Raw genomic sequence first — 113,993 nt, 5'->3', positions numbered from 1 at the left:
ATGCGTCGGGCGAAGCCAGCGCGGCGTGGCGCACGCGTGGGAAGCGGGCGAAATCGGTCGGCCAGTCCTGGCGGCCCGGCTGCCACGCGCGGGCGATGCACAGCGCGTCGTGGGCCGGGAAGTGCAGCGCCAGCGCCGCCAGCAGCACGGCCACGAAGGCTGGCGGGTGCGGCGTGTCGCCATCGTTGTCATCGGCCTGGGCGGGGGCATCCAGCACCCAGGTGCCCATCGGCGAACGCACCGTGTCGATCCAGCGGCCGCCCTCGCGGTCGGTCTCGATCAGCACCGCGCCGGCTGCGGTCAATTGGGCGATGGCGTCCGCCGTGGCTTCGCCATCGGCCAGCACGACGTCGTGGCGGCCCGGCGCGGCCGGRGCGTTGGCCAGKGGCCATGCACGCCACGGGGCGTCGTCATGGCCGAAGGTGGCGCCAAAGCGGGCGACCAGGGTGTCGAACAGCGSGGAATCGATGGCCGCGGCCACGCCGGGGCGCGTCATGCGCGGTCCTCCGCGCCTTCGGCGTGCCAGAACGGCATGCCGACCACCGGCGTGCTGGCCTGCGCCACGTCGCGCTCGGGCATCGGCCCGGCCAGATAGGCGGTGCGGCCGGCCTCCACGGCCAGCGCGAATGCGCGGGCCATGTTCACCGGGTAGGCGGACTGTGCGACGGCGGTGTTCAGCAGCACGCCGTCATAGCCCCACTCCAGCACCTGCGCCGCATGCGACGGCAGGCCCAGCCCGGCATCGACGATCAGCGGCGTGTCCGGCAGGCGGTCGCGCAGCGTGCGCATGGCCAGCGGATTGGCGGCGCCCCGGCCCGTGCCGATCGGCGCAGCCCACGGCATCAGCGCCTGGCAGCCCACGTCCAGCAGGCGGCGGCACAGCACCAGATCCTCGGTGCAGTACGGCAGCACCTTGAAACCTTCCTTGATCAGCGTCTCGGCCACGGCGGGCATGTTCAGCGTGTCCGGCTGAAGCGTGTAGTCGTCGCCGATCAGTTCCAGCTTGATCCAGTCGGTCTCGAAGACCTCGCGCGCCATCATCGCCGTGGTGATGACTTCCTGTGCCGTGAAGCAGCCGGCGGTATTCGGCAGCACCGGCACGCCCAGATCGCGCAGCATCTGCCAGAACGCCTGGCCGCCGAGCGTCTGGCCATCACCGCCGCCCACCGCACTCTGGCGGCGCAGCGCCACGGTGATCATGGCGGGACGGCTGGCTTCCACGGCCGCCTGCAGCGTGGCCGGCGACGGATAACGCGCGGTGCCGAGCAGCAGGCGCGAGGCGAAGGATTCGCCATAGAGCACGAACGGGTCGCGCAGGGTTTCAGCGGGTTCGAAAGTCATGATGGATCAGCCTCCCGTCACGGGTTGCACGAGGTCGATGTGGTCGCCCGCCGCAAGCGGCGTGGCGGCATGGGCGGTGCGCGGCACGAACTGGCCGTTGACCGCCGCGGCGAACGGGGGCGCGATGGCAGCCGCTGTCACCGCGTCCGCCAGCGTGGCGGCCTCGGGCAGGTTCAGCAGCTTGCCGTTGAGCATAATTTCCATGATCTGGGCGGGTTCTGGGCGTGTTCCTAATGCAGCAGGCTGCCCAATCCGGGCACCGCCGTGCCGCGCACSTGGGCGGGCTCCTCGACGGACTGGATCAGGCCCGGCCAGCGCAGCGACGCCGGCACCGCGTGCGCGGCCGGGTCGCCGGCCAGCAACGCGCGCACCACGGCGCAGGCGGCCTCGGTCACGGCCGGCGCAATCAGCCAGCCATGCCGGTACAAGCCATTCACACGCACCACGCGCGCCTGCTGGTCCACGCGGATCGCCGGCAGGTGGTCCGGCCGCGTGGGCCGGCGCTGCACGTTCAGCTCCAGCACGCGGGCCTCGCCGAACGCGGGGTGCAGCGAGTGCGCCGCCGAGAGCAGTTCCAGCGCGGAACGCACGCTCATCGGCGAGTCGTCCTCGCTCTCGATTTCGGTCGCGCCGATCACGTACAGGTCGTTCGGCTTGGGCGCGATATAGATGGGGTAGCGCGGATGCAGCAGGCGGATGGGYCGATGCAGCTTCACGTCGGGCGCGTGCACGCGCACCACCTCGCCGCGCAGGCCGCGCAGGCCGGGCTTGACCACGCCGGGCTCGGCCGTTGGGTCGCACCACGCGTCTCGCGCGCCCAGGCCGCGGCAGTCCAGCACCACGTTGGCGCGGATGTCGAACTGGGGCAGCAGGTCGATATCGACATCGCCAGCCTCCCAGATGCAATGCACGCCTTCCTTGACCGCGCAGTCGAGMAGCGCGCGCAGCGCGCCACGGTTGTCCAGCTGGCCTTCGCCCTTGAGCAGCAGGCCCTGCGGGAAGCGCCCGGCCAGCTCCGGCTCCACGGCAGCCACGCCGGCGCCGTCGAGCACGGCCAGCCGCTCCCGCACCAGTTCCGGCGGCGCCACGGCGCGCATGCGGCCCGTGAACAGCGACACCTCGCTGCGGTCCCGCGCGTGCCAGACCACCAGCGTGCCGTCTTCCTGGAAGAACACGGGCTCGGGCAATTCCTGGATCCAGGCACGCCACAGGTCAACGCTGGCCATGCCGAGATCGACGATACGCCGCTCCGCGATGGCCGACTCGGCCAGCGGGGCAAGCATGGCGGCGGCCACATGGGCGGCCGCGCCGGTGCCGTCGGGGCCGCCACGCTCGACCAGCGCCACGCGGGCACCGGCACGCACCAGCAGCCAGGCGCACAAACGCCCGGCCAGGCCGGCGCCAAGAATGGCGACATCGAAGGACTTTACTGCTGTCATGGGTGTATTCGCCGCGGGCGCCCGGGTGGGGGTGGCGCCGCGCGGTCTCCAGTTGAATTACGAGTAAATCTTCGAGCCGGACTTCACGAACTCGATCGATTTCTCCTCCATGCCGCGCTCGGCTGCGGGCAGCGATGCCGCGTAGTCGCGCACTTCCTGGGTGATCTTCATCGAGCAGAACTTCGGGCCGCACATCGAGCAGAAATGCGCGATCTTGGCGCCCTCGGCCGGCAGCGTGGCATCGTGGAACGAGCGCGCGCGCTCCGGATCGAGGCCCAGGTTGAACTGGTCTTCCCAGCGGAACTCGAAGCGGGCCTTGGACAGCGCATTATCGCGCAGCTGCGCGCCCGGCCAGCCCTTGGCGAGGTCGGCGGCGTGGGCGGCAATCTTGTACGTGATGATGCCCTCGCGCACGTCTTCCTTGTCCGGCAACCCCAGGTGCTCCTTGGGCGTGACGTAGCACAGCATGGCCGTGCCCATCCAGCCGATATTGGCCGCACCGATGCCGCTGGTGATGTGGTCGTAGCCGGGGGCGATGTCCGTCACCAGCGGTCCGAGGGTGTAGAACGGGGCCTCGTAGCAGTGCTTGAGTTCCTCGTCCATATTGGCCTGGATGCGCTGGAGCGGCACGTGGCCCGGGCCYTCGATCATCACCTGCACGTCATGCTCCCACGCCTTGGCGGTCAGCTCGCCCAGGGTGCGCAGTTCGCCGAACTGRGCGTCGTCGTTGGAGTCCGCGATGCAACCCGGACGCAGGCCGTCGCCGAGGCTGAACGACACGTCGTAGGCCTTCATGATTTCGCAGATCTCGTCGAAGTGCGTGTACAGGAAGTTTTCCTTGTGGTGCGCCAGGCACCACTTGGCCATGATCGAGCCACCGCGCGAGACGATGCCCGTCACGCGGTCGGCCGTCATCGGCACGTAGCGCAGCAGCACGCCGGCGTGGATCGTGAAGTAGTCCACGCCCTGCTCGGCCTGCTCGATCAGCGTGTCGCGGAACATCTCCCAGGTCAGGTCCTCGGCGATGCCGCCGGTCTTGTCCAGCGCCTGGTAGATCGGCACCGTGCCGATGGGCACCGGCGAGTTGCGCAGGATCCACTCGCGCGTCTCGTGGATGTGCTTGCCGGTGGACAGATCCATGATGGTGTCAGCGCCCCAGCGGATCGACCAGACCATCTTTTCCACTTCCTCGGCCAGCGAGGAGGTCACGGCCGAATTGCCGAGGTTGCCGTTGATCTTGACGCGGAAGTTSCGGCCGATGGCCATCGGCTCCAGTTCCGTGTGGTTGATGTTGGCGGGGATGATGGCGCGGCCGGCGGCGATTTCCTTGCGCACGAACTCCGGGGTCATGTCCTCGGGGCGCAGCGGCAGGTTCGCGCCGAGCGCGTTGCCCGGATGCTGGCGCAGCAGGGCCTTGTACTCGGGCTTGTCGTAGAGCGCCTGGAGGTTCAGCGACTCGCGCAGCGCCACGTATTCCATTTCCGCCGTGATGATGCCCTGGCGCGCGTAGTGCATCTGCGACACATTGGCGCCCGCCTTGGCACGGCGCGGGTTGGTCAGCTGGGCAAAGCGCAGGTGCGCCGTGGCCGGGTCATTGGCGCGGTCGCGGCCATATTCGGACGACAGGCCCGACAGCACCTCGGTGTCGCCGCGCTCCTCGATCCAGCGGGTGCGCACGCCGGGCAGGCCGGACTTCAGGTCGATATGGATGTCCGGGTCGCTGTACGGGCCCGAAGTGTCGTAGACGGGGATCGGCGGATTCGCCATCTCGCCCTTGTCGGTGCGCGTGGACGTCTGCAGGATCGTGCGCAGCGGCACGCGCAGGTCCGGACGGCTGCCGGTCAGGTAGGTCTTGCTGGAAGCCGGGTAGGCGAATTTCTGGTCGAGATCGCTCTCGAGCGATTCAAACGATGCGGCGGGGGCAGTGCGGGCCATGGGTGTCGTCCTCTCTCTTGCGGGGGATGGACGAAACCAGGAGCCCTGTGAGCCCGCTGCGCGGCAGAGCCGGCGGCGAGGTCCCGTTGCGGGACAGGAGCTGTTCGGTATTCAGTGAAACTTCCCACGCCGGTACTAGCCGGATCGGGTTCGAAGGGACTCTCTCAGCCGCACGGCCCATCCGTACGGCACCCCTGTTTCATCCAACGGGGTGAATTTAAGCACAAGCCCCCGCCCGGCGCCACCCGGAATTTCGTTGCGACTGCCGTGCATGATGGTATCGACTGGRTATCGACTGACCAATGCTGCGCTGCACGATGGCGGACGATGTGGACGTCCCAGCGCATTTTGCCCGGGAATGCGCGCGTTTCCCGAACGCGGCAGTTGCCGTACCATCGGCCGTACCATCGACGCAGCCCGCCCCATCTCCAGGAGCCGCCATGTCCGATTCCAGCGCAGCGACCCACGCCGTGTTCAATCAGGTGCCGGACCTCTCCGGCTACAACCTGTTCGAGACCGACCCCGGCCTGCGGGCCGCGCTGGAACGGCTCGGTGGCGGATGGCACGCCGGCGCGCTCGGGGCCTTCGGCGCCCGGCTTGGCGAACCCGAGGTGCAGGCGTGGGCCGCCGATGCCAACCGCCTGACGCCGGAACTCCACACCCACAGCCGCACCGGCGAGCGCATCGACGCGGTGACCTTCCATCCATCCTGGCACGCCCTGCTCGGGCTGCTGCGCGGCCAGCAGTTGCAGGCGCTGCCCTTCGCCCAGCCGCGCCCCGGCGCCTGGGCCGCGCGCACGGCCGGCTACTTCCTCCAGGCCCAGGTGGAGTCGGGCTCGCTCTGCCCCACCACCATGACGCTGGCCAGCATTCCGGTGCTGCGCAAGGAACCCGCGCTGTTCCGCGACCTCGAACCCCGGCTCTATGCCGCCGAGCACGACGCCCGCGACCTGCCCTGGCGCGACAAGACCGCCGTGATGATCGGCATGGGCATGACCGAGAAGCAGGGCGGCTCCGACGTACGCGCCAACACCACCGTCGCCCTGCCCATGCGCGGCGAGGGCCGGGGCGCCGAATACGCGCTGACGGGCCACAAGTGGTTTTTCTCCGCGCCGATGTGCGACGCCCATCTGGTCGTGGCGCGCATGGGTGGCCCCGAGGGGCCGCTCTCGTGCTTCTTCGTGCCACGCTTCCGTGACGATGGCAGCAAGAACCCGATCGAAATCCAGCGCCTCAAGGACAAGCTCGGCAACCGCTCCAACGCGAGCAGCGAGGTCGAGTTCCGGGGCGCCACGGGCATCCTGATCGGCGAGGAAGGCCGCGGCATCCCCACCATCATCGAGATGGCCACCAACACCCGGCTCGACTGCGTGATCGGCAGCGCGGCCCTGCTGCGCGCGGCGCTGGTGCAGTCGCTCCATCACGCGCGCCACCGCATGGCGTTCGGCAAGCTGCTGGCCGACCAGCCGCTGATGCGCAACGTGCTGGCCGACCTCGCTCTGGAGTCCGAGGCCGCCACGCAGATGATGATGGCCCTCGCCCACGCCTTCGAGCATGCCGACGACGACCCGCTCGCCGCCGCGTGGAAGCGCGTGGTCACGCCGGCCGCCAAGTTCTGGATCTGCAAACGYGCGCTGGAAGCCACTGGTGAGGCCATGGAGGTCTGGGGCGGCAACGGCTATGTCGAGGAAGGCCCGATGGCGCGGCTCTACCGCGAGGCGCCGGTCAATTCGATCTGGGAAGGCTCGGGCAACGTGATGTGCCTGGACGTGCTGCGCGCCCTGCAACGCAATCCCGACGATGGCGCGCGCGTGCTGCAGGACCTCGCCCGCCTCTCCCACGGCCATGCGGCGGTGCGTGCCGAGTTGGCCTCGCTGCAGGGCATGCTGCGCGAGCCTGCCGATCAACTCGAAGCGAGCGCGCGCCGCTTCGCACAGGGTCTGGTGCTGACCGCGCAGGCGGCGCTGATGATCGCGCAGGCCGACCCGGAATCGGCCGAACTGTTCGTCGCCAGCCGGCTCGGSCGGCAGCACGGGCGCGTGTTCGGCACGCTGGATGCCGATCCCGTCACATTGCAGCGCGTGGCGGATCGGGCGTGGCCGGCTTGATGGCGGAACTGCCCGTTTTTGTCCGGAAATCGCACTAGAAAATGGCGCAGCGCATCAAAAGCCGCTTCAGGGGTAGCGAGGGGCGCCGTAAACGTTGAGGCGACGGGCTACGAGCCTGCCTGCAYTCCAGTCGCCACTCCGAGCACTGCGACAAAGCATGTGCCGTCCACACCCCATGAATATCAGTCAACGCCTGCTTCTCACGCTGTCCCTCGCCGTGTTCGCCCTTATATCTGTCGGCTTCGGCGGCATCTGGCAACTCAACCGGTCCGAAGACCGCCTCGAATACTTCAACGACAACACGCTCGCCAGCGTACGGCACCTGAACGGCGTCTATGACGCCGTGGCGTCGATGCGCGTGTTGCTGCATCGCCACGCGATGACCGACGACAACGTCGCCAAGCAAGAGGCCGAGGTCTCGCTCGACAAGGCCAGCAAACGTTTCGACGAACTCATCGCCACCTATGAGCGCGAAGACATCTCCGACGACGCCGACCGCAAGCTGCTGGAGGCGGACCGCGAGGCCGCGAAACAGTATCGTGCCGAATTCGCCACTTTCCTCGACCGCTCCAATAACAACGACTACGCGGCCACGCAGAAGATGCTGACCGACGGCACGCTGAATGCGTCGTATCGGGCACTTCGCAAGGCCATCGACACGCACGTCGAATACAACACCAAGATGGGCGACGCCGCCGTGGCAGAGAACAAGGCCCAGCACACCCACGTGGTGCGGCTGTTCCTGRTCGTCATCGCGCTYGTGGTGGGCTTCATCGTCTTCATGGCCGTGTCGCTCTATCGGCGCATCAAGCACAGCCTGGCCGACATCCAGGGCACGCTCGAGCACGTGAGCCAGACGCTGGACCTCGACCATCGCGCGCCGGTGGCGCGGATGGACGAGATCGGCCAGACCGCGCACGCCTTCAACGCGCTGATCGAGCGCGTGGCGCAGACCCTGCGCGAGGTGCGCCAGTCCACCGATTCGGTCGGCGTGGCCGCCGGGCAGATCGCGGCCGGCAATGTGGACCTGTCGTCGCGCACCGAGCAGCAGGCGGCGTCGCTCGAGGAAACCGCGTCGAGCATGGAAGAACTGACCACCACCGTGCGCCAGAACGCCGAGAACGCGCGCCAGGCCAGCTCGCTGGCGGCCAACGCCGCCGAGGTGGCCGACGCCGGCAACCAGGCSGTGCAGCAGATGGTGGACACGATGGGCGCCATCAGCGGCAGCTCCGAGCGCATCGCCGAGATCACCAACCTGATCGAGGGCATCGCCTTCCAGACCAACATCCTCGCGCTGAACGCCGCCGTGGAAGCCGCCCGCGCCGGCGAGCAGGGCCGTGGCTTCGCGGTCGTGGCCGGCGAGGTGCGCAGCCTGGCGCAGCGCTCGTCCAGCGCCGCCAAGGAAATCAAGGAGTTGATCGAGGCCTCGGTGAACACCGTGCGCACCGGCTCGACCCAGGCCCACGGCGTGGGCGGCACGATGACCGAGATCCGCCAGGCCGTGAAGCGCGTGTCGGACATCATCTCGGAGATCGCCGCTGCCTCGCAGGAGCAGAGCGCCGGCATCGAACAGGTGGGCCACGCGGTGGGCCAGATGGATCAGGTCACGCAGCAGAACGCCGCGCTGGTCGAGGAAGCCGCCGCCGCCGCCCAGTCCCTGGACGAGCAGGCCGGCAAGCTGCGCGACTGCGTGGGGCAGTTCCGGATGGCCGGCTGACGTTCGACCGGCTTCAGTCCGCCGCCACGCCAGCGACCGACTCGCGGATACGCAGCGTCACGCGCGGCGCGTAGCGGATCAGGTCGTGCGCGCGCTCGCCGATCATGATGGCGGGCGCGTTGGTGTTGCCGCCGACCAGCGTCGGCATGATCGACGCATCGACCACGCGCAGCCCCTCCACGCCGCGCACCCGTAGCTGCGGGTCCACCACCGCCAGCGGGTCCATGCCCATGCGGCAGGTGCCCACGGGGTGGTAGATCGTGTCCGCCTGGCGGCGGATCAGCGCGCGCACGGCGTCATCGTCGCTGCCATCGAGCCGCAGGTCCGCCGAATACAGCTCCCGGCCGCCAAACGCGGCCAGCGGGGGCTGGTCGAAAATGGCGCGCACGATGCGCAGCCCGGTGACCATCCCTTCCATGTCTTGTGGATCGGACAAGTAGCGCGGATCGATGGCYGGCGCCTCGCGCATATCCGCCGACACCAGCCGCACCACGCCCCGGCTGCGCGGGCGCAGCAGGCAGACATGGCAGGAATARCCATGCCCGCGATTGACGCGGCGCATGTGGTTGTCCGCCATCCCCACCACGAAATGCAGTTGCAGGTCCGGCTCGTCGAGGTCCGGGCGGCTGCGCACGAAGGCGCCCGCCTCGGCGAAATTCGACGTCATCATGCCGGCGTTCTCGCGGCGGTAGCGCCGCATCTCGGCCAGCAGCCGCCAGGCCCCGGCCAGCGAGATCCCGAACAGCGCCGTGGCCGCCACGCGCTTGTGCAGGATGATGTCGAGATGGTCCTGGAGGTTCTCGCCCACGCCGGGCAGGTCGTGCACCACGGCCACGCCGTGCCCGCGCAGGTGCGCCGCCGGGCCGATGCCGGACGCCATCAGCAGCTGTGGCGAGCCGAACGTGCCGGCGCTGACGATGACCTCGCGGCGCGCGCGCAGCACCACCTCGACCCCATCGCGCCGGGCCAGCACGCCCACGGCGCGCCGCCCTTCGAACAGGATCCGCAGCACCTGCGTGCCGGTCAGCACATGCAGGTGCGAGCGCCCGCCGTTGCAGGCGCGGTCGCGCACGTTGCCGCCGTGCAGGTAGGCGCGCGCGGCGTTCCAGCGCTCGCCGTTGTGCTGGGTCACCTGGTACCAGCCGGCGCCCTCCTGCTCGTCGCCATTGAAATCGTCATTGCGGGGCAGGCCGGCAAGTTCGGCGGCATCGAGGAAATGCTGGCCGAACGGGTTGGGCGARCASAGGTCGCTGACGTGCAGGGGGCCGGTGCCGCCGTGCAGTGGATCGTCGTCGTGACCGGCCACGCGGGCGTTGCATTCGGCGCGGCGGAAAACGGGCAGGACGTCGTCCCACGACCAGCCGTCACAGCCGGCGGCGGCCCAGCCGTCGTAGTCAGCCGGGCGGCCCCGCATATAGATCATGGCGTTGATCGACGATGACCCGCCCAGGCCCCGGCCGCGTGGCTGGTAGCCGCACCGGCCGTCCAGCGCGGCCTGCGGCACGGTCTCGTAGCCGTAGTTGCGGCGGCCGGCGCGCGGCAGCATCGCACCGCAGCCGGCGGGTGTGCGCACCAGCACATGGTGATCGTGGCCGCCGGTTTCGATCAGGCCGATGGAGTCGGTGCCGCTGTCGGCCAGCCGGCCGGCGAGCGCGCAGCCGGCCGAGCCGGCCCCCACGACGAGATAGTCAAAGATCGCTTCCATCTGTCTCCTCGCCTGCCTGTGTCCCCGGGCCACCGCGAAAATCCAGTGTAGGCGCTGGGGCCGGCGGAATGAAGCCGGGCGACTACCGGCAAAAGACCGCGGCCGGTGCACGCGGCGTTTGGGGGCCGTCCTCCATTGCGGGAACGGGGCGGCTGGCTTATGGTGCGCGATGGTGCGCGGGCCTTGCGCCCTTCCCATGCAGCCCCCTCGGACAGCCAGGAGACCGCCAGATGAGAGAAGTTCCCGCCATGTCATCGGTGTTCGACGCCATGCGCGCGGCGTCGCGGCATGACCAGACCCCGCCGTGGGATATCCGCGCGGACCGCCTGCGCCGGCTGCGGCAACTGGTGAAGACCCACCACGACGCCATCGCCGCCGCCATCAGCGCCGACTTCACCAACCGGCCGCCGCAGGAAACCGCGCTGCTGGAGGTGTTCCCGAGCCTGGCGGGTMTCGATGACGCACTGCGGCACGGCCGGCGCTGGATGCGCGAGCGCCGCGCCCGCACCGGCCTGTGGTTCCTGCCGGGGCGCTCGCGCCTGATGCCGCAGCCGCTGGGCGTGGTGGGCGTGGTGGTGCCGTGGAACTATCCGCTCTACCTGACCGTGGGGCCGCTCACTGGCGCGCTGGTGGCCGGCAACCGGGCCATGGTCAAGCTGTCCGAATACACGCCGCGGTTCTCGGCCCTGTTCGCCCAACTGGTGCAGGCCACCTTCGCGCCGGATGAGGTGTCGGTCATCAACGGCGATGCCGAGGTAGCCGCCACCTTCAGCGCCCTGCCGTTCGACCACCTGCTGTTCACCGGCTCGACCCACGTCGGCCATCACGTGATGCGCGCCGCCGCCGCCAACCTGACGCCGGTGACGCTGGAGCTGGGCGGGAAGTCGCCGGCCATCATCGGCCCCCATGCCGATTTCGACCACGCCGTGGAGCGCATCGTGGTGGGCAAGCTGCTCAACGCCGGCCAGACCTGCATCGCCCCGGACTACGTGCTGGTGCCGGAGGACCAGCGCGACCGCTTTGCCGAGGCCGCGCGCCGCYGCGTGAACCGCCTCTATCCGGACCTCGCCCGCAACCCCGACTACACCAGCATCATCAGCCCGCGCCACTTTGGCCGGCTGGTGTCGATGATCGACGCCGCGCGCGCGGCTGGCGCCGGCGTGGTGCCGCTGACCGATGCCCCGCCGGACGCCGACGCGCGCCGCCTGCCGCCCGTGCTGCTGACGGACGTGCCCGGCGATGTGATGGCGATGCAGGAGGAGATTTTCGGGCCGGTGCTGCCCGTGGTGACCTATCGCACCGTGGACGAGGCCATCGGCTTCGTCAATGCGCGGCCCCGGCCGCTGGCGCTCTATCTGTTCGACCGTCGCCGCGACGTGGTGGACCACGTGATGCGCCAGACCGTGGCCGGCGGCGTCACCATTAACGACACCCTGTTCCACATCGCCCAGGACGACCTGCCCTTCGGCGGCGTGGGCCCGAGCGGCATGGGCGTGTACCACGGCCGGGCCGGCTTCGAGACGTTCTCCAAGCTCAAGCCGGTGTTCCATCAGGCCGGGCTGAACGGTGCCGGCCTGCTGCGGCCGCCTTAYGGCAAGCGTTTCGCGTCGATGCTGAAGCTGTTGCTGCGCTGAATCGGGTCCGCTCGGGGACGATCGGCGGCGCTCAGGCCGCCAGCATCGGCTTGCCGAGCATGCGCGACAGCACCGCCTCGGGCGAGTGGGTGTGGTCGCTGATGGCTGCCGGGTCGAGGTAGATGGTCTGCTCCATCATCGCCCGGCCGCGCATGGCGGCGTGGAGCAGCTGGTCGCTGAACACGATCCAGGTCGCACCGGGCGGGAACTGGAACTCCTGCTGCGGCACGGTCTTCTGGTAATCCAGGTCGGCCTTGGCCAGGTCGTGCAGCTGGAGCATGCGGTGGTCGTACTCGGACCGCGTGCGCTTGGTGATGTGGAGCTGCTTCATCAGCCACGCCTGCCCCGGCCACATGCCATGCGTTTTCGGCACGAAGCGGGCGGCGAAATCCGCGAACGGCTCGCCCACGCGCCACACCCGCGGCGCGGCGGGGTCGATGTTGTGGAACACGCGCAGCAGGCGCTTGCCCAGCATCGGATTGGACGGAAACGAGTCCACGTGCAGGCGGGTGTCGTCCTTGCGCCARCTCACCGGGCGGCCGGCGATCTCGCTGGGCCGCAGCGACGTGCCTGCGCGCGTCATATGCGTCACATATTCGGGGAACAGCGTGTGGATCAGCGTCTCGCTGGAATCCGCATAGCGGCGGATCAGCGCGTAGAGATCGGCCAGATCCTGCTCACTGCCCGCGGCGCCGCGCACGGCGCGGTCATCGGCGCGCAGGTTGATGTTCTTCGACTTGCCATCGGACCAGCGGGCATCCAGGAAGCGCTCCTCGCCCGGCTGGAAGCGGAAATTCAGGTTCGGGAAGTACAGCACGGCGCCCTGCTCGAGCTGGCGGCGCAGGTCGGCGCGCACCTCGGGGGTGACGTCGGGCGCCCATTCGGTATAGGGCTGCGTGCGGATCAGGTTCAGCGGCGTCGTCATGGTCTTGGCGTGGAGGTCCGGTTGAGCGGGATTCTACTCCGCGCCGCAGCGGGTGCCACGTGGCGCCCAGATAACAAAAAACCCCGCAGGTCCCGAAGGACCGGCGGGGTTCCTGACTGCCGGACGGCCGATTACAGGCCGGCGGCGGCGCGCAGCACGGCGGCCTTGTCGGTGGCTTCCCACGAGAACTCCGGCTCCTCGCGGCCAAAGTGGCCGTAGGCGGCGCTCTTTTCGTAGATCGGGCGCAGCAGGTCCAGCATCTGGACGATGCCCTTCGGGCGCAGGTCGAAATGCTCCTGCACCAGTTCGGCGATCTTCTCGTCCGAGATCTTGCCGGTGCCTTCCGTGTACACGGTCACGTTGATCGGGCGGGCCACGCCGATRGCGTAGCTGACCTGCACCTGGCACTGGCGCGCCAGGCCGGCGGCGACCACGTTCTTGGCGACGTAGCGGGCGGCGTAGGCGGCCGAGCGGTCCACTTTCGACGGGTCCTTGCCCGAGAACGCGCCGCCACCGTGCGGCGAGGCGCCGCCGTAGGTGTCGACGATGATCTTGCGGCCGGTCAGGCCGCAGTCGCCCTGCGGGCCGCCAATCACGAAGCGGCCGGTCGGGTTGACCAGGTACTTGGTGTCCTTGAGCATCGCGGCCGGCAGCACCGGCTTGATGATTTCYTCGATCACGGCTTCGCGGATCTGGGCCTGGGTGATGTCCGGGGCGTGCTGGGTGGACAGCACGACGGTATCCACGCTGTGCGGGCGGCCGTCGAGGTAGCGCACGGTGACCTGCGACTTGGCGTCCGGGCGCAGCCAGGACAGGCGGCCGTCACGGCGCAGCTGCGACTGGCGCTCCACCAGACGGTGTGCGTAGTAGATCGGGAACGGCATCAGTTCGGGCGTCTCATCGCACGCRTAGCCGAACATCAGGCCCTGGTCGCCAGCACCCTGGTTCAGGTAGTCGTCCGAGGCGCGGTCCACGCCCTGGGCGATGTCCGGCGACTGCTTGTCGTACGCCACCAGCACGGCACAACCCTTGTAGTCGATGCCGTAGTCGGTGTTGTCGTAGCCGATGCGCTTGATGGTGTCGCGGGCGACCTGGATGTAGTCCACGTTGGCCGTGGTGGTAATTTCACCGGCCAGCACCACCAGACCRGTGTTGCAGAGCGTCTCGGCCGCCACGCGGGCGTACTTGTCCTGGGCCAGGATGGCGTCCAGGACGGCGTCCGAGATCTGGTCAGCAACTTTATCGGGATGGCCTTCGGAGACAGATTCCGAAGTGAACAGGAAGTCGTTTGCCACGAGCTTGTTTCTCCAAGGTTAGCCAAGATTGGCTGTGAGTCGGCTATTGCGTGCCACCCTCGGGAAACGATGCGGCGACGCTTTAGCGGTATTTTCAGACCGCTCTGGAGAGAGCGGCATCGCCCCGCAAGTTGTCAGTTAACTCGGCGATACAGGCTATTATACGCGCCTGCCGCGTGCGCTGCAGTACTCCGGCGCGGCGCCGCACAGTGCACCGCGCGCACGGAGGCAGCAGGACGTGTAGCCGGTACGATACCGTGCCTGCCTCGCGCGCGATTCCCCGTCGACAAGCCTTTTTTGCCCGTATTTCCACGTTTGGCCCCATGACCTTTATCTTCTGGCTCATCTCCCTCCTGCCCCTGCGCGTGCTGCACGCCATCGGCGGCGCGCTGGGCCTGCTCGCGGCGCGGCTACCGGGCCGCTATGGCCAGCGCCTGACCGAGAACTTCCGCCACGCCTACCCGGACGTCACCGACGCCATGCTGGCCGAGGCCGCGCGCGCCACGGGCCGCCTGATCCTGGAAATGCCGTACTTCTGGAGCCGCAAGACGCTGGACGCCGCGCTCTACAACTTCGACGACTCGCTCTGGCCCACGCTGAACCGGCTCCAGATGCAGGCCAACGGCATCATCATCCTGACCCCGCACCTGGGCTGTTTCGAAGTGCTGCCGCAGTCGCATGCGCTGCATCGGCCCGTAACCGTGCTGTTCAAGCCGCCGCACCAGCAGTGGCTGCGCGACTTCGTCGAACGGATGCGAAGCCGGCCGGGCATCTCGATGGCGCCTGCCACGCCGCGCGGTGTGCGGATGCTGGTCAAGGCGCTCAAGCGCGGCGAGGCCGTCGGCATCCTGCCCGATCAGGTGCCGAGTGCCGGAGACGGCACCTGGGCGCCGTTCTTCGGCAAGCCGGCCTATTCGATGACGCTGGTGCACCGCCTGCACCGCCTGACCAACGCGCCGGTGGTGATGATGTTCGCCGARCGCCTGCCCAAGGGCGCCGGCTATGTCGGCCATATGCGCCTGGTGGGCTGTGGCGGCGTGCTGGCCRCCGAGGTGGAGGCCGCCGCCGCCCAGATCAACCGCGCGGTCGAGGAGTCGATTGCGATGGTGCCCACCCAGTACCTCTGGGGCTACAACCGCTACAAGCAGCCCACCGGCGCCCCGCCGCCCCCCGACCTGACCAGCCAGCCGCAGGCGGCCCCCCAAGACATCATCCAATGAGCCGAATCTTTACCTGGCTCGGCATCGGCCTGCTGACCGTGCTGGGCAAGTTGCCGTATCCGTTCGTCGCGCGCTTCGGCGAAGGGCTGGGCGGCCTGCTTTACCGGATTCCGAACGGCCGCCGCGAGGTGGTGCGCGCCAACCTGCGGCTCTGTTTCCCGGAAAAATCCGAGGCCGAGATCGACGAGATGTCGCGCGAGACCTTCCGCCACATCTTCCGCAGCTTTGCCGAGCGCGGCATCTTCTGGACCGGCAGCGAGGCGCAGATGCGCCGCTGGGTGCAGATCGACGACCAGGCCAACCTTGTGGCGCTGGACGGCAAGCCCCATATCCTCGTGACCATGCACCTCTCGGGCGTGGAGGCGGGCGCGATCCGGCTGACCATCCACCTGCGCGACCACGTGGGCCGCTCCGGGGCTTCGCTGTATACAAAGCAGAAGAACGCGCTGTTCGACGATTTCCTGAAGCACGCGCGTGGCCGCTTCGGCGCCAACATGATCTCGCGCAACGACAGCGCGCGGAACATCCTGCGCTGCCTGAAGAAGGGCGAGGCGCTGCAACTGATCGCCGACATGGACTTCGGCGAGCGCGACTCGGAATTCGTGCCGTTTTTCGGCGTGGAGGCGCTCACGCTGACCTCCGTGTCGCGGCTGGCGCGGCTGACCGGCGCCAAGGTCGTGCCGATCTATACCGAGATGCTGCCCGACTACAAGGGCTATGTGCTGCACATCCTGCCCGCCTGGGACGACTACCCCGGCGACAGCGTGACCGACGACACGCGGCGCATGAACGCCTTCTTCGAGGACGCCATCCGCCCGCGCGTGACCGAGTACTACTGGGTGCACAAGCGCTTCAAGCATCGGCCACCCGGCGAGCCAGAGATTTACTAGCTACAATCCGAGCCATGAAACTCCAGTTCACCAAGATGCACGGCGCCGGCAACGACTTCGTCGTGCTGGACGGCATCCACCAGACGCTCGACCTGACCGAGGCCCAGTGGCGCGCGCTCGCCAGCCGGCACTTTGGCGTGGGCGCGGACCAGATCCTGATCGTCGAGAAATCGACGCGCCCGGACGTKGACTTCCGCTACCGGATCTTCAATGCCGATGGCGGCGAGGTGGAGCATTGCGGCAACGGCGCGCGCTGTTTCGTGCGCTTTGTCACGGACAAGGGCATGACCGACAAGCGCTCGGTGCGCGTGGAGGTGATGAACGGCGTGATCACGCTGACCCTGCAGGACGACGGCCAGGTCACGGTGGACATGGGCGCGCCCGAGCTGACGCCGGCGCGCGTGCCGTTCCTCGCCGAGGGCCTGCCGACACGCCGCGAGGGCGACGACACGCTCTATGGCCTCGAAGTGAACGGCCGCACGGCGTGGATCACGCCGGTGTCGATGGGCAATCCGCACGCGGTGCAGGTCGTGGACGATACCGAGCAGTTCCCGGTGCTCCAGGACGGCCCGGTGATCGAACACCATCAGACGTTTCCGAAGCGGGTGAACGCCGGCTTCATGCAGATCGTGGACCGCAGCACCGTGCGGCTGCGCGTGTTCGAGCGCGGCGCCGGCGAGACGCTGGCCTGCGGCACGGGCGCCTGCGCGGCCGTGGTGGCCGGCATCCGGCGCGGTCTGCTGGACTCGCCGGTCAAGGTCCACACCCATGGCGGCGACCTGACCATCGCCTGGAACGGCGCGGGCCAGCCCGTGCAGATGACCGGCCCGGCGACCACCGTGTTCGAAGGCACTATTGACCTCGCCGCACTGAACGCGTGACTATGGGGGCTCCGCAGGCCACGCCACCGGAGACCCCATGACGCTGGACGATTTCCGCATCACCAGTAGTAAAAAATTCAATCTGGCCGATTTCGACCCGCACAGCAAACCGCTGTCGCAGGGCGACAAGGCCGCCGACCTCGCGCGGCTGGAGGCCCTCTCGGGCGAACTCGACGCGCTCCAGGACATCTTCTACGCCGAGCACCGCCGCAAGGTGCTGGTCATCCTGCAGGGCATGGATACCAGCGGCAAGGACGGCACCGTGCGCTCGGTCTTCCGCAGCTTCGATCCGCTTGGCATCCGCGTGGTGAGCTTCAAGGCCCCTACCGCCGAGGAACTGGCGCGCGACTACCTGTGGCGCGTGCACGCGCAGGTGCCCCGCGCCGGCGAGATCGCGCTGTTCAATCGCAGCCACTACGAGGACGTGCTGATCACGCGCGTGCATGGCTGGATCGATGAGGCCGAGTGCGAGCGCCGCTACAAGCAGATCCGCGCGTTCGAATCCCTGCTGACCGATACCGGCACGACCATCGTGAAGTGCTTCCTCCATATTTCGAAGGACGAGCAGAAGGCGCGGCTCGAGGCGCGCATCGCCGATCCCCAGAAGCACTGGAAGTTCGACCCGCAGGACCTGGCCGAGCGCAAGTTCTGGAAGGAATATCAGGAAGCCTACGAAGCTGCCATCGCGGCCACGGCCACGCCGAGTTGCCCCTGGTATGTCGTGCCGGCCGACTCGAAGACCCACCGCAACCTGATGGTGGGCGAGATTGTGGCGGCCGTGTTCCGGCAGCTCAAGCCGGCATACCCGCCGCCGAAGCCGGAACTGGCGAAGCTAAAGGTGGAGTAGGCGCCGGGGGTCAGTCGCTGCCGTTGCCGCGATGCACATCGTGGGTGACGAACGGCCGCTCGGGGCCGGGCATCGCCAGCCATTTGGGGTGCTTGAGCGTGTCGCGGATATCGTCGAGCCCGCTCGCCCAGTGCTCGTGCATCGTCAGCAGGCCGAACTGGTAGTCCTTGGCGCTGCCCTCGAACGACTTGTCGCGGTAGATCAGCTGGATCACGTTACGGCGCGCGTCGCAGGCATGGTCGGCGGCGCGCTTGTACCAGGGGTCGTCGCGCTTGGAAGCCGGCACCAGTGCCATCAGTTCGCTCAGCATGCGGCGATAGTTCTGCTGCTCGCGCATCACGTCCGTGATGGCACGCGTGCGGCTGGAATACTGGATGTCCTTCTGGCGCTCGGCCACGTCGAGCAGATTGTGCGGCAGCTTGCCGCGCGCGCTCCAGAGGTCCACCTGGAAGATCAGGGCGTCCCGGCGCGGCTGGGCGGTCAGCACCTCCTGTAGCGGCGTGTTCGAGACCAGGCCGCCGTCCCAGTAATACTCGCCATCGATCTCCACGGCCGGGAACCCGGGCGGCAGCGCGCCGGACGCCATGAAGTGCTCGGCGCGCAGCCGCTGGCGCGTGTTGTCGAAATACGCGAAATTACCCGTGCGCACGTTCACGGCACCCACCGAGACGCGCATCTCCTTCGGATGGTTGATGCGGTCGAAATCGGCAAAACGCTCCAGCGTGGCCTTCAGCGGCCCAGTGTCGTAATAGCTGGCGCGGCCCGGGTCTTCACCGCGGCCCCAGAGATCGGCGATAGCGCGTGGCGAGAAGAAGCCGCGCTGGCCTTCGATCATCGCGCGGGCGGCGTTGAGGCTGTCGAACCAGATCCGCATCGGCTCCGGCCACGTGGGCGCGGTCTCCGTCAGCAGCTCCAGCGGCAGGCCGGGCAGCCACGGCTGGGCGCAGATGTATTCCCAGAACGCGCGCAACTGCGTCACGCGGGTTTCAGGCGGATTGCCGGCGATGACCGCCGCGTTGAGCGCGCCGATCGAGATACCCGCGATCCAGTTCGGATGAATGCCGCCTTCGGCCAGGCCCTGGTAGACACCGGCCTGGTAGGCACCGAGCGCGCCGCCGCCTTGCAGCACCAGCGCGCGGATCGCATAGGCTTCGTGGGCGGGGCCGTCGCCCGGCAGCGCATCAGGGGCGCAGTGGTCGCTCACTGCGGCGCGCTTGGGCGCCCTGGTGCGCTTCGCCCGGGCCGGCGTGGCCGTCGATGCGGAATCCTGCGGTGGCGCGCCCTGTTCGCCCAGTTCGCGCCCGATTGCCTGCTTGGTCGCCTGTTTTACCTGCTGTTGCCGCTTGCCCGCCACGCCATGCTCCCTCGAAGTTGAGCCKGGGCGCCCCATGGCGCCCGCTCCGGCGCGTCAGACGCCGTACGTCTGACGATAGGCCGCCACGGCCGCCCGGGAGTTCCCGAGCGCGGGGTCGTTCGACGCGTCGAGGTAGGCCAGCAGGTCCTTGAGGCTGGCGATCGAGATCACGGGCACGCCGTATTCGCGCTGCACGTCCTGCACRGCCGAATGCGTGCCGATCTTGTCGGCGGTGCCGCTYTTYTCCATGCGGTCCAGCGCGATCAGCACGGCGGCCGGCTCGGCGCCGGCGGCGCGAATCAGCTGCATCGACTCCCGCACGGAGGTGCCGGCCGAGATCACGTCATCGATGATCACTACCTTGCCCTGCAGCTTGGCGCCGACCAGCGTGCCGCCTTCGCCATGGTCCTTGGCTTCCTTGCGGTTGTAGGCAAACCCCACGTCCCGGCCCATGCCGGCCAGCGCCACGGCCGTGGCCGAGGCCAGCGTGATGCCCTTGTAGGCCGGCCCGAACAGCACGTCGAACTCGAGGCCCGAGTTGAGCAGGGTTTTCGCATAGAATTGCGCCACCTGACCCAGCATCGCGCCCTGGTTGAACAGGCCGGCGTTGAAGAAGTAAGGCGACTTGCGGCCCGCCTTGGTCACGAACTCGCCAAAGGACAGCACGCCCGCATCGAGCGCGAAGCGGATAAAGGTCTGGCTGAGGTCGTCCGGCGTGGTCTGCTGCGTCATCTTTTCTCTCTGAATTTCAAAATTTCCCGAGATGTTACGGATTATCAGCGCCAACCTCAACGGCATCCGCTCTGCGGCCAAGAAGGGCTTTTTCGAGTGGATGGGCAAGCAGGACGCAGACATGATCTGCGTACAGGAACTGAAAGCCCAGGAAGCCGACATGACCGAGGCGTTCCTGGCGCCACATGGCTACCACGGCTTTTTCCACTATGCCGAGAAGAAAGGTTACAGCGGCGTGGGCCTGTACACGCGCCACAAGCCCGAGCGGGTGGTCACCGGCTTCGGTGTGCCCGAGTTCGACGCCGAGGGYCGCTACGTGGAAGTGCAGTATCCGCACCTTGCGGTGATCTCCGTCTACGTGCCGTCCGGCTCCAGCGGCGAAGAACGCCAGCAGGCCAAGTTCCGCTTCATGGAGGCGTTCCTGCCCCACCTGCTGCAACTGAAGGCCAGCGGGCGCGAGATCGTYTTGTGCGGTGACGTCAACATCGCCCACAAGGAAATCGACATCAAGAACTGGAAGGGCAAYCTCAAGAACTCCGGTTTCCTRCCCGAGGAGCGCGCCTGGATTGGCCAACTGTTCGATAGCCACGGCTACGTGGACGTCTTCCGCCAGCTCGACCAACGCCCGGACCAGTACACCTGGTGGAGCAACCGCGGCCAAGCCTACGCGAAGAACGTCGGCTGGCGCATCGACTACCACCTGACCACCGACAAGATCGCCGCCACGGCCCGCGCCTGCGCCATCTACAAGGACGAGAAGTTCAGCGACCACGCCCCGCTGTCGATCGACTACGATTTTCCGCTGTAGGCGGGGCGCCCGGGCGGGATGCCGGGGCCGGCGCGCTCAGTTGGCGCGGATTTCTTCCAGCAGGTTCGGGTGGCGATCCAGCAACTTGAGCAGCTTTACCAGCGCCAGCGGCGGCTTGGTCCGGCCGGTCTCGTAGCGCGAGAACGCATTGACCCCGCCGCCGAAGATCTCGCCAGCCTCCCGCTGGTCGAGTTCCAGCTTGCGGCGCACCGACACGATGAACGCCGGATCGACGATAGCGGCGTTGACCTGCTTGTTGAAGGCAACCATCAACTGGCCGATCCGCTCATCTTCATCGAGATCAAGAACCCCTTCACCGCAGGCGGGACACCAGTCCGCCAGCACGCCTTCGATCACCATGGTTTCGCCGCGATAGTCGTAGGGCATGTCCTGCCGCTCCCTGACCAGTTCGGATCCTCCGCATTCCGGGCATCTCATATCCCGACTCCTTTTTCGAGGTGGTGCTCTTTACAGCACCTTGAATGACACAATCACCAGTTGCTCGATCACGCTGAGCTTCAGGTAGAGCGACCCATAGGGGGTGACGGGGTGGTAGACGTCCTGCCAGACTCGATGATCCGCGTGCGTTGTCATGCTCTTATACAAGTCGCTTCGCTCAAGCCGCGCCAGGATGTCAATCACCTCCCTCCGACTCAACCCCATTGCCCGATAGCTCCGGGAAGCTGAGGTGGTGAACCGCAACCTCCCCTCCGTCACCAACGCCCTCACCACAGAGAGCTTGTAATGCGCTGACGATTTCTCCATGCAAAATTAACCTACTTGGTTATTACCTGCAAGCCCCGGAATGTGTCGGACCGCAACCGCCTCTCYCGCGTAAACCCTGCGCCCAACCCCTAACCTCGCTACAATGCAGGTTCGCTGCCCCGTTGGGCAGGCGACTTTTCGCATTTTCAGAGTGAGTCAGCCATGGTTTTCAAAGTGTTCGTCGATGGTCAGGAAGGCACCACCGGTCTCCGGCTGCTGGACTACCTCTCGGGTCGCTCCGATGTGGAGCTGCTGCGCATTGCCGATGACAAGCGCAAGGACCCGCAAGAGCGAGCACGCTTCCTGAATGCCTCGGATGTCTCGTTCCTGTGCCTGCCGGACGTGGCCTCGCGTGAGGCCGTGTCGCTGGTGACCAATCCCAATACCTGCGTGATCGACGCCAGCACGGCGTTCCGCACCACSGACTCGTGGGCCTATGGCCTGCCCGAGCTGACCCGTGGCCAGCGCGAGAAGGTGCGCGCCAGCAAGCGCATCGCGGTGCCGGGCTGCCACGCCAGCGCCTTCGTGCTGGCCGTGCGTCCGCTCGTGGAAGCGGGCCTGATGCCGGCCGACTACCCGGTGTCGGCGTTCTCGCTGACCGGCTACAGCGGCGGCGGCAAGAAGATGATTGCCGAGTTCGAGGCGGGCGGGAATCCGCGTCTCGATAGCCCGCGCCCCTACGCGCTGAGCCTCGAGCACAAGCACCTGCCCGAGATGCGCGTGCAGGCCGGCCTGGCCCAGGCGCCGATCTTCAACCCGATCGTCGGCAACTTCCTGAAGGGTCTGGCCGTGACGGTGCCGGTGTTCCCGGCGCTGCTGTCGCGCAAGGCCGATGCCGAGGCCATCCTCGACATCTACCGCAAGCATTACGAGGGCGAGCAGTTCGTGCGCGTGCATCCGTTCAATAGCGATGCCAACCTCGACGGCGGCTTCTTCGACGTCCAGGCCAGCAACGACACCAATCGCGTGGACCTGTTCGTGTTCGGCAATGGCGAGCGCCTGAATCTGGTCGCACGCCTGGACAACCTCGGCAAGGGCGCCGCCGGCGCGGCCGTGCAATGCATGAACGTGCATGTGGGCGCCGACGAGGCGACCGGGCTGACCGCCTGACGCGTCACCAACCCGTCGCACAATAAGAAAAGCCGGCTTCGCGCCGGCTTTTCGCTTTCCTGGGATCCGGCTGGCCTAGCTGCCGGTCTTGACCAGCGTYGCCTTCAGCGCCACGCCGATATACGCCGCGCCCTTGGCGCAGACGTAGGTGGTATCGCTGGAGGTCTCGTCGTCCTTCCAGTTGCTGCGGATCTCCATCACCGCATTGCTGCCGCCCTGGGCCGCGCGCTGCTGGAGGTCCTGCACAGCCTGMACGAACACCGTTTCGCACAGCTGGGCATCCGTCAGCACCGGGCCCTCCTGCACCTTGTTCACCGGCCGGCGCACGCGCTTCACCGTCTTGTACAAGGTGGGATCCGTGGCGCCCTCAAGCCGGTTGAAGCCGAACAGCAGCTTCGTGTTCGGGTCGATGCGTTCCTTGGCGGCCTGGCTAGCCAGTGCCTGGTCGATCGGCATCGTCAGCAGCGTGTCGGCGGCGCTGGCCACGCCCGACGCGCCCGCAGCCAYCAGCGCGGCCGCTACCAGGCCGCAGCGCAATCCAGTCCTCATGGTCTTTCTCCCTGATCAAGGTTGAGAATCTCAGCGCGCCAAAGCCTGTTGCAGGGGCGTTGACGCCACTTTTCCATCCTACAGGAATCGCCGATAACCTGAGTCGACGGCCGTCTTTACTTTTTTAGTGGACGCTGGCTGTCGTCGTCGCCGGCATCGACCGGGGCACCGCCCAGGTTAGCCATATTGGGCGTGTGGGCGGGCAGCTTCTCCATCGGCATGTTCATGGCGCGGGCGTAGAGCGGCATCACCTCGSCCATGTGCGCCTCAAGCACCGCGATGCGGCTGCGGCCGGACGGGTGCGTGGACTTGAACTCGTCGCCCATCTCCAGCACCGTGCCCATCTTGCGCCACAGCGTGACGGCGGCGCGCGGGTCGTAGCCGGCGCGGGCGGCGATGTCCATGCCAATCAGGTCCGCCTCGGTTTCCTCGAGCCGCGAAAACCGCAGCGACACGAGCCGGGCATTGTTGCCGATATCGAAATTGCCGAGATTGCCGAAGCCGGTCAGCTGGGACACCACGTTGGCGCCAAGATTCGAGATCTCGGACTGCGCCGCGCGCTGCCGGGCGTGTTCCTCCARCGCGTGGGCGATCTCGTGGCCCATCACCATGGCCACTTCGTCGTCGGTGAGCTTGAGCTGGTCGAGCAGGCCGGARTAGACCGCCATCTTGCCGCCGGGCATGCAGAACGCGTTGACCAGCTTCGACTCGATCAGGTTGATCTCCCACGCCCAGCGGCCGGCGCGTGGGTTCCACAGCACGGTCTCGGGCAGCAGCCGGATGCCGATCTCGCGCAGGCGCTTCACCTGCGGGTTGTCGTCGCCGGCCAGCGTGTGCTTGGCGATGGCTTCCTGCTTGATCTGTTCGTACTCGCGGGCAGCCTGCTGGTCGATGACTTCCATCGGCACGATCGTGCGCACGCGCGAGTAGCGGCGCTCCACGCGCACGCCGTCGTCGGGCGCGGCTACCAGGGCCACTTCCTGCGCGATGGCCGGCACGGTTGCGCACGCGGCGCAGGACCAAGCCAGCCAGGTCAGCCATCCCGGGCGCCGGGGCGTGCGGCACGGTGGCAACGGCGATTCGTTCGACGCGATCAGGGTCACGGCAGGGCTCGGCGCGATAAGGGTCGACAAACGGCGTCGAATCGATGAGTGGGGACGCAAACGGTGATGCAATAATACATCCATGACGTTCCAAGACTACCTCGACATTTTCCGCAATCGCCGCATCGGCGCCATGCTGACGCTGGGCTTCGCGTCCGGGCTGCCGCTCGCGCTGACCTCGGGCACGCTCCAGGCCTGGATGACCGTGGAGGGGCTCGACATCAAGACCATCGGCTTCTTCTCGCTGGTCGGGCAGGCGTACATCTTCAAGTTCCTGTGGGCGCCGCTGATGGACCGCTACACGCCGCCCCTGCTGGGCCGGCGGCGCGGCTGGCTGCTGGTGACGCAGCTCGGGCTGGTGGCCAGCATCGCCGCCATGGCGTTCTGCCCGCCGCGCGAGGCGCTCTGGGCGCTGGCGGCGCTGGCCACGCTGGTGGCGTTCCTGTCGGCGTCGCAGGACATTGTGTTCGATGCCTACAGCACCGACGTGCTGCGCCCGGCCGAGCGCGGCGCCGGCGCGGCGGTCAAGGTGCTCGGCTACCGGCTGGCGATGCTGGTCTCGGGCGGGCTGGCGCTGTACCTGGCGGACCGCGTGCTGGGCTGGTCCAGCATGTACCTGCTGATGGCGGCGCTGATGTCGGTAGGGCTGCTGACGCTGCTCTGGGCGCCCGAACCGGACGTGCCGGCGCGCCAGCCGCGCACGCTGGAGGAGGCCGTGGTCGGCCCGCTGCGCGACTTTTTCGGGCGCCAGGGCGCGTGGTGGCTGCTGCTGCTGATCGTGCTCTACAAGCTGGGCGATGCCTTCGCCGGCAGCCTGTCCACCACGTTCCTGATCCGGGGCCTGGGCTTCGATCCAGGCGAGGTGGGCATCGTCAACAAGACGCTGGGCCTCGCGGCGACGATCATCGGCGCGCTGTTCGGTGGGTCGCTGATGGTGCGGCTCGGGCTGTACCGGTCGCTGATGCTGTTCGGCATCCTGCAGGCGGTGTCGAACCTCGGCTACTGGGTGCTCTCGGTCACGCCGCCCCATATCTGGAGCATGGGYGCGACCATCGCCATCGAGAAYATCTGCGGCGGCATGGGCACGGCGGCCTTCGTGGCGCTGCTGATGACGCTGTGCAACCGCTCGTTCTCGGCCACGCAGTACGCGCTGCTGTCCGCGCTGGCGTCGATYGGCCGGGTCTACGTGGGGCCCACCTCGGGCTATATGGTCGAAGCCTGGGGCTGGGCGCCCTTCTACCTCGGCACCGTGGTGGCGGCCGTGCCCGGCGTGGCCCTGCTCTGGGCGATGCGCGGCACGGTCCACCGCTACGAAGCCCAGGCGCGCGAGCCGGCCAAGGAGCCGGGCGTCCCTCGTCCGGCCTGATCGGCCTTATTCCTTGTAGTAGACGATCTGGTGCGACGAGGCCAGCAGCACGCCGCTGGCGCTCCAGATCTGCGCGCTCTGGTCGAAGAAGCCCTGGCGGAACACCTGCGCCCGCGCGCTGCCGAGCACGTGGCTGTCGCCCARCKCGGCCARCGTGGCCGCATCGGCATGGAAATAGGTCGTGATCGACACCGTGCCGGCCGGCACGAAGCCGGCGCGCTTGAGGAAAATGCGCGGATAGAAGGCGTCGCACCAGGCYGCCACRGCGGCGTAGTCGGGCGTGCGGGCCGGTTCGTCACGCAGCCAGAACTGGGTCAGGCTGTCCGGATGCTCGGTGCCGACGGCGGTTGAGGGCTTGGCGCCGCGCACCGCGCGCATGTCGTAGCTGCCGATCCAGCGCACCGGCGCGAAGCCGCCCATGCCGGGCAGGGTGTCAGCGGGCGGCACATCGGGCATGACGGCTTCGCCGCTGCCCCAGGTCTCGCGCCGCACGGCGAAGACCGCGCTGCCGGTGGTCGTCACCTCGCCGTTCTGGCGCAATTCCAGATGCCAGTGCTGGGTGGACCGGTTGGTCCGCGACGGACGCGCCTCGATCTCGAACGGCCCTTCGGCAATCGGCCCGGCGAAGTTCACCGTCAGCGCAATCGGATCGCCCAGCCGCTCGGGATGGCTCAACGCCGCCTGGAGGAGCGTGGCCRCCGTCATCCCGCCGAACGGGCCAATCATGTTCCAGTAGGCCTGGCTGGTATGACCCAGGAAGCGGTGCTCGCCGGCTGGCTCCAGCGCCAGGGCGAGGTCGAACGGATGTTGCGAGTCRGTGTGGGGCGCTTGGGTCATGGCAGAAAATAGTACGATCGTTCGKTAATCGTCGTACGGTATGCCCACCCGGCCCCCGCGTCAAGCCGGGTTCACACCGCGCAAACCCGGTACACCGCCAGGCTGCCGCGCCAGTTCTCGCCCCAGTTCACGGTCACGCCCTCGTGCATCACCACGCGGTCCAGCACGCGCAGGCCCACCTTGGGCGCCAGCCCCTCGAAGTCGCTGATGGTCAGCACACGCACGTTCGGCGTGTTGTACCACTGGTACGGCAGCGCTTCCGACACCGGCATGCGGCCCCGGAACACCGACAGCCGGTGCGGCCAGTAGCCGAAGTTCGGGAACGAGACGATGCACTCGCGTCCCACCCGCAGGGTGTCGCGCAGCACCTGGGCCGTGTTGTGGATGGTCTGGAGCGTCTGGGACAGGATCACCGTGTCGAAGCTCCGGTCCTCGAACAGCGCCAGCCCGCCCTCCAGGTCCTGCTGAATCACGTGCACGCCCTTCTGGGCGCAGGCCAGCACGCCTTCGTCGCGGATTTCGATGCCATACGCCTGCACGTCCAGTTCGTCCTGGAGCACGCGCAGCAGGCTGCCATCGCCGCAGCCGGCGTCCAGCACCGTGGAGTTGGGCTCGATCCAGCGCGCAATCGCGCGGAAGTCGGGCCGCAGCGCGAGGATATTGGGGTTGGCGGAGGCGTTCATGCGCCGATCTCCTCGGCAATGCGTTCGTAGTAGGCGCGCATCAGGTTGTGGTAGCGCGGATCGTCGAGCAGGAAGGCGTCGTGGCCGTGCGGGGCGTCGATCTCGGCGTACGAAACCGGCCGCTTGTTGTCGAGCAGCGCCTTGACCAGCTCCCGGCTGCGGTTCGGCGCGAAGCGCCAGTCGGTCGTGAAGCTCGCTACCAGGAAGCTGGCCTGGGTGTGGGAGATCGCGCGCTTCAGGTCGCCGCCGTAGGCCAGCGCCGGGTCGAAGTAATCGAGCGCGCGGGTGATCAGCAGGTAGGTGTTGGCGTCGAAGTACTCCGCGAACTTGTCGCCCTGGTAACGCAGGTAGCTTTCCACCTGGAACTCGACGTCGAACGAGAAGCGGATGTCCTCGGACTTCAGCGAGCGGCCGAATTTCTCGGCCATGTCCTCGTCGGACAGGTARGTGATATGGCCGATCATGCGCGCCACGCGCAGGCCGCGCTTCGGCTTGACGTTGTGCGCGTAGTAGTTGCCGCCGTGGAAGTCCGGGTCCGACAGGATGGCGCTGCGCGCCACCTCGTTGAAGGCGATGTTCTGCGCCGACAGCTTGGGCGTGGACGCCACCACGATGCAGTGGCGCAGCCGGTCCGGGTACATCAGGCTCCAGGCCAGCGCCTGCATGCCGCCGAGGCTGCCGCCCATCACCGCGGCGAACTGCGTGATGCCGAACGCGTCGGCCACGCGCGCCTGGGCGTTGACCCAGTCCTCCACSGTCACCACCGGGAACAGCGCGCCATAGGGCTGGCCGGTGGCCGGGTTGGTGCTCATCGGCCCGGTCGAGCCGAAGCAGGAACCAAGGTTGTTCACGCCGATGACGAAGAAGCGGTCGGTATCGAGCGGCTTGCCGGGGCCGACCATGTTGTCCCACCAGCCGATGTCGCGCGGATTGTCCGCCGCGATGCCGGCCACGTGGTGCGAGGCGTTGAGCGCGTGGCACACCAGCACGGCATTCGATGCCGCCGCGTTGAGCGTGCCGTAGGTTTCCACCATCAGGTCATAGCCGGCCAGCTGGCTGCCGTTGCGCAGCGGGAGCGGCTCGGCGAAGTGCATGCGCCGGGGCGTGACAACGCCGACGGAGCCGGCGGCGAGGTCGGCCTCCGGTACGGCGGCAGGAATAGCAACATCTGTCATGGAGGGGGCCCGCGGCGAGCGGGCATAAAAAAACCCGACTGGCAGTTGCGTGTGTCGCAGCCAAGTCGGGCATGTCGCGGTGTCCCGCGCGTCGGCGCCATATCGTGGATTGCTCCCGCGAGGCACCGACCCAACCTCTTTAGCCGCATTTATAGTGGCAGCCGGCGGTCATCCTGAGATCCCCGTTGGCTGCCGCGCGCCCGCAAGCCAGTCATCAAATCGGCGCGACGCGGCCATTATAGTGCAGTTCCCGGGTGCGCTGCTGGCCGCGTGTGACGCGCCCCCGGTCCTCCCGCTGGTTCAGCCCAGCAGGATCCGCAACTGGGCGTCGATGTTCTCGCCCGGCGCCTTGCGGAAGCCGCTCTTCACGTAGCGGTGCCACTGGCCCTGCACAGCCGCCGTGATCAGCGCCACGCGCACCGGGATGTCGGCGTCGGCCGGGAAGGCGGCCTGCGTGACGGCCACCTTCAGGCACTGGCGCAGCGACGCCTCGATCCGGTCCACCATCTGGTTGATGCGTTCCTGCAGCCGTTCGTGCTCGCCCACCAGCGCCTCGCCGGTCAGCACGCGCGTCATGCCGGGGTTCTTCTCGGCAAACGACAGCAGCATCCGCACGATGGCCTGCACCTGGCGCAGGCCATGCTCCTCCTGCGTGGTGATCTGGTTGATCAGCCCGAACACGGTCTGCTCGATAAAGCCGATCAGGCCCTCGAACATCTGCGCCTTGCTGGCGAAATGGCGATACAGCGCGGCTTCCGAGACCGACAGCCTGGCGGCCAGCGCCGCCGTGGTGATCTTTTCCCCGCGCGGATGCTCGAGCATGCCGGCCAGGGTCTGGAGGATCTGGATGCGCCGCTCGCCAGGGCGCGGGCGCTTGCGCGCGGGCCCTTCGGCGGTCTGGATGGCGGTGGCGGCCATCAGCGGCGGCGCCTCCGGCTGGCTTTCAATGGTTTGCGTCATGACCCGGTTCTCCGTATTCGTCGTAGGAGTTGATGCATCGATTGTACTTTTATGTCCACATAGCCGGGCCGATTCACCACGCGCGCCCGTACGCGCGGGGCATGGTCGGGCAACTGCTGCGGCGCCGTGCCGTATTGTGCGCCATCCACGCCAGGTGGCGGAAGCTGCGCTTCGGCGGCCATCATCGTGACCGATCTTTCCTGGGCGCCRTGGCCCACGTGCTGGCGGTCCTCGGCGGCCAGCGCGGTGCGTGTGGCAGCATCGGCCACCGCGCCCGGCACGGCGGCATCGACCGGGACTGGCGCGGCCGCCGGCACCGGCTGGGGCCGCGACGGCGCCAGCGTGCGCAGGTAGCCCGTCACCCAGGCGGTGCGGATCCCCGTGCCCGCGTAGTGTTTCAGATGCGACAGCGTGTCTTCCACCAGCACCGCGCGATGGGGCGCCACGCCGGTGCGYGCCAGCAGCCGGCGCAGCATGCGGCGGTCAGGCTTGGGCCGCAGATGGCCGTGCACCCACATATCCTCGATGGCCACCACGCGCTCGAAGCAGCGTTCGATGCCGGCAATCGCCATGACCGCCCGGGCGTAGTCGCGCGGCGCGTTGGTGACCAGGATTTTGCGCCCGGGCAGCCGGCGCAGCGCGGCGGCCAGCCCGCGCCGCACGCGCACCATCTCGGCCAGGGCCGGGAAGTCGTGGGCTTCGTGCAGGAAATCGGCCGCATCCACGCCATGGTGGCGGATCATGCCGAGCAGGGTGGCGCCGTAGCGCTGCCAGTACTCCACCCGCACGCGGCTGGCGGTGGCCTCGTCGGACCCGAGCACGCGCGCCACGTAGGCGGTCATGCGCCGGTTGATGGCCGGGAAGATCGCGTGGGAGGCGTCGTGCAGGGTGTTGTCGAGATCGAACAGCCAGACGATATCGCCCGACTGGTCGCCCGCTGGCCGGCGCACCCGAGGATGCCGGGGGCGTTGCCGCGCGGCGGGAGTCGATGCCTCCGACGGGCGCGCGTGCGCCACGCCGCGGCGCTGGTGAGGTTGTCTGAGGAACACGCCGGGCTGCAGGGGGATGACTGGTGGGAGGGGTGCGGGCGCGGCGGCGTCAATCCGCCCCTGCGCCCGCAAATCCGGCTCAGTGCGAGCGGATCATCGTGCCGAACGCCTGCTCGGTCAGGATTTCCAGCAGCAGCGAGTGCTCGATACGGCCGTCGATGATGTGGACCGAGTGCACGCCGCTCTTGGCGGCATCCAGCGCGGACGAGATCTTGGGCAGCATGCCGCCCGAGATCGTGCCATCGGCGAACAGTTCCTCGATCTCGCGCGCGGACAGGTCGGTCAGCAGGTTGCCCTTCTTGTCCATCACGCCCGGGATGTTGGTCATCATCACCAGCTTCTCGGCCTTGAGGATCTCGGCCATCTTGCCGGCAACCACGTCGGCGTTGATGTTGTACGCCTGGCCGTCGTCGGAGAAGCCGATCGGGGAGATCACCGGGATGAACGCGTCATCCTGCAGCGCCTTGACCACGGCCGGGTTGATCGCCTCGATATCGCCCACGTAGCCGATGTCGATGAAGGTGCCGGGCTTTTCGCGGTCCGGCATCTGCAGGCGCTTGGCGCGGATCAGGCCGCCGTCCTTGCCGGTCAGGCCCACAGCCTGGCCGCCGTACTGGTTGATCAGCATGACGATGTCCTGCTGCACCTCGCCGCCGAGCACCCACTCCACCACTTCCATGGTTTCTTCGTCGGTGACGCGCATGCCCTGGATGAACGTGCCGACCTTGCCCACCTTCTTCAGGGCTTCGTCGATCTGCGGCCCGCCGCCGTGCACCACCACCGGGTTCATGCCCACCAGCTTCAGCAGGATCACGTCGCGCGCGAAGCCGTGCTTGAGCTTCTCCTCCGTCATCGCATTGCCGCCGTACTTGACCACGATGGTCTTGCCGTGGAACTTGCGGATATAGGGGAGCGCCTCGGCGAGGATCTCGGCCTTGAGGGAGGGGGCGATGGCGGCAACCGTGGTGGTGGCCGGCCCAGGATTGTCGGCGTTCATGGCAAGGGACATCCGTTGGAATCAGCAGGTATCATGGCGAATCCGTCCGCCGGACTGGCTTTGACGGGCAGGCGCCGATTTTACAAGAAACCGCGCGGCACGCGCGAAGACGACAAGAACCTGATCCCCGGCACGCCCGATGCCGCCCCCGCAATGAGCCTCGATCCCGCCGAATTGCAGGCCGTGCGGCCCTATCTGCTGCGCTTTGCCCGGTTGCAGCTGCGCGACGAAGCGCTCGCCGAAGACGCCGTTTCCGAGACCCTTTTGGCCGCGCTGGAGCATCCGGAGCGCTTTGCAGGCCAGTCAGCGCTGCGCACGTGGCTGGTCGGCATTCTCAAGCACAAGATCGTCGATATCCTGCGCAGCGGCAAGCGCGAGGTGCGCCTGGCGCTGGCCACCGGCGACGATGGCGAGCCGCAATCGGAGCAGGACGCCTTCGACGCGCTGTTCACGCGCAACGGCCACTACCAGCATCCGCCCTCCGACTGGGGCGACCCCGACCGCACTTTCGAGCGCCGCGAGTTCTTCGAAGTGCTGCAAACCTGCGTCGACCGACTGCCCGCCAAGTCCGCGCGGATTTTCATGATGCGGGAATGGCTCGAACTGGAGACCGAAGAAATCTGTCAGGCCTTGCAGATCAGCGCGACCAACGCATGGGTGATGCTGTACCGCGCCCGCATGCGGCTGCGCGAATGCCTGGAAGTGAAATGGTTCGGCAACCGTGGTGCGAATACAACAGCCGCCCCCGCCGCGCCGTCGCGCTCACCCCACCCCTCTATATAGATAGGCCGAATTCGTCTCATGTCCGAACCCCGCCGCCGCCTGCTGCCGAACTGCGAGGAAATCCATCACCTGACCATGAAGGGCATGGACCAGCCCCTGACGTGGGGGGAGCGGCTGCGCCTGCGCGGCCATCTGGCCATCTGCGCCACGTGTACCCACTTCAGCGGGCAGATGCGGATGATGCGCGAGGCGATGCGGCGGCTTGGGCAGGATGGTGGCGACGGACCCGGCCCGAGGCCATGACCGATCCATCGACCATCCAGACCGGCCAGCTACGCCCCRTGGAGCGGTGCAGCCGCTGCGGCGCGGCCTTCGYCTGCGGCTACGTGGCCGGACTGCCCGAATGCTGGTGCGCCAGCCAGCCGCTGCTGCCTGCGCGGCAGATCGTGGCGGGCCAGCACTGCCTGTGCCCGGATTGCCTGAAGGCCCGGCGGGASGCCTCGCAAAACACTTGAAGCCCTAAAAATTCCGCTCGACGAATGGCATAACCGGACCCATCCGGTTTAATATTCKCCACATGAATAGCCTACGCGGAATCGACCTCAATCTGCTCGTGGTGCTCGAAGCACTGTTTGCCGAGCGCCATATCTCGCGCGCCGCACTGCGGCTGCAACTGAGCCAGCCGGCGGTCAGCCATTCGCTGGCGCGGCTGCGGCAACTGCTCGACGACCCCCTGCTCGTGCGCGGCCAGGGCGGGCTCGTGCTGACGCCCCGCGCGCATGAACTGACTGCCCCGCTGGCCGAGGCGCTGGCGCAGGTGCGTATCCTGCTCGGCCCGGGCGGCTTTCAGCCGTCCATGGCGCGCCGCACCTTCCGCGTGGCGATGTCCGATTACGGCGCACTGGTGGTGCTGCCCCGGCTGCTGCGCACGGTGCGCAAGGCCGCGCCGAACATCGACCTCGTGGTCACGCAAGCCAGCCGCGAGACCATGACGGCGCAGGTGGCCGACGGCGAACTCGACATTGCTTTGGGCGCCTTCACCTACCAGCCGGAAGGCGTGCGCACGGCGGTGCTGTTCGACGATGACTTTGCGTGTGCGGTGGATGCGGCCACGGTGCGCGACACCGGCCGGCTCGATCACGTGGCCTATCTGGCGCGCTCCCACGTGCTGGTGAGCGCGGCGAGCGAGCGCGGGGAGCTGATCGACGCTACCGTGGCGCGCCTGGGCGGTCGCCGCAAGATTGCGTGCACGGTACCGCACTGGAGCGTGGCGCCGGCACTGATCGCCGGGACCAATATGGTCCTGACGGCGGCGCGGCGTACGCTGGCGACGCTGGAAGATCCGCGCCTGACCATTTTCGAGGCGCCGTTCTCGATTCCCGGCTTCAGCTACAGCATGATCTGGCCCGAGCGGGCCGAGGCCGATCCGGGCCACACCTGGCTGCGTGAGCGGGTGCTGCAGGCGGCGGCAGCGCCGGAATCGGAAGCGGAGGCGGCGATCAGCCTGCGCGGCTGATCCGCGTCTTAGTGCTTGTGATCGCCGTGGCCGGCGGCGCCTGCCGTCGGCGCGCCGGCGGTCAGGTCGCGCACCTGCGCCTTGACCTGCTGCTCGACGATCTTGCCGTTCTGCTCGATCTTCAGCGTCAGCGGCACGGTATCCCCGGCCTTGAGCTGGGACTTCAGCCCCATCAGCATGATGTGATAGCCGCCCGGCTTGAGTTCCACGTCCTGCATCTGCGGCAGGTCCAGCGACGGCACCTGGCGCATGCGCATCACGTTGTTCTCCATCTTCATCTCATGCAGCTCGGCAGCAGCCACGGGCGACGACACGCCCACCAGCTTTGCGGACGCATGCGCGTGCAGCGTCATGAACGCGCCGGACGCCGACTGCGCCGGCACCGTGCCGCGCACCCAGGCATTGCTCACGTCGACCTGCGCCAACGCGTGTGCGCTGCCCAGCAGGCCGGCCAGGGCCAGGGTGACGATCGAGGCGGCGCGCGGCGCGCGAAAACGGGCTTGCATCGGTAACATCTCCACGAAGTCGACGGAATCGACGGGATCAACGAAATTCAACGAAAGGCGGCTATTAGACCATGGCGCTCCCGAGTCTGCCGGGCATGGCAACCGMCTAGTCTGGCAGCGCCGCGGGCCGGCCTGAATGCGGCAAGGTGTCGCACGCCGGGTCGCCGCCGSCGCGCGGCATGGCGGCATTGCTACACTGCCGGCATGCCGCCCTCCCCGCCCCTTACCGCACCGCCGACTCCCGCTGCCTCCGTCGCGCCGGCTCCCGCCCCAGCCATGCCGGGCGGGGCGCCCCAGCGCCACGGCCTGGTGAGCCTGCGCCGCCTGTGCTGGCTGCGCTGGGCGCTGCTGGCGGGGCAGGCGCTGCTGCTGGTGTCGTGCGAGTCGGTGGCCGGCATCCACCTGCCCTACAAGCCGCTGCTTTACCTGTTCGCCGCGCAGGCCATCTTCAATGTGCTGACGGTGGTCCGCCTGCACTGGCACGGGCAGCAGAACACGGTGCCGTCGGACGCCGAGCTGATGGCCCAGATGATCGTGGACCTGACCGCGCTGTCGGCCATCCTGTTCTACACCGGCGGCGCCACCAATCCGTTCGTCTCGTTCTACCTGCCCGGGCTGGCCATCGCATCGGCCATCCTGCCGTGGCGCTTCGTCTCGGCGCTCGCGCTCTATGCGCTGGCRTGCTATTCSCTGCTGCTGCTCGAATACGTGCCGCTGCACCTGCACAACCCGGACAACGCGGTGAACTACCACCTGGCCGGCATGTGGCTGAACTTCGTGGCCAGCGCGGTGATGATCGCCTTCTTCGTGGCGCGGCTGTCGGGCGTGCTGCGCCAGCGCGATGCCCAGTTGAATCTCGCCCGCGAGCAACTGYTGCGGGAGTCGCGTGCCGAGGCGCTGAACGATCAGGCGGCGGCTGTCGCGCATGAGATCGGCACGCCGCTGGCCACGCTGGCGGTGATCGCCGGCGAGTTGCGTGGGGATGCCTCCGACGCAGCGCGTGCGAACACGCCACTCGCCGACTACCTCCCCGATTTCCGCACGATGGAGCAGCAGCTGGACCTGTGCCGCTCGATCCTGGCCCGCCTGCGCGCGGACCGCGAACCGCTGGCGCCGCAGCCGCTCGACACCTGGCTCGCGCCGTTCGTCGAACGCTGGCAGTTGCGTCATCCGCAGGCCAGCCTGCAATCGACGCTGGCGCCGGACGCGGCTACCCACCCCGTGGACGCCGCGCGTGTGAGCCAGATCCTGACCATCCTGCTGGACAACGCCGCGCGCAGCCAGCAGGCCATGGGCCATGCGATGCGCCAGACGCCGCCGCTGCGGCTGGATATCACCGGCGATGGCCACGCGCTGCGCTTCGCCGTCACCGACCACGGCGGCGGCATCCCCCCGGCGCTGCGCGCGCAACTGGGCGAGGCGCCCGTCGCCAGCACGCACGGCGGCCAGGGCATCGGCCTCTACCTCGCGCAAAGCGCCGCGCGCCAGCTTGGCGGCAGCCTGTCCTGGCAGGACCACCGCGGCGGTGGCACCGTGGCCGTGCTGCGCCTGCCGCTGGGCGGCGCCACCCCGCTCAACCTCACTTCCTCCGACTTCCAACCGTGATGACAGACGCCTCCGCGCCCACCGACGCAACGCCCTTCCTGGTGATCGATGACGACGAGGTCTTCTCGGGCACGCTCGCGCGGGCGCTGACGCGGCGCGGCTATGCGGTGCAGGTGGCCCACCACGGCAGCGCGGCGCTGGCGCTGGCCGCGCGCACGCCGTTTGCCTACGTCACGCTGGATCTGCATCTGGGGCCGCCCGCCGAGGCCAGCGGCACGGCGCAGGCGGAATCGGGCCTGCATCTGGTGGCGCCGCTGCGCGCCGCGCTGCCGGACGCGCGCATCCTCGTGCTGACCGGCTACGCGAGCATTGCCACAGCCGTGGCGGCGGTCAAGCAGGGGGCGGACGAATACCTGGCCAAGCCGGCCAATGTCGATTCGATCCTGACGGCACTGATGGCGGGGATTTCGGAAGAGGCGGCCGAGGCGGCGCTGGAGGAGCCGACGCCGCTATCGGTGGCGCGACTCGAATGGGAGCATATCCAGCGCGTGCTCACCGAGCACGGCGGCAATATCTCGGCCACGGCACGGGCRCTGAACATGCATCGGCGCACCTTGCAGCGCAAGCTCGGCAAGCGGCCGGTGTCGCGATAGTCGCGCTAGGCGCGTCGGGCGACGCGAAATAACTTACAGACGAAGCTGGACGTAGTCCCAGCCAAGATCATCGGCGGACGATTCATGGTCCACGCCGGCCATGCGCACGGCGTCATTGGCGTGGCGGTCGGCCAGGGTGACCAGCTCGCCCGAGGCGATGGCCAGCGCCGTGGCGGCAGCCTGGCCACCGTGCGCGGCCTGCCGCTCGGGCTGGTCCGCGTGGACCGAGGCCGAAGCCGGGATCGGCAGCGCGGCGGCGGCGGCCGGGGTCACGGCGGGCCGGACGCACAGGAAGACGGTGGCGGCGGTGATGCTCGCCACCACGCTCGCGGTGGCGATGGCAACGCGGCGCTTGCGCACCTGGTTGCGTTTGAAAAAAAGCGTGCGCGAAGGTTGGCGCGACATAGGCAGACTCCCGGCAGGTGTTTGAAGTGAAATGCGGTGGCTCCCGCTCCGGTCCATCGACCAGCAAGGTGCGCAAGGGTCGCATTTCGACGAGGTCTGGCGCCAGCATGCTTACCAATGCTTACGGTCGTTACTGGCGGGAGGCATCCGCGCGGGCCGCTGACACATGCCGGTCAAGACCCCAAAACAAAACGAGCCAGACATCGGTCTGGCTCGTTGTTCCTTCAAATCCGCCGGGGCGGCTTACAGCACGTAGCGCGACAGRTCCTCGTTGCCGGCCAGGTCGGCCAGGCGCTCATCGACATACTTGCCGTCGATGGTCACCGTCTCGCCGGAGGAGCGGGTGGCGTGGAACGACAGGTCTTCCAGCAGCCGCTCCATCACCGTGTACAGCCGGCGCGCGCCGATGTTCTCGACCTTCTCGTTCACCGAGAACGCGATCTCGGCCAGCCGGCGGATGCCGTCCTGCGCGAACTGCAGGTCCACCTCTTCCGTCTTCAGCAGCGCCTGGTACTGCTTGGTCAGGCTGGCGTCGGTCTGGGTGAGGATGGCCTCGAAGTCCTGCACGGACAGCGACTCCAGTTCCACGCGGATCGGGAAACGGCCCTGCAGTTCSGGAATCAGGTCGCTCGGCTTGCTCAGGTGGAACGCGCCCGAGGCGATGAACAGGATGTGGTCGGTCTTGATCATCCCGTACTTGGTGTTCACCGTGGTGCCTTCCACCAGCGGCAGCAGGTCGCGCTGCACGCCCTGGCGCGACACCTCGCCGCCGCCCACATCGCTGCGGCTGGCGATCTTGTCGATCTCGTCCAGGAACACGATGCCGTTCTGCTCGACGTTGGCGATGGCCTTGTGCTTCAGCTCCTCCTCGTTGACGAGCTTGGCGGCCTCTTCGTCGATCAGCAGCTTGAACGCTTCCTTGACCTTCATCTTGCGGCGATGCTTCTTGCCCTGGCCCAGCCCGGCGAACATCGTGCGGATCTGCTCGGTCATGTCCTCCATGCCCGGCGGGCCCATGATGTCCATGCTCGGCTGGCCGGCGGCCACTTCCAGCTCGATATCCTTGTCATCGAGCTGGCCCTCGCGCAGCTTCTTGCGGAAGGCCTGGCGCGTGTTCGAGTCCTTGTCCTCGGTCTGGGCGAAGCCGATGTCGCGCGGCGGCGGCAGCAGCACGTCCAGCATGCGGTCCTCGGCGGCGTCCTCGGCCTTGGTGCGCACCTTCTTCATTTCCGATTCGCGCGTCTGCTTGATGGCCATCTCGGCCAGGTCGCGCACGATGGTGTCCACGTCGCGGCCCACGTAGCCCACTTCGGTGAACTTGGTGGCCTCGATCTTGATGAACGGCGCATCGGCCAGCTTGGCCAGCCGGCGCGCGATCTCGGTCTTGCCCACGCCGGTGGGCCCGATCATCAGGATGTTCTTCGGGGTGATTTCCTGGCGCAGCGGGTCTTCCACCTGCTGGCGGCGCCAGCGGTTGCGCAGCGCCACGGCCACGGCCTTCTTGGCCTTGTTCTGGCCGATGATGTGCTTGTCGAGTTCGGAAACGATTTCCGACGGGGTCATGGTTTGCGACATGGTATCCGGGGGTTCAGTGCGGTGCGGTGCAGCGCCAGCGGGCGACGCTTATTCCAGCGTCTCGATGACGAAGTTCGTGTTCGTGTAGATGCAGAGCTCGCCGGCGATGGTCAGCGCCTTCTCGACCACGTCCTGGGGGGCCAGCTCGGTGTTCTCGATCAGCGCCTTGGCCGCCGACTGCGCGTACGCACCGCCCGAGCCGATGGCCGCGATGCCGCCCTCGGGGTCCAGCACGTCGCCGTTGCCGGTAATGACCAGCGTGGTGTCGCGGTCGGCCGTGATCAGCATGGCCTCGAGCCGGCGCAGCGCGCGGTCCGAGCGCCAGTCCTTGGCCAGGTCCACCGCGGCGCGGGTCAGGTTGCCCTGGTACTTCTCGAGCTTGGCCTCGAAGCGGTCGAGCAGCGAGAAGGCGTCGGCCGTGCTGCCGGCAAACCCGACCAGCACCTTGCCGTTGTAGATGCGGCGCACCTTGCGCGCCGTACCCTTCATCACGATATTGCCGAGAGTGACCTGGCCGTCACCGCCGAGCGCAACCTGGTTGCCGCGTCGGACGCTGACGATGGTAGTGCCGTGATACTGTTCCATGGTGCCTTCGTGGTCCTTCTGTGATCTGTGGAGTGTGTCAGGGGGTAGGTGGCGACACGCAGCGCGCTTTCAAGAGCCGCACGCATCACAGGCGCCCGCCACGGGCAATCCCCACAATATAGAAGGCGCCGGGCGGGCGCCAAAACAAAAAGGCCACGCATCGCTGCGTGGCCTTCTGCCTTCCGGGCTGGCGCGGGGGTTAGTCCGTGCTTAGTCCGCGTACACCCCGGCCTTCTTGATYACCGGCGTCCACTTGTTGATTTCCGCCGTCAGGAACGTGCGCAGCGACTCCGGCGTGGCGCGCTGGGCCGGCACGGCCTCGGCGCCGAGTTCCGCCATCTTGGCGCGGAACGTCGGGTCAGCCACGGCCTTCTGYAGCGCGGCGGAGAGCTTGTCGATCACCGGCTTCGGCGTGCCCTTCGGCGCGTACATGGCGTGCCAGATCTTCACTTCCACGCCCGGCAGGCCCTGCTCGGCCGCGGTCGGGATGTCCTTGAACGCCTCCACGCGGCGCGACTGCATGGCCGCGTACGGCTTCAGCGCGCCAGCCTTCAGCTGGCCGGCGATGTTGGTGGTCTGGTCGCACATCAGGTTGACCTGGCCGCCCAGGATGTCCGTCAGCGCCGGCGCCGTGCCCTTGTACGGCACGGTGGTCAGCTCGGTCTGGATCGCGCTCTGGAACAGCAGGCCGCACAGGTGCGAGGCCGAGCCGATGCCGGCGTTGGCCATCGACAGCTTGCTGGCATTGGCCTTGATGTACGGCAGCAGGTCCTTGAAGGTAGCCGGCGGCAGTTGCTTGTTGCCGACCAGCACCATCGGCACGTCGGCCACTTCACCGACCATCTCGAAGTCCTTCAGCGGGTCGAAGCCCAGGTTCCGGTACAGCGCCGGTGCCGTGGACATGCCGATGTGGTGGATCAGGATGGTGTASCCATCGCCCTTGGACTGGGCCACCTTCTTGGCACCGATGGTGCCGCCGGCACCGCCGAGGTTCTCGATCACGATGGTGGTGCCCAGGTGCTTGGACATGACCATGGTCAGCTCGCGCGCCACCTTGTCGGTCGGGCCGCCAGCCGCGAACGGCACCACGGCCTGGACCGGCTTGTTGCCGGGATATTCCTGAGCCTGCGCCCCCGTGAAAACGCCCACGCCGGCAACAGCCAGCGCGGCCGCGAAATGCATTGCAACTCGTTTCATTACTGTCTCTCCTGGATACCCTGCTTTTCCCGTTCTCACCATCCGCCTTGCCTCCTCCTCTTTACACCCCTTGCCGCCGGCCGGGCCGCCCGGGAGGCGGCGCCGCCGGTCGCGGTCCATATTGGAAACACGCGGTGACCATCGGCTCAATGTATGGGAAGCGAACAGCAACTGACCCCGCTGACAGGCGGAGCCGGAGGTGGATGTTAGCAACCTGAAAGATTAGCGAGGTATAGGGGCTAACCCGCGAGAAAGCGGCGTTTTCGGCGGATTCGCCACGCTTGCGCCGCGCTCGTGCCGCGCAGCCGCTTACGCAACTGAATTGCATCGACCCGGGCGCTATGGTTAAATGGCCCGCATGACACGCACCATCCCGCATCCGGCCGCCCAGGCAGCCGGGCCGCTCCCCGACGCCACGCTGGACGCTGCGCAGGCGCGCCTGCGCCAGCTTGGCGCGCGCGTGACGCAGCCGCGCGTGGCCATCCTCGCCTGCCTGATCGACGCCGAGGACCCGCTCACGCACCAGGCCGTGATCGACCGCCTGCCGGCCGATGGCGACGTGGACCGCGTCACGGTCTACCGCGTGCTCGACTGGCTGGTCGAGCAGGGGCTGGCGCAGAAGCGCGCGGGCCATGACCGCGTGTTCCGCTTCACGCTGGTGGAGCACGAGGCCGCGCGCGCCGAAGTCCATCGCCAGCACAGCCATTTCCACTGCACCCGCTGCGACCGCACGTTCTGCCTCGAGGCGGCCGGCGTGCCCGCGCCGTCGGTAGCGCCCAAGGTGCCGCGCGGCTTTGCCGTCGAGCACGTGGAGCTGACCGTCAACGGCGTGTGCGCCGAATGCGGCCGCACGCGCGGCGCCGGCGACGCCCACTAGGCGCCGCAAACCTTTCCCGGAGTTCCAAGACATGTCCAAACTGATCCCGGTCACGATCCTGACGGGCTTCCTCGGCAGCGGCAAGACCACGCTGCTCAAGCGCATCCTCACCGAGCAGCACGGCATGAAGATCGCCGTCATCGAGAACGAGTTCGGCGAGGAGAACATCGACAACGAGATCCTGGTGCAGGACGGCCGCGAGCAGATCGTCCAGATGAGCAACGGCTGCATCTGCTGCACGATCCGGGGCGACCTGGTGCAGGCGCTGTCCGACCTGATCACCCAGCGCGACGAAGGCAAGCTCGATTTCGACCGCGTGGTGATCGAGACCACCGGCGTGGCCAACCCGGGCCCGGTGGCGCAGACCTTCTTCATGGACGAGGAAATCGCCGCGCGCTACTTGCTGGACGCCGTGATCACGCTGGTGGACGCCAAGCACGGCAACCTCCAGCTGGACAAGCAGGAGGAAGCGCAGCGCCAGGTRGGCTTTGCCGACGCCATCTTCATCACCAAGTCCGACCTGGTGCCCGAGGCCGAGGTGGCCGACCTGCGCCATCGCCTGCTGCACATGAACCCGCGYGCRCCGATCCGCACCGCCAACTTCGGCGAGACCCCGATCGACACGATTTTCGACCTGCGCGGCTTCAACCTGAACGAGAAGCTCGAGATCGACCCCGATTTCCTGCGCGCCGAGGCCCATGAGCACGATGAGCACGACCATGACCACGATCATGGCCACGTGCACGACGAGCACTGCGGCCACGACCACGATGACCACGACCACGGTCACGGGCATGGCGTGCACGATCACCACCACCATCACCACCACACRGACCACATCGCCTCGTTCGTCTTCCGCAGCGACAAGCCGTTCCACTACGGCAAGCTCGAGGAATTCCTGTCGGGCATCCTGTCGGTCTATGGCGAGAAGCTGCTGCGCTACAAGGGCGTGCTCTATATGGAAGGCGTGGACCGCAAGGTGGTGTTCCAGGGCGTGCACCAGTTGATGGGCAGCGACATCGGCGCCAAGTGGGAAGACGAGACCCCGGGCACCAAGATGGTCTTCATCGGCGTGGACCTGCCGCGCGATGCCATCCTCAAGGGACTGGCTGCCTGCCTGGCCTGAGCCCCTACAACCCGATGTGAAGCAACCGCCGCATCCTGTGGCGATTGCCGCCGGACCGGTTTCCGCCCACCCTTCCCCTCCTTTGGGCGGGGTACCGGGAAAACTCCTGTCTCTTGTCCGGCTTTCTCCCATATCTACGAAAAACTTGTTCAAGTACAATAGGCCGGATTTGATACGGGCGACGCACGTTTGAGCGGCGCCGGTATTGGCAGGGCGGCGGTCGTCGTCAGCATGAGGCGGGCCGCCGGCAGGCGCGGTCGCAGTGCTTCATGCGGAGACCGCCCTCCGCTTGGGGTACCTTGGCAACAGCGCCGTCACTCGTCGACGCGTAGAGAGAGGTGTCCCCATGACAGCCGCAACGAAGACCAAAGAAAGCCGCAGCAAGACAGGCACCGCTGCGGCGGAGACGCCAGACGCGCAGCCAGCAGTGAAGGCAGCGCCAGCTCCCCGCGGCAGTACGGCGCACGCCGATGCGGGCGAGGCCAAGGGAGGCACGCGAAGCAGCAAGACTGCAGCCAGCCAGAGTGAACCGACCGCACCGCGCAAGCGGGCGGCCACTGCACCCGAGCGGACCAAGACGCCGCCGGTCGCATCAACAAGAGAATCAGCAGCAACCATGAGCAGCAACAAACTTCTGACTGAAGCTGAAATCCTGAAGATGAGCGACAAGGATTACATGAACGAGGCGCAACTGGCCTTCTTCAAGAATCGCCTTGAGCAGCTTCGCGACGAAATCCTCAAGAATGCGGACCAGACCACGGAACACCTGCGCGAGACGGTGATCGTGCCGGACCCGGCCGACCGCGCCACCATCGAGGAAGAACACGCCCTCGAACTGCGCACCCGCGACCGCGAGCGCAAGCTGCTGAAGAAGGTGGAGCAGTCGCTGCAGCGCATCGAGTCCGGCGACTACGGCTGGTGCGAGGAAACCGGCGAGCCGATCGGCGTGCCGCGCCTGCTGGCCCGCCCCACGGCCACGCTGTCGCTGGAAGCCCAGCAGCGCCGCGAACTGCGCCAGAAGCTGTTCGGGGACTGATCTCCCGCCCCGCTCCGACAAACACGGCCCGGTCATCCGGGCCGTTTTGTTTGGTGACACATTGATGACGCGCCGGTGCCGGGCGGTTTGTCTCACGGCGGCCACGGCACTACCATTGGCAGRACACCTACCCACGTGGCCGGGCTGTCGTCCGGCGCGGCTTTCTGCTACAGTCGCAACCTTGTTGCAATAACACCTTGCGCGCCGCTTTGGCGCGCCCATCGCCGAAATCGCCCGTTCCATGGCTCCTCGTCTGCCCGTCACCGTACTGTCCGGCTTCTCCGGCGCCGGCAAGACCACCGTGCTGCAACACCTGCTCGCGCAGGGCGGCACGCGCGTGGCCGTGGCCGCGAGCCAGGGCGACCTGCTGGCCGAGGTGGACCGGCTGGCGCTCGCCGGCCAGCACGACTACGTGGTGGTGGAAGCCCAGGCCACCGAAGAGCCGCTCGGCATTGCCGAGGGCTTCGCCTTCGAGGACGCCCACGGCGACGCCCCGGCAGGCGTGGCGCACCTGGACACCCTGGTGACGGTGGTCGATGCCGAGCGCTTCCTGCGCGACTATCACGACGCCCATTTCCTGTCCGAGCGCGGCCTGGCCGCCCATGACGACGACGACCGTACCGTCGTGGACGTGCTGATCGACCAGATCGAAGTCGCCGACGTCATCGTCATCAACAAGATCGACCTGGTCGATGCCGGCCAGCTSGGCCGCCTGCACGCGGTRCTGCACGCGCTGAACCCGCGCGCSGACCTSGTCGATGCRAGCCACGGCAAGGTGCCGGCCGGGCGCGTGCTCGGSACGGGCCGTTTCGACCCGGACGCCACCCCGAATGCCGCCGGCTGGCAGGTGGCGCTGCAGGGCGAGCCGGTGCCGGCCGCCGCTGGCATGGGGGCCCTGCTGTACCGCCGGCGCCGCCCGTTCCATCCGCAGCGTTTCGCGGACCTGATTCATACCGAATGGATGCGCGAGCATGGCGACGTGCTGCGCTCCCGGGGCATCTTCTGGCTGGCCAGCCGCATGGACATTGCCGGCGACTGGCATCAGGCAGGCGGCGTGTGCCGCCCCGGTGCCGCCGGCGCCTGGTGGGCCGCGATCGACGCCGAGGAATGGCCGGCTGACRCCGCCTCGCGCGCCGGCATCGAGGCCGATATGGTCGATGACGGCCTGCCCGCCGAGTACGGCGACCGCCGCCAGGAACTCGTGCTGATCGGCGAGAACCTCGACGCCCCGGGGCTAGAAGCCCGGCTGGACACCTGCCTGCTGACCGACGCCGAACTCGCGGCGGGCCCCGAAGCATGGGCGGCCTACCCCGACCCGTTCCCCGACTGGGGCGACGCCTTCGGTGACGATCACGATCATGACCACGCGCATGACCATGACCACGATCATGGCGATGACGCGTGCGATTGCGGCCATGCGCACTGAAGCCACCTTTCTCGCCGACCGCATCGGCGGCCGGATGGCCCGCTGGCGCGCCCACGGCCCCGGCCTCTGGACCGCGCTGTGCCTCGTGCTGTGCCTGCTGCTGGCCCAGCACGCGGGCCTGATCCACCGCGTGATGCACGGCGGCCTGCCGGGCATGACGGCCCCGGTGACGGCTGAAGCCGCCACTGACAGCACCGACACCCATACCGACACCTTCGCGCTCAAGCTCGGCCTGCACTCGTGCGTGCTGTTCGATGGCGCGACGCTGGCTGACAGCCACCACGGCAGCGTCGACCTGCCGGTGCTGGTCTTCGGCAAGCCRGTCAAGCCGGCCAGCCTCGCCTGGCGTTGGCCCGACCTGCCCGCCGCCCGGCCCTTCCACTCTCGCGCCCCGCCTGCCTCGCCCGTCTTCGCCTGATCGCGCGGCTGCGGTGTGAACCGCCGCCCGCGCTTCGTCATCGAATTCGAATCGCGAGCCATGTCCTCCCCTATTCATTTCTCCTCGGCGGTGCGCCGCACCCCGCTGGCGGCCGTTGCCGCCTTTCTCGTCACCGCCGGCTTCACCGCTGGCGCCTCGGCTCAGGAAGCCGCGACTCCGGTTGCCCCTCAGGCCGCCCCGCAAACCCTCAAGGAAGTGGTGGTCACTGCCAATCCGCTCGGCAGCGACCTCAACGACATGGTCGCGCCGGTCTCCTCGCTCGGCGGGGACGCCTTGGCCGTGCGCCAGGCCAGCACACTCGGCGAGACGCTGAACAGCCTGCCCGGTGTGACCTCGACCTATTTCGGCCCGAACTCGAGCCGGCCGATCATCCGGGGGCTCGATGGCGACCGTATCAAGGTGCTCCAGAACGGCGGTTCCACGCTGGACGCCTCCACGCTCTCCTATGACCACGCGGTGCCCATCGACCCGCTGGTGGCCGAGAAGATCGAAGTGGTACGCGGCCCGGCCGCGCTGATGTACGGCGGCAGCGCCATCGGCGGCGTGGTGAATGTGATCGATAACCGCATCCCGCGCGACCCGATTACCGGCGTGAGCGGCGCGGCGGACGTRAGCGGCACCATCGGCGGCGACAAGGGCCGCAACGCCAGCGGCCTGATCGAGGCCGGCAATGGCCAGTTCGCCGTGCACGCCGACGCCTTCGTGCGCCAGACCAGCGACCTGAAGATCCCCGGCTACGCACGCAGCGGCAACCTGCGCGCCACCCAGCCGCTGCCCGAGGGCGAGAGCGAGGCCTACGGCAAGATCCCGAACACCAACGCGCACCAGGAAGGCGGCGCGATGGGCGGCGCCTACACCTGGAGCGACGGCTTCGTCGGCGCCAACTTCTCGACCTATCGCAACGACTACGGCACCCCGGCCGAAGCCGACGCGCGCATCAAGATGCGCCAGGACCGCTACGCGGTGGAGGGCGAGGCGCGCAATTTGTCGAACAACACCGGCGGCTTTATCGAGGCGGTGAAGGGCAAGTTCAGCTACACCGACTACGAACACCGCGAGATCGAGGACGGCGAGACCGGCACGATCTTCAAGAACCACGGCTGGGACGCCCGCCTGGAAGCCACGCACGGCAAGATCGGCAACATGACCGGGGTGATCGGCACGCAGTTCGGCCACACCAACTTCTCCGCGCTGGGCGAGGAGGCGTTCGTGCCGAGCACCGCCACGGACAACGCCGCCATCTTCGTGTTCGAGGAAATGCCGCTGGTGGCCTCGGGCGACCTGAAGCTGAACCTCGGCGGCCGGCTGGATCACAGCAGCGTCAAGGCCAGCGCCAACGGCAACGACCGCTTTACCGATGCGAACCGCAGCTTCAACGCGGGCAGCGCTTCGGCCGGGCTGCTGTGGAAGCTGGACCCGGTGTGGTCGGTGACCACGAACCTGTCCTACACCGAGCGCGCGCCCACGTTCTACGAGCTGTACGCCAACGGCCCCCACCTGGCCACCGGCTCTTACGAGGTAGGCGACCCCAACGCGAACAAGGAGCGCGCCACCTCGCTGGACCTGGGCGTGCGCTTCAAGCAGGGCGCGCATAGCGGCTCGCTCTCGGGCTACTACAGCCGATTCCAGAACTACCTGGCGCTGGTGAATTCGGGCAGCTTCCGCGACGCGGAAGGCAATGTGGTGGCCGCCGGCAGTGACGGCGCGCTGCCGGAGCTGCAATACCTCGGCGTGCCGGCCACGCTGTATGGCTTCGAGGCCGAAGGCAAGACGCGGCTGCTGCAGAAGATGCTGACGACCAGCGACACGCTGGACTTCGAAGCCCGCGCCGACTACGTCCACGGCGAGAACCGCAACACCGGCGAGGCCCTGCCGCGCCTGTCCCCGCTGCGGCTGGGCGGCGCGCTGGTCTACGGCGCCGGCCCGTGGGGCGCGCGCATGGACGTGAACTGGAACGCGCGCCAGAGCCGCGTGCCGAGCGGCGACACGCCCACCGACGCGTACACCACGCTGGGCGTGGCGCTGACGTACAAGCTCAAGGTATCGGGCGTGCAGACGCTGTTCTACGTGCGCGGCGACAACCTCACCAACGAGGAAGCCCGCAGCGCCACGTCGATCCTGCGCGACATCGCCCCGCTGCCGGGCCGCAGTGTCAAGATCGGCATGCGGACGTCGTTCTAAGGGTCAGCCCCCCGAGAACCACTCCGGCACCAGCGAGTACACCGCCGCCGCAACCGGCCTGCCGCGCAGGATCAGCCGGTTGCGGGCGATGCATTCAAGCGTGGCGCCGATCTTCACCGCCACGGCGCGGCTCGCCACGTTGGCCTCGGCCGCCACGATCTCGATGCGGGTCAGGCCGAGCCCGTGGAAGCCATGGCAGGCCATCATCGTTGCCGCGCCCGCCGCCAGCCCCTGCCGCTGRCGGCTCTCCCGAATCCAGTAGCCCAGGTTGCCGAGGTTGTCCTCCGGCCGGATCTGGTTGATCGCCACGCCGCCGTAAAGCTCCCGGCCATCGGGCGAGAACACGCCGATGTCGAACGCGGAGCCATCCGCCATATTGGCGTCGCAGCGCGCGAACCACTCCTGGGCGTCCAGCGTGTTGTAGTCATGCCGCGCCCACGGCATCCAGGCGCCGACGGTGGCCATCGACTCCCGCACCGCCGCCGCGAACGGCAGCACATCGGCCGCACGGAACGGCCGCAGCATGAAGTCCTTGCCCCGCAGCGGCGGCATCATGGCCCGGCGCCTCAGTCGCGGTTGTGGACGGTCTCGCCGTCCAGCGCCAGCGCGCCCACCGCCGCCAGCCCGCGCAGGGTCTGGGCGAAGACCGTCTCGAACGGCGTCTCGGCCATGAAGCGCGCGTGGATGCGCTGCATCAGCGGCGTGCCGTGCATCCACGCCAGCAGCGCGGTGCGCGACATCGACTGCTGCTCCAGCAGCTTGAACTTCACCAGCACCTTTACCGCGTGGCTGGCGTTGCGCAGCGGGTCGCCGCGCAGGTGGGCCAGCCGGCCCTGCGCGCGCGCCACCGCCTCGGACACATCGCCGAACACGCGGCCATGGCCGGGGATGACGAGGCGGGCGTCGAGTTCGGCGATGCGCGCCAGCACGGCGGCCTGCTCCGCGAAGCCGCTTTCGCCGTCGAGTTCGGGAAAGATCACGCCGAAGCCGTTTTCCCAGAGCGCGTCGCCCGAGATCAGGATGCGCGGCCCGGGGGCGAACAGCATGACTGCGTGCGGGTCGTGGCCCGGCGCGGCCACCACGTGCCAGTCGAGCCCGCCCAGGCGCAGGTGGTCGCCGTCGTGCAGCAGCGCGTCGAAGGTGAAGCGCTGGCACTGCTGGCCGGTGGCCACGAAGCTCAGGGCGTCGTCATCCCACGCGGACACCGCCGCCGCCTCGGCGGCCGGGATCGACGTGCGTGGCTGCCAGCGCGCCTGCAGCGCAGCGTTGCCGCCGCAATGGTCCGAATGGAGATGAGTGTTGATGACCTGCCGCAGGGGCCGGCCATCGAGCGCCGATGCGACCAGCGCCTCGGTCTGGGCGGCGTGGGTCAGGTAGCCGGTATCGACGAGCGCCGTGTCGCCAGTCTCGTCATCGACCAGCAGCACGTTGTTGGCCGACAGCCAGCCGCGCTCGAACACGCGGACGGACGGCGGCAAAGAGGCGGAAAAGGAAAGCGGCGCGTTCATGCCCCGTCTCCGCCCAGCCACGCCACGCGCGCAGGCAGCAGCGCCCAGACGCGCCGGCGCTCGGCATCATCGGCCTGGGACCAGCCGGCGATTTCCTCGATGGTGCGCAGGCAGCCTTCGCAATAGCCGGTCACCGGGTCCATCTTGCAGACGTTGCGGCACGGGGACGCCACCGGCGACGTCCCCAACGCGGCAGCGGCGCCGCGCGTGAGGTCGGCTTGCAGGCGGCGCGCGGCGGGCGGGAGCACGGCGGACATCGCGCGGGTCAGTTAGCCACCGGCGCCACCTGCGCCGCCACGTCGGCAACTTCGGCGCCGGTCATGGCCTGGAGCTGGTGCGGCGTGAGGTTGAACACCGCGTGCGGATGGCCGGCGGCGGCCCACAGGCTCTCGTAGCGGAACAGGTCCTGGTCGAGCAGCATCACGGGCGGCACGGCGTGGCCGATGGGGCAGACGCCGCCAATCGCATAGCCGGTCTTCTCGCGCACGAACTTCGCATCGGCCTTGCCCAGCGGGCCCACGCGGGCGGCCACCTTGGCCTCGTCCACGCGGTTGCTGCCGCTGGCGATGACGAGCACCGGGGCGTCGTCCGCCACGCGCCGGAAAATGATCGACTTGGCGATCTCCGCCACGCTGCAACCGAGCCCGGCGGCGGCTTCGGCCGAGGTCTTGCCGGTGGCCGGCAGCATCACCACCGGGCGGTCATGGCCGATGCCGGCGAGCAGGTCGGCCACGCGCTGCGCGGCGTCGGGCAATTCGCCGAGTTCGTTCGGCTCGTTGGATGCGGGGGACGCGCTCATGGGTGGATTCTCCTTATCTTTCTATATAGGGGGCAGCTCAGGTGCAGACCGCCGCGTCGTCCGCCGCCGCCCACTTGGTCAGCAGGGCGCGGCCCACGCGCGAGTTGTTCGGGCGGCCGATGGCCTGCGAGATGTAGTCGCCGGTGCGCACCACCGCCTCCAGGTCGATGCCGGTATGCAGCCCCATGCCGTGGAGCATGTAGAGCACGTCCTCGGTGGCCACGTTGCCGGTGGCGCCCTTGGCGTACGGGCAGCCGCCCAGCCCCGCCACGGACGCGTGGAAGATGCCGATGCCCACTTCCAGGCTGGCCAGGATGTTGGACAGCGCCTGCCCGTAGGTATCGTGGAAATGACCCGAGAGCCGGTCGATCGCAAACTCCATCGACGCCGCGCGCATCACTTCCTGCACCCGCGCGGGCGTGCCGACGCCGATGGTATCGGCGATGTCGATCTCGTCGCAGCCCAGGTCGCGCATGCGGCGCACCACGTCCACCACGTCGTGGACGGACACCTCGCCCTGGTAGGGGCAGCCCAGCGTGCAGGAGATGCTGCCGCGCAGCCGCACGCCGGCTTCCTTGGCGGCGGCCGCCACCGGCTCGAAGCGGGCGATCGACTCGGCGATCGAGCAGTTGATGTTCTTCTGCGAGAACGCCTCGCTGGCCGCGCCGAAGATCACCACCTCGTCGGCCCCGGCCGCCACGGCGCCCTCGAAGCCGCGCAAGTTCGGCGTCAGGGCCGAATACAGCGTGCCGGGGCGGCGCTGGATGCGYGCCATGACCTCGGCGCCGTCCGCCATCTGGGGCACCCACTTGGGCGAGACGAACGACGCGGCCTCGATATTGACGAAGCCCGCGTCGGTGAGCTGGTTGATCAGCGTCACCTTGACGTCGGCGGGCACCATCGCTTTTTCGTTCTGGAGCCCGTCGCGCGGGCCCACTTCGACGATCTTCACGTACTGGGGCATGGTCATGGCTGTCTCCTCGGTTCCTTGTCTGGACGTGCCGGCCCGGCTCAGTAGCCGCGCTGCAGGTCCACCACGCCGGCAATCGGCTTGCCTTCGGCCAGCGCGCGGATCTTGCCGGCGATCTGGGCGATGCTGTCCTCGCGCAGCGTCAGCGCCGAGATATGCGGCGTGATGGTGATGCGCGRYTCCTGCCAGAACGGATGGTCGGCCGGCAGCGGTTCGGTGCGGAATACGTCCAGCGTGGCGCCGGCGATCTGCCCTTCGCGCACGGCGGCCAGCAGGTCGTCTTCCACCAGGTGCGGGCCGCGCGCCACGTTGATCACATAGGCGCCACGGGCCAGGCGGTAGAGCAGGCCGGTGTCGATGATGTCCTCGGTCTCGGTGGTCAGCGGCAGCACGTTCACCAGCACGCGCAGGCCGTCGAGGAAGGCGCGCTGGCCGTCCTCGCCATGGAACGACTCCACGCCTTCCACGGCCTTGGCCGAGCGGCTCCAGCCGCGCACCGGGAAACCGAAGCCGGCCAGCGTGCGGGCGATGTGGGCGCCCAGCGTGCCGATGCCCATCACGCCGATGGTGAAGTCGGCGCGGCGATGGGGCTTGAGGAATTTCCACGTGCCGGCGCGTTCCTGGGCGTCGTAGGCGTCGAGCTTGCGGAAGTAGCGCAGCACGGCGGCGGTGACGTATTCGGCCATCTGGGCGGCCATGCCGGCGTCATCGAGGCGCACGATGGGCACGCCGGCCGGCAGCGCGTCGGGGTCTTCGTCGCGCAGGCGCAGGATGCCGTCCACGCCGGCACCGAGGTTGAACACGGCGCGCAGGTCCTGGCGGCCACGCAGCATGGCCACGGGCGGACGCCAGACCACGGCGTAGTCGGCGGCCTCGCCCTGGCTTTCCTCCCACTTCAGGCATTGCGCCTCGGGCAGCGCCTCGGCAAAGCCTTCGATCCAGGGTTCATAGCGGCCATCCGGCACGTACAACTGCAACTTCATCTCGACTCCAGTTCTTTTCGGGGGTGTTGTGGGGGCATTTTGGCACGGCAGACCCTGCTTTGCTCCCCTCTCCCTCTGGGAGAAGGGAGCAAACCGTCAGGCAGCCGTTGGCTCCGCCACCGCGAACGCCAGCAGTTGCGCGCCTTCCGCTACCTGCTCGCCCACGCCGTAGAGCACCTCGCTGACCACGCCGTCGGCGGGGGCGCTGATGGTGTGTTCCATCTTCATGGCTTCCATCACCAGCAGCGGCGTGCCGCGCGTGACGGTGCTGCCGGGCKKSACCATCACGGCGATSACCTTGCCCGGCATCGGGGCGGTGAGCTTGCCGCCCTCGCTCTCGGCCGCGCCGGCGTGGCCCAGCGGGTCCAGCCACGCCAGTTCCGTGTGCCGGCCGGCGGTGAAGACGTGGAACATGTCGCCCTCCACGTGCACCTGGCCGTGGGTGCGGCGGGTGCCCAGGTCCACGCGGATGTCGTCGGCCTTGAACACGTAGGCGAACGGCGCCGCCTGATCGGCATAGATCAGCGTGCTGCGGCGCGGGTCGGCGCGCAGCACCACTTCCACCTTGTTGCCGCGATGCGAGAAGTACAGCGTACGGGACTCCCGGCCGTTCAGGCGCCACGGGCCGGCGTGGGTCCACGGCGAGTGCCGGTCGGCCTCGTCGATGCGGCGCGTGCGGGTCTCGCGCTCGAGCAGCGCAGCCACGGCCAGCGCGATGGCCTCCATGCCGGCCGCCTTGGGCGGCGGGAACAGCACCGCCTGGTTGCGTTCGATCAGGCCGGTGTCGAGGTCTGCCGTGCGGAACGCCTCGGATTTGACCAGCCGCTGCAGGAAGGCGACGTTGGTTTGCAGCCCCACCACGTGGTAGCCGGCCAGCGCCTGCTCCATGCGCGCCAGCGCCGCGTCGCGGTTGGGGCCCCAGACGATCAGCTTGGCGATCATCGGGTCATAGAACGGGCTGATGGTGTCGCCCTCGCGCACGCCGGCATCGATCCGCACGCCTGCCGGGCCGTGGGAGTCCCCGCCAAGCATGAACTGCACCGCCGGCGGCGTGCGCAGGAAGCGCAGCGTGCCCGTGGACGGCAGGAACTGGTTGTCGGGGTTCTCGGCGTAGATGCGCGCTTCMAGCGCGTGGCCGTCGATGCGGAGCTGCTCCTGCGTCAGCGGCAGCGGCTCGCCGGCCGCCACGCGCAACTGCCACTCCACCAGATCCTGGCCGGTAATCATCTCCGTGACCGGATGCTCCACCTGGAGGCGGGTGTTCATCTCCATGAAGTAGAACGAGCCGTCCTGATTGGCGATGAACTCGACCGTGCCGGCGCCGACGTAGCCCACGGCCTTGGCCGCCGCCACCGCCGCCTCGCCCATCGCGCGGCGCCGTTCCTCGGTCATGCCGGGCGCGGGGGCCTCCTCCAGCACCTTCTGATGGCGCCGCTGCACCGAGCAGTCGCGCTCGAACAGGTAGACGCAGTTGCCGTGGGTGTCGGCAAAAACCTGAATCTCGATATGGCGCGGGCGGGTCAGGTATTTCTCGACCAGCACCTTGTCGTCGCCGAAGCTGGCCGATGCCTCGCGCTTGACCGAGGCCAGCGCGGCCTCGAAGCCCTCGCCCGCCTCCACCACGCGCATGCCCTTGCCGCCGCCGCCCGCGCTGGCCTTGATCAGCACCGGGTAGCCGATGCGGTCCGCCTCGCGGCGCAGCAGCGCCGGGTCCTGATCCTCGCCGTGGTAGCCGGGCACCAGCGGCACGGACGCGCTTTCCATCAGCTGCTTGGCCGCGCTCTTGCTGCCCATGGCGTGGATGGCCGAGGCCGGCGGGCCGATGAAGACCAGCCCTTCGGCGGCGCACGCCTGCGCGAACGCCTCGTTCTCGGACAGGAAGCCGTAGCCCGGGTGGATGGCCTGGGCGCCGGTCTCCTTCGCCATCTCGATGATGTGGTCCGCGCGCAGGTAGCTGTCGCGCGCGGCCGGGCCGCCGATATGCACGGCTTCGTCGCAGAACGCCACATGGCGCGCGTTCGCGTCCGCATCGGAGTAGACGGCCACCGTGCGRATGCCCAGCCGGCGGCACGTGGCCGCCACACGGCAGGCAATCTCGCCACGGTTGGCGATCAGGATCTTGTTGAACATGGCTCCTCCTTTGTTTCCCTTGTTATCCGGGGGGCGGCCAGTTGCTTACCTCACGGCAGGGCCGTCATCCCGCGTAGCCTTCCGCGCGGATGTCGAGCCGGGCCAGCAGCGCGCGGTCGCGCTCGGCCTGCGGGTTGCCGGTRGTCAGCAGCTTTTCGCCATAGAAAATCGAATTGGCGCCGGCCATGAAGCACAGCGCCTGCAACGCTTCGTCCATGGCCTCGCGGCCGGCGGACAGGCGCACCATCGCGCGCGGCATGGTGATGCGTGCCACGGCAATCGTGCGAACGAACTCGAACGGGTCCAGCGCTTCGGTGCCCGCCAGCGGCGTGCCCTCCACCTGCACCAGRTTGTTGATGGGGACCGACTCGGGGTACGGGTCCAGGTTGGCGAGCTGGGCGATCAGGCCGGCGCGCGCCTCGCGGGCCTCGCCCATGCCGACGATGCCGCCGCAGCAGACGTTGATGCCGGCGCCGCGCACGTGGCCGATGGTGTCCAGGCGGTCCTGGTAGGTGCGCGTGCCGATGATCTTGCCGTAGAACTCGGGCGAGGTATCGAGGTTGTGGTTGTAGTAGTCCAGGCCGGCGTCAGCCAGGCGCTGCGCCTGCTCGGCCTTGAGCATGCCCAGCGTCACGCAGGTCTCCAGGCCCATCGCCTTGACCTCGCGCACCATGTCGATCACCGGCTCCAGATGGCGGTCCTTCGGGCTGCGCCAGGCGGCGCCCATGCAGAAGCGGGTGGCGCCGTTGGCCTTGGCGTTGCGGGCGGCCTCCAGCACGGCGTCCAGTTCCATCAGCTTCTCGGCCTTCACGCCGGCGTCGTGGTGCGCGCTCTGCGGGCAGTAGCCGCAATCCTCCTCGCAGCCGCCGGTCTTGATCGACAGCAGCGTGGAAAGCTGCACCGTGTTGGCGTCGAAGTGTTCCCGATGCACCTGCTGCGCGCGGAACAGCAGGTCGTTGAACGGCAGCGCGAACAGCGCGGCGACGTCATCGACCCGCCATGCGGCGTTTTCATCACGCTCGGCGGCGGCTTGCAGGTTGCGGGCGGACTGGCGCAGGGCGTCGGCGGAAATCGTGGCGACGGTCTGGGCGGAGGTCTGTTGGGATTGTTGGGCTTGTTGGGTCATGGTCTTTTGCGGATTCTGTGTAGTCGGGGCTCAGTCAGCGGACTGGGCCACGGCGGTGTATCGGATATGCGGCGGCATGCTGGCCAGCAGCGGGGCGAGGTCGAGTTCCGTCGCCGCCACRGCGGGGGCCACCTGCCAGGGCAGCTCGCCCAGGCAGGGCGCGCCGAGCGCGTCGTGCAGCGTGGCGATGTTCTCGTGCGGCAGCAGCATGTCGGGGTCGATGCGGTTGGCGATCCAGCCGGCCAGCGTGAGCCCGCGCGCCCGCACCGCGTCGGCGGTCAGCATCGCGTGGTTCAGGCAGCCAAGCCGGACGCCCACCACCATCACYACGGGCACGTTGAGCATTTCGGCCAGGTCGGCGGTGTTCCAGCGCGCGGCGCCCACGTCGAGCGGCACCTGGAAGCCGCCCACGCCCTCCACCACCACGGCTTCGGCGCGATGGCGCAGCGACGCGAACGCGGCCTGGATCGGCTCGCGCGTGATGCGCAGCCCTTCCATGGCCGCCGCCAGGTGCGGAGAAACCGGCGTGCGCATCAGGAACGGGCACATCTCCTCCTGCGGCACGATCACCGAGCCGGCGGCGCGCAACTGCTCCACGTCGTCGTTCTGCCAGCGCTCGTCCAGCCACTCGCCGCCACTCGCCACCGGCTTCATGCCGACCGTGGTGTAGCCCGCCGCGTGCAGCGCGTGCAGCAGCGTGGCCGTGGCGTGGGTCTTGCCGACGCCCGTATCGGTGCCGGTGACGAAGCAGGCCACGCGGCCGGGCTTCTTCTGCGCCTTGTCGATATCCGTCATGCGGCCTCCCGGTGCGGGATGGCCCGCGCGATGGCATCGAGCAGCCGCTGCACGTCCTGCGCGGTGTGCGAGGCGGACAGCGTGATGCGCAGCCGCGCGGTGCCGGCCGGCACAGTCGGCGGCCGGATGGCGCCCACGCGGATGCCCTCGGCCTCCAGCGCGGCAGACAGCGCCAGCGCGGCGGCGTTGTCACCGACGATCAGCGGCTGGATCGCCGTGTCGCTTTCGCCCAGCGTCCAGCCGGCCTGCGCGGCCAGCCGGGCCAGTCCGTCGCGCAGCGTGGCAATCAGCCCSCCAAGCTGCGCGCGGCGYTGGCGCCCTTCCTCACCGGCGATGATCGCCAGGCTCGTCAGCAGCGCGTGCGCCACGGCCGGCGGCGCCGCCGTCGTATAGATATAGGGGCGCGCGGTGTTCACCAGATGCTCGATGATCGTGGCGTGCGCCGCCACGAACGCCCCGGCCACGCCGGCGGCCTTGCCCAGCGTGCCGATATAGATCAGCCGTTCCGAGCGCAGGCCGAGGTGCTCCAGCACGCCCCGCCCGTTCTCGCCCAACGCGCCGAAGCCGTGGGCATCGTCGACGATGATCCACGCATCGTGGCGTTCGGCCAGCGCCAGCAGGCCAGCCAGCGGCGCGATATCGCCATCCATGCTGAACACGCTGTCGGTCACGATCAGCTTCAGGCCGCCGGTGTGGGCGGCGAGCTGGGCGTCCARCGCGGCSAGATCGCCATGCGGATAACGCTGCACATCGGCWCGGGCCAGCCGRGCSCCGTCGATCAGCGAGGCRTGGTTCAGCGTCTCGCARAACAGCGTCGCGCCGGCGGTGCCGAGCGAGGTCAGCACGGCAAGGTTCGCCATRTAGCCAGTGCAGAAGTACAGCGCCTGCGCCTGCGGGATATGCGGCGCCAGCCACCGCGCCAGTTCCTGTTCGAGTTSGGCGTGCGCAATCGAATGGCCGCTGACGAGGTGGGAAGCCCCGCTGCCGGCGCCATAGCGACGCGCGCCATCGGCCAGCGCCTCGGCAATCGCCGGATGGTTGGCCAGCCCGAGGTAGTCRTTGCTGCTGAAGGTCAGCAGCGGCACCGGCCTGGCGTCGATGGCGCCGACCGACTGGTGCGGCGCGCAGGCCGTGTGGGCGATGCGGCGCCGGCGCGTGAGCGCCTGGGCTTCGCGGTCGGCGGCGGCGCGGGTCAGTTGCTCAAGCAGCATGGCGCACCTCCGGCATCGGTCCCGCCACCGCGTGCAGCGTGGTGAGCAGCTGCTCGCCCAGCCATTCGGCGAGTTGCTGGTCGAACACGTACGGCGGCATCAGATAGAGGGTGTTGCCGATGGGGCGCGCCAGCACGCCCTGTTCGCGCGCGGCCAGATGGAAGCGCGACGCGAAATCGGCGCCGGCGACCTCCGGGTCCACATCGGCAGCCCAGATCATGCCGCGCTGGCGCACGTTGACCAGGCGCGRGTCGGCGGCCAGCGGCGCCATGGCGTCGGCCAGCCAGCGGGCGCGCTCGCGGTTGCGGGCGAGCACGTCTTCCGCGTCGAACAGGTCGAGCGTGGCCAGCGCGGCGCGGCAGGCCAGCGGGTTGCCCGTGTACGAGTGCGAATGGAGGAAGCTGCGCGCRATGTCGTCGGCGACGAAGGCGCGCTGGATCTCCGGCCGCGACAGCACCARCGAGAGCGGCAGGTAGCCGCCGCTGATGCCCTTCGACAGGCACAGGAAGTCCGGCCACGCGTGGGCGGGCAAGGCTTCACCCTCCTGACGCTCGCGCGCCTGCTCCCAGGCGAAGAAGGTGCCGGTGCGGCCACAGCCCACGGCAATCTCGTCGGCAATCAGGTGCACGCGATAGCGGTCGCACAGCGCCCGGGCGCCTTCCAGATAGGACGGGTCATACATCGCCATGCCGGCGGCGCCCTGCACCAGCGGCTCGACGATCAGCGCGGCGATCTGGCCGGCGCGTTCGCGCAGCAGCGCTTCCAGGTCGGCCAGCGCGCGGGTGGCGACATCGGCGGCGCTCTCGCCGGGATTGGCCTGGCGGGCGTCCGGCGACATCACCACATGGGCGCGGCGCGTGAGCGGGGCGTAGGCGTCGCGGAAGATCTCCACATCGGTCACGGCCAGCGCGCCCACCGTCTCGCCGTGGTAGCCGTGGCGCAGGCACACGAACTCGCGCTTGGCCGGCAGGCCGGTGTTGTGCCAATAGTGGAAGCTCATCTTGAGCGCGATCTCCACCGCCGACGCGCCATCGGACGCATAGAAGGTGTTGCCGAGCGCCCCGCCGGTGAGCGCGGACAGCCGCTCGGCCAGCGCCACGGCCGGCGCGTGCGTGCAGCCGGCCAGCATCACGTGTTCGAGCGTCTGCATCTGGTCCGCCAGCGCGGCGTTGATGACCGGGTTGGCGTGGCCGAACAGGTTGACCCACCACGAACTGATGGCGTCGAAGTAGCGGCGGCCGTCGGTGTCGATCAGCCACGGGCCCTCGCCGCGTGCGATGGCCAGCGGCGGCTCGTTGGCGCCCGCGTCGGGCCGCAGGCGCGTGCACGGGTGCCACACGGCGCGCTGGCTGCGCGCGGCGAGTGATCCGTCAGCCGCTGGGGAAGAAAGGTGTTCCGGATGTTCCAAGGGAAGCCTCCTTTGTTGTCCGTCCACGCCGGCGCCACGCCGGACGAGGCCGGGGCGCGCTGGCRAGCAGGACGGAATGGGGAGGCTCATGGTAGGAAGGTCCTTGGGGACTTGGCAAACCGGGCTGCCCCGGCACGTTAGCGGCAACTTGACCGAGGTTGCGCGATGTTGGCGGATGCGGTGACGCGCGCGCCGCCCCATTCGGGCTTCCAGCCGCTAACGTCCGGCATCGTCCCGAAACAAATCGGCAGAAAAATCATTGCGGACGCCAGGCCGGCGCGCGTTTTTCGAGGAAAGACCGCACGCCCTCGCGCCCTTCCTCGGACGCGCGGATCGCCGCGATCCGGTTCGCGGTGTCGGCCAGCAGGTCGTTGTCGATGGCCCGCCCCGCCACTTCCTGCACCAGCCGCTTGCTCTCGCGCACGGCGTTGGGGCTGTTGGCGACCAGCGCGGCGGCCACCTCGGCCACCTTGGCGTCCAGTTGTGCRGCCGGCACCACGGCATGGACGAAGCCGAGCCGCAGCGCCTCGGCGGCGTCGAACCGCTCCGCCGTGATGAAGTAGCGCCGCGCGGCCTGCTCGCCCATCGCCCGGATCACATAGGGGCTGATGGTGGCCGGCAGCAGGCCGAGCTTGGCCTCGGACAGGCAGAAGTTGGCCGGTTCGGCGGCCACGGCGATGTCGCACGCGGCCACCAGGCCCACGCCACCCGCGTAGGTGTCGCCGTGGATGCGGGCGATCACCGGCTTGGGGCAGGCCCAGATGGTGTGGAGCATCTGGGCCAGCGTCAGGGCATCGGCACGGTTCTCGTCGTCCGTGTAGCCGGCCATCTTCTTCATCCAGTTCAGGTCCGCACCGGCGCAGAAGGCCGGGCCGGTGCCGGCCAGCACGATGGCGCGCACGTCGGGGGTATCGCCCAGCGCGCGGAACGCGCCGGTCACCTCGGCAATCACGGTTTCGTTGAACGCGTTGCGCACGTCCGGGCGGTTCAGCGTGACCGTGGCAACGTGGTGCGCGGCGGTCACGTTCAGCGTGGTGAAGTGCATGGTCTCTGTCTCCGGGGCATCGATGGGGGTGTCAGGAGGCGCGCTCGGTGGCGCCGGCTGGCTTGGGCGGCTCTTCCGGCGCGTCGTCGAACGGCATGCCGATATGGTGGAAGAAGGCGTCCACCTCGGGCAGCCACAGCGCGATGCCGTGGCGGCTGCTGAACAGCTTGTGGGAGTCGCCCTCGAACTCGCCCACGTCGACGAAGCGCGCGTCGGCGGCCGGGCCGCTCGCGGTCGCCTTGTAGTTGTTGTACAGCCGCTCGGGCAGCGGCCAGGGCCAGAAGCTGTCGTTGTCGCCGTAGAACCAGAGCGACGGGTAGCGCGCCGTGCGGCCGTAGTCGCCRAACGCATCGATCAGGTTGTTCTCCCAGCCGGCRCACGCGGCATTGCGCAGCCCGCCGGCGAAGTTGACCACGCCGCGCACGCCCGGATAGCCGATGGCGGACAGCGCCATGGTCGAAAGCCCGCCATGTGACTGACCGATCACCACGATGCGGGTCGGGTCCACATAGGGCTGCTGCACGAGGTAGTCGAGCGCGGCGATGACATCCTCGGCCTGCGCCATGCCGTTGGCGCTGATGTTGCAGCTACCGCCCACGTAGGCGCCGCCGGACTTCGAGAAGCCCTGCCGCATCGGCAGCGCCACCACGTAGCCGCGCCGCACGAACTCCGCGCTCTGCGCGGCAAAGCGCGCGCGGCCCTGGTAGGCGGGCTTGCCGGGCGCCTTGCCGTGGTTGATCACCACCAGCGGGTAGCGGCCATCGGCGGCGGGCCGGAAAATGGTCGTCTCCAGGTCCACGTTGGCGTCCGCGCCGGCCTTGGGCACCATCACCACGCGCTCGATCGTGCGCGGCGGCAGCGCGGCCAGTGCCGACTGGGCGACGGCCGCCCCGCACAGCGTGACGCAGGCCAGCGCGACGGCAACGCCGCGAACGAGGGGGGCAAGGCGCAACATGGTCARACCAGAAAAAATGCGGTGAGGGAAAGGTCGAAACGGRTACGGCAAAAACGTGGCTGACTGGCGGGCCTACATCCGGAACACGCCGAACTTCATGTCGCCGATGGGCGCGTTGAGGCTGGCGGACAGGCCCAGGCCGAGCACGGTGCGCGTCTGCGCCGGGTCGATGACGCCATCGTCCCAGAGCCGCGCGCTGGCGTAGTACGGATGGCCCTGATGCTCGTACTGGTCGCGGATGGGCTGCTTGAACGCCTCTTCCTCATCGGCGCTCCACTTGCCGCCGCGCCCCTCGATGCCATCGCGCCGCACCGTAGCCAGCACGCTGGCCGCCTGCTCGCCGCCCATCACCGAAATCCGCGCGTTCGGCCACATCCACAGGAAGCGCGGCGAGTAGGCSCGGCCGCACATGCCGTAGTTGCCGGCGCCGAACGAGCCGCCGATGATGACCGTGAACTTCGGCACCTGCGCCGTGGCCACGGCGGTCACCATCTTGGCGCCATTGCGGGCAATGCCTTCGTTCTCGTACTTGCGGCCGACCATGAAGCCGGTGATGTTCTGCAGGAACACCAGCGGGATCTTGCGCTGGCAGCACAGCTCGATGAAGTGCGCGCCCTTGAGCGCCGACTCCGAGAACAGGATGCCGTTGTTGGCGATGATGCCGACCGGGTAGCCCCAGATCCGCGCGAAGCCGCAGACCAGCGTGGTGCCGTAGCGTGCCTTGAATTCGTCGAATTCCGAGCCATCGACGAGGCGGGCGATGACCTCGCGCACGTCGTAGGGCTTGCGCGTGTCGGTGGGGATCACGCCGTAGAGTTCTTCGGTGGGATACAGCGGCGGCGTCGGCTCGTGCAGGCGGATCTGGTCCGGCTTGCGCCGGTTCAGGTGCTGGACGATGTTGCGCGCCAGGGACAGCGCGTGGTGGTCGTTCTGGGCGAAGTAGTCGGCCACGCCGGACAGCCGGGTGTGGACGTCCGCGCCGCCCAGGTCCTCGGCGCTGACTTCCTCGCCGGTGGCCGCCTTCACCAGCGGCGGGCCGCCCAGGAAGATCGTGCCCTGGTCCTTGACGATRATCGACTCGTCGCTCATCGCCGGCACGTAGGCGCCGCCGGCCGTGCAGGAACCCATCACCACGGCGATCTGCGGGATGCCCTTGGCGGACAGGTTGGCCTGGTTGTAGAAGATGCGGCCGAAGTGGTCGCGGTCCGGGAAGACATCGTCCTGATTGGGCAGGTTGGCGCCGCCCGAATCGACCAGATAGATGCACGGCAGGTTGTTCTCTTCGGCGATTTCCTGCGCGCGCACGTGCTTCTTGACCGTGATCGGGTAGTAGGTGCCGCCCTTGACCGTGGCGTCGTTGCAGACGATCACGCACTCCTGCCCGGCCACCCGGCCGATGCCGGTGATGATGCCGGCGCCGGGCGCGGCGTCGTCGTACATCTCGTACGCGGCCAGTTGCGACAGCTCCAGGAACGGGGTGCCCGGATCGAGCAGTTGCTGCACGCGGTCGCGCGGCAGCAGCTTGCCGCGACCCAGGTGCTTGGCGCGGGCGGCTTCGCCGCCGCCTTCGGCCAGTTTGGCGATGCGGGCCTTGAGGTCCGCCACCAGCGCCTGCATGGCCTCGGCGTTGGCCTTGAAGGCTTCCGAGCGTGCGTTCAGTTTGGTTTCCAGCGTGGGCATGTCTCGTCCTGTTCTTTGTCTCGTTCCCGCTTACCGCTTCCCTGCCAATCCCTACCCCTGATCCTGCCCGAGCATCTCGCCATCGACATAGAGCCAGCGCGGCGTCTCCCCGGCCTCGCGCGGCTCGAASACAAAGCGGCTGCGCTCATGCAGCCGCCACGCGCGGCCRCCCACCTTGTAGCGGGCGACGAATTCGACGATGGCGTGRGTGTCGTCCTGCTGGGCGTGGGCCTTGACCGTCAGCCCGAGCCAGCGCGTCTCGCGCTCCGGGGCCAGGTCGTTCGGGCAGGTGGTGGCGTGCCAGGTCTGGCGCAGCCAGTCCACCAGCCCCTTGACGTAGGCGCTGTAGCGCGAGCGCATCAGCGCCTCGGCGTTCGGCGGCAGCGCCTCGCCGCGATGAAAGCGCCCGCAGCACGCGGCGTAGTCGGCATGGCCGCACGGGCAAGGCTCGGGACCGGCGCGCTGAGGGCGGCTTGGACTCATCCGATCAGCTCCGGCAGTTGGCGCATGTCMGTGAAGATGGCGCKTGCGCCGGCTTCGCGCAGCTCGCGGGCATCGTTCAGCGCGGCGTAGCCGAGCACGGTCATGCCCGCSGCCACGCCGGCCGTCACGCCGGTGGGGCTGTCTTCCACCACCACGCAGCGCGACGGATCGACACTCATCGTGCGCGCGGCCAGCAGGTAGACGTCCGGCGCCGGCTTGCTGCGCTCGACCTCGGTGGAGGAGAAGATGTGCTCGCGCGTGTCCTGCTGGAACAGCTCGACCAGCCCGGTGCGCGTCAGTTGCAGCTTCACCTTGATGCGGTCCGCGCCGGAAGCCACGCACACGGGCAGGCCGCGCGCGGTGATGGCCTCGATGGCCTGGCGCACGTGCGGCACGGCCACCACCTCGGCCTCCAGCACCTGGTTGCGGCGCGCGAGCCACGTCGACAGCCAGTTSTCGGGCAGCGGCTTGCCCARCCGGCGYTCGATGTTCCCCAGCTCGTCGCGCACGGCGCGGCCGAGGAACCAGCGCTTCGACTCCTCCAGCGAGATGGCGATGCCCAGCTCGTTGAGCATCTCGTTGAGCACGCGGTGGACGATGGGCTCGCTGTCGACGAGCACGCCGTCACAGTCGAAGATCACGCAATCGAAGGCGGAGGGCTGCACGGGGGCCTGGGTTGCTGCGGTCATGCGGGTTTCTTTTCCTTGGTGATGTCATTGCCGCCGACGGCGCGCAGCGGGGTCTGTGCCGTCTGCCGCCGGCTCTTGAGGTAGGACTCCACCTGCTCGAAGCGGTCGAAGCCCCAGAACGGCTCCCCGTCGATGATCACGAACGGCGAGCCGAACACGCCCTTGGCCATCGCCACCTCGATCTCGGCCTTGAGCTGGTCCTTGATCTGGTAGCTGGTGGCGCCCTCGTTCATGGCGATGGGGTCGACGCCCAGCGGCTCGGCCAGCTTGGCCAGCTCCGCCGGCTCGGCGATATTGAGGTCATCGACGAACAGCGCCCGGTACACGGCCTTGGCGAACGCCGTGGCCACATCGGCGCCATGGTGGTTCTGCAGCCACAGCACCGCGCGCGCGGCGTGCTGGGTAGGCAGCGGGAAGTGGGTCGGGCGCTTGTAGTCGATGTGGTGGAATTCGGCGGTGCGCTCGAAGTCGCGCCAGCAGTATTCGCCCTTGAGCGGGATGCTCGGCAGCGGCGACGAGCCCGTCGTCTTGAACACCACGCCCAGCAGGATCGGATGCCACGCCACGTATCGGCCGTACTTCTGCGCGATCTCGTCGATGCGGGTGCTGGCGAAGTAGCCGTAGGGCGAGGAAAAATCGAAGTAGAAGTCGATCGGTGCGGTCATGGCGAAGGGGGCTCCAGGTCAGATTCGCTTGCGTTGGGGTCAGGAACTAGGAACTGCGACGGCGATTGCCAATAGTACAAGTACGATTGCCGATAGTACGCTTCCCGCCCGCGCTCAGCCGAGCGCGCGGGCGATGAGGATCTTCTGGATGTCGCTCGTGCCTTCGTAGATCTGGCACACGCGCACGTCCCGGTAGATGCGCTCGACCGGGAAATCGGTCACATAGCCGTAGCCGCCGAAGACCTGGATGGCGTCCGAGCAGACCGCCTCGGCCATCTCGCTGGCGAACAGCTTGGCCATGGCGGCTTCCTTCAGGCACGGGCGGCCGGCATCCTTGAGCGYCGCCGCGTGCCAGACCATCTGGCGCGCCACGTCGATGCGGGTAGCCATGTCGGCCAGCCGGAACTGCACGGCCTGATGCTGGAACAGCGGCTGGCCGAAGCTTTCCCGCTCCTTCGCGTAAGCCAGCGCGGCGTCGAACGCGGCGCGGGCCATGCCGATGCTCTGCGAGGCAATGCCGATGCGCCCGCCTTCGAGCCCGGACAGCGCCATCTTGTAGCCGGCGCCCTCCTCGCCCAGCAGGTTCTCAGCCGGGATGCGGCAGTCCTCGAACACGATCTGGGCGGTATCGGACGAATGCTGGCCGAGCTTGTCCTCGATGCGCGCCACCACGTAGCCGGGCGTGGACGTGGGCACCAGGAAGGCGCTGATGCCGCGCTTGCCAGCAGCCTTGTCGGTCACGGCCATGACGATGGCCACGTCGGCGTGCTTGCCGCTGGTGATGAACTGCTTCACGCCGTTGAGCACGTAGTGGTCGCCGTCACGCCGGGCGGTGGTGCGCAGCGCGGCGGCGTCCGAGCCGACGTGCGGCTCGGTCAGGCAGAAGGCGCCCAGCATCTCGCCGCGCGCCAGCGGGGCCAGCCATTGCTGCTTCTGCGCGTCGTTGGCGAAGGCCATCAGCATGCTGCACACCGGGCAGTTGTTCACGCTGATGACGGTGGAGGTGCCACCATCCCCGGCGGCAATCTCCTCGAGGATCAGCGCCAGCGACAGGTAGTCGAGCCCCGCCCCGCCCAGTTCCTCCGGCACGGCCACGCCGTAGCAGCCGAGCGCGGCCAGTTCCTTGTGCACSGCCTTCGGAAAGGTCTTGTCGCGGTCCCACTGCGCCGCCTGCGGGGCGATGACGTCCTGCGCGAACTGCCGCACGGCATCGCGGATCATTTCCTGTTCGGGAGTCAGCAGCATGGTGTCCGGTGTCCTTTGTCTCCCTCCCCTTACCAGGGGAGCGGGGTGCCGTCGTAGTTGTGGAAGCTGCCGTTGTCGCGCTGGGTCAGGCCGGCCAGCGTGCGGCGCAGGCCGGTCACGCTCTGCTGCGGCGTGAGGTCGGCCTTGGGGCCGCCCATGTCGGTCTGCACCCAGCCGGGATGCAGCGCCACGCAGATCGCATGGCGCGCGTCCAGCGAGACCGCCTTCAGGGCGGCGTTGGCGCCGGCCTTGCTGACGCGGTAGAGCCAGCTGCGGTTGCTGTCCATCGCGCCGATGCTGCCCATGCGCGACGACAGCACGGCCAGCACGCCGCCACGCCCGTGGTTGCCAGTCTCGACGAACGGCAGGATCAGCGGCAGGGCCATCATCGGACCGAGCACGTTGGTGTGCATCACGCCGTCGAAGTCCTCGCGCGTGACCGGTTGCGCGCCTTCGCTGCGCGGGCCGATCACGCCGGCGTTGTAGATCGCCACGTCRAACGACTCGCCATCCAGCTTCCAGCCCAGCCCGGCCAGCGCGCCGGCGTCGGTCAGGTCCAGCTGGTGGGCCTCGGCGCCGAGCGCCTTGAGCGCYGCCACRCCCTCGTCGCTGCGGGCGGCGGCGATGACGCGCCAGCCGTCGGCACGGTACTGGCGGACAAACTCGAGACCGAGACCGCGCGAGGCGCCAAGGACGAGGGCTGTGGGCATGGGAGGACTCCTGTCGTGTGGGTAGGCGAGGTTGGAAGGATCAGACGATTTCGATGCCGACCGCCGTGGCCTCGCCGCCGCCGATGCAGAGGCTGGCCACGCCGCGCTTGCCGCCGGTCTTGCGCAGCGCGCCGATCAGCGTGGTCATGATGCGCGCGCCCGAGGCGCCGATCGGATGGCCCAGCGCGCAGGCGCCGCCGTGGATGTTGACCTTGTCGCGCGGAATCTTGAGGTCGTGCATGGCCGCCATCGGCACCACGGCGAAGGCCTCGTTGATCTCGAAYAGGTCCACGCTGTCGGTGGTCCAGTCCAGCTTGCGGTAGAGCTTGGCGATGGCTTCCACGGGCGCCGTGGTGAACCAGCCCGGCGCCTGCGCGTGCGAGGTATGGCCGAGCATGCGCGCCAGCGGCTGCAGGCCGAGCGACTTCGCGGTCGACTCGCGCATCATCACCAGCGCGGCGGCGCCGTCGTTGATCGACGATGACGAGGCCGCCGTGATCGTGCCGTCCTTGGCGAAGGCCGGCTTCAGCGACGGGATCTTGTCCACCTTGATGCGGCGCGGGCCTTCATCGGTGTCGATCACCGTGTCGCCGCCCTTGCCCGACACCGTGACCGGCGTGATTTCCCAGCGGAAGGCGCCGCTCTCGGTSGCCTGCTGGGCGCGGCGCACGGACTCCATCGCGAATTCGTCCTGCTGGGCGCGGGTGAACGCGTACTTGGCGGCGCAGTCCTCGCCGAAGGTGCCCATCGCGCGGCCCCCGCCTTTTTCGTCACGAGAGTAGGCATCTTCCAGGCCRTCSAGCATCATGTGGTCATAGATCATGCCGTGACCGATGCGGTAGCCGCCGCGCCCTTTCGGAATCAGGTACGGCGCGTTGGTCATGCTTTCCATGCCGCCCGCGATGGCGATCTCGAACGAWCCGGCCAGCAGGCCGTCGAAGACCGTCATCGCCGCGCGCATGCCCGATCCGCACATCTTGTTGACCGTGGTACAGGCCACGTCCAGCGGCAGCCCGGCGCCGAGCGCCGCCTGGCGCGCGGGCGCCTGCCCCTGCCCGGCCGGCAGCACGCAGCCGAACACCACTTCCTGCACCTGCTCCGGCTTCAGGCCGGCGCGCTCCACGGCGGCGCGGATGGCCGCGGCGCCGAGCTGCGGCGCCGTCAGGCTGCTCAACTCGCTCTGGAACGCGCCCATGGGCGTGCGGGCGGCGGATACGATGACGATCGGGTCTTGCATGGTTGTCTCCTGAATACCGGTTCGTACTGTCTTGAAATCAGCGGATCGAAGCCTGCGGGGGGTCGCCGTACTGGCGATAGGCCGCGGCCAGTTGTTCGTGCAATTCCTCATTGCTGCTGGCGGCCATGCCGAGGTCGCGCAGCAGGCCATCGGACACGCCGTAGACCCAGCCATGCACTGTCACGGCCTGGCCACGGTCCCAGGCGTCCTGGAGCACCGTGGTCTGGCAGACGTTGTTGACCTGTTCGATCACGTTCAGCTCGCACAGCCGCGTGTGGGCATCGTCCTCGCGCAGCACCGTGCCGAGGTAGGCGGCGTGCTTGTCGGCCACATCCTGCACGTGGCGCAGCCAGTTGTCGGCCAGGCCGACGCGCTCGCGCTTGAGCGCTACCTTGACGCCACCGCAGCCGTAGTGGCCCACCACGGTGATGTGACGCACCTTGAGCACCTCCACGGCGAACTGGAGCACGGACAGCGCGTTCAGGTCGCTGTGCGAGATCACATTGGCGATATTGCGATGGACGAACACCTCGCCCGGCGCCAGTCCGAGGATCTGGTTGGCCGGCACGCGCGAATCGGAACAGCCGATCCACAGGTACTCGGGGGCCTGCTGGTTGGCCAGTCGCGTGAAGAAGGTGGGGTCTTCCGCGTTGACGCGGTCCACCCAGTCGCGGTTGTTCTTGAACAGTTGCGCGATGGCATCAGTCATGCCGCCCTCCTTGGAAGATCTGTGGGGTGGTCGTCGGCGCCGGGGCCGTAGCGGTGGATAAAGCGGTCTTTACTCTGATAGGCAAAAAAGTCATGGACGTGTCCGGCCATCAGCCGGTCCTTATGGTGCTGCCACATGGCAGCATCGAAGAAATCCTCGTGGTGCCGCAGGAAGGCGGCGCGCACGCGTGGGTCGCCGAGCAGGAACGTGCGGAACGTTTCCGGAAAGATGTCGTGCGGACGTACGGTGTACCACACCTCGCCAGACATTTCCTCCTCCTCGTTGCGCGGCTCGGGCACGCGGCGGATGTTGCAATCGGTCAGGTATTCGATCTCGTCATAGTCGTAGAACACCACGCGCCCGTGGCGCGTGACGCCGAAGTTCTTGTAGAGCATGTCGCCCGGGAAGATATTGGCGGCGATCAGTTCCTTGACCGCGTTGCCGTACTCGACGATGCCGTGCTCGACCTGCTCGTCGGTGCCCTCCTGGAGCCACAGGTTGAGCGGCGTCATGCGGCGCTCGATATAGACGTGGCGCACCACGATCTCCTGCCCGCCGTCGCGGCCGCGCTGGTACTCGATCATCGACGGCGCGTGGGCTTCCAGCTCGCGCACCAGCGATTCGTCGAAGCGCGACAGCGGGAAGGCCACGTCGGAGTACTCGAGCGTATCGGCCATGCGCCCGACCCGGTCGTGCTGCTTCACGAGCTGGTACTTCGACTCCACCAGCGCGCGCGTGGTTTCCTTGGGCGGCGCGAAGGCATCGCGGATGACCTTGAACACGTACGGGAACGACGGCAGCGTGAACACCAGCATCACCAGGCCCCGGATGCCGGGCGCGACCACGAACTTGTCCGACGAATGCTGGAGATGGTGGAGGAAGTCGCGGTAGAACAGGTTCTTGCCCTGCTTCTGCAACCCCAGCGCGGTGTAGATCTCCCCGCGCGGCTTGCGCGGCAGGATGTCGCGCAGGAAGGTCACGTAGGCCGATGGAATCTCCATGTCGACCATGAAATAGGCGTGCGAGAACGAGAACAGGATCAGCAGCTGTTCCGGGCGCAGCAGCACGGTGTCCAGCACGAGCTGGCCGGTCGGGCCGTGGATGATCGGGATCGCCAGCGGGTAGGTCTGGTCGCCGTTCAGCACCCGGCCGACGATGACGGCGGCCTTGTTGCGGAAGAACAGCGACGATAGCGCATGAATCTGGAAGTTCGGCGCAATCCGCGCCTCGCCCAGGTGCTCGGCGAAGGCGCGCACCACGTAGCCGATGTCCCGCGCMAGATCCTCGAACGGCCGCTCCAGCTGGTAGTTGTGCACCATCCGCTCGAAACAGGCGGCCATGCCCTCGCGGCTGCCCGGGTAGTAGGCGCGATAGGTGGGCCGCATCGGCGATTCCTCGTTCTCGATGTACTCGGTCGAGATCGCTGGCCGCACGAAGATGAAATCGTTATTGAAGTACGAGCGGTGCAGGATGCGGGTGCAGACCGAGTTGAAGAAGGTCTCGGCCAGTTCTGGCTGGTGGTGCCTGGTCAGCAGGCCGATGTAGTGCAGCTTGATCTGCTGCCAGATGCCGTCCTCGATCCGCGCGGCGTCGTACTCGTCCTCGAGGATCACCGTGGTCTCGCGCACGCGCTCGTTATAGAACGCGATGCGATCGCGCTGGAGTTGCTGCAGCCCGTGCCAATCCCCTGCCTCGAAACGCAGCTTGGCCGCGTGGCTGACCTCGCGGAACAGCCGGTAGTGCTTGTCGAAGCCGTCCAGCATGGTCCGCGCCACATCGTAGGCAATCTGCGACGAGAGCAGCTTGGGGAAGTGCGACATGTTCGAGGCGGCGGCTGCGGTAAGGGGTCAGGGAATTGTAAAGGGGTTCGCTAGCGTCGGCTGGGTTGACGATAGATCACATTCGATCACATCGTCTCGGCAAACAGCTCCCGGCCGATCAGCATCCGGCGGATCTCCGACGTGCCCGCGCCAATCTCGTACAGCTTGGCATCGCGCCACAGCCGGCCGGTGGGATAGTCGTTGATATAGCCGTTCCCGCCGAGGATCTGCACCGACTCGCCGGCCATCCACGTGGCCTTTTCCGCCGTGTACAAGATCACCGCCGCGCAGTCCTTGCGGACCTGGCGCACGTGGCCGCTGCCCAGCGAGTCCAGGTTCTTGCCCACGGTATACAAATAGCTGCGCGCGGCCTGGAGCGTGGTGTACATGTCCGCCACCTTGCCCTGGATCAGCTGGAACTCGCCGATGCTCTGGCCGAACTGCTTGCGGTCGTGGATGTACGGCGTCACCACGTCCATGCACGCCTGCATGATGCCGACCGGGCCGCCGGACAGCACCGCGCGCTCGTAGTCGAGCCCGCTCATCAGCACCTTGGCGCCGCCATTTTCGGCGCCGAGGATGTTCTCCACCGGCACTTCCACGTTCTCGAACACCAGTTCGCCCGTRTGGGAGCCGCGCATGCCCAGCTTGTCCAGCTTCTGCGCCACCGAGAAGCCCTTCATGCCTTTCTCGACGATGAAGGCCGTCATGCCGCGCGCGCCGAGGTCCGGCTCGGTCTTGGCGTAGACCACCAGCACGTCGCAGTCCGGCCCGTTGGTGATCCACATCTTGGTGCCGTTCAGCACGTAGCGGTCGCCCCCGGGTCCGCCAACCCTGTCGGCCCGCAGCTTCATGCTGACCACGTCCGAGCCCGCGTTCGGCTCGCTCATCGCCAGCGCGCCGATCCAGTCCCCCGACACCAGCTTGGGCAGGTATTTCGCCTTCTGGGCGGCCGAGCCATTGCGGTGGATCTGGTTCACGCACAGATTCGAGTGCGCGCCGTAGGACAGCCCGACCGACGCCGACGCGCGGCTGATCTCCTCCATCGCGATCATATGGGCGAGGTAGCCCATGTTCGCGCCGCCGTACTCCTCGGCCACGGTGATGCCCAGCACGCCGAGGTCGCCCATCTTCTTCCAGGCATCCATCGGGAACTGGTCCGACCGGTCGATCTCGGCCGCGCGCGGCGCCAGTTCGGCCTGCGCCCAACTGCGCACGGAGGCGCGCAGCATCTCGATGTCCTCGCCCAGATCGAATCTCAGGCCTGGCAGTTCGGTCATGTCGGTCTCCTGTCTGTTCGTGTCGGTGTTGTGGGGCGTATTTTATTGACGTTTACGTAAACGTCAATTCCATCCGAAGGCGGATGGCTGAAAGTGCGGCATCAGGCGGTTCTGGTCTTGGGGGCTTCGCCATGTGCCGCTAGCAGCGCCCGGCAATGGCGCTCGTGCTGGTCGATCTCGGCAAGCTGGGCCTGGAGGTCTTCCATCTGGCGCTCCAGAACGTCCCGATGCTGCGACAGGGCGCCCAGGAAACGCTCCAACTGCGGCGCGGTATCGCGTGGCGACTCGTAGAGATCCAGAATTTCGCGAATCTCGTTGAGAGTGAGCCCTAACCTTTTGCCGCGCAGCGTGAGCTTGAGGCGGGTGCGCTCGCGTCCGTTATAGACGCGCTTGCGGCCGCCCGGGCCCTCGCGGTCAGGCGAGAGCAGGCCCTGATCCTCGTAGAACCGGATCGCGCGCGGGGTGACGTCGAACTCGCGCGCGAGGTCGGTAATGGTGTAGGTGGCGGAGGATGGCTGTGCCGGCATGGTGCGCCCAGGAAAGTGAACGGTCGTTCGTTGTACGGTCAAGTTTTGGTCTAAGATGACGAGCAGGCCGCGACGATTGACGTTAACGTTAGCGTCAAGTGCCGCCGCTGACAATGACTGGACAACATGACCCCACAGAGCGCCCGGTGCCCCGCTGCACCCGAAGGCGCCAGATTCGACCGAGACAAGCCCCATGAACGCACTCGAAAGCCAGCTCCACTACCCGTTTGACGAGACCATGCCGGCGCCCGGCACGCGCCAGGAAGTGGCGCCCGGCGTCTACTGGCTGCGCATGCCGCTGCCCTTCGCGCTCGACCACATCAACCTGTGGCTCCTGCGCGACCGCCTGGACGGGCAGGACGGCTGGACCATCATCGACTGCGGCATCACCAACGACATCATCAAGGGGCATTGGGAGACCATCTTCGCCAACGAGCTGGACGGCCTGCCCGTGCTGCGCGTGCTGGTGACCCATTGCCACCCGGACCACGTGGGCCTGGCGCACTGGCTCTGCAAGCACTGGGACGTGCGGCTGTGGATGAGCCTGGGCGACTACATGACCGCGCGCGTGATGTCCGGCGGCAGCGGCGTCGGCTCGAATGCCGGCGGTGACTTCGCGGCGAGCCACTTCGCCCGCCACGGCCTGACCGACCCGGACAACCTCGAAAAACTGCGCGGCCGCAAAGCCTACTATCCGTCGATGGTGCCCGAGGTGCCGACGCAATACCGCCGCCTGATGGACGAGGACACCGTGACCATCGGCGCCGATCCGGCCACGGCCGGCTGGCGCGTGATCACCGGCTTCGGCCAYGCCCCGGAGCACGTGGCGCTCTACAACGCCGCCACCAATGTACTGATCTCGGGCGACATGGTGCTGCCGCGCATCTCGACCAATGTCAGCGTGTTCGACATGGAGCCGGAGGCCAATCCGCTCCAGCTCTACCTCGACTCATTGAACAAGTACGAAGACCTGCCGGCTGACGTACTGATCCTGCCGTCGCACGGCCGCCCGTTCCGCAACCTGCATACCCGCATCCGCCAGTTGCAGGAGCACCATGTGGACCGGCTGGCCGAGACGCTGGCCGCCTGCGCCGAGAAGCCGTGCCATGCGCACGACATCGTCGGCGTGATCTTCCGGCGCCAGTTCGACATCCACCAGCTGACCTTCGCGATGGGCGAGGCGCTGGCGCACCTGCACGCGCTCTGGCATCGCGGGCAACTTGTGCGCGAATGCGGCGATGACGGGATCATCCGCTTCCGGACGGTCTGAGGATCAGAACGGATTAGGACGAGTCAGAACGACTCGGCAAGCGTCCTGAGGTAGCGCACGCCGGCCACGGCGCGGCTGCCGTACCAGGACAGCATCTCGCCATCGACCAGCATCACCGGCCTGCCGATCTGGCGYTCGAGCGCATCGGCATGGTCCTCGGTGAAGCGGTAYGGCTCGGTCGACAGCAGCACGGCGTCCAGYTCGCGCACCAGCGCGTCGCTCCAGCGGAAGGTGGGATAGCGCTCGCCGGGCGCATTCGGCCGGCTGCAATCCCCATCGACGCAGGCCGCGAGGTCCGCGCCGTCAKCGGGCCAGGTGGCCCAATTCACCAGCGCCAGCATCCTGCTGATATAGGTGGCGCGCGACACCGTCATCCACGGGTCCTGCCAGATCGCGTACAGCACGGTGCGCGCCGGCCAGCGACGGGCGCGGATCGCGTCGAGTTCGGCCTGGAGCGCCTGCGCCAGCCCCTCCGACTGTTGCACTTTGTTGAAAATGCCACCGAGCAGCCGGTACAGCGCGAAGTTGTCCTCGGGCGCGCACGGGTGGGTGACGATCACGTGCGGCACGAAGGTGCGGATCTCGTCCACGGTTTCGCGCCGGTTCTCGTCGATATTGACCACCACGTGGGTCGGCGCCAGCGCCCGCAGCTTGTCCAGCTTGACGTCCTTGGTCCCGCCGACCTTCTCCACCGCCCGCACCGCCGGTTCGGGATGGATGCAGAAGCCGGTGCGGGCCACCATCTGGTCGGCCAGGCCGAGATCGAACAGCAGCTCGGTCACGGACGGCACCAGCGAGGCGATGCGGACCTCGCCACTGGCCGGGTCGTGGGCCTGCCCGAGGGCGTCGGTCCGCATCAGGCGTCTCCCCCACCGGCGCGGTCTGCCTTGCGCGGCTTGCGCGGCGCGCGGGCGAACAGCTTGTCGTAGAGCCACAGCGGCATCACGTGCAGGATCGACGCCACCACCCCCATCTGCCACGGAATCACCTTGTAGCGCGTGCCGGCGGCAATCCGGCGGATGGCCTTGCGCGCGAAGACGTCGGCATCCATCAGGAACGGCATGCGGTACGGGTTGTGCGCCGTCATCGGCGTGCGGATATAGCCGGGCGCGATGGTCACCACGCGGATGCGGTGCCGCGCCTGCTCCAGCCGGAGGCTTTCCAGCAGCTTCACCACGGCGGACTTCGAGGCGCTGTAGGCCCCGCCGCCGGGCAGGCCGCGCACGCCGGCCACGCTGGCGATACCGACCAGCGTGCCGCGCCAGCCGCCGACGCCGGGCGCGCGCTCGCGCATCGGGTGCAGGAAAGGCTGGAAGGTGGTCAGGGTGCCGAACCAGTTGGTGTCCATGACCAGGCGGAAGTCGTCCAGGTCCTCGCGCTCGCTGGCCACGGTGCCCACGGAGATTCCCGCGTTGGCGATGACCACATCGGGGCAGCCGAAATGGTCGAGAAAATCGGTGGCGGCGGCGTGCATGGCGTCCGCATCGCGCACATCGGCCGCATAGATGCGCACGGCGTTGGGGTTGGGCAGGGAGGCGGCAAAGTCGCGCAGGGCCTCCTCGCGCCGGCCCACCAGCCCGAGCACGGCGCCCTGCGCCGCGTAGGCGCGCGCCAGCGCCTGGCCGATGCCGCTCGATGCGCCGGTAAGGAAGACTTTCAGGGGTCGCATCGGATCAATATAGTGAATTCGGAGGGAGAACGGCCCGGATCAAGCAAAACGGCCCGGCACGCTTCTCGCGCACCGGGCCGTCGGGGTCATGCCGCGCGGATCAGAGCTTCTTCGCGCGCACGCCCGTGACCAGGAAATCCATGGCCTGGATGGCAGCCGGCTTGGTGCCGGCAATGCTCGGGGAGGTCTCGTACTTGCCCTGCACCACCACGGTCGGCACACCCTCGATCTTGTACGAATCGGCGATCTTGTTGGCGCGCTGGGCGTTCGTGGTCACCGTGAACGAGTTGTAGGTATCGAGCCACTGCTTGCGGTCGATGCCGTTCTTGGCCATGAAATCGGCGATTTCGTCGGTGGTCAGCATGCGCTTGCGGTCCTTGTGGATCGCCTCGAACACCTTGCCGTGCAGGGCGTCCAGCTTGCCCAGCGACTCCAGCGCATAGAAGATCTTGGTGTGCGGCAGCAGGTCGTCGCGGAAGGCTACCGGCACGCGCTTGAACACCACGTCCTTGCCCTGCTTGCTGACCCAGGCTTCCAGTTCGGGCTCGAAGTCGTAGCAGTGCGGGCAGCCGTACCAGAAGAACTCGGTCACTTCGATCTTGCCCGCCGGTACCGGCTGGGGCGACTTCAGCACCGTGTAGTCCTTGCCCTCGGCCGGTGCGGCCATGGCTGCGGGCGCAGTCATCAGCAGACCGCCCACGGCGGCGACGGTGGCGAGGAAAGCGGCGATTTTCTTCATCTTCGAAGGGCCTTCTGATAGGTCAGAGAGATCAGGGGGATGGCCCGCACGCAGCGAGCCGACCGGTAAGACAAGTGCGGCGGCGCCCGGTTCCTCCGCGGCGCCGCCCGCCATGTTACTGCTTTGTAAAGCGGATCACCGAAGCTTCGAAACCGTTCGATTGCAGGCGGTCGCGCGCCCGGTTCATGTCCTCGATACGGTTGAACGGCCCCAGACGAACGCGGTACATCTTCACGCCGTTGACATCGCGCTCCGTGACCTTGGCTTCRAAGCCCTGCATGGCCAGATTGGCCTTCTGGCGGTCCGCGTCGTCCTGCGAGCGGAAGGCGCCCACCTGGAGCAGGTAACCCACCTTGTTGGCGTCAGCCTGGGCGATCTCGGCGATCGGGTCGGCTACCGGCTTCTCGGCGGGGCGCGTGGCGGGTTTTTCGGCCGGACGCGAGGCATCGGCCGGCTTGGCGGCGCTGGCCGCGCCGTTGGCGGGCTGGTCAGCCGGGCGGGTGGTCGCCACCGGCGGCTGCGCCGGGGTAGCCGGCTGCCCGTCGGGCTGGCCCACCGGCTTGGCCGGCGTCTTGCTCCACAGCGGCCGGTTCGGGTCGCTCGGGCCCTCGGCCTGCTGCTGCGGTTGCGTCGGCGCCGGCAGCGGCGTGGCCACGTTGCCGGGCTCGCTCGGGCGCTGCTGGGCATTGCCGTTGGCGCCCTTCTGCTGGAACGGCGCGGGCGACTTGGTGATATACAGGGCCACCACCACGGCGATGGCCAGGCCGACGATCAGCCCGAGCACCAGGCCCAGGAACGTACCACCGCGCTGCATCCGGACATGGGTACGGGTTGGGCGCGCGGCGCGCTTGCGTTGCTGTTGCATGAAGTCCTCTTCGGTGTTGCCGGGGATTATAGGGCCTGTCCCGGCAGGCACGATTGAGACCACTCTGAAAAGTGGCCCAAGAATCCGTCACAGGGGCGTTGCGGCTCAGTTGGCGGCGGGCTCGCGGTCCATCCGTTGCGGCGCCGAGACGCCAATCACGGCCAGGCCGTTCTTGAGCACCTGGCGCGTGGCCGCCAGCAGCGCCAGCCGGGCGCGCTTGACCGCCTCGTCGTCCACCAGCACGCGGTCCGCGTTGTAGAAGGCGTGGAAGTCGCCGGCCAGGTCGCGCAGGTAGAACGCCACCGCATGGGGCGCCAGCTCGCCGGCGGCWGCCGCCAGCATGTCCGGGAACTCGGCCAGACGGCGGCCCAGGGCGATGGCCTGGGCGCTCACGTCCGCGGCGGTCACGGCGGCCAGGTCGGCCCCGGCCAGTTCCGGCAGGCGGGCTTCCCAGCCGGCGCCGCCCCAGGCCTCGAAGATCGAGCAGATCCGGGCGTGGGCGTACTGCACGTAATACACCGGGTTTTCGTCGTTCTGCTTCAGGGCGAGGTCCACATCGAACACGAATTCGGTGTCGGCCTTGCGGGACAGCAGGAAGAATCGCACGGCGTCGCGGCCGCGCGTGAAATGGGCGGGCCAATCCGCCACGCCGGCGTCCAGCAGGCTGCGGATGGTCTCGTCGCCGCCGTTGCTCCACTCGATCAGGTCGCGCACGGTCACGTACGAGCCGGCGCGCTTGGAGATCTTCACCTCCTCGCCGTTCTTCATCACCGTGACCATCTTGTGGAGCACGTAGTCGGGGTATCCCTGGGGAATGCCCATGTCCAGCCCCTGCAGGCCGGCGCGCACGCGGGCGATGGTGCCGTGGTGGTCGCTGCCCTGCACGTTGATGACCTTGGCGAAGCCGCGCTCCCACTTGGTGGTGTGGTACGCCACATCCGGCACGAAGTACGTGTAGGTGCCGTCCGTCTTCTTCATGACGCGGTCCTTGTCATCGCCGTCGTCGGTGGTGCGCAGCCACAGCGCGCCTTCGCTCTCGTAGGTCTTGCCCTTGGCCACCAGCGACTGCACGGCGCCTTCCACGCGGCCATCGCTGTACAGCGACGACTCCAGGTAGTAGCGGTCGAACTTCACGCCGAAGGCCTGGAGGTCGATATCCTGCTCGTTACGCAGGTAGGTCACCGCGAATTTGCGGATCGAGTCGATATCGTCGATGTTGCCCGAGGCGGTCACCGGCTCGCCGTCGCTGGCAGCCACCGTCTTGCCGGCCAGGAAGTCGGCGGCGATATCGGCGATGTAGTCGCCGTTGTAGGCGGACTCGGGCCAGCCGGCCTCGCCCGGCTTCAGGCCGCGCGCGCGGGCCTGGACCGAGATGGCCAGCGTCTGGATCTGCACGCCGGCGTCGTTGTAATAGAACTCGCGGTGCACCGCCCAGCCGTTCCAGGCCAGCAGGTTGGCCAGCGCGTCGCCCAGGGCGGCCTGGCGGCCGTGGCCGACGTGGAGCGGCCCGGTCGGGTTGGCGGAGACGAACTCCACCAGCACCTGGCCATGCTCGCCGGCCGGCCGGGCGCCGAATCGATCACCTTCGGCCAGCACGGCGCGCAGCACGTCGGCGCGGGCGGCGGGGGTCAGGCGCAGGTTGATGAAGCCGGGGCCGGCAATCTCGGCCTGGGCGACGATCGCCGTGGCACGGGGGTCGGCCTGCACGGCGGCGACGATCTTCTGGGCCAGTTCGCGCGGATTGCTCTTGAGCGCCTTGGCCACCTGCATGGCGATATTGCACGCCAGGTCGCCGTGGGCGGCCACCTTGGGGCGCTCGAAGGTGACGGCGGGCAGGGCGGCGTCGGCCGGGGCGAGCGCGCGCACGGCGTCAGTGAACGCGGCGGCAAGATTGGAGGTCTGAACAGGCAGCATGGATGTCTTTGCCCTGAAGGCGCTAAAGAGAGCGATGAACGGTCCGGAGGCGTTGCGGCAAGTGCGCCGCGCGTCGCGTGACCGGCACCGGAAATCGGGAAACGCGGAATTTTATCAGGTGCTATGCTGACATCATGCGACCGTGCCGCGCGGCTYGTGCGGAACTTCGTCACTCGTGAAAGGAAACATCATGCTGATCACCTTCAAATCCCACGCGGCGCAGGACCTGATCATGATGAAGGATCTTGCCCTCACGCTGCTTGGCATCATCGGCAAGCACATGGGCGAGCGCGGGGTGATCACGTCCGAGGAACTCCCGCGCGCCATCAAGAAACTCGAGGCCGCCGTGCAGGATGCGAAGAAGGTGCACCCCGCCGATACCTCTGTCCACTCCGACGCCCGCGACGAGGACGAGGAAGAACCCCTCCACCTGGGCCAGCGCGCCTACCCGTTCCTGGACATGCTGCGCGCGTCCGAGCGGGAAGGCGCCAACGTGATGTGGGGCGTCTGACGGCCCGCGGGCCGTAGTCGACAAGAAACAGGCAAAAAACAGGCAAAAAAATGCCCGGCCACCATCGAGGTGCCGGGCGTCCCGGATCAGGGATATATCCGGAAAGGGGGTTTTGCTGCAGGGGTAAAACGGTACAGGCCCGGCGTGCCGGGCCAGGATATTCGGTTACTCGTCGCTGCGGCGTCCCGCCAGCAGCAACCCGATACAGGCGCCGATCAGCGCGGCAATCCCCACCGCCTTCAGCGGGCTTTCGGCCACGCGCGCACGGCCGTGATCCACGGCTTCATCCATGTGTTCCCGGGCCCAGTGCATGCCATCGGTCCCCCGGGCGCGAATCCGTTCCGCCATCTCGTTGGCCCGCATGCGCAGGCGGCGGCCGGCCGCCAGGCCCTCTTCCGACCCCTCGTGCGTGAGCACGTCGATGGTCTGCTGGAGCTGGGCGATCAGGGCCTTGACCTCGCCCGAAACCGGTACGGCGGCGTCACGCGCCGCGTCGCGGGTATCCCGGGCGGCATGTTTCAACTGGCGCACGGCAGCATCGGCGCTGTCATGCAAGTGATTGATTTCCTTCCGGACTTTGGGGTTCTGCGTGAGCATAGGGACTCCTCATTGCGGTTCGGGGTACTGAGCACCGCGCCCGCCGGCCGATCCGGCGTGGGCGCGTGCCGCGTGCGTGCCCCTTACCTTCTGCGGATCAGGCCCATCACGAAGGTGACAAGCGCCACGACCAGGAAGATGAAGAACAGGATCTTGGCAATTTCGACGGCACCGGCGGCAATGCCACCAAAGCCGAAGATCGCCGCGATCAGCGCGACAACGAAGAAAACGAGTGCGTAATGCAGCATGGCCAGTCTCCCGAGGTTAGCGGGCGCACCCCGGTTGCTGCGGTGCGCCCGGCTTGCGCCACGGTGCGCAAGCTCATAGCCTCATCGTAGGGTCATGCCCCGGCGCCAGACACCGACCCCCGACCGATTCCCGTGTCAGCCAAGTCCTACAATGCACACCGCGCCGCACCGGGTGCGCCACTCGGGGGCCGTCTGTACGATTGACCCTGCCATGTCGATGTGATTCCATGGCCGCACGTGCGCCCGCGCGTCCGCCCAAACCGGTATTTCCTGGTATTCGTGATGGCCAAGCACTCCCTACTTCTCAGAAATACCCTGCTGCTCGCCGGCGGCATCGTGCTGACTCTGGCCGTCCTGATTGCCTCGGAGACGGGCAACCTGCGCCTGCGCGAGGGCTATACCGAGGCCATCCGCTCCCAGCAGCTGCAAAGCGACCTGGGCGCGCTGATGGGCGAACTCGTCAATGCCGAGGCGGGCCAGCGCGGCTTCCTGCTGACCGGCCAGGACAGCTACCTGGAGCCGTACTACAAGGCGCTGCCGCAGATCAACGCCCTGATGGCGCGCATCCGCCAGCACTACGCCAACGACGCCGAGGGCCTGCGCCAGTTTGGCGAGGCGTCCCAGTTCGTCACGCGCAAGCTCAACGAGATGGCCCTGACGCTGGTCTACGGCAAGCGCGATGTGGACGTGGCGATGGACCTGATCCGCACCGATTTCGGCCGCCAGACCATGGAAGCCGCCCGGCGCGGGCTGGAGCAGCTGCAGGTGCGCGAGTCCGGCACCGTCACGCACAACCTGGAGGCCGCCGAGCATGACCTCCAGCTCTCGCGCTACGGCATCGGGCTGCTGACGGCGATCAACATCCTGCTGCTGGTGACGGTCGGGCTCGGCCATTCGCGCCGGATGTCGATGGCCGAGGCGGCCCGTATCCAGCTGGAAGAAGAAAGCGCCCGGCTCGACCGCAAGGTGCGCGCGCGCACGCGGCAGCTTTCCGCGCTGGCGGCCCACTTGCAGCGCGTGACCGAGGACGAGAAGACCCGGCTGGCGCGCGAACTCCACGACGAACTGGGCGCCATCCTGACGGCAATCAAGCTCGACCTGCACTGGGTGCGCATGCGCGTGCAGGAGACCCACCCCGAGGCCCGCGACAAGCTGACCCGCGTGATGCTGCACGTGGACCAGGGCATCCAGATCAAGCGCCAGCTGATCGAGGACCTGCGCCCCACCGTGCTGCTGAACCTGGGCCTGCGCGAGGCCATCATCCAGTCCGTGGAAGACGGCGGCGCGCGCAACCAGTGGGAAACCGACGTGGAGCTACCCGATTCCCTGCCGCCGCTGCGCGACAGCGCGGCCATCGCGCTATACCGGATCGTGCAGGAATCGCTGACCAACGCCAGCAAGTACGCCGAGGCGCGCCACGTGTCCGTGGCGCTGGCCTGCACCGACGACCATCTCACCATGACCATCCGCGACGATGGCAAGGGGCTGCCGCCAGACTTCGACGCCGGCAGCACGGCCGGCCACCATGGCCTGCTGGGGATGGAGCAGCGCGTGCTGGCGCTGGGCGGGACGATGCAGATCGATTCCGCGCCGGGCCAGGGCGTGAGCGTGCGCGTCGAGGTGCCGCTCACCACATCGGTGCTGGCGCCGCCGGAGGAAGCAGAGAAGGAAGCCGAGCTGTAGGCCGTCAGGCCGAAGTCGCGCCGCGGCCGTCAGGCCGAGGTGGCGTATTCCTCGATCACGCGGAACACCTGCTCCAGTTCCAGCGACTTGTCGAAGAAATAGTCGGCCCCGGCCTCCGTGCACTGGCGGCGGTACATCGAGACCTGCGCATGATTGGTGTAGACGATGCGGATGCCGGAGAGCCCGGCGCGCTGCATCTCGCGCAGCACGTTGATGCCGTTGCCCTGCTTGAGCTGCAGGTCGACGATCACCACGTCATAGTGYCCGCTCGCGGCCAGCCGGATGGCCATGGCCTCGGTATCGGCCCAGTCCACGGATTCGACGAACGGGAAAGCCGTCAGGTATTCCAGCAGCATGCCCCGCAGGACCGCGGAATCCTCGATCAGGAGGACACGCAGCGATCGGGTCGAGGAGGCCGTGGCTTGCTCCGGCATGGTGCGATAGGGGGCGGGGAAAAAGGTCTGTTTGCTGACTGGGGACGACGGGACGCTACTCCACCAGGCCATTCTTGATGGCGTAGTACGTCAGGTCGGCGTTGGTCTTCATGCCCATTTTTTCCAAAATGCGCGAGCGATAGGTACTCACGGTCTTCACGCTCAGGAACAGCTCGTCGGCGATGACCGAGACCGACTGCCCGCGCGACAGCTTGCAGAAGATCTGGAACTCTCGCTCGGAGAGGGTCTGGTGCACCGGTTGCTCGGTCGGCTTGTCCAACCCGCCGATCAGCAGGTCGGCCACGGTCGGGCTGACGTAGCGGCGGCCCTGGGCCACCGTGCGGATCGCCTTGACGAGGTCGTCCGGCGCCGATTCCTTGGTCAGGTAGCCCGACGCGCCGGCACGGATCAGRTTGATCGCGTACTGGTCTTCCGGATAGGTGGACAGGATCAGCACCGGCAGGTTGGGCAGGCGCTGCCGGATCAATTTGAGTACGTCGATGCCGTTCCGGTCCGGCATGGAWATRTCGAGTACGAGGACATCGAACTCGCTGTCGCGCAACTGCGCCATCACTTCGTCGCCGCTGGCGGCTTCGCCCGTCACCTTGATGTCGGGTTCCTCTGAAATGAACTGGCGCAGACCGGCGCGAACGATCTCATGATCGTCGGCGATCAAGACGCGGATCATCGGTGTCTCCCACGGTGAGGGGCCGGCCGGGCTGAAGAAACACGGCCCGCGCCGGTTTCTGCATTGTAGTGCCGGCGCCGCAGCAAATATGTCAGTGTCAGGCTGACATGATGCGCCACGGCACAAGCGTGCTGCACTGCGCCAAATCGGGCGCCCGGCACACAAGTACGTCAAGGCGCCAGAACGCCAGAACGGGCGCCGAAGCGCCCGTTCTGGTCATGCATCCCGCGTCCTGCGCCCCGGCCTGGGGGTGAGGCGGCCTGGAGGGTACCGCCCCGGCCCCGGCCGGACACCGAGCGCTGGGATAGCGATCGACTACTGGATCTTGGTACCGGCGTCCGCCCCCGCCCCGGCATTGGCGCCGAGCGGCGTCACGCCGTCCTTCGACTCGCCCTTCTTGCTCTTGGCCTTGGCGTGGCTGCCCTGCTTGCTCTTCGACTTGGTCTCGGCCTTGGTGCCAGCCTCGGCACCGGCATGGGCGCCGAGGTCCGCCTTGCTGTCGGCGGCCGTCGGCGCGGTCGTCGTGGCGGCGCCACCTTGCGTGCTCAGGCCGCCCGATGCGTTGGCGCCCGCGCTTACACCTGGCGCGTTCACCGAGGCGCCCAGTCCGTTTTGCGCACCGGCGGTGACGCCGGTACCTTGGGCCATCGCCACGGAGGAAGCGGCAGCAATCGACAGGGCGGACAGGGAGATCAGCAGCTTGTTCATGGAAGAGACTCCTATTCTGGAATGCTCCGCGACGAAACATTCGTCGCGGCATTCACGCGGTGTCACGTGAACTGAGGCTCAGTCTAAGGAGTCTTTCCGGCGCGGTCTGTGAGGACTTGTAATGCCCTGTAAGCAGTGGTGAGGCCCGTTACAGGTTCGGCGCGAGCGCGCGTGCCAGCGTGGCGCGGTCTTCGCCACGGCGCGCCACCATGTCGTCGAGCTGGTCCTGGCCGATCTTGCCCACGCTGAAGTACGTGGCGTCCGGATGCGCGAGATAGAAGCCGCTCACCGAGGCCGCCGGCGTCATCGCCAGCGATTCGGTGATGCCCATGCCGATCTCGGCGGCATCGAGGAACTCGAACATCGCGCCCTTGACCGTGTGCTCCGGGCAGGCCGGATAGCCGGGCGCCGGGCGGACACCGGGATACGACTCGGCGATCAGCTCGTCGTTGCTCAGCGTCTCGCCGGCGTTGTAGCCCCACAGGTCCGTCCGCACGCGCGCGTGCAGGCATTCGGCGAAGGCTTCGGCCAACCGGTCGGCCAGCGACTTGAACATGATCGCGCTGTAGTCGTCGTGGTCGGCCTCGAACTGGGCCTCCTTCTTGTCCACGCCAATGCCGGCCGTGACCGCGAACAGGCCGATGTAGTCGGCCACGCCGCTGTCCTTCGGGGCGATGAAGTCCGCCAGGCAGCGGTTRGGGCGGCGCACGCCGTCCACCACCGGGCGCTCGCTCTGCTGGCGCAGGTTGTGCCAGGTCAGGGCGACCTTGGTGCGGGTCTCGTCGGTGTAGATCTCGATGTCGTCGTCGTTGACCGTGTTGGCCGGCAGCAGCGCCATCACGCCGTTGGCAGTCAGCCAGCGGCCCTGGATCAGGCGGGCCAGCATGCTCTTGCCGTCCGAGAACACGCGGCGGGCAGACTCGCCCACGATCTCGTCGTTGAGGATGTCCGGGAATTTKCCGGCGAGGTCCCAGGTCTGGAAGAACGGACCCCAGTCGATGTAGTTCGCCAGTTCGGCGAGGTCGTAGTTGCGGAACACGCGACGGCCGATGAACTTCGGCTTCGGCGCGACGTAGCCGCTCCAGTCCACCGGCGTCTTGTTGGCGCGTGCCTGGGCCAGCGTCACCATCGGCGTGGCCTTCTTGCCGGCGTGCTGGGTGCGGATGCGGTCGTAGTCGACGCGCAGGTCATCCAGGTATTTCTTGGCGCCTTCGTCCGACAGCAGGCTGGAGGCCACGCTGACCGAGCGCGAGGCATCGGGCACGTAGACCACCGGGCCTTCGTAGTGCGGGGCGATCTTGACCGCCGTGTGCACGCGCGAGGTGGTGGCGCCGCCAATCAGCAGCGGAATCTTCTTGATGCGGAAGTAGTCGTCACGCTGCATCTCGGACGCCACATAGGCCATTTCCTCGAGCGACGGGGTGATCAGGCCGGACAGCCCGACGATGTCGGCGCCCTCGACCTTGGCCCGCGCCAGGATCTCGTTGCAGGGCACCATCACGCCCATGTTCACGACTTCGAAGTTGTTGCACTGAAGCACCACCGACACGATGTTCTTGCCGATGTCATGCACATCGCCCTTCACCGTGGCGATGACGATCTTGCCGCGCGCGCGCACGTCGCCGCCGGCCTCGGCCACCAGGCGCTTCTCTTCCTCGATGAACGGCAGCAGGTGCGCCACGGCCTGTTTCATCACCCGCGCGCTCTTGACCACCTGCGGCAGGAACATCTTGCCGGCGCCGAACAGGTCGCCGACCACGTTCATGCCGTCCATCAGCGGCCCTTCGATCACCTCGATGGGGCGACCGCCGCGCGCGAAGATCTCCTGGCGCGCCTCCTCGGTGTCCTCGACGATGAAGTTGGTGATGCCGTGCACCAGCGCGTGCGCCAGCCGCGCGGCCACCGTCACCGGCTGCTCGGGCGTGCCGCGCCAGGCCAGGTTCTCTTCCCGCTTGGCGCCGCCGCCCTTGAAGCGGTCGGCGATTTCCAGCAGGCGGTCGGTGGCATCGTCGCGGCGGTTCAGCACCACGTCTTCCACGCGCTCGCGCAGTTCCGGGTCGAGCTGGTCGTACACGCCGAGCTGGCCGGCGTTGACGATGCCCATGTCCATGCCCGCCGCGATGGCGTGGTACAGGAACACGGTGTGGATGGCCTCGCGCACCAGGTCGTTGCCGCGGAACGAGAACGAGACGTTCGAGACGCCGCCGCTCACCTTCGCGTACGGCAGGTTCTGCTTGATCCAGCGCGTGGCCTCGATGAAGTCCACCGCGTAGTTGTTGTGCTCCTCGATGCCCGTGGCCACCGCGAAGATGTTCGGGTCGAAGATGATGTCCTCGGGCGGGAAGCCCAGCTCGTTCACCAGCAGGTCGTAGCTGCGCTTGCAGATCTCGGTCTTGCGCGCGAAGGTGTCGGCCTGGCCCTTCTCGTCGAACGCCATCACCACGCTGGCGGCGCCGTAGCGGCGGATCAGCCCGGCGTGGTGGCGGAACTGCTCCTCGCCTTCCTTGAGCGAGATCGAGTTCACCACCGCCTTGCCCTGCACGCATTGCAGGCCGGCCTCGATCACCTCCCACTTGGACGAGTCGATCATGATCGGCACCCGCGCGATGTCCGGCTCGGAGGCAATCAGGTTCATGAAGCGCACCATCGCCGCCTTCGAATCCAGCATGGCCTCGTCCATGTTGATGTCGATGATCTGCGCGCCGTTCTCCACCTGCTGGCGGGCCACGGCCAGCGCCTCGTCGAACTGGCCGTTCAGGATCATGCGCGCGAACGCCTTGGAGCCGGTGACGTTGGTACGCTCGCCCACGTTGACGAACAGCGTGTCGTCGTCGATGGTGAACGGCTCCAGGCCGGAGAGGCGCATCGGACGCGGGGGCAGGTTTTGCTGGCTCATGGGAAGGCTATGTGTCTTGTGTGGGGCGGGCGATGGATCAGGCTGCCGTGGTGGCAGTTGCGGTGTCGTCGCGGTACTGGCCGGGCCAGGCGCGCGGCGCCTTGTTGGCCACGCGCGCGGCGATGGCGGCGATGTGCTCGGGCGTGGTGCCGCAGCAGCCGCCCACCAGGTTCACCAGCCCGGACGCGGCGAATTCCTCCACCAGCGACGAGGTGACCTCGGGCGTTTCATCGAAGCCGGTGTCGCTCATCGGGTTGGGCAGGCCGGCGTTCGGGTAGCAGGACACCGCGGCATCGCACACCTTGGCCAGTTCGGCGATGTACGGGCGCATCAGCGTGGCGCCCAGCGCGCAGTTCAGGCCGAAGGTGATCGGCCGGGCGTGGCGCAGGCTGTTCCAGAACGCCTCGACGGTCTGGCCGGACAGGATGCGCCCCGAGGCGTCGGTCACGGTGCCGGAGATCATCACGGGCACGCGCTCGCCGGTGTCCTCGAACAACTGGTCGATGGCGAACAGCGCGGCCTTGGCGTTCAGCGTGTCGAAGATCGTCTCGACCAGGAACACGTCGGCGCCGCCCTCGAGCAGCGCCTTGCCCTGCTCGTAGTAGGAATGGCGCAGTTCCTCGAACGTGACGTTGCGCGCGCCGGGGTCGTTCACGTCCGGGCTGATGCTGGCGGTCTTCGGCGTGGGGCCGAAGGCGCCGGCCACGAAGCGCGGCTTCTCCGGCGTGCTGAACTTGTCGCAGGCGGCGCGCGCCAGGCGGGCGGCCTCGACGTTCATCTCGTAGGCCAGATCGGCCATCTTGTAGTCTTCCTGCGCCACGCGCGTGGCCCCGAACGTGTTGGTCTCGATCAGGTCCGCGCCGGCGGCGAGGTATTGCTCGTGGATCTCGCTGATGACGTCCGGGCGCGTCAGCAGCAGCAGCTCGTTGTTGCCCTTCACGTCGATGCGATGGTCCACGAAGCGCGCGCCGCGGTAGTCGGCCTCGCCAAGCTTGTAGCGCTGGATCATGGTGCCCATGGCGCCGTCCAGGATCAGGATGCGGTCGCGCAGCAACCGGGGCAGGTTGGCGGCCCGCGTGTACGGACGGACAGGTGTGGGAGTGGCGCTCATGACGGGGCTGGGGGCGGAAGACTGCCGAATTTTGGGTAAGAGCGGGATTTTATCAGGGTGATCAAGGCATTGCGGGCAGAAAGGACATCGGAAACCCCGCTAATCCGCGCCGCACCCGGGTTGTCAGTGCCGGGCGTGGCGGCCTACACTGGGAGACGTAATCGCCACCGCACATGTTCCCAACCCGCCCCAACCGGCCATCCGCATGCAACACCTGAGTCCCGCCGACGCCCGCGCCCTGCTCGACAACGCCCCCGATGCGCTGTTCATCGACTGCCGCAGCGAGATGGAATACCTGTTCGTCGGCCATCCGCAGGGCGCCCACAACGTGCCCTGGAACGACGGGCCGGACTGGGAGGTGAACCCGCATTTCGTCCAGGCGGTGAAGAAACTGGCCGGCCATGCCTCGGCCCGCCCGGTGCTGCTGATCTGCCGCAGCGGCAACCGCTCCACGGCGGCGGCGCGTGCGCTGGAAGGCGCTGGCTTCACCACGGTGTACAACGTCCTGCACGGCTTCGAGGGCGACCTGGACCCCCAGCGGCATCGCAATACCCTGAATGGCTGGCGCCACGACGGGCTGCCGTGGGAACAGTACTGACAACGCCGCTGACCCGCCCCCACCATGAAAAACGCCCGCTTGCGCGGGCGTCGTCGTATCGCGGTGTGGCAGACGGTGCCGGGATCAGTGCATGACCAGCGGGTTGTTCATCACCGTATCGAACTTGCCGAGGAATTCATCCACCTCTTCCACGGATGGCTCGCTCTCGATCAGACGCGTCACGTCGGCGCGGAAGGTCTCGGCCATATGGCCACCGAGGAAAATTTCGCGTTTCAGGTTCTTGTCGACGATTTCGTAGCCGCCCGAGGCAAGGGGCGCATGCTCGACATCTGCTCCAAACTCGACAATGCAGTAATTGTCGCTGTTGTAGATCATTTGCATTGCGCTACCTCCTGGCGTCATGGTTGGCGACAATCCCGCGGATTATTGCGGTTTCCGGCGTAAACCGGCGTGAATGCCGCGATTTCACCTCCAAGCTGAGGGTAGTCGTCCGTAATTCAAGTTCTGCTGCCGGACGAAACCTTGCGTGCAATTGCTGCCCTCCTAGGTTGGGCATCGGCGCCGCACGCAAGTTTCTTGAGCGCCGAGCAGTTCTGTATTCCAAAATCTTTCAGCTTCTTACTACGGCACGTCGCATTGACCGCCACATGCCGCATTGCCGAGGAACGCATCGAACACCGCGAAAAAGCGTTCCGGCTGTTCCAGGAACGGCAAGTGCGCGGCCTCGGGCAATACCTCGAGCTTCGCACCGTGGATCTTGCTGGCAATGGATTGCGCCATCGAAACGGGCGCACCCTCGTCGTTTTCGCCCACGATCACCAACGTGGGGCAATGAATCCGGCCGATGGCCTCCGAGAGGTCGAAGGCCACGATGGCTTGCGCCACCCCGACGTAGCCTTCCACCGGCGTCCCCAGGAGCATCCTGCGGATCCTCTCGACCGGCTCCGGATGCGCTTCCCGGAATCCGGCCGTCAACCACCGCGCCAGCGTGGCGTTGACCATGCCCGCCATGCCATGGGCCTCGGCCTGGCCGATGCGGTTGGCCCACATCGGGTGCGCCGTCATCGGCGTATGGTCGTGCGTGTCGACCAGCGTCAGCGACAGCAGCCGCTCCGCATGCCGCACGCCGAGCGTCTGCCCGATCATGCCGCCCACCGACACCCCGCAGAAATGCGCCTGCGGTATCTCGAGGGCGTCCATCAGCGCGGCCACGTCATCGGCCAGTCGCGCCATCGTATAAGACCCGATCGGGGCATCGCTGCCGCCATGGCCGCGCAGGTCGTACCTCAGTATGCGATAACGGGGCGCCAGATGCTGCACCGTGTCGTCCCAGAGCGACAGATTCGCCCCCAACGCGTGCGCCAACACCACCCACGGGCCGTCCGAACCATCGATGCGGACTTGCAGGTCCACGTCGCCAGTGCGTATGCGTCGGGGGGTCGTGTCAGCCATATGTCGGTCTCCGGGGTGTCACAGCACGAATCATTCTCATCGTCCCTCAGTACTACGATAGACGAGATCAATCTGTGTGCCATCGGGTTCCGTCTGACGGAGGCGCGCCGGCAGCCATTTCAGCGCCGGCGCCAGCCACACTTCCACGCGCCGTTTATCGCCCGGATGCCGTGGCAGGCGCACGAAGTGCTTCGTCGTGACCATGCCGTGCACGCCGATCTCGATGGTCTCCTCGCCCACGTATTGCACCTGCATCGGCTCCACCTCGCGGGTATCGGCCACATTGAAGGTGTCCGTCACGCCCGGCGCGGCATAGCGCTGGGGGTCGGCGGCGACCCATCCGACCAGTTGCAGGAACACGCTGAAGCGGTCCTGGAAGTTCTGCGGCATCGGCACCTGGCCGCCACGCGTTTCAAACACGATTTGCCCGGCGGCCGGGTCGAAGCGCGCCACTTCCTTCTTGCTGCGGCGGGCTTCCTCGTAGCGCAGCGGGGTCAGCCCGCCCGGCCCCATCTGGCCGGCGCTCTGGAACACGAAGCGGAACCACAGCACGCGCGTCTCCACCACCARCCGGTAGTGGCCGCCGTCCTGCTCCCARCGGATCAGGCCGTCCGGGTTCTGCACGCCGTTGACGTAGCTCGAGTAATGCATGGTGGCCGAGGGCGGCGGGCTGTACTGGGGCGATGCCGGCGCGGGCGGGGCCGGGGGGGCCGGCGCGGCGGTGGCGGTGGCGCCGGCTGGCGCGGCACCCTCCCCGCCGGTGCCGGTCACGGCGCCGGTCTCGCCGGACGGCGTCGTGGCCAGGTCCGGCGCCGCCTGGGGCTCGGCCGGGGCGGGCTGGGGCTGCGGGGCAGGCTGGGTCTTGGGCACCGGGCGGGGCCGGGGGCGCGGGGCCGGGGCAGGCGGGGCGGGCGGCGGCAGCAGCATCGCCTCCATCGATGGCGGAATGCTGATCTCGGGCAAGCCCGGCAGCGGCATGCGCAGCAGCCCGAGCAGCACCAGCAGGTGCGCAATCACCACGCACACCACGACCGCGATCACCGCGACCCAGCGCCGCCTGAGTCGCCTGCGTGGCTTCGTGCTATCGCGAGGGGTGGCCGGCGGGTCCGGCCGAGTGGCTTGCGCCAAGGTATCCGAGTTCCGAAGAGATCTGTCGGGCGATGTCCCGCACGCGGCGGTCCACCGAACCGCCCCATTCTGCATCGAATACGCGCTGCGCGCCGAGCACAATCAGCGCCATCGACAAATGCCCGTTGGCGTCGAACACCGGCAGCGAGATCGCGTTGATGCCCGGCAGCACGCCGCCGCGCGTGCGCGCCGCGCCCTGGGCGCGCACTTCGGCGCAGATCGCGTCGTAGTCGGCCAGCGAGGCGGGCATGTCCGGCAGCGGCGTGGCGCCGCGCGTAGCGAATTCCCGTTCGATCAGCGGCAGCGTCTGGCGCCGCGACAGGTAGGCGCCATACAGCCGCCCCGTGGCCGAGTTCAGCATCGGCATGACATCGCCCAGCCGCAGGCTCACGCTGACCGGATGGCTCGATTCTTCCCAATGGACGATGGTCGGCCCGTGGTTGCCCCACACGGCGATGCCGACGGTCTGGTCGATCTCGTCGCGCAACTGGGACAGCACCGGCCGCGCCTTGCGCACCGGATCGAGCCGGTTCAGCCCCGCCAGACCCAGTTGCAGCGCGAACGGCCCGAGGTCGTAGCGCCCGCTCACGGCGTCCTGCGCCACCGCGCCAAGGCGCTGGAAGCTCACCAGGTACCGGTGGGCCTTGGCCGGCGGCATGTCGGCGGCGGCGGCCAGGTCGCGCAGCATCATCGCGCGCGGCGAGGCCGCCAGCGCCTGGAGCAGCCGGAAGCCGACCTCGATCGACTGGATGCCCGCGCGCTTGCCATCGTCCTCATTGGAAGGATCGGCGGCGTCATCGAGGCGGGAATCGTCGGGTGCGGTCATGCGGGGCGAAGGTGGAAGCGGCGTTGCCGGCCATTCTATACGGCAGCCGGCGGCCCGGCGCCCCGGGTCCGGTAGACTACCGGCCACCGCACATCGACGATTGCCCGCACCCCCATGAAACTCGCAACCCTGAAGGACGGTTCGCGCGACGGCCAGCTCGTGGTCGTCTCCCGCGACCTCAAGACCGCGCACTTCGCCACCGACATCGCCGGCACGCTGCAGCGCGCGCTCGACGACTGGGCTTTCCACGCCCCCCAGCTCCAGGACCTCTACGACGCCCTGAACGCCGGCCGCGCCCGCCACCCGTTCCCGTTCCAGCCGAAGGACTGCATGGCGCCGCTGCCGCGCGCCTACCAGTGGGCCGACGGCTCGGCCTACGTCAACCATGTGGAACTGGTGCGCAAGGCSCGGGGCGCCGAGATGCCGCCCGAGTTCTGGACCGATCCGCTGATGTACCAGGGCGGCTCGGACGACTTCCTCGGCCCGCAGGACGACATCGTCTGCGCCAGCGAGGCGTTCGGCATCGACTTCGAAGCCGAGGTGGCCGTGATTACCGGCGACGTGCGCATGGGCGCCACGCCCGAGCAGGCCGGCGAAGGCATCCGCCTGGTGATGCTGGCCAACGATGTCTCGCTGCGCAACCTGATTCCGGCCGAACTGGGCAAGGGCTTCGGCTTCTTCCAGAGCAAGCCGGCCACGGCGTTCTCGCCGGTGGCCATCACGCCGGACGAACTGGGCGAAGCCTGGCACGACCGCAAGGTGCACCGGCCGCTGACCGTGCACTGGAACAGCAAGAAGGTGGGCGCGCCCGACTGCGGCACCGACATGGTGTTCGACTTCGGCCAGCTCATCGCGCACATCTGCAAGACGCGGAACGTGCGCGCGGGCAGCATCGTCGGCTCGGGCACCATCTCGAACGTGGACCGGAGCAAGGGCTACTGCTGCATCGCCGAGCAGCGCATGATCGAGACCATCGAGGGCGGCCAGCCGGTCACCGCGTTCATGAAATATGGCGATGCGGTGCGCATCGAGATGCTCGACGCCCAGGGCCAGTCGATCTTCGGCGCCATCGACCAGCTCGTGGCGCCGCGCTGACGCGCAATGTGCCTATAATTGTCCGACCGACCGGTCGGACAATTGATCCCATGCCGGCGGAACCCTCCCTTGCCACGGAAGCCGCCCCATGACCGCAGAGACCCCCGAGACCCCGGACACCACCCTCTCCCCGCGCCTGGCGCGCTACGCGTCGCTGACGCTGCGCCGCCACGGCCCCGTGCTCGAGGTCATCATGGGCGCGGCGCAGTCCGCCAACCAGAAGCTGGCCACCGCCGACGCCGGCATGCACCGCGAGCTGGCCGAGATCTGGCGCGACATTTCCGCCGATCCGGACATCCGCGTCGCCATCATCCGGGGCGAAGGGCGCGGCTTCTCGGCTGGCGGCGACCTGTCCCTGGTCGAGGAGATGGCCAACGACTTCGCCACCCGCACGCGGGTCTGGCACGAAGCGCGCGACCTGGTCTACAACGTCATCAATTGCGACAAACCCATCGTCTCGGCCATGCACGGCCCGGCCGTGGGCGCCGGGCTGGTGGCGGGGCTGCTGGCCGACATCTCGATTGCGGCCAAGACCGCGCGGATCGTCGACGGCCATACCCGGCTCGGGGTGGCGGCGGGCGATCACGCCGCCATCGTGTGGCCGTTGCTGTGCGGAATGGCCAAGGCCAAGTACTATCTGATGCTGTGCGAGTCGCTCAGCGGCGAGGAGGCCGAGCGCATAGGCCTGGTATCGCTGGCAGTGGACGAAGACCAGCTGGTGGCCAAGGCGTTCGAGGTGGCCAACCGGCTCGCGACGGGGTCCCAGACGGCCATCCGCTGGACCAAGTACGCGCTGAACAACTGGCTGCGCATGGCCGGCCCGGCGTTCGATACCTCGCTGGCACTCGAATTCATGGGCTTTGGCGGCCCCGACGTACATGAAGGCATGGCGAGCCTGCGCCAGAAGCGGCCGCCTGAATTCCAGTAACCGGCCAGCCAAGGTGGAATGATCGGCCCTGGCGGCCCCCCACGGAGAGCGCGCGACCATGTTCGGACAGATCCCCGATTTCACCAATGGCTTCGAATTCCTGCGCCGCATCTGGAGCGCCGGCGGCAGCCTGCCGGGCGGCGGCATGATGCCCGGCCTGAGCGCGATGACCCCGCCGATGGACCTCGACGAGGTCGACAAGCGCATCCACGACCTGAAGGCTGTGGAAGGCTGGCTGCAACTGAACGCGAGCCTGCTGCGCACCACCATCCAGGGGCTGGAGGTACAGCGCGCCACGCTGGTGGCCTTGCAAACCTTCGGCAACGCGCTCTCCCCGGAAGCCATGCAGACCGCGATGGAGAACGTGGCGCGCGCGGCCAACGCGCCGAGCACCTCGCCGCCGCACCCGTTCCGTCCGTCCCCCGCCTCCGAGACCGCCTCCGAGACCGTCTCCGAAGCGGAAGCCGACGCGGCCAATGCCGAGGACGACGAGGACTTCGACGCGCCGCCTGAAGTGACCGCCGGAGCCGCCGAGGGCGAGGAACCCGAAGCCGCCCCATCGCCCGAATCCGCCGGTCCCGCCCCACTGCCGCCCAACGCGAGCCTGTGGTGGGACCTGCTCCAGCAACAGTTCAGCCAGATCGCAGGCAGCGCGACGGCGGCCACCGCAGCGCCGTTCGGCAACCTGGGCGGATTCGGCGCGATGGGTGGCATGGGTGGGACGGCCGCCCCGGGCGCGGAGGGCGTGGCGCCCGCCGCACGGGACAATCCTGCCCCGAACGGCAAGGCAAGCCCGAAGCCGGCGGCCAAGCGCGCGGGGGCGAAGAAGCCCGCCGCGAAGAAGGCTGCCACCAAGGCTGCGAAGCCCGCCACCAAGACGTCCGCCACGAAAAAGCCGTCGACCAAAAAGCCCGCCGCGAAGGCACCCGCCGCGCCGGGCACCCCCAAGGACAGCGTCGAGTGAGCCGCCTGTGAGCGTCACGCACGCCGACCCGGCCCTCCGCGCCAGCCAGCGCCAGCGCACGGCGCTGGTCATGATGGGCGGCGGCGCGCGGGCGGCCTACCAGGCCGGCGTACTGGCCGGCATCGCCCGCATCGCCACGCGGCATGGGCTCGGGCATTGCCCGTTGCCGTTCGGCATCGTCACCGGCACCTCGGCCGGGGCGATCAACGGCGCCGGCATGGCGGTGGGCGCCGCGGACTTCCAGGCCGCCACCGACCGCCTCGCCGCGCTCTGGCACGGCATTCATGCCGATGACGTCTATCGCACCGGCGTGCTGGGCGTGGGTGCCTCGGGCGCGCGCTGGCTCTCGTCGCTGGCGTTCGGCTGGATCACCCGCCAGGCCCCGCGCGCGCTGTTCGACAGCGCCCCGCTCGACAGCTTCCTGACCGAGCTGTTCGAACCCGGCCGCGTGCAGGCCAGCCTGGACGCCGGCGTGCTCCAGGCCTTCGCCGTGACCGCGCTGTCGTACAGCACCGGCCGCCATGTCACGTTCTACCAGTCGCACCGGCGCATCCACCCATGGCAGCGCAACCAGCGGCTGGCCGTGGAAGCGCCGATCGGCGTGGACCACCTGCTCGCTTCCTCATCGATTCCGTTCCTGTTCCCGGCCGTGCCGCTCGAGATCGARGGYCATCACGAGTGGTTCGGCGACGGCACGATGCGCCAGATGTCACCGCTTTCGCCGGCCATCCACCTCGGCGCGTCGCGCATCCTGGCCATCGGCGCGGCGTCGCGCCCGCGGCCGGGCTGGTTCGATACCGTGCCGTCCGGCGGCTATCCGTCGCTCGCGCAGGTGGGCGGGCAGGCGCTGGCCAGCATCTTCCTCGATGGCCTGCAGGCCGACATCGAGCGGCTGATGCACATCAACCGGCTGCTCGCGCGCATGCCCGAGGCTGCCGGCGAGACCGACGGCTGGCGCCCGGTGGAAGTCATGACGATTTCTCCGAGCGAACCGATCGAGTCCATCGCCGCCCAGCATGTGCACCGGCTGCCGCGCACGGTGCGCGCGATGCTCGCCCCGCTCGGCGGTACCGAGGCGCGCGGCGCCGCGTTCGCGAGCTACCTGCTGTTCGAGCCCGAATTCACCCAGGCCCTGCTGGCGCTGGGCGAGCGCGATGCCGCAGCGGAGGCGGACGGCATCGCGGCCTTCCTCTATGGCGTGGTGCCCGAAACCGGCCACGCCACCGCGCGCGCCACCGATCCCGCGCTGACGCCCTACTAGCCCCCTGAGCAGCCGTCCCGGCGTCGCTTTTCGGCCTCTCAGGTCGCAATTCGTCCACTTTCCTGGGGCCAGCCCCGCTGGTTCCTCAGCCGGCACAGCGCAAGAAAAGGGCAACGTCTGTTGCAATCCCTAGTAATCGCACTAAAAAGGAACTAGAGAAAAGATTCGAGAATAATTCCCATCTGGTAGAATCCGCCCGTAATTTCAAAGGCTTACCATGCTCTACCCCGAACTGTTCAAATCATTGGAATCGGTCCGCTGGCACATGGACAAGGACATCCCCTGGGATTCCTTCGACCCCAGCCTGCTGACGGACGACCAGGCGAAGACCATCCGCATGAATGCCATCACCGAATGGTCCGCCCTGCCGGCCACGGAGATGTTCCTGCGCGATAACCGCCACGATTCCGACTTTTCGGCGTTCATGAGCATCTGGTTCTTCGAGGAACAGAAGCACTCGCTGGTGCTGATGGAGTACCTGCGCCGCTTCCGCCCGGACCTCGTGCCGACGGAAGAAGAACTGCATGCCGTGCGCTTCGAGTTCGATCCGGCCCCGCCGCTGGAGACACTCATGCTGCACTTCTGCGGCGAGATTCGCCTGAACCACTGGTATCGCCGTGCTGCCGAATGGCACACCGAGCCGGTGATCAAGCACATCTACCGCACGCTGTCGCAGGACGAAGCCCGCCATGGCGGCGCCTACCTGCGCTATATGAAGAAGTACCTGGCGCAGTTCGGCGACTCCGCGCGCGCCGCCTTCGCCAAGATCGGCGTGCTGATGGCTTCGGCCCGCCGCACGGAAAAGCCGCTCCACCCGACCAACCTGCACGTGAACAAGGCGTTGTTCCCCAACGACACCGTGCAGTCCCGCCTGCCGGACCCGGACTGGCTCGAGCACTGGCTCGACGAGCAGATCCGCTTCGACGAAGTGTGGGAAAAGAAGGTGATCGAGCGCATCCTGCACAACATGTCGCTGCTGTTCGAACGCACGTTCGACACCGTGCAGGAACTGAACCGCTACCGCAAGGAACTGAACGCCAGCCTCGTGGCAGCAGGCCAGCAACCGGCCTGATCCCCGCTACCCACGCCGTTCAATGACCGCTCCCGCTTTCGAATCGAAGCTCGTTCCCGCTGACGACGCGGCCGCGCTGCGCGCCGCCGTGGCCGCCCTGCCGCGCCCGCTGGTCTTCACCAACGGCGTGTTCGACATCATGCACCGTGGCCACGCCACCTACCTCGCGCAGGCGCGCGAGCTGGGCGCGGCGCTGATCGTGGGCGTGAATAGCGACGGTTCGGTGAAGATGCTGGGCAAGGGCGATGACCGCCCGCTGAACCATGAGTCGGACCGCATGGCGCTGCTCGCAGCGCTGACCTCGGTCGATCTGGTGGCGATGTTCCGCGAAAAGACGCCAGTGGAGCTGATCCGCCTGGTGCGCCCCGACATCTATGTGAAGGGCGGCGACTACGACATCGACACCCTCGAGGAAACCCGCCTCGTCCGTAGCTGGGGCGGCCAGGCCTACGCCATCCCCTTCCTGCACGACCGCTCCACCACCAAGCTGCTGACCAAGGTGCGCCAGCAGGGCTGATCAGCCTCGCTGTTCAACCTTCGGCGCCCGATCCGGGCTGTTTCGCGCCGCGCGCCTGCGTGCCGGCCCGGCACGCCTGGAGCGACTCCGCGCCATACCGCAGGCGCACTTCATCCATCCTTGCCCGCACCGCATCGTCCGAGGACGTCACGCGCAGCCATTGGCGCGAGACCGGCCGCGGCGCGTCCGTAATCAGCGCCGTGCGCACGCCCTGGGCGCGCAGGGATTCGAGGAAGCGGTCGGCGCGCTCGCGCTCCCGGAACAGCCCCAGCGACACGGTATAAGACGCCGACGACGCCTCATCGTCCTCGTTGCTCACCACGGACACATCGGTCACCTTGCGGCGCTTCAGCTCCGCCAGCTTGCGGTCGGCGTTCTCGCGCGTGGGCTGGGCCGGCAGGTGGACCCACCAGCGCACCTGTTCGGTCCGTTCGAACTGCTGCACCGGCAGCGAAGCCCCGGCGGCGATGGCGGCGAGGTCTTCACGCGCCCGCGCCACGGTCTGGGCCGAGAAACCGCCGATCTCGAAGCAGGCATCGGCGCGCGGGGCCGGCTGGGCCACGGCCAGCGAGACCGTGCCGGCGGGGGTGGGCGTCAGCGCGCCGCGCGGGGAGCCTGCCGGAGCGCCCGGGGCCGGGCGTACGGTGGCGGTATCGGCAGGCGGCTCAAGCCGCATCCGCTCGCCGCGCACCTGCTGGGACACCCGCTGCGGCTCGCGCGGGCTTTCCATCCAGCCAGCCAGCGGGTCCGGGCCGAACCCGCCCAGCACGGCGGCCAGCAGCAGCGCGTTGACGAGCAGCAGGATCAGCAGCAGGGCGGTCGGGCCTTTCTGGGACATGGAAGACGGTTCGGTTGGGCGATGCAAGATCGCCTGGCGGCTGCCTCAGGCCCCGGTGGCCATCGCGTGCAGTCCAAGCAGCACGAGATTATCGTGCATCTCGAACGGCATCGCGAGTGCGCCGGAGAGCGCCTGTCGCGCCCCGCCCGAAAGCAGGCAGCGCACCGGCCCGCGTTCGGCCAGCGCCCGCCAGGAGCGCTCCACGGCGCCRGCCTGGGCGGCCAGACAGCCGGCGGCAATGGCGTCGTGAGTGTTGTCAGCGCCCAACGCTCGCACCGCCCGCGCGGCGCCCGCGCCGGTGTCGAGCACGTCGAGCGCCGGCAGTTGGGCCGTGTTGCGGGCCAGCGAGCCGAGCATCAGCGCCACCCCGGGCAGGATCAGCCCGCCCTCGAAGCGTGCCCCGCCATCGGCCTGCGTGGTGACGATGTCCAGCGTGGTGGCCGTGCCGGCCGTGACGATCAGCAGCGTCTCGCCGGGCAGCCAGCGATGCGCGCCGATGCTGCCGACCCAGCGGTCCACACCCAGTTGCGTGGGTTCGCGGTAGCCGTTGGCGAGGTCGCCGTGGGCGGCCGTGGTGCGTACCCATTGCAGCGTGGGGGCGGCCCCGAAGGCGTCGGCCAGCGTCGCCGCCACTGCCTTGCCAATCGCCGCCCCGGCCACATTGGCGATCCAGACCGAYGGCWCGCCGSCATCCGCCAGCCCCCGCCATGTGCCGACCAGCGCCGCCAGTTCCGCCGGCGCGGCGTGCGTGGCGGCGCCCGCGTGGCGCCACGGGGTGGGCAGGGTGCCGGCCGGCGCGGYCGCGTCGGTGTCGTCCGTGCTCCACGCCCACTTGAGCCGGGTATTGCCGATATCTATCAGCAGGCGCGCGCTCATGCCGYCGCTCCGCGCAAGGACACCTCGCCGCTGGCGATCCGTTGCAGCCCGTCCGCCGTCTCCAGCAGCAGGTGGCCGTCGCCGTCCACRCCCCGGGCGAGGCCCTCGGCCAGCAGCGTGCCGTCGTGCAGCAGGCGCACCGGCTCGTCGCGGAAGGCATCGCGCGCAGACCAGCGGGCCGCCATCGGCGCGAAGCCTTCGGCCAGGAACACGGCGCGCATCGCCGCCAGCCGGTTCAGCACCGCGCCGAGGATCTCGGTGGGATGGTGGGCGGGGTCGAAGCCCGGCAGCGCCTCGGCCACACCGGCCAGCGGGCGGCCCAGCGCGGCTTCCATACGGGCATCGCGCACCAGGTTCAGGCCGATGCCGATCACGGCCCAGAGCGCGCCGGGCCGCGCCGGCACCGATTCGATCAGGATGCCGGCCAGCTTGCGGCCGTCGATCTGAAGGTCATTGGGCCATTTCAGGCCCACGCGGGTGCCGAGCGCGGGGTTCACGTCCTCGAGCGCCTCAGCCAGCGCCAGTCCCACGGCCAGGCTCAGGCCACTCAGGCGGGCCGGCGGCAGCGCCAGCGGCATGGCCACCGAGAAGGTCAGCCCCGCCTGCCCCTGCCAGGGCCGGCCCTGACGGCCGCGCCCGGCGGTCTGGCGATAGGCCACGCGCACCTGCGCGCGCTCGTCCCCCTCCACCCAGCCCTCCACCCAGCCGGCGCTGCGGCAGGCCTGGGTCAGGTCGGCGTTGGTCGAGCCGGTTTCCTCCACCACCTCCACGGTCCAACCCCGTGCGGGGCCGGTGTCCAGCGCGGTGCGCAGCGCGCCGGCGTCGATGTGCCACGCGGGCAGCGCGGCGGCATCGTCKGCAAGGCTGGGAATGCTGGGGTGGRGGCGGTCGGGAGGCGCGGTCATGCGGGGCGGGTCAGGGTGGCTTGGGGCAGTTAGCCGCGATTGTAGCCGCGTCGCCCGATTTGGCCGGATTGGCCCGATCCCGTGGCTGTCGGACAGCCCCGYGTGGCCGTGTCAGAGGATGCCCGGTCGCCACGTCACGGCCGGTAGCATAGAATCGAGACTCCCCCATCACATCGCCGCCCCCCTTTGGATTCACCCTTGGATCGCCCATCGACGCCGGCCATCGAGATTTCGCGCCAGGACGGAGCCTGCAGCATCGCGCTGCAGGGGGACTGGACCGCACTCGCGCTCGCCGGCTGCCACGAAGCCCGTGGGCTGCGCGCGCAGTTGCACGAATTGACCGAGGCGCCCCAGCACGCCGCGTGGTCGCTGGCCGGGGTGAACCGGCTCGACCATATCGGCGCGCAACTGATCTGGCAGGCCTGGAACAGCAAGATGCCGGCGAACGTCGAACTCAACGACGGCCAGCGCCGCGTGTTCGACCGCATCGCCGCGCTGCGCCGCGACGGCTGGAAGAAGCGCATGGTGGATCGCTTCAACCCGGTCACCATCCTCGGCGCGAGCCTGCTGTCGTTCTTCGCCCAGTTCGCCATCGGGGTGACCATGCTCGGCCAGCTCACCTTCGACCTGCTGCGCTTCGCCCGCGCGCCGCACCGGGGGCCATGGCGCGAGATTTCGGCCAACGTCTATAACGTGGGATACAAGGCGCTGGGCATCACGGCGCTGGTGGGCTTCCTGATCGGCATCGTGCTGTCCTACCTGTCGGCCAACCAGCTGCGCACCTTCGGCGCCAGCACGTTCATCGTCAACATTCTGGGCATGGCCGTGATCCGCGAACTGGGGCCGGTGCTGGCCGCCATCCTGATTGCCGGGCGCTCCGGGTCCGCCATCACCGCGCAGATCGGCGTGATGCGCGTGACCGAGGAACTCGATGCGATGCGGGTGATGGGCATCTCGCACGGCTTCCGGCTGATCATGCCGCGCGTGATCGCGCTGGCCGTGGCGATGCCGCTGCTGGTGGCCTGGACCGACCTGATGGCGCTGCTCGGCGGCATGACCGCCGCCCAGTTCCAGCTTGGCATCAGCTACGCCTTCTTCCTGCGCCAGCTGCCCGAGGCCGTGCCGGTGGCCAACCTCTGGCTCGGGCTGGGCAAGGGCGTGGTGTTCGGCATGCTGATTGCGCTGACGGCCTGCCACTTCGGCCTGCGCATCCGGCCGAACACGCAGAGCCTGGGCGAAGGCACGACAGCCTCGGTKGTCACGTCGATCACCGTGGTCATCATCGCCGACGCCATCTTCGCCATCCTGTTCAAGGACGTAGGCCTATGAACCATCCGGCCAATCCCTCCCCCGCCCGCCGCGAGGCGATCATCGAGGTGCGCGACCTGGTCAAGCGCTACGGCGACAACGTGGTGCATGACCATCTCAACCTTGATGTCTATCGCGGCGAGGTGCTGTCCATCGTGGGCGGCTCCGGCACGGGCAAGACCGTGCTGCTGCGCCAGATCGTCGGGCTGGAGCGGCCCACGTCGGGGACCATCAAGGTCTTCGGCGAAAGCCCCGCCAAGCTCAAGCCGGCGCAGCTGCAGGCGCTGCGCAACCGCTGGGGGCTCCAGTTCCAGCGCGGGGCGCTGTTCTCGGCGTTGTCGGTCATCGACAACATCGCGCTGCCCATGCGCGAGCTGCGCGCGCTGCCGGACAACCTGATCTGCCAGGCCTCGCTGCTCAAGCTGCAACTGGTGGGGCTGTCCGCCAAGGACGCCGACAAGATGCCGGCCGACCTCTCCGGCGGCATGGTCAAGCGCGTGGCGCTGGCCCGCGCGCTGGCGCTGGAGCCGGAACTGGTGTTCCTYGAYGAGCCCACGGCCGGCCTGGACCCGATGGCGTCCGACGACTACGTGGACCTGATCCGCGAACTGCGGCGCGAGCTGGGCCTGACCGTGGTGATGATCACCCACGACCTCGACACCCTCGTGGCACTGTCCGACCGCGTGGCCGTGCTGGCCGACCGCAAGGTGCTGGCCGCCGCCCCGATCCCCGAACTGGTGAAGGTGGACCACCCCTTCATTCGCGAATACTTCCTGGGCGACCGCGCCCAGCGCGCGTTGCAGGCCCTGCCGGCCCCGACCCGGCCCGACGCGCCGCGCCCCCCTTCCGGAGACACCTGATGGAAAACAAGTCAAACGCCTTCCTTGCCGGCGTTTTCACCATCGGACTGGCCGTGCTGGTGCTGTTCTCGCTGTTCTGGTTCAGTTCCGACCACGCGGTGCGCGTGCCGTACGACCTCATCACCCGCTCCACGGTGAACGGCCTCGGGCCGCAGGCCGATGTGAAGTATCGGGGGCTCGACGTSGGCAAGGTGGTGTCGATCAAGTTCGATCCGCAGGTGCCGGGGCAGATCATCGTGCGCATCAGCGTGAACCAGGACACGCCGATCACCCGCACGACCTACGCCACGCTGGGCTTCCAGGGCGTGACCGGGATCGCCTACGTGCAGCTCGATGACACCGCGCGCGAGGCCGGCAACGACAAGGCGTCGCCGCCGCTGCCCACCTCGGCGCGGGCGCCGGCGCGCATCGCCATGCGGCCGGGCTTCTTCGAGGAACTGGAGAAGCGTGGCGACTCGCTGCTGACGCAGACCGAGACGCTGATGTCCTCGCTCAACGAGATGTTCCAGACCACCAACCGCGACGAGCTGATGGCCGCCATCCGCTCCGTGCACAAGACGGCCGAGGATTACTCGAAGCTGTCCGCCTCGCTCCAGCCGGCCGCCGCCAAGCTGCCGCAGGCGGTGGATAACCTCAACGCCACGCTGGTCTCCACGCGGCGCCTGGCGGACGAGCTGGCCAGCCCCAACGGCACGGTCTTGCGCACGGTCAACGGCGTGGGCACCAACCTCCAGGGCGCGGCGGACTCGGTGCAGTCGGCCGCCGGCATCCTGAGCGAGGAAACCCTGCCGCAACTGAACGGCCTGGCGCGCGACGCCCGCCAGACCGCGCGCACCATCGACCGCGCCGCCGGCACCTTCAACGACCGGCCCAGCAGCGTGCTGTTCGGCGGCCCCTCGCCCACGCCGGGCCCGGGCGAAGCGGGGTTCAGCGCGCCATGATCATCGACCATCGCCCTGCCCTTCGCCCCAACTTCCACCGGGACTCCGCCATGACGCCTGTAGGACTCGTACGAATCGCCGCCCTTGCCGCACTGCTCGCACTGGGCGGATGCAGCGCGCTGTCGCCGGGGCCGTCCGCGCTGACCTATGACCTCGGGCCGATGGCCGGCACGCCGTCGCAGTCGCCCGCACCGCTGCCCAAGCTGCGCGTGGCCCAGACCGACGGCCCGGTATGGATGGACAACCAGTCGCTCTACTACCGCCTGCAATACTCGCAGGCGCAGCGGCTGCAGGCCTATGCCACGCAGCGCTGGGTCGATTCGCCACCCCGCCTGTTCGATGCGCGCCTGCGCGACGCGGTGTCCGGGCGCGGCGCGCTGACGTGGTTCGGCGATGGCTCGGTGCCGGCGCTCAAGGTGGACCTGCTCGCCTTCGAGCAGGTGTTCGACAGCGCCACCGCCAGCCGGGGCGTGGTGCGGGCGCGCGCCACCGTCTATCACAAGGGCCTGATCGGCCAGAAGACCTTCGTGGCCGAGCAGCCCGCCCCCAGCGCCGATGGCGCCGGCGGCGTCAAGGCGCTCTCCACCAGCAGCGACGCGGTGATCGCCGCCATCCTCGACTGGGCTGCCACRCTGCCGCTGGCCGCCGCCACGGCATCCGGCCCGGCCGCGCTGCCCGCCGCCAACCCGCCCGGCGCCAATGCGGTGCCGCTGCCGACGGCGCCGCCGTCACCGAATCCGCCCCGGCCGTAACGGCGGCCTGTATTCGCACGCATGACTCTGGTCGCGCCCCCGACATCTCCCCCGCCCCCGCCGCAGACGCCGCGCCAGCCGGAGCTGGACGGCTGGCTGCCGCGCCACTCGCCGCTGGCGCGCGTCGGCCTGATCTGCTTCACGCTGCTGGTGGCCTACGCCAGCCTCTATCCGTTCACGGGATGGGTCAATAACGGCATCTCGCCGCTGGCCTTCCTGACCGCGCCCAAGCCGCGCTACATCACCGAGTTCGACCTGATTACCAACGTGCTCGGCTATTGCCCGTTCGGGGCGCTGGTCGTGCTGGCGCTGCACCCGCGCATCTCGGGCGCGCGCGCCACGCTGATCGCGCTGGTGGCCGGCGCGCTGCTGTCGGCGGTCATGGAGGCGTTGCAGACCTGGCTGCCGAGCCGGATCTCGTCGAATATCGACCTGATCACCAACGCGCTCGGCGCGCTGCTGGGCGCGGCCATGGTGGCGCCGTTCACCAGCGCGCTGGTGGATCGCGGCACGCTTACGCGSCTGCGCATGGCGTGGTTCGAGCCCCATGCGAGCTTTGCGATCCTGCTGGTGCTGCTGTGGCCGTTCGCGCAGATCTTTCCGCAGGAGCACCTGTTCGGCATGGGCGGCATCGTGCGGGAATGGCTGACCGACCCCGATTCCTGGCCGATGGAGATCCTGCAGGGCTACTTCCCCGCCCTGCTCGATTGGCAGAACAACGTGGGACTGCGGCCCGACGACATGCAGGCCCAGCTGATGCTGGAAACCATGGTGACCGCGTGCAGCTGGATCGGCACGGGGCTGTTCGCCTCGCTGGCGATGCGGCGCACCGCGCCGATGCTGCGCATCCTGGCCGGGCTGCTCGCCTTCGCGTTGCTGCTCAAGGCCACCGTGGCCGAGTTGCAGTTCGCGGACGACAACACCTTCAACTGGCTGTCCGAGGGGGGCCGCTTCGCGCTGACCACGAGTTCGCTGGTGCTGGTGCTGCTGCTGCGCCTGCCACGCTGGCTGCGCGCGCTGCTGGCCATCGTGGCGCTGGCGGGGCTGGTAGTGCTGACCAACGTGCTGCCGGCGAATCCCTATGCGTGGATTTCGGAGCAAGGCTGGCGCATGGGACGTTTCGTGCACTTCAACAGCCTGGCCCAGTGGCTGGGCTGGCTGTGGCCGTTCGCGGCGTTCTTCTATGTGCTGTGGCGCGTGGAGCAGATGAGCATGCGCCGGCGGCTGCAGCGGCTGGCCCGGCGCCGTGCCACGGCGCGCGCCGTGGCGGCGGCGACGGACCGGCAGGTGGATGCCGGCCCGGGTCCGGGCCAGCCCTGATCCCAATCGAATCGATTTAGTGGAGCTGGCCGCCCTGCTCGCGGATATCCGCGTCGGTGGTCAGCGTGGTCTGCACCGCCACCCGCAGGCCGGCGATCAGCGTGTCCAGCGCCAGGCTCGGCGCGCCGGGATGCCGCGCCGCCTGTTCCGGCAGATAGGGAATGTGGATGAAGCCGCCGCGCGTGCCGGTCAGGCCGTGCCGCGCGATGCCATCCATCAGCCCGTAGAACACGTGGTTGCAGACAAAGGTGCCGGCAGTCTGCGACACCATYGCCGGCACGCCCGCCGCGCGCAGGTCGCGCACGATGGCCTTGATCGGCAGCGTGGCGAAGTAGGCGGCCGGGCCATCGGCGGCAATGGTCAGGTCGATCGGCTGCGCGCCGGCGTTGTCGGCGATGCGCGCATCGTCGACATTGATCGCCACGCGTTCGATCGACAATTCCGTGCGGCCACCAGCCTGGCCGACCGCAATCGCCACATCCGGCTTCACCGACGCCAGCAGCGCCGACATCGCCTCGATGGCCGCGCCGAACACGCACGGCAGCTGGCGGGCGACGATGATCGCATCGCCCACCTGCTGGCCGTCCAGCGCCCGCACCGCCTCCCATGACGGGTTGACCGGTTCCTTGTCGAACGGCTCGAAGCCGGTAAGTAATACGGTTCGCTGGGCGGTACGCATAGTGCGTGTCTCCATCAGTTACATCAGGAAGTACAGCAGGACGATATTGGCCGCCAGGATGGCCAGCGCCGACGGCACCTGCGCGCGGATGACCGCGTTCTTGTCGTCCAGCTCCAGCAGCGCCGCCGGGACGATGTTGAAGTTGGCCGCCATCGGCGTCATCAGCGTCCCGCAGTAGCCCGAGAACATGCCGATGGCCGCCATCACRGCCGGRTTGGCGCCGAACATGCCCACCAGGATGGGCACGCCCACGCCGCCGGTCATCACCGGGAACGCGGCAAACCCGTTGCCCATGATCACCGTGAACAGCGCCATGCCCACGCAGTACACCGCCACGGCCACCAGCTTGTAGTCCATGTTGATGTAGGCGGTGGCCAGGTGCGCCACGGCCTTGCCCACGCCGGCGTCCGCGAAGACCAGGCCCAGCATCGCCAGCATCTGCGGCAGCACCAGCGCCCAGCCCAGCGACTCGATCAGCCGGCGCGACTCGCGCATGCCTTGCGTCACGGTGTCRCGCGTCAGCCAGCACACCACGGCCAGCGAAACCAGGCAGCCAATGCCGAGCGACACGAACGTCACGTTCTTCGGATCGAGCAGCGGCACGCCGGCCAGCTTCACGTCCTTGAACAGCACCGTGCCGATCACGGTCACCAGCGGAATCAGCAGCGCCGGGATGAACAGCTTGTTGCCCAGGCGCTTGGCGCTGGCGCGGCGCTCCGACTCGGGCAGCGTGCCGTGCTTGCCGTGGCCCACGCCGCCGAAGCCGGCGATCAGYGCCATCAGCACGGCGGCGATGCCGACGATGGCCGGCGGGATCTTGTCGCCAATCAGGAAGATGGCCGCGTACAGCGCCCAGAACAGGCCGGTGGACAGGCGACGCGGGTGCGTCTTGTCCGTGAACGTCATCAGGGCGGTAATCGCCAGCACGAAGCCGGCCAGCCAGTAGAGATAGTCGATGGATACGATCATGGCTTACTCCCCAACCTTGCCGGATGCGGCGGACGTGGCCGGCGTCCCCGCCGGCGTCTTGCCCAGTTCGCGCTCGAGCCAGCCGTCCAGCCGCTTCAGGCGCACCGCGTGGATCAGGAACGCGCAGATCGCGGTGGGAATGCCCCAGACGGCGATGTGCAGCGGCTCCACGTCGATGTTCGACGACAGCAGGAAGGTGTGCATCAGCGCGATGGCACCGAAGGCCACGAAGATGTCCTCGCCGAAGAACAGGCCCACGTTGTCGGTGGCGGCGCAGAAGGCCAGCACGCGCTGGCGCACCGGCTCGGGCAGGTGCCCGAAGCGGTTCTCGGCCGCACCTTCGGCCATCGGGGCCAGCAGCGGACGCACCATCTGCGGATGTCCGCCCAGGCTGGTCAGCCCCACGGCGGCGGTCAGCTCGCGCACGGCGAGGTAGACGATCAGCAGGCGGCCCACCGTGGCCGAGGCGATGCGCGAGATCCACGCCTGCGCGTGCTCCCGCAGGCCGTGGCGCTCGAGCAGGCCGATCACGGCCAGCGGCAGCAGGATGATCAGCGGCAGGTTGCGCGCCTTGACGAAGGCCGTGCCGATCGCGGTGAAGATCTGCATCAGCGGCATGGAAGCGGTCAGCCCCGTGACGATGGCGGCAAGCGCCACCACCAGCATGGGATTGAACCGCAGGACAAAGCCGATGACGATGACGCCGACCCCGAGCAGGGGCCAAAGATTGACAGCCGATTCCATGGGTAACACCAGATAGAAGGTGAAGCTAACGGTGGAGCAAAGCCAGCGCCGGCGGGCGGGCGCCCGTCAGGCACCAGCCCGGATGGCGATGCCTTCCGCGCCGAGCCGTTCCCGGATGCGGCGCGCGAAGGCAAGCGCGTGGGCGCCGTCGCCGTGCAGACACACGGTTTCGGCGCGGATCGGTACCCAGGTGCCGTCGATGGCGCGCACGCGTTGGTCGCGCACCATCGACAGGGTCTGGTCCAGGGCAACTTCCTCGTCGTCGTGCAGCGCGCCCGGCGTGCCGCGCTTGACCAGCGTGCCGTCGGGGTTGTAGCCACGGTCGGCGAACACTTCTTCCTTCACCTGCAGCCCGGCGTCGCGCGCCATGGTGATCATGCGGCTGTTGGCCAGGCCGAAGAAGACGAGGTCGGGGTTGTAGTCGCGCACGGCCCGTACGATGGCGGCGCAGAGTTTTTCATCGCGCACGGCCATGTTGTAGAGCGCGCCATGCGGCTTCACGTGGGCGAGCTGGCCGCCCTGGGCGCGCACGATGGCGTCGAGCGCGCCGATCTGGTACAGGACGTCGGCGTAGACGGCTTCCGGGTCGCGCTGCATCTCCGTGCGGCCGAAGTTCTCGCGGTCCGGGAAGCTCGGGTGCGCGCCAATCGCCACGTTGTTGGCGATGGCCCACTTCACGGTCTGGAGCATGGTGGCGGCATCGCCGGCGTGCCAGCCGCAGGCCACGTTGGCGGAGCTGATCAGCGCCAGCAGGGCTTCGTCGTTGCCGCAGCCTTCGCCCAGGTCGGCGTTCAGGTCGATTTGCATGGGGGTTCTCCTTGTACGGTGGGGTCCAGCCCGGTTACGCCACGAAGCGCGTGGTGGTGCGGCGGCGCGCGGCGATCTTCATGCCATCGCCCTGCCATTGCAGCGCCTGGTCGATCTGCCGCAGRTAGCGGTCCAGCTCCGCCTGCGCGGCGGCGGCCTCGTCCAGMGTGGCCTGCACGAAGCGCACGGACGCGCCGAGCGGCACCTGCGCCAGCCGCCAGAGGTCGGCGCCGATCACGACGCCAATCTTCGGATAGCCGCCCGTGGTCTGCGCATCGCTCATCAGGGCGATGGGCTGGCCGGCCGGCGGCACCTGCATCACGCCCGGCACCACGCCGTGCGAGAGCAGGTCGCCGCTGCGCTCGGCGCGACGCGCCAGCGCGGGGCCCTGCAGGCGCAGGCCCATGCGGTTGCTCTGCGGCGTGATGGTCCAGTCGGACTGCCACAGCGCGGCCTGCGCGGCGGGTTCAAAATCGGGATATTCGGGGCCGGGCAGCATGCGGATGGCCCAGGCGTCGTCGATGCGGTTCACGGGCAGCGCCCAACCGGGTGCGGCCACGCCGAGCCAGTCGCGTTCCTCGTCCAGGCCCGGACGGCCGGCGGGCAGCTTGTCGCCTTCGCGCAGCACGCGGCCCTCGAAGCCGCCATAGCCGGACTTCAGGTCCGTGCTACGGGAGTTCATGACCAGCGGCACATCGATGCCGCCCGCCACGCAGAGGTAGGTGCGGGTGCCACCGCGCGGGGACGGCAGCGTCAGGGTCTCGCCGCGATGCACATCGAAGGCATGCCAGCACCAGACCGGCACGCCGTCCAGGTTGGCGCCGCACTCGGCCCCGACCAGCGCCACGCGCATATCGACATGGAAGCGCATGGCCGCGCGGCCCAGCGTGAATTCGATGCCGGCGGCGCCGGCCGCGTTGCCGAGCAGCCGGTTGCCCACCTGGAGCGCCAGACTGTCCGCCGCGCCCGAGCGGCCCACCCCGAAGCGTCGGAAGCCCACCCGGCCGAGATCCTGCACGGACGCCTGCGCGCCGGGACGAATGATTTCGATCACGCCAGATACTCCTCGACGATGAAGCGCACGGTGTCRCCCGGCGCGAACAGGGACGGCGGATCGCGGTCCGCCACGAAGAGCTGGGCGTCGGTATGGCCGATCAACTGCCAGCCGCCGGGCAGCACGGCCGGATAGATGCCGGTCTGCTCGCCGCCGATGCCCACGGCACCGGCCGGCACGGCCAGGCGCGGCTCGCGGCGGCGCGGCGTGGCCAGTTCGGGGACCATCCCGCCCATATAGGCGAAGCCGGGCTGGAAGCCAAGGAAATACACCACGTACTCGCCGGCCGCATGCCGGCGCACCACTTCCTGCGGCGTCATGCCCGTGTGCGCGGCCACATCGGCCAGATCGGGGCCGAACTCGCCGCCGTAGCGCACGGGAATCTCCACCAGCTTGCCGGTGGCGTTGCGCGTCTCGCCGGAGGCCCACGCCACCTTCAGATTGCGCTCCAGCGCGGCCACGTCGGCGGTGTCGTCGAACACCAGGGTGAGATTGTTCATGCCCGGCACCACGTCCACTACGCCGCGCCAGTCGGCGGCGCGCTCGGCCATGGCCCAGATGCGGCGCTGGACATCGAGCGAAGCGGGCGGCGCCACGCTATAGAGCAGCGCCTGCTCGGCCAGGCGATGGACGGTGCAATCGGGCATGTGGGGGCAACCTGTGAGGAAGAGGTCGGATGGCGTCGGACCGAATGTGACTCAGCCGTATTTCATCGACGATTTATCGATAAATTCATCATAACGAAACATGCCAACGCCCAGCACTCGGGGTTGTCCCTAGGATGTTATGCACCGTTAGCGACAAGATGTCGCCAAGACGGGGAATAAGTGATTTTTGCTGCGCTTATTGTGAAAGGTGGTTGAAAGGCGGTGCGCAGACATTCAAGGCGCCGCTTGCCTGCCTGTCGGAACAATAGGCAATAAAAAAGGCCGGGAGCGTGTCCCGGCCTTCTTTGATCCTGCTACCTGCGTGCTTTGTTTTGCTTCAGGCAAACCCGGCCTGATGCGCCTGCTGGTCGGCGTGGTACGAGCTGCGCACCATGGCGCCCACGGCGGCGTGGGTGAAGCCCATCTTGTAGGCCTCTTCCTCGAACATCTTGAAGGTGTCCGGATGCACGTAGCGCATCACCGGCAGGTGATGGTTCGACGGCGCCAGATACTGGCCGATGGTCAGCATGTCGATATCGTGGGCGCGCATGTCGCGCATGACTTCGAGGATTTCCTCGTCAGTCTCGCCCAGGCCCACCATCAGGCCCGACTTGGTCGGCAGGTGCGGATTGCGGCGCTTGAACTCCTGCAGCAGCTTGAGCGAGTGCGCGTAGTCGGCGCCCGGACGCGCCTGCTTGTACAGGCGCGGCACGGTTTCCATGTTGTGGTTCATCACGTCGGGCGGGGCGGCCTGAAGCACGTCCAGCGCCTTGTCCAGACGGCCGCGGAAGTCAGGCACCAGCACCTCGATGCGGGTGGCCGGCGACAGCGCGCGGGTCTGCGAGATGCAATCCACGTAATGCTGGGCGCCGCCGTCACGCAGGTCGTCGCGGTCCACGCTGGTGATCACCACGTAGTTCAGCTTCAACTGGGCGATGGTGCGCGCCAGGTTGCCCGGCTCGTTCACGTCGAGCGGATCGGGGCGGCCATGGCCCACGTCGCAGAACGGGCAGCGGCGCGTGCACTTGTCGCCCATGATCATGAACGTCGCCGTGCCCTTGCCGAAGCACTCGCCGATGTTCGGGCAGCTCGCTTCCTCGCACACCGTGACGAGGTTGTTCGCGCGCAGGATGTCCTTGATCTCGTAGAAACGCGAGTTGCCGGTTGCCGCCTTCACGCGGATCCACTCCGGCTTCTTCAGCTTCTCGGCCGGCACGATCTTGATGGGGATGCGCGCGGTCTTGTCGGCCGACTTCTGCTTGCGGGTCGGATCGTACTCGGCAGGGGATTGCGGGGCTTCGCTGGACGTGGCGATCAGGGCGTCGCTCATACTGTTCTCCGCACGCTTGGCCGCGTGCATGTTTGGCTGTGGACTTGGCTGTGAATCGGGGCCGGGTACGCCATCGCTGTGCTCAGGCGGCCTCGGCGGCGGCATTCCCGCGCACCGGGGCACGCGCTTCGCGCGCCGCCAGCACCTCGCACAGGGCCGCCGCCAGGCGTCGCGCGATTTCGGGGTAGTGGGCCGCAGTGACGGCGCCGTTCGTGGCATTCGTCGTGGCACTCAGCGTCGATGGCGTTCCTCCGGCTTCGMCTGCCCCCGGCACGGTGGCGCCCGCGCTGGCCATGTCGACTGTTTCCAGTCCGGCATAGCCGCAGGGGTTGATGCGAAGGAACGGTGAGAGGTCCATCTGCACGTTGAGGCTGACGCCGTGATAGCTGCAGCCGTTGCGGATCTTGAGGCCGAGCGCGGCAATCTTGGCGCCCTGGTGCGGTCCGTCCGACAGGTAGATGCCGGGGGCGCCGGGCTTGCGTTCGGCTGCGAGATTATACGCCGCGAGCGTGTCCAGCACCGCCTGCTCGATATCGGTCACCAGCTCGCGCACCATCAGGTGGCGACGACGCAGGTCGAGCAGCAGGTAGGCCACGACCTGGCCCGGGCCGTGATAAGTGATCTGTCCGCCACGATCGATCTTGACGACGGGGATGGCGGCGTCGGGCGAGAGCAGGTGCGCGGGGTCCCCGGCCTGGCCGAGCGTGTAGACCGGCGGGTGCTCGACCAGCCAGATCTGGTCCGGCGTGTCGGGCGTGCGGGCCTCGGTATAGGCGCGCATGGCGTCGAAACAGGGCGCGTACGGCTCCAGACCCCGTTCGATGACTTGAATGGCATGCATGCCCGAGAGTGTAACGAAAAGGGCCGGCATCCGCCGGCCCCTGGTGGGCGACCCCGGTCATGGCGGGGTCTCGCATTCGGCCTCCCGGTCCGGCCTGGGCGGCCAGACCAGCCTCAGTTCAGGAGGCCGTGACCTGATCCTGGCCCGGTGTCCATTCGGTCCCTCGAACCAAACGCCTCACGGCGCGATACACGAGGTGTGGCAGGTCCGCCACGGTCGCCGCCGGGCGGCGTGCTTCCGCAATCAGCGCCAGCCTGACCGGGCGGGTCGCGCGCGAGTCCACGCTGATCACGATCTCGTCGCCGCGCCGGAGCAACAGGCTGCCGCCACAACGGAGCCAGTAATCCTCCGAGTCGTTCTCGCGGGTCACCCACACGTCCGTGGCTTTGGCGTCTTCCACAAAAAGACGCTGGGCAGCATGGAGCGAGAGGCTGGTGACTTCGCCAGGGACGAGGGTGAACACTGTCGTTGTGAGCAATGCTTTCATGATGGCTTTCTCCGTGTGCCGGGTGCCCGCTGACTGGTCAGATGCGCCGGAACTGGCCTGGATATTGGACCGGGCCAGTTAGGGGGCGCTGACAAGCGGTTCCGGTGCATTGCATTCTAGTGATTGCCCTAGCACTATCAAAACGATATATATTCTTGTGTCTTGTTAGCCAAACTCACATAGAGAACTCGCATCATGGTCTGGAGCGGCAGCTGGAATCCCGACAATGGRCAGCGCTGGAAGCGCGATTTCCCGCGCCTGCCGGCGCTCTCCGCGCTGCGCGCCTTCGAGGCCGCCGCCCGCCACGAGAGCTTTTCCCGCGCGGCGGCGGAGTTGTTCGTCACCCATGGCGCCGTCAGCCACCAGGTCCGCGCGCTGGAGGAGGAACTGGGCCAGTTGCTGTTCGAGCGGCGCGGCAAGCGGGTGATGCTGACCGCCAACGGCCGGGTCTACGCCGAGCGCGTGCGCGACGCGCTGTTGCAGATCGCCGATGCCACGCGCGTGCTCCAGGCCGGCAACCGCGACAAGCGGCTGACCATCAGCACCATGCCGTCCTTCGCCGCGCGCTGGCTCACGCCGCGCATTGGCAGCTTTATCGAGCAGCATCCGGAGCTGGACGTGGAGCTGCTGTCCTCGAACTCGCTGGTCGACTTCGCCAATGAGGAAGTGGACATCGCGCTGCGCATGGGCAACGGCGACTACCCCGGCCTGTACGTGGAACGGCTGCTCGACGATGTGTTCTTTCCCGTGTGCAGCCCCGATTTCAACGGTGGCCGCCTGCCCGAACAGCCGGCGCACATGGCCGGCATGCCGCTGCTGCGCGGCGAGGGCGATCCGTGGCAACCGTGGTTCGAAGCCGCCGGGCTGGACTGGCCSGAGCCGCGCAAGGGCCTGCTGCTGCAGGATTCCTCGCTGCTGCTGCAGGCCGCCGCCGAGGGCCAGGGCATCGCGCTGATCCGCTCCTCGCTGGCCTACAACGACCTGCTCTCCGGCCGCGTGGTGCGGCTGTTCGACGTGAGCATCGTCTGCCCGTGGCTGCTGTACTTCGTCAGCACACAGGCCAGCCTGGAATTGCCGAAGGTGCAGGCGTTCCGCCAGTGGCTGCTGCCCGAGATGGAGCGCTTTCGCAACATTTTGTCGCAGTGGTCTGACTAGGCCAGCGCCCTACTTCTCGTTTTTGTCCGAAGGTTTCGCAGGTGCCGGCGTGGCAGTCTTTGCACGCCCCGCGCGCGGGTGGGCCTGGTCGTAGACCTTGGCCAGATGCTGGAAGTCGAGTGAGGTGTAGACCTGCGTCGTGGCGATGCTGGCGTGGCCGAGCATCTCCTGCACCGCGCGCAGGTCGCCTGACGATTGGAGCATATGCGTGGCGAATGAGTGGCGCAGCATGTGCGGATGCACGTGGGTCGGCACGCCGGCCGACATCGCCTGCTTGCGGATGCGCGACTGCACGGTGGCCCCGGACAGCCGCTTGCCGCGCGTGCCGAGGAACAGCGCGTGGGCGTCCTCGGGCGCTGCGCCGGGGCGCAGCAGCGTGTCGCGCACGGCCAGCCACGCCCGCAGCGCCTCCATCGCCTTGCTGCCGACCGGCACCGAGCGCCGGCGCGAGCCCTTGCCGATCACGGTGACCTCGGCGCCCGCCAGGTCGATCCAGCCGATCGAGCGGTACGCGCCATCCTCGGTGTAGCGCAGGTCGAGCTGCACCAGCTCCGACAGCCGCAGCCCGCTCGAATAGAACAGTTCGAAGACCGCCTGGTCGCGCCGCGCCTCGGCCGAGTCGCCGGGACGATGGGCGACCAGCGCCACCGCGTGCTCCACCGACAGCGCCTTGGGCAGCGGCTGGCCGCGCTTGGGCGCGCGCACCCCATCGACAGGATTCACCGCCACGCCATGGCCATGGCGCGCCGCCCACAGGTAGAAGCCGCGCCAGGCGGAAAGCGTGCGGGCGATGGTCCGCGCGGACAGGCCGCCGCCGTGCATGCGCGCGGCGAAGGACCGGATGTGATGGGTTTCGAGCGCCAGCAGCGCCACGCCCGGCGCGTGGCGCGCGGCGTGGGTCTGGAGCACGGAGAGGTCGTGGCCGTAGCTGGCCAGCGTGTGTTCGGCCAGCTTGCGGCCGGTGGCCAGCCAGTCGAGGTAGCGCACCACCAGCGGATCGGGCACCGGCTTGGGGTCCGGTGCCTCGCTATCCGATGGCGGGCGGCGGGACATGTCAGTCGCGCAGGCGGTTCAGCGCGGCGCCGGCGACTTCGCCGATCTGGCCCAGGTAGGCCGTGCCCATGCCTTCGTGGAAGCGGCGCGCATCGGGCGAGC

General features: G+C 68.3%; 117 protein-coding genes and 1 riboswitch (2 of these 118 cut by a window edge). Of the genes, 38 read left to right on the top strand and 79 right to left on the bottom strand.

The window, feature by feature from the left end; all coding sequences use genetic code 11:
* The 5 genes in view from AB4Z27_RS07190 to thiC are tightly spaced (at most 57 nt apart) and all read right to left on the bottom strand, a layout consistent with a single transcriptional unit that may run on beyond the window.
* Positions 1 to 496, bottom strand: partial view of a thiamine phosphate synthase gene (locus tag AB4Z27_RS07190; protein WP_441644145.1) — the beginning only. The gene continues 653 nt to the left of window position 1, outside the view; 496 of the gene's 1,149 nt are visible here — the first part of the coding sequence; the start codon lies at positions 494 to 496; the stop codon falls past the left edge of the window.
* Positions 493 to 1,341: a thiazole synthase gene (locus tag AB4Z27_RS07185; protein WP_092291446.1), complete on the bottom strand. Its 849-nt coding sequence runs from the start codon at positions 1,339 to 1,341 to the stop codon at positions 493 to 495. Before AB4Z27_RS07185 ends, AB4Z27_RS07190 begins: the two co-directional genes overlap by 4 nt.
* A gap of 6 nt (positions 1,342 to 1,347) precedes the next feature.
* Positions 1,348 to 1,545: a sulfur carrier protein ThiS gene (thiS, locus tag AB4Z27_RS07180; protein ID WP_092291444.1), complete on the bottom strand. Its 198-nt coding sequence runs from the start codon at positions 1,543 to 1,545 to the stop codon at positions 1,348 to 1,350.
* Between the two features lie 26 nt (positions 1,546 to 1,571).
* Complete coding sequence (locus AB4Z27_RS07175) at positions 1,572 to 2,780, bottom strand: FAD-dependent oxidoreductase (RefSeq protein ID WP_441644144.1); 1,209 nt, start codon at positions 2,778 to 2,780, stop codon at positions 1,572 to 1,574.
* A gap of 57 nt (positions 2,781 to 2,837) precedes the next feature.
* The gene (gene thiC / locus AB4Z27_RS07170) at positions 2,838 to 4,715 is read right to left on the bottom strand and encodes a phosphomethylpyrimidine synthase ThiC (RefSeq protein ID WP_092291440.1); all 1,878 of its coding nucleotides are present in this window, start codon (positions 4,713 to 4,715) and stop codon (positions 2,838 to 2,840) included.
* Between the two features lie 104 nt (positions 4,716 to 4,819).
* A riboswitch (TPP riboswitch) is annotated at positions 4,820 to 4,921 on the bottom strand.
* A gap of 234 nt (positions 4,922 to 5,155) precedes the next feature.
* On the opposite strand from thiC, the gene AB4Z27_RS07165 reads away from it, so the two are divergent.
* Both AB4Z27_RS07165 and AB4Z27_RS07160 read left to right on the top strand, forming a co-directional pair.
* Positions 5,156 to 6,823 (top strand): acyl-CoA dehydrogenase family protein, encoded by a 1,668-nt coding sequence (locus tag AB4Z27_RS07165; RefSeq protein ID WP_441591409.1) that lies wholly within the window; start codon positions 5,156 to 5,158, stop codon positions 6,821 to 6,823.
* Positions 6,824 to 6,998: 175 nt separating this feature from the next.
* On the top strand, positions 6,999 to 8,540 hold the full coding sequence (locus AB4Z27_RS07160) for a methyl-accepting chemotaxis protein (protein ID WP_441644143.1): 1,542 nt from the start codon (positions 6,999 to 7,001) through the stop codon (positions 8,538 to 8,540).
* A 13-nt stretch (positions 8,541 to 8,553) separates the two neighbouring features.
* Here the strand turns inward: AB4Z27_RS07160 and AB4Z27_RS07155 are convergent, their stop codons facing one another.
* A complete protein-coding gene (locus AB4Z27_RS07155) occupies positions 8,554 to 10,245 on the bottom strand; it encodes a GMC family oxidoreductase (protein ID WP_441591411.1) in 1,692 nt (563 codons plus the stop codon).
* A 230-nt stretch (positions 10,246 to 10,475) separates the two neighbouring features.
* On the opposite strand from AB4Z27_RS07155, the gene AB4Z27_RS07150 reads away from it, so the two are divergent.
* A complete protein-coding gene (locus AB4Z27_RS07150) occupies positions 10,476 to 11,879 on the top strand; it encodes a coniferyl aldehyde dehydrogenase (protein ID WP_441644142.1) in 1,404 nt (467 codons plus the stop codon).
* A 31-nt stretch (positions 11,880 to 11,910) separates the two neighbouring features.
* Here the strand turns inward: AB4Z27_RS07150 and AB4Z27_RS07145 are convergent, their stop codons facing one another.
* Together AB4Z27_RS07145 and metK are read right to left on the bottom strand one after the other, a co-directional pair.
* Positions 11,911 to 12,804: a Kdo hydroxylase family protein gene (locus AB4Z27_RS07145; RefSeq protein WP_441591412.1), complete on the bottom strand. Its 894-nt coding sequence runs from the start codon at positions 12,802 to 12,804 to the stop codon at positions 11,911 to 11,913.
* 131 nt (positions 12,805 to 12,935) lie between these two features.
* The gene (metK, locus tag AB4Z27_RS07140; RefSeq protein WP_092291429.1) at positions 12,936 to 14,099 is read right to left on the bottom strand and encodes a methionine adenosyltransferase; all 1,164 of its coding nucleotides are present in this window, start codon (positions 14,097 to 14,099) and stop codon (positions 12,936 to 12,938) included.
* 323 nt (positions 14,100 to 14,422) lie between these two features.
* On the opposite strand from metK, the gene AB4Z27_RS07135 reads away from it, so the two are divergent.
* The 4 genes from AB4Z27_RS07135 to AB4Z27_RS07120 are packed head-to-tail and all read left to right on the top strand — an operon-like array spanning position 14,423 to position 17,937.
* Positions 14,423 to 15,319 (top strand): lysophospholipid acyltransferase family protein, encoded by an 897-nt coding sequence (locus AB4Z27_RS07135; protein ID WP_441644141.1) that lies wholly within the window; start codon positions 14,423 to 14,425, stop codon positions 15,317 to 15,319.
* Positions 15,316 to 16,209: a lipid A biosynthesis lauroyl acyltransferase gene (locus AB4Z27_RS07130; protein ID WP_092291425.1), complete on the top strand. Its 894-nt coding sequence runs from the start codon at positions 15,316 to 15,318 to the stop codon at positions 16,207 to 16,209. Before AB4Z27_RS07135 ends, AB4Z27_RS07130 begins: the two co-directional genes overlap by 4 nt.
* A 14-nt stretch (positions 16,210 to 16,223) precedes the next feature.
* Positions 16,224 to 17,090, top strand: coding sequence for a diaminopimelate epimerase (gene dapF, locus AB4Z27_RS07125; protein ID WP_092291423.1), 867 nt, complete (start codon positions 16,224 to 16,226; stop codon positions 17,088 to 17,090).
* A 37-nt stretch (positions 17,091 to 17,127) separates the two neighbouring features.
* A complete protein-coding gene (locus AB4Z27_RS07120) occupies positions 17,128 to 17,937 on the top strand; it encodes a polyphosphate kinase 2 family protein (protein WP_092291421.1) in 810 nt (269 codons plus the stop codon).
* Between the two features lie 10 nt (positions 17,938 to 17,947).
* Here AB4Z27_RS07120 and AB4Z27_RS07115 read toward each other — a convergent pair whose 3' ends face one another.
* Both AB4Z27_RS07115 and pyrE read right to left on the bottom strand, forming a co-directional pair.
* Positions 17,948 to 19,327, bottom strand: a complete 1,380-nt coding sequence (locus AB4Z27_RS07115) for a DUF3734 domain-containing protein (RefSeq protein WP_092291419.1) — start codon at positions 19,325 to 19,327, stop codon at positions 17,948 to 17,950.
* Between the two features lie 18 nt (positions 19,328 to 19,345).
* Entirely contained in the window at positions 19,346 to 20,023 is a 678-nt protein-coding gene (pyrE, locus tag AB4Z27_RS07110; RefSeq protein ID WP_441591415.1) for an orotate phosphoribosyltransferase, read from the bottom strand.
* A gap of 31 nt (positions 20,024 to 20,054) precedes the next feature.
* Between pyrE and AB4Z27_RS07105 the strand changes: the two genes are divergently transcribed.
* Entirely contained in the window at positions 20,055 to 20,831 is a 777-nt protein-coding gene (locus AB4Z27_RS07105; RefSeq protein ID WP_092291415.1) for an exodeoxyribonuclease III, read from the top strand.
* Between the two features lie 36 nt (positions 20,832 to 20,867).
* On the opposite strand, the gene AB4Z27_RS07100 is transcribed toward AB4Z27_RS07105, so the two are convergent.
* Positions 20,868 to 21,269: a type II TA system antitoxin MqsA family protein gene (locus AB4Z27_RS07100; protein ID WP_092291413.1), complete on the bottom strand. Its 402-nt coding sequence runs from the start codon at positions 21,267 to 21,269 to the stop codon at positions 20,868 to 20,870.
* 30 nt (positions 21,270 to 21,299) lie between these two features.
* Positions 21,300 to 21,596 carry a type II toxin-antitoxin system MqsR family toxin gene (locus AB4Z27_RS07095; RefSeq protein ID WP_092291411.1) on the bottom strand — a complete coding sequence of 99 codons (297 nt, stop codon included), beginning with the start codon at positions 21,594 to 21,596 and terminating at the stop codon, positions 21,300 to 21,302.
* Between the two features lie 162 nt (positions 21,597 to 21,758).
* Between AB4Z27_RS07095 and argC the strand changes: the two genes are divergently transcribed.
* Positions 21,759 to 22,706 (top strand): N-acetyl-gamma-glutamyl-phosphate reductase, encoded by a 948-nt coding sequence (gene argC, locus AB4Z27_RS07090; protein WP_092291409.1) that lies wholly within the window; start codon positions 21,759 to 21,761, stop codon positions 22,704 to 22,706.
* Between the two features lie 75 nt (positions 22,707 to 22,781).
* Here the strand turns inward: argC and AB4Z27_RS07085 are convergent, their stop codons facing one another.
* Positions 22,782 to 23,255 carry an excinuclease ATPase gene (locus tag AB4Z27_RS07085; protein WP_441644140.1) on the bottom strand — a complete coding sequence of 158 codons (474 nt, stop codon included), beginning with the start codon at positions 23,253 to 23,255 and terminating at the stop codon, positions 22,782 to 22,784.
* Positions 23,256 to 23,371: 116 nt separating this feature from the next.
* A complete protein-coding gene (locus tag AB4Z27_RS07080) occupies positions 23,372 to 24,292 on the bottom strand; it encodes a M48 family metallopeptidase (protein WP_441644161.1) in 921 nt (306 codons plus the stop codon).
* A gap of 148 nt (positions 24,293 to 24,440) precedes the next feature.
* On the opposite strand from AB4Z27_RS07080, the gene AB4Z27_RS07075 reads away from it, so the two are divergent.
* Complete coding sequence (locus tag AB4Z27_RS07075; protein ID WP_092291405.1) at positions 24,441 to 25,724, top strand: muropeptide transporter; 1,284 nt, start codon at positions 24,441 to 24,443, stop codon at positions 25,722 to 25,724.
* A 6-nt stretch (positions 25,725 to 25,730) separates the two neighbouring features.
* Here AB4Z27_RS07075 and AB4Z27_RS07070 read toward each other — a convergent pair whose 3' ends face one another.
* The 6 genes from AB4Z27_RS07070 to argB all read right to left on the bottom strand — a co-directional run bounded on the left by AB4Z27_RS07070 (position 25,731) and on the right by argB (position 31,425).
* On the bottom strand, positions 25,731 to 26,561 hold the full coding sequence (locus AB4Z27_RS07070; RefSeq protein ID WP_441644139.1) for an acyl-CoA thioesterase: 831 nt from the start codon (positions 26,559 to 26,561) through the stop codon (positions 25,731 to 25,733).
* A 71-nt stretch (positions 26,562 to 26,632) separates the two neighbouring features.
* Positions 26,633 to 27,244, bottom strand: a complete 612-nt coding sequence (metW, locus tag AB4Z27_RS07065) for a methionine biosynthesis protein MetW (RefSeq protein WP_092291401.1) — start codon at positions 27,242 to 27,244, stop codon at positions 26,633 to 26,635.
* Positions 27,241 to 28,419: a homoserine O-succinyltransferase MetX gene (gene metX, locus AB4Z27_RS07060; RefSeq protein ID WP_092291399.1), complete on the bottom strand. Its 1,179-nt coding sequence runs from the start codon at positions 28,417 to 28,419 to the stop codon at positions 27,241 to 27,243. The genes metW and metX overlap by 4 nt, the downstream gene beginning before the upstream one ends.
* A gap of 300 nt (positions 28,420 to 28,719) precedes the next feature.
* Entirely contained in the window at positions 28,720 to 29,379 is a 660-nt protein-coding gene (gene slmA / locus AB4Z27_RS07055; protein ID WP_092291397.1) for a nucleoid occlusion factor SlmA, read from the bottom strand.
* Positions 29,376 to 30,428: a pyrimidine 5'-nucleotidase gene (locus AB4Z27_RS07050; protein WP_441644138.1), complete on the bottom strand. Its 1,053-nt coding sequence runs from the start codon at positions 30,426 to 30,428 to the stop codon at positions 29,376 to 29,378. Before AB4Z27_RS07050 ends, slmA begins: the two co-directional genes overlap by 4 nt.
* 79 nt (positions 30,429 to 30,507) lie before the next feature.
* Positions 30,508 to 31,425 carry an acetylglutamate kinase gene (gene argB / locus AB4Z27_RS07045; protein ID WP_092291393.1) on the bottom strand — a complete coding sequence of 306 codons (918 nt, stop codon included), beginning with the start codon at positions 31,423 to 31,425 and terminating at the stop codon, positions 30,508 to 30,510.
* 153 nt (positions 31,426 to 31,578) lie between these two features.
* Between argB and AB4Z27_RS07040 the strand changes: the two genes are divergently transcribed.
* The 4 genes from AB4Z27_RS07040 to AB4Z27_RS07025 all read left to right on the top strand — a co-directional run bounded on the left by AB4Z27_RS07040 (position 31,579) and on the right by AB4Z27_RS07025 (position 33,664).
* A complete protein-coding gene (locus AB4Z27_RS07040; protein WP_441591620.1) occupies positions 31,579 to 32,208 on the top strand; it encodes a sigma-70 family RNA polymerase sigma factor in 630 nt (209 codons plus the stop codon).
* A gap of 18 nt (positions 32,209 to 32,226) precedes the next feature.
* Positions 32,227 to 32,451, top strand: coding sequence for a zf-HC2 domain-containing protein (locus tag AB4Z27_RS07035; RefSeq protein WP_441591422.1), 225 nt, complete (start codon positions 32,227 to 32,229; stop codon positions 32,449 to 32,451).
* Positions 32,448 to 32,663, top strand: a complete 216-nt coding sequence (locus tag AB4Z27_RS07030) for a cysteine-rich CWC family protein (protein ID WP_441644137.1) — start codon at positions 32,448 to 32,450, stop codon at positions 32,661 to 32,663. The genes AB4Z27_RS07035 and AB4Z27_RS07030 overlap by 4 nt, the downstream gene beginning before the upstream one ends.
* Before the next feature lie 62 nt (positions 32,664 to 32,725).
* Positions 32,726 to 33,664, top strand: a complete 939-nt coding sequence (locus AB4Z27_RS07025; protein ID WP_092291387.1) for a LysR family transcriptional regulator — start codon at positions 32,726 to 32,728, stop codon at positions 33,662 to 33,664.
* A gap of 8 nt (positions 33,665 to 33,672) precedes the next feature.
* Here AB4Z27_RS07025 and AB4Z27_RS07020 read toward each other — a convergent pair whose 3' ends face one another.
* Positions 33,673 to 34,170: a copper chaperone PCu(A)C gene (locus AB4Z27_RS07020; protein ID WP_092291385.1), complete on the bottom strand. Its 498-nt coding sequence runs from the start codon at positions 34,168 to 34,170 to the stop codon at positions 33,673 to 33,675.
* A 276-nt stretch (positions 34,171 to 34,446) separates the two neighbouring features.
* On the opposite strand from AB4Z27_RS07020, the gene AB4Z27_RS07015 reads away from it, so the two are divergent.
* The gene (locus AB4Z27_RS07015; RefSeq protein ID WP_441644136.1) at positions 34,447 to 35,775 is read left to right on the top strand and encodes an ATP-binding protein; all 1,329 of its coding nucleotides are present in this window, start codon (positions 34,447 to 34,449) and stop codon (positions 35,773 to 35,775) included.
* A complete protein-coding gene (locus tag AB4Z27_RS07010; RefSeq protein WP_092291381.1) occupies positions 35,775 to 36,368 on the top strand; it encodes a response regulator transcription factor in 594 nt (197 codons plus the stop codon). The genes AB4Z27_RS07015 and AB4Z27_RS07010 overlap by 1 nt, the downstream gene beginning before the upstream one ends.
* 33 nt (positions 36,369 to 36,401) lie before the next feature.
* On the opposite strand, the gene AB4Z27_RS07005 is transcribed toward AB4Z27_RS07010, so the two are convergent.
* The 4 genes from AB4Z27_RS07005 to AB4Z27_RS06990 all read right to left on the bottom strand — a co-directional run bounded on the left by AB4Z27_RS07005 (position 36,402) and on the right by AB4Z27_RS06990 (position 40,130).
* Entirely contained in the window at positions 36,402 to 36,773 is a 372-nt protein-coding gene (locus AB4Z27_RS07005) for a hypothetical protein (RefSeq protein WP_092291379.1), read from the bottom strand.
* A gap of 243 nt (positions 36,774 to 37,016) precedes the next feature.
* Entirely contained in the window at positions 37,017 to 38,348 is a 1,332-nt protein-coding gene (hslU, locus tag AB4Z27_RS07000; protein ID WP_092291377.1) for an ATP-dependent protease ATPase subunit HslU, read from the bottom strand.
* Positions 38,349 to 38,396: 48 nt separating this feature from the next.
* Positions 38,397 to 38,933, bottom strand: coding sequence for an ATP-dependent protease subunit HslV (gene hslV / locus AB4Z27_RS06995; RefSeq protein ID WP_092291375.1), 537 nt, complete (start codon positions 38,931 to 38,933; stop codon positions 38,397 to 38,399).
* A gap of 210 nt (positions 38,934 to 39,143) precedes the next feature.
* Positions 39,144 to 40,130, bottom strand: coding sequence for a tripartite tricarboxylate transporter substrate-binding protein (locus AB4Z27_RS06990; protein ID WP_092291373.1), 987 nt, complete (start codon positions 40,128 to 40,130; stop codon positions 39,144 to 39,146).
* 358 nt (positions 40,131 to 40,488) lie between these two features.
* Here AB4Z27_RS06990 and AB4Z27_RS06985 point away from each other — a divergent pair, with 358 nt between their 5' ends.
* The 6 genes from AB4Z27_RS06985 (at position 40,489) to AB4Z27_RS06960 (ending at position 47,215) form a co-directional block, all read left to right on the top strand.
* Positions 40,489 to 41,007: a Fur family transcriptional regulator gene (locus AB4Z27_RS06985; protein ID WP_092292099.1), complete on the top strand. Its 519-nt coding sequence runs from the start codon at positions 40,489 to 40,491 to the stop codon at positions 41,005 to 41,007.
* Positions 41,008 to 41,038: 31 nt separating this feature from the next.
* The gene (locus AB4Z27_RS06980; protein ID WP_092291371.1) at positions 41,039 to 42,133 is read left to right on the top strand and encodes a CobW family GTP-binding protein; all 1,095 of its coding nucleotides are present in this window, start codon (positions 41,039 to 41,041) and stop codon (positions 42,131 to 42,133) included.
* Positions 42,134 to 42,749: 616 nt separating this feature from the next.
* A complete protein-coding gene (gene dksA, locus AB4Z27_RS06975) occupies positions 42,750 to 43,169 on the top strand; it encodes an RNA polymerase-binding protein DksA (protein ID WP_008642844.1) in 420 nt (139 codons plus the stop codon).
* A 241-nt stretch (positions 43,170 to 43,410) separates the two neighbouring features.
* A complete protein-coding gene (locus AB4Z27_RS06970) occupies positions 43,411 to 44,595 on the top strand; it encodes a GTP-binding protein (RefSeq protein WP_441644135.1) in 1,185 nt (394 codons plus the stop codon).
* Positions 44,528 to 45,013 (top strand): hypothetical protein, encoded by a 486-nt coding sequence (locus AB4Z27_RS06965; protein WP_255370704.1) that lies wholly within the window; start codon positions 44,528 to 44,530, stop codon positions 45,011 to 45,013. Before AB4Z27_RS06970 ends, AB4Z27_RS06965 begins: the two co-directional genes overlap by 68 nt.
* Before the next feature lie 60 nt (positions 45,014 to 45,073).
* Entirely contained in the window at positions 45,074 to 47,215 is a 2,142-nt protein-coding gene (locus tag AB4Z27_RS06960) for a TonB-dependent receptor (RefSeq protein ID WP_092292095.1), read from the top strand.
* Positions 47,216 to 47,218: 3 nt separating this feature from the next.
* Here AB4Z27_RS06960 and AB4Z27_RS06955 read toward each other — a convergent pair whose 3' ends face one another.
* From AB4Z27_RS06955 to AB4Z27_RS06840, 24 genes are all read right to left on the bottom strand, one after another.
* Entirely contained in the window at positions 47,219 to 47,767 is a 549-nt protein-coding gene (locus AB4Z27_RS06955) for a GNAT family N-acetyltransferase (protein WP_092292093.1), read from the bottom strand.
* A 14-nt stretch (positions 47,768 to 47,781) separates the two neighbouring features.
* Complete coding sequence (locus AB4Z27_RS06950) at positions 47,782 to 48,723, bottom strand: MBL fold metallo-hydrolase (protein WP_441591433.1); 942 nt, start codon at positions 48,721 to 48,723, stop codon at positions 47,782 to 47,784.
* Positions 48,720 to 48,980 carry a DUF1289 domain-containing protein gene (locus AB4Z27_RS06945; protein WP_092291365.1) on the bottom strand — a complete coding sequence of 87 codons (261 nt, stop codon included), beginning with the start codon at positions 48,978 to 48,980 and terminating at the stop codon, positions 48,720 to 48,722. Before AB4Z27_RS06945 ends, AB4Z27_RS06950 begins: the two co-directional genes overlap by 4 nt.
* 8 nt (positions 48,981 to 48,988) lie before the next feature.
* On the bottom strand, positions 48,989 to 49,522 hold the full coding sequence (locus AB4Z27_RS06940; protein ID WP_092291363.1) for a YbaK/EbsC family protein: 534 nt from the start codon (positions 49,520 to 49,522) through the stop codon (positions 48,989 to 48,991).
* Between the two features lie 37 nt (positions 49,523 to 49,559).
* A complete protein-coding gene (locus AB4Z27_RS06935; protein WP_092291361.1) occupies positions 49,560 to 50,492 on the bottom strand; it encodes a hydroxymethylglutaryl-CoA lyase in 933 nt (310 codons plus the stop codon).
* A 41-nt stretch (positions 50,493 to 50,533) separates the two neighbouring features.
* A complete protein-coding gene (locus tag AB4Z27_RS06930) occupies positions 50,534 to 51,475 on the bottom strand; it encodes a 2-hydroxyacid dehydrogenase (protein ID WP_441644134.1) in 942 nt (313 codons plus the stop codon).
* A gap of 96 nt (positions 51,476 to 51,571) precedes the next feature.
* Positions 51,572 to 53,605: an acetyl/propionyl/methylcrotonyl-CoA carboxylase subunit alpha gene (locus tag AB4Z27_RS06925; protein ID WP_441644133.1), complete on the bottom strand. Its 2,034-nt coding sequence runs from the start codon at positions 53,603 to 53,605 to the stop codon at positions 51,572 to 51,574.
* A gap of 64 nt (positions 53,606 to 53,669) precedes the next feature.
* On the bottom strand, positions 53,670 to 54,731 hold the full coding sequence (gene bioB, locus AB4Z27_RS06920; protein ID WP_092291355.1) for a biotin synthase BioB: 1,062 nt from the start codon (positions 54,729 to 54,731) through the stop codon (positions 53,670 to 53,672).
* Between the two features lie 30 nt (positions 54,732 to 54,761).
* A complete protein-coding gene (gene bioD / locus AB4Z27_RS06915; RefSeq protein WP_092291353.1) occupies positions 54,762 to 55,526 on the bottom strand; it encodes a dethiobiotin synthase in 765 nt (254 codons plus the stop codon).
* A complete protein-coding gene (gene bioF, locus AB4Z27_RS06910; protein WP_441644132.1) occupies positions 55,523 to 56,737 on the bottom strand; it encodes an 8-amino-7-oxononanoate synthase in 1,215 nt (404 codons plus the stop codon). The genes bioD and bioF overlap by 4 nt, the downstream gene beginning before the upstream one ends.
* Complete coding sequence (gene bioA / locus AB4Z27_RS06905; RefSeq protein ID WP_441644131.1) at positions 56,727 to 58,145, bottom strand: adenosylmethionine--8-amino-7-oxononanoate transaminase; 1,419 nt, start codon at positions 58,143 to 58,145, stop codon at positions 56,727 to 56,729. Before bioA ends, bioF begins: the two co-directional genes overlap by 11 nt.
* Before the next feature lie 256 nt (positions 58,146 to 58,401).
* Positions 58,402 to 59,190 (bottom strand): enoyl-CoA hydratase/isomerase family protein, encoded by a 789-nt coding sequence (locus AB4Z27_RS06900; RefSeq protein ID WP_092291347.1) that lies wholly within the window; start codon positions 59,188 to 59,190, stop codon positions 58,402 to 58,404.
* Between the two features lie 31 nt (positions 59,191 to 59,221).
* Positions 59,222 to 60,145: a dienelactone hydrolase family protein gene (locus tag AB4Z27_RS06895; RefSeq protein WP_441644130.1), complete on the bottom strand. Its 924-nt coding sequence runs from the start codon at positions 60,143 to 60,145 to the stop codon at positions 59,222 to 59,224.
* A gap of 72 nt (positions 60,146 to 60,217) precedes the next feature.
* The gene (locus AB4Z27_RS06890) at positions 60,218 to 61,825 is read right to left on the bottom strand and encodes a carboxyl transferase domain-containing protein (protein WP_092291343.1); all 1,608 of its coding nucleotides are present in this window, start codon (positions 61,823 to 61,825) and stop codon (positions 60,218 to 60,220) included.
* 51 nt (positions 61,826 to 61,876) lie between these two features.
* Positions 61,877 to 62,308: a YchJ family metal-binding protein gene (locus tag AB4Z27_RS06885; RefSeq protein WP_092291341.1), complete on the bottom strand. Its 432-nt coding sequence runs from the start codon at positions 62,306 to 62,308 to the stop codon at positions 61,877 to 61,879.
* Positions 62,305 to 62,997 (bottom strand): HAD family hydrolase, encoded by a 693-nt coding sequence (locus tag AB4Z27_RS06880; RefSeq protein WP_441644129.1) that lies wholly within the window; start codon positions 62,995 to 62,997, stop codon positions 62,305 to 62,307. The genes AB4Z27_RS06885 and AB4Z27_RS06880 overlap by 4 nt, the downstream gene beginning before the upstream one ends.
* A complete protein-coding gene (locus tag AB4Z27_RS06875; protein WP_092291337.1) occupies positions 62,994 to 63,662 on the bottom strand; it encodes a 2-hydroxychromene-2-carboxylate isomerase in 669 nt (222 codons plus the stop codon). The genes AB4Z27_RS06880 and AB4Z27_RS06875 overlap by 4 nt, the downstream gene beginning before the upstream one ends.
* 114 nt (positions 63,663 to 63,776) lie before the next feature.
* Positions 63,777 to 64,907, bottom strand: coding sequence for an acyl-CoA dehydrogenase family protein (locus AB4Z27_RS06870; RefSeq protein ID WP_441644128.1), 1,131 nt, complete (start codon positions 64,905 to 64,907; stop codon positions 63,777 to 63,779).
* Positions 64,908 to 64,936: 29 nt separating this feature from the next.
* Positions 64,937 to 65,617, bottom strand: coding sequence for an SDR family oxidoreductase (locus AB4Z27_RS06865; protein WP_092291333.1), 681 nt, complete (start codon positions 65,615 to 65,617; stop codon positions 64,937 to 64,939).
* 40 nt (positions 65,618 to 65,657) lie between these two features.
* A complete protein-coding gene (locus AB4Z27_RS06860) occupies positions 65,658 to 66,854 on the bottom strand; it encodes an acetyl-CoA C-acetyltransferase (RefSeq protein WP_092291331.1) in 1,197 nt (398 codons plus the stop codon).
* Between the two features lie 37 nt (positions 66,855 to 66,891).
* Complete coding sequence (gene can / locus AB4Z27_RS06855) at positions 66,892 to 67,563, bottom strand: carbonate dehydratase (protein WP_092291329.1); 672 nt, start codon at positions 67,561 to 67,563, stop codon at positions 66,892 to 66,894.
* Positions 67,560 to 69,383, bottom strand: coding sequence for a bifunctional isocitrate dehydrogenase kinase/phosphatase (gene aceK / locus AB4Z27_RS06850; RefSeq protein ID WP_092291327.1), 1,824 nt, complete (start codon positions 69,381 to 69,383; stop codon positions 67,560 to 67,562). Before aceK ends, can begins: the two co-directional genes overlap by 4 nt.
* Positions 69,384 to 69,469: 86 nt before the next feature.
* Positions 69,470 to 70,663 (bottom strand): isovaleryl-CoA dehydrogenase, encoded by a 1,194-nt coding sequence (locus tag AB4Z27_RS06845; protein ID WP_441591451.1) that lies wholly within the window; start codon positions 70,661 to 70,663, stop codon positions 69,470 to 69,472.
* 101 nt (positions 70,664 to 70,764) lie between these two features.
* Positions 70,765 to 71,190: a MerR family transcriptional regulator gene (locus tag AB4Z27_RS06840; RefSeq protein ID WP_092292091.1), complete on the bottom strand. Its 426-nt coding sequence runs from the start codon at positions 71,188 to 71,190 to the stop codon at positions 70,765 to 70,767.
* A 193-nt stretch (positions 71,191 to 71,383) separates the two neighbouring features.
* Between AB4Z27_RS06840 and AB4Z27_RS06835 the strand changes: the two genes are divergently transcribed.
* Positions 71,384 to 72,460 (top strand): MBL fold metallo-hydrolase, encoded by a 1,077-nt coding sequence (locus AB4Z27_RS06835; RefSeq protein WP_441591453.1) that lies wholly within the window; start codon positions 71,384 to 71,386, stop codon positions 72,458 to 72,460.
* Between the two features lie 23 nt (positions 72,461 to 72,483).
* Here AB4Z27_RS06835 and AB4Z27_RS06830 read toward each other — a convergent pair whose 3' ends face one another.
* From AB4Z27_RS06830 to argS, 5 genes are all read right to left on the bottom strand, one after another.
* Positions 72,484 to 73,317 (bottom strand): helical backbone metal receptor, encoded by an 834-nt coding sequence (locus tag AB4Z27_RS06830; protein ID WP_441644127.1) that lies wholly within the window; start codon positions 73,315 to 73,317, stop codon positions 72,484 to 72,486.
* Positions 73,317 to 74,129 (bottom strand): SDR family oxidoreductase, encoded by an 813-nt coding sequence (locus AB4Z27_RS06825; protein ID WP_092291319.1) that lies wholly within the window; start codon positions 74,127 to 74,129, stop codon positions 73,317 to 73,319. The genes AB4Z27_RS06830 and AB4Z27_RS06825 overlap by 1 nt, the downstream gene beginning before the upstream one ends.
* 100 nt (positions 74,130 to 74,229) lie before the next feature.
* Positions 74,230 to 74,868, bottom strand: coding sequence for a thiol:disulfide interchange protein DsbA/DsbL (locus AB4Z27_RS06820; protein ID WP_092291317.1), 639 nt, complete (start codon positions 74,866 to 74,868; stop codon positions 74,230 to 74,232).
* A 115-nt stretch (positions 74,869 to 74,983) separates the two neighbouring features.
* Complete coding sequence (locus AB4Z27_RS06815; protein ID WP_092291315.1) at positions 74,984 to 75,733, bottom strand: SPOR domain-containing protein; 750 nt, start codon at positions 75,731 to 75,733, stop codon at positions 74,984 to 74,986.
* Positions 75,734 to 75,838: 105 nt separating this feature from the next.
* On the bottom strand, positions 75,839 to 77,647 hold the full coding sequence (argS, locus tag AB4Z27_RS06810; protein ID WP_441591456.1) for an arginine--tRNA ligase: 1,809 nt from the start codon (positions 77,645 to 77,647) through the stop codon (positions 75,839 to 75,841).
* Positions 77,648 to 77,837: 190 nt separating this feature from the next.
* Here argS and AB4Z27_RS06805 point away from each other — a divergent pair, with 190 nt between their 5' ends.
* The gene (locus AB4Z27_RS06805; RefSeq protein WP_092291311.1) at positions 77,838 to 78,158 is read left to right on the top strand and encodes a DUF1840 domain-containing protein; all 321 of its coding nucleotides are present in this window, start codon (positions 77,838 to 77,840) and stop codon (positions 78,156 to 78,158) included.
* 165 nt (positions 78,159 to 78,323) lie between these two features.
* On the opposite strand, the gene AB4Z27_RS06800 is transcribed toward AB4Z27_RS06805, so the two are convergent.
* Positions 78,324 to 78,755, bottom strand: a complete 432-nt coding sequence (locus tag AB4Z27_RS06800; RefSeq protein WP_092291309.1) for a DUF883 family protein — start codon at positions 78,753 to 78,755, stop codon at positions 78,324 to 78,326.
* Between the two features lie 83 nt (positions 78,756 to 78,838).
* Positions 78,839 to 79,003 (bottom strand): DUF1328 domain-containing protein, encoded by a 165-nt coding sequence (locus tag AB4Z27_RS06795; RefSeq protein ID WP_092291307.1) that lies wholly within the window; start codon positions 79,001 to 79,003, stop codon positions 78,839 to 78,841.
* 282 nt (positions 79,004 to 79,285) lie between these two features.
* Between AB4Z27_RS06795 and AB4Z27_RS06790 the strand changes: the two genes are divergently transcribed.
* Positions 79,286 to 80,686, top strand: a complete 1,401-nt coding sequence (locus tag AB4Z27_RS06790; RefSeq protein ID WP_092292089.1) for a CHASE3 domain-containing protein — start codon at positions 79,286 to 79,288, stop codon at positions 80,684 to 80,686.
* Between the two features lie 29 nt (positions 80,687 to 80,715).
* Here AB4Z27_RS06790 and AB4Z27_RS06785 read toward each other — a convergent pair whose 3' ends face one another.
* The 5 genes from AB4Z27_RS06785 to AB4Z27_RS06765 form a co-directional block, all read right to left on the bottom strand.
* Positions 80,716 to 81,120: a response regulator gene (locus tag AB4Z27_RS06785; RefSeq protein WP_092291305.1), complete on the bottom strand. Its 405-nt coding sequence runs from the start codon at positions 81,118 to 81,120 to the stop codon at positions 80,716 to 80,718.
* A gap of 55 nt (positions 81,121 to 81,175) precedes the next feature.
* Complete coding sequence (locus AB4Z27_RS06780) at positions 81,176 to 81,808, bottom strand: response regulator (RefSeq protein ID WP_061956399.1); 633 nt, start codon at positions 81,806 to 81,808, stop codon at positions 81,176 to 81,178.
* Between the two features lie 315 nt (positions 81,809 to 82,123).
* Positions 82,124 to 82,516, bottom strand: a complete 393-nt coding sequence (locus AB4Z27_RS06775) for a hypothetical protein (protein ID WP_441591460.1) — start codon at positions 82,514 to 82,516, stop codon at positions 82,124 to 82,126.
* 148 nt (positions 82,517 to 82,664) lie between these two features.
* The gene (metH, locus tag AB4Z27_RS06770) at positions 82,665 to 85,412 is read right to left on the bottom strand and encodes a methionine synthase (RefSeq protein ID WP_092291301.1); all 2,748 of its coding nucleotides are present in this window, start codon (positions 85,410 to 85,412) and stop codon (positions 82,665 to 82,667) included.
* 37 nt (positions 85,413 to 85,449) lie between these two features.
* Positions 85,450 to 86,523, bottom strand: coding sequence for a homocysteine S-methyltransferase family protein (locus AB4Z27_RS06765; RefSeq protein WP_092291299.1), 1,074 nt, complete (start codon positions 86,521 to 86,523; stop codon positions 85,450 to 85,452).
* Between the two features lie 205 nt (positions 86,524 to 86,728).
* On the opposite strand from AB4Z27_RS06765, the gene AB4Z27_RS06760 reads away from it, so the two are divergent.
* The gene (locus AB4Z27_RS06760) at positions 86,729 to 87,121 is read left to right on the top strand and encodes a rhodanese-like domain-containing protein (RefSeq protein WP_092291297.1); all 393 of its coding nucleotides are present in this window, start codon (positions 86,729 to 86,731) and stop codon (positions 87,119 to 87,121) included.
* Between the two features lie 84 nt (positions 87,122 to 87,205).
* On the opposite strand, the gene AB4Z27_RS06755 is transcribed toward AB4Z27_RS06760, so the two are convergent.
* The 4 genes from AB4Z27_RS06755 to AB4Z27_RS06740 all read right to left on the bottom strand — a co-directional run bounded on the left by AB4Z27_RS06755 (position 87,206) and on the right by AB4Z27_RS06740 (position 90,488).
* Positions 87,206 to 87,463, bottom strand: coding sequence for a BTH_I0359 family protein (locus AB4Z27_RS06755; RefSeq protein WP_092291295.1), 258 nt, complete (start codon positions 87,461 to 87,463; stop codon positions 87,206 to 87,208).
* Between the two features lie 240 nt (positions 87,464 to 87,703).
* Positions 87,704 to 88,534 (bottom strand): 3-oxoadipate enol-lactonase, encoded by an 831-nt coding sequence (gene pcaD, locus AB4Z27_RS06750; protein ID WP_092291293.1) that lies wholly within the window; start codon positions 88,532 to 88,534, stop codon positions 87,704 to 87,706.
* 36 nt (positions 88,535 to 88,570) lie between these two features.
* Positions 88,571 to 89,575 carry a DUF3108 domain-containing protein gene (locus tag AB4Z27_RS06745; protein ID WP_441644126.1) on the bottom strand — a complete coding sequence of 335 codons (1,005 nt, stop codon included), beginning with the start codon at positions 89,573 to 89,575 and terminating at the stop codon, positions 88,571 to 88,573.
* Positions 89,576 to 89,615: 40 nt separating this feature from the next.
* On the bottom strand, positions 89,616 to 90,488 hold the full coding sequence (locus tag AB4Z27_RS06740; RefSeq protein WP_092291291.1) for an IclR family transcriptional regulator: 873 nt from the start codon (positions 90,486 to 90,488) through the stop codon (positions 89,616 to 89,618).
* Positions 90,489 to 90,602: 114 nt separating this feature from the next.
* Here AB4Z27_RS06740 and AB4Z27_RS06735 point away from each other — a divergent pair, with 114 nt between their 5' ends.
* The 6 genes from AB4Z27_RS06735 to rfaE2 all read left to right on the top strand — a co-directional run bounded on the left by AB4Z27_RS06735 (position 90,603) and on the right by rfaE2 (position 96,325).
* Positions 90,603 to 91,583, top strand: a complete 981-nt coding sequence (locus AB4Z27_RS06735) for a fumarylacetoacetate hydrolase family protein (RefSeq protein WP_092291289.1) — start codon at positions 90,603 to 90,605, stop codon at positions 91,581 to 91,583.
* An 88-nt stretch (positions 91,584 to 91,671) separates the two neighbouring features.
* Entirely contained in the window at positions 91,672 to 92,511 is an 840-nt protein-coding gene (locus AB4Z27_RS06730; RefSeq protein ID WP_092291287.1) for an enoyl-CoA hydratase/isomerase family protein, read from the top strand.
* A gap of 58 nt (positions 92,512 to 92,569) precedes the next feature.
* On the top strand, positions 92,570 to 93,475 hold the full coding sequence (locus tag AB4Z27_RS06725; protein ID WP_441644125.1) for a PhaM family polyhydroxyalkanoate granule multifunctional regulatory protein: 906 nt from the start codon (positions 92,570 to 92,572) through the stop codon (positions 93,473 to 93,475).
* Positions 93,476 to 93,545: 70 nt separating this feature from the next.
* On the top strand, positions 93,546 to 94,736 hold the full coding sequence (locus AB4Z27_RS06720) for a patatin-like phospholipase family protein (RefSeq protein ID WP_092292085.1): 1,191 nt from the start codon (positions 93,546 to 93,548) through the stop codon (positions 94,734 to 94,736).
* A 217-nt stretch (positions 94,737 to 94,953) separates the two neighbouring features.
* Positions 94,954 to 95,808, top strand: coding sequence for a ferritin (locus AB4Z27_RS06715; protein ID WP_092291283.1), 855 nt, complete (start codon positions 94,954 to 94,956; stop codon positions 95,806 to 95,808).
* 22 nt (positions 95,809 to 95,830) lie between these two features.
* Positions 95,831 to 96,325 carry a D-glycero-beta-D-manno-heptose 1-phosphate adenylyltransferase gene (gene rfaE2, locus AB4Z27_RS06710; RefSeq protein WP_092291281.1) on the top strand — a complete coding sequence of 165 codons (495 nt, stop codon included), beginning with the start codon at positions 95,831 to 95,833 and terminating at the stop codon, positions 96,323 to 96,325.
* A 13-nt stretch (positions 96,326 to 96,338) separates the two neighbouring features.
* Here the strand turns inward: rfaE2 and AB4Z27_RS06705 are convergent, their stop codons facing one another.
* Genes AB4Z27_RS06705 through AB4Z27_RS06695 form a run of 3 tightly spaced genes read right to left on the bottom strand, consistent with a single transcriptional unit; the run spans position 96,339 to position 98,944 of the window.
* Positions 96,339 to 97,163 (bottom strand): SPOR domain-containing protein, encoded by an 825-nt coding sequence (locus tag AB4Z27_RS06705; protein ID WP_441591468.1) that lies wholly within the window; start codon positions 97,161 to 97,163, stop codon positions 96,339 to 96,341.
* 45 nt (positions 97,164 to 97,208) lie between these two features.
* The gene (locus tag AB4Z27_RS06700; RefSeq protein WP_441644124.1) at positions 97,209 to 98,039 is read right to left on the bottom strand and encodes a type III pantothenate kinase; all 831 of its coding nucleotides are present in this window, start codon (positions 98,037 to 98,039) and stop codon (positions 97,209 to 97,211) included.
* Positions 98,036 to 98,944 (bottom strand): biotin--[acetyl-CoA-carboxylase] ligase, encoded by a 909-nt coding sequence (locus AB4Z27_RS06695; RefSeq protein WP_441644123.1) that lies wholly within the window; start codon positions 98,942 to 98,944, stop codon positions 98,036 to 98,038. Before AB4Z27_RS06695 ends, AB4Z27_RS06700 begins: the two co-directional genes overlap by 4 nt.
* A 198-nt stretch (positions 98,945 to 99,142) precedes the next feature.
* On the opposite strand from AB4Z27_RS06695, the gene AB4Z27_RS06690 reads away from it, so the two are divergent.
* From AB4Z27_RS06690 to AB4Z27_RS06670, 5 genes are read left to right on the top strand one after another with little or no spacing between them, the layout of a single operon-like run.
* The gene (locus tag AB4Z27_RS06690; protein WP_092291273.1) at positions 99,143 to 100,273 is read left to right on the top strand and encodes an MlaE family ABC transporter permease; all 1,131 of its coding nucleotides are present in this window, start codon (positions 99,143 to 99,145) and stop codon (positions 100,271 to 100,273) included.
* The gene (locus AB4Z27_RS06685; protein ID WP_092291271.1) at positions 100,270 to 101,112 is read left to right on the top strand and encodes an ABC transporter ATP-binding protein; all 843 of its coding nucleotides are present in this window, start codon (positions 100,270 to 100,272) and stop codon (positions 101,110 to 101,112) included. Before AB4Z27_RS06690 ends, AB4Z27_RS06685 begins: the two co-directional genes overlap by 4 nt.
* Positions 101,112 to 102,053 (top strand): MlaD family protein, encoded by a 942-nt coding sequence (locus tag AB4Z27_RS06680; protein ID WP_177219855.1) that lies wholly within the window; start codon positions 101,112 to 101,114, stop codon positions 102,051 to 102,053. Before AB4Z27_RS06685 ends, AB4Z27_RS06680 begins: the two co-directional genes overlap by 1 nt.
* A 50-nt stretch (positions 102,054 to 102,103) precedes the next feature.
* A complete protein-coding gene (locus AB4Z27_RS06675; protein WP_092292083.1) occupies positions 102,104 to 102,805 on the top strand; it encodes an ABC-type transport auxiliary lipoprotein family protein in 702 nt (233 codons plus the stop codon).
* A gap of 21 nt (positions 102,806 to 102,826) precedes the next feature.
* Positions 102,827 to 104,125: a VanZ family protein gene (locus AB4Z27_RS06670; protein ID WP_441644122.1), complete on the top strand. Its 1,299-nt coding sequence runs from the start codon at positions 102,827 to 102,829 to the stop codon at positions 104,123 to 104,125.
* A gap of 16 nt (positions 104,126 to 104,141) precedes the next feature.
* Here the strand turns inward: AB4Z27_RS06670 and pcp are convergent, their stop codons facing one another.
* From pcp to AB4Z27_RS06625, 9 genes are all read right to left on the bottom strand, one after another.
* Complete coding sequence (pcp, locus tag AB4Z27_RS06665; protein ID WP_092291265.1) at positions 104,142 to 104,804, bottom strand: pyroglutamyl-peptidase I; 663 nt, start codon at positions 104,802 to 104,804, stop codon at positions 104,142 to 104,144.
* An 18-nt stretch (positions 104,805 to 104,822) separates the two neighbouring features.
* Complete coding sequence (locus AB4Z27_RS06660; RefSeq protein ID WP_092291263.1) at positions 104,823 to 105,773, bottom strand: DUF979 domain-containing protein; 951 nt, start codon at positions 105,771 to 105,773, stop codon at positions 104,823 to 104,825.
* A gap of 3 nt (positions 105,774 to 105,776) precedes the next feature.
* Positions 105,777 to 106,517, bottom strand: coding sequence for a DUF969 domain-containing protein (locus AB4Z27_RS06655; protein ID WP_092291261.1), 741 nt, complete (start codon positions 106,515 to 106,517; stop codon positions 105,777 to 105,779).
* 66 nt (positions 106,518 to 106,583) lie between these two features.
* Positions 106,584 to 107,324 (bottom strand): 5-oxoprolinase subunit PxpA, encoded by a 741-nt coding sequence (pxpA, locus tag AB4Z27_RS06650; protein ID WP_092291258.1) that lies wholly within the window; start codon positions 107,322 to 107,324, stop codon positions 106,584 to 106,586.
* Positions 107,325 to 107,358: 34 nt separating this feature from the next.
* Entirely contained in the window at positions 107,359 to 108,378 is a 1,020-nt protein-coding gene (locus AB4Z27_RS06645) for a biotin-dependent carboxyltransferase family protein (RefSeq protein WP_092291256.1), read from the bottom strand.
* A complete protein-coding gene (gene pxpB, locus AB4Z27_RS06640; RefSeq protein ID WP_092291254.1) occupies positions 108,375 to 109,025 on the bottom strand; it encodes a 5-oxoprolinase subunit PxpB in 651 nt (216 codons plus the stop codon). The genes AB4Z27_RS06645 and pxpB overlap by 4 nt, the downstream gene beginning before the upstream one ends.
* A 337-nt stretch (positions 109,026 to 109,362) precedes the next feature.
* Positions 109,363 to 110,355: a lipoyl synthase gene (lipA, locus tag AB4Z27_RS06635; RefSeq protein ID WP_092291252.1), complete on the bottom strand. Its 993-nt coding sequence runs from the start codon at positions 110,353 to 110,355 to the stop codon at positions 109,363 to 109,365.
* Positions 110,356 to 110,437: 82 nt separating this feature from the next.
* Positions 110,438 to 111,196 (bottom strand): lipoyl(octanoyl) transferase LipB, encoded by a 759-nt coding sequence (gene lipB / locus AB4Z27_RS06630; RefSeq protein ID WP_441644121.1) that lies wholly within the window; start codon positions 111,194 to 111,196, stop codon positions 110,438 to 110,440.
* Between the two features lie 118 nt (positions 111,197 to 111,314).
* Positions 111,315 to 111,683, bottom strand: coding sequence for a DUF2917 domain-containing protein (locus AB4Z27_RS06625; RefSeq protein ID WP_092291248.1), 369 nt, complete (start codon positions 111,681 to 111,683; stop codon positions 111,315 to 111,317).
* Positions 111,684 to 111,878: 195 nt separating this feature from the next.
* On the opposite strand from AB4Z27_RS06625, the gene AB4Z27_RS06620 reads away from it, so the two are divergent.
* Complete coding sequence (locus AB4Z27_RS06620; RefSeq protein ID WP_092291246.1) at positions 111,879 to 112,838, top strand: transcriptional regulator GcvA; 960 nt, start codon at positions 111,879 to 111,881, stop codon at positions 112,836 to 112,838.
* Positions 112,839 to 112,847: 9 nt separating this feature from the next.
* Here the strand turns inward: AB4Z27_RS06620 and AB4Z27_RS06615 are convergent, their stop codons facing one another.
* Both AB4Z27_RS06615 and AB4Z27_RS06610 read right to left on the bottom strand, forming a co-directional pair.
* Positions 112,848 to 113,891 carry a tyrosine recombinase XerC gene (locus AB4Z27_RS06615; protein WP_441644120.1) on the bottom strand — a complete coding sequence of 348 codons (1,044 nt, stop codon included), beginning with the start codon at positions 113,889 to 113,891 and terminating at the stop codon, positions 112,848 to 112,850.
* Between the two features lies 1 nt (position 113,892).
* Positions 113,893 to 113,993: the end of a DUF484 family protein gene (locus AB4Z27_RS06610; protein WP_092291242.1), read on the bottom strand. Its footprint extends 571 nt past the window's final position; the window shows 101 of its 672 coding nt (coding positions 572–672); its start codon lies beyond the right edge, outside the window; it ends in the stop codon at positions 113,893 to 113,895.

This window comes from Cupriavidus sp. KB_39 (assembly GCF_052114485.1).
In the GTDB taxonomy this organism is placed as follows: Bacteria; Pseudomonadota; Gammaproteobacteria; order Burkholderiales; family Burkholderiaceae; genus Cupriavidus.
This window is presented reverse-complemented; position numbering and strand designations above follow the sequence as displayed.

Bases quoted from the DNA above. Each gene is read 5' to 3' on its own strand.
- AB4Z27_RS07185 (WP_092291446.1), bottom strand. From the start codon at position 1,341: ATGACTTTCGAACCCGCTGAAACCCTGCGCGACCCGTTCGTGCTCTAT.
- thiS (WP_092291444.1), bottom strand. From the start codon at position 1,545: ATGGAAATTATGCTCAACGGCAAGCTGCTGAACCTGCCCGAGGCCGCC.
- AB4Z27_RS07130 (WP_092291425.1), top strand. From the start codon at position 15,316: ATGAGCCGAATCTTTACCTGGCTCGGCATCGGCCTGCTGACCGTGCTG.
- AB4Z27_RS07120 (WP_092291421.1), top strand. From the start codon at position 17,128: ATGACGCTGGACGATTTCCGCATCACCAGTAGTAAAAAATTCAATCTG.
- AB4Z27_RS07100 (WP_092291413.1), bottom strand. From the start codon at position 21,269: ATGAGATGCCCGGAATGCGGAGGATCCGAACTGGTCAGGGAGCGGCAG.
- AB4Z27_RS07095 (WP_092291411.1), bottom strand. From the start codon at position 21,596: ATGGAGAAATCGTCAGCGCATTACAAGCTCTCTGTGGTGAGGGCGTTG.
- metW (WP_092291401.1), bottom strand. From the start codon at position 27,244: ATGAACGCCTCCGCCAACCCCAATATCCTCGCGCTGCGGCCCGACTTC.
- slmA (WP_092291397.1), bottom strand. From the start codon at position 29,379: ATGACGCAAACCATTGAAAGCCAGCCGGAGGCGCCGCCGCTGATGGCC.
- argB (WP_092291393.1), bottom strand. From the start codon at position 31,425: ATGAACGCCGACAATCCTGGGCCGGCCACCACCACGGTTGCCGCCATC.
- AB4Z27_RS07040 (WP_441591620.1), top strand. From the start codon at position 31,579: ATGAGCCTCGATCCCGCCGAATTGCAGGCCGTGCGGCCCTATCTGCTG.
- AB4Z27_RS07035 (WP_441591422.1), top strand. From the start codon at position 32,227: ATGTCCGAACCCCGCCGCCGCCTGCTGCCGAACTGCGAGGAAATCCAT.
- AB4Z27_RS07025 (WP_092291387.1), top strand. From the start codon at position 32,726: ATGAATAGCCTACGCGGAATCGACCTCAATCTGCTCGTGGTGCTCGAA.
- AB4Z27_RS07020 (WP_092291385.1), bottom strand. From the start codon at position 34,170: ATGCAAGCCCGTTTTCGCGCGCCGCGCGCCGCCTCGATCGTCACCCTG.
- AB4Z27_RS07005 (WP_092291379.1), bottom strand. From the start codon at position 36,773: ATGTCGCGCCAACCTTCGCGCACGCTTTTTTTCAAACGCAACCAGGTG.
- hslV (WP_092291375.1), bottom strand. From the start codon at position 38,933: ATGGAACAGTATCACGGCACTACCATCGTCAGCGTCCGACGCGGCAAC.
- AB4Z27_RS06985 (WP_092292099.1), top strand. From the start codon at position 40,489: ATGACACGCACCATCCCGCATCCGGCCGCCCAGGCAGCCGGGCCGCTC.
- dksA (WP_008642844.1), top strand. From the start codon at position 42,750: ATGAGCAGCAACAAACTTCTGACTGAAGCTGAAATCCTGAAGATGAGC.
- AB4Z27_RS06950 (WP_441591433.1), bottom strand. From the start codon at position 48,723: ATGAACGCGCCGCTTTCCTTTTCCGCCTCTTTGCCGCCGTCCGTCCGC.
- AB4Z27_RS06945 (WP_092291365.1), bottom strand. From the start codon at position 48,980: ATGTCCGCCGTGCTCCCGCCCGCCGCGCGCCGCCTGCAAGCCGACCTC.
- AB4Z27_RS06940 (WP_092291363.1), bottom strand. From the start codon at position 49,522: ATGAGCGCGTCCCCCGCATCCAACGAGCCGAACGAACTCGGCGAATTG.
- AB4Z27_RS06875 (WP_092291337.1), bottom strand. From the start codon at position 63,662: ATGACCGCACCGATCGACTTCTACTTCGATTTTTCCTCGCCCTACGGC.
- can (WP_092291329.1), bottom strand. From the start codon at position 67,563: ATGACTGATGCCATCGCGCAACTGTTCAAGAACAACCGCGACTGGGTG.
- AB4Z27_RS06840 (WP_092292091.1), bottom strand. From the start codon at position 71,190: ATGCCGGCACAGCCATCCTCCGCCACCTACACCATTACCGACCTCGCG.
- AB4Z27_RS06825 (WP_092291319.1), bottom strand. From the start codon at position 74,129: ATGCGACCCCTGAAAGTCTTCCTTACCGGCGCATCGAGCGGCATCGGC.
- AB4Z27_RS06820 (WP_092291317.1), bottom strand. From the start codon at position 74,868: ATGAAGAAAATCGCCGCTTTCCTCGCCACCGTCGCCGCCGTGGGCGGT.
- AB4Z27_RS06805 (WP_092291311.1), top strand. From the start codon at position 77,838: ATGCTGATCACCTTCAAATCCCACGCGGCGCAGGACCTGATCATGATG.
- AB4Z27_RS06800 (WP_092291309.1), bottom strand. From the start codon at position 78,755: ATGCTCACGCAGAACCCCAAAGTCCGGAAGGAAATCAATCACTTGCAT.
- AB4Z27_RS06795 (WP_092291307.1), bottom strand. From the start codon at position 79,003: ATGCTGCATTACGCACTCGTTTTCTTCGTTGTCGCGCTGATCGCGGCG.
- AB4Z27_RS06790 (WP_092292089.1), top strand. From the start codon at position 79,286: ATGGCCAAGCACTCCCTACTTCTCAGAAATACCCTGCTGCTCGCCGGC.
- AB4Z27_RS06775 (WP_441591460.1), bottom strand. From the start codon at position 82,516: ATGAACAAGCTGCTGATCTCCCTGTCCGCCCTGTCGATTGCTGCCGCT.
- AB4Z27_RS06765 (WP_092291299.1), bottom strand. From the start codon at position 86,523: ATGAGCGCCACTCCCACACCTGTCCGTCCGTACACGCGGGCCGCCAAC.
- AB4Z27_RS06760 (WP_092291297.1), top strand. From the start codon at position 86,729: ATGCAACACCTGAGTCCCGCCGACGCCCGCGCCCTGCTCGACAACGCC.
- AB4Z27_RS06755 (WP_092291295.1), bottom strand. From the start codon at position 87,463: ATGCAAATGATCTACAACAGCGACAATTACTGCATTGTCGAGTTTGGA.
- pcaD (WP_092291293.1), bottom strand. From the start codon at position 88,534: ATGGCTGACACGACCCCCCGACGCATACGCACTGGCGACGTGGACCTG.
- AB4Z27_RS06740 (WP_092291291.1), bottom strand. From the start codon at position 90,488: ATGACCGCACCCGACGATTCCCGCCTCGATGACGCCGCCGATCCTTCC.
- AB4Z27_RS06730 (WP_092291287.1), top strand. From the start codon at position 91,672: ATGACCGCAGAGACCCCCGAGACCCCGGACACCACCCTCTCCCCGCGC.
- AB4Z27_RS06725 (WP_441644125.1), top strand. From the start codon at position 92,570: ATGTTCGGACAGATCCCCGATTTCACCAATGGCTTCGAATTCCTGCGC.
- AB4Z27_RS06715 (WP_092291283.1), top strand. From the start codon at position 94,954: ATGCTCTACCCCGAACTGTTCAAATCATTGGAATCGGTCCGCTGGCAC.
- rfaE2 (WP_092291281.1), top strand. From the start codon at position 95,831: ATGACCGCTCCCGCTTTCGAATCGAAGCTCGTTCCCGCTGACGACGCG.
- AB4Z27_RS06705 (WP_441591468.1), bottom strand. From the start codon at position 97,163: ATGTCCCAGAAAGGCCCGACCGCCCTGCTGCTGATCCTGCTGCTCGTC.
- AB4Z27_RS06655 (WP_092291261.1), bottom strand. From the start codon at position 106,517: ATGGAATCGGCTGTCAATCTTTGGCCCCTGCTCGGGGTCGGCGTCATC.
- pxpA (WP_092291258.1), bottom strand. From the start codon at position 107,324: ATGCAAATCGACCTGAACGCCGACCTGGGCGAAGGCTGCGGCAACGAC.
- lipA (WP_092291252.1), bottom strand. From the start codon at position 110,355: ATGAGCGACGCCCTGATCGCCACGTCCAGCGAAGCCCCGCAATCCCCT.
- AB4Z27_RS06625 (WP_092291248.1), bottom strand. From the start codon at position 111,683: ATGAAAGCATTGCTCACAACGACAGTGTTCACCCTCGTCCCTGGCGAA.
- AB4Z27_RS06615 (WP_441644120.1), bottom strand. From the start codon at position 113,891: ATGTCCCGCCGCCCGCCATCGGATAGCGAGGCACCGGACCCCAAGCCG.